The sequence below is a fragment of the Synechococcus sp. UW69 genome, assembly GCF_900474185.1.
GTDB lineage: Bacteria > Cyanobacteriota > Cyanobacteriia > PCC-6307 > Cyanobiaceae > Parasynechococcus.
The window spans coordinates 1-99,970 of record NZ_UCNW01000002.1; the positions used below are offsets into that span (position 1 = coordinate 1).

Annotated in this window: 157 protein-coding genes and 1 other RNA gene (1 of these 158 cut by a window edge); 74 read left to right on the plus strand and 84 right to left on the minus strand. The window is 57.3% G+C overall.

The genetic code is table 11. The features are described 5' to 3' along the window. Positions 1–412: 412 nt before the first annotated feature. The gene (locus DXY29_RS00035; RefSeq protein WP_115021791.1) at positions 413–1,027 is read right to left on the minus strand and encodes a helix-turn-helix domain-containing protein; all 615 of its coding nucleotides are present in this window, start codon (positions 1,025–1,027) and stop codon (positions 413–415) included. 213 nt (positions 1,028–1,240) lie between these two features. Next, positions 1,241–1,432 (minus strand): hypothetical protein, encoded by a 192-nt coding sequence (locus tag DXY29_RS00040; RefSeq protein WP_115021793.1) that lies wholly within the window; start codon positions 1,430–1,432, stop codon positions 1,241–1,243. Between the two features lie 330 nt (positions 1,433–1,762). On the opposite strand from DXY29_RS00040, the gene DXY29_RS00045 reads away from it, so the two are divergent. Beyond that, complete coding sequence (locus DXY29_RS00045) at positions 1,763–1,936, plus strand: conjugal transfer protein TrbI (RefSeq protein WP_115021795.1); 174 nt, start codon at positions 1,763–1,765, stop codon at positions 1,934–1,936. Between the two features lie 16 nt (positions 1,937–1,952). Here DXY29_RS00045 and DXY29_RS00050 read toward each other — a convergent pair whose 3' ends face one another. The 6 genes from DXY29_RS00050 to DXY29_RS00075 form a co-directional block, all read right to left on the minus strand. Next, complete coding sequence (locus DXY29_RS00050) at positions 1,953–2,237, minus strand: hypothetical protein (protein WP_115021797.1); 285 nt, start codon at positions 2,235–2,237, stop codon at positions 1,953–1,955. Next, on the minus strand, positions 2,234–2,455 hold the full coding sequence (locus DXY29_RS00055; protein WP_115021799.1) for a DUF3721 domain-containing protein: 222 nt from the start codon (positions 2,453–2,455) through the stop codon (positions 2,234–2,236). Before DXY29_RS00055 ends, DXY29_RS00050 begins: the two co-directional genes overlap by 4 nt. A 4-nt stretch (positions 2,456–2,459) precedes the next feature. Continuing rightward, the gene (locus DXY29_RS00060) at positions 2,460–2,717 is read right to left on the minus strand and encodes a hypothetical protein (protein ID WP_115021801.1); all 258 of its coding nucleotides are present in this window, start codon (positions 2,715–2,717) and stop codon (positions 2,460–2,462) included. Positions 2,718–2,785: 68 nt separating this feature from the next. Continuing rightward, positions 2,786–3,496, minus strand: coding sequence for a phosphoesterase (locus DXY29_RS00065; RefSeq protein WP_115021803.1), 711 nt, complete (start codon positions 3,494–3,496; stop codon positions 2,786–2,788). Then, positions 3,496–4,311 carry a metallophosphoesterase gene (locus DXY29_RS00070; RefSeq protein ID WP_115021806.1) on the minus strand — a complete coding sequence of 272 codons (816 nt, stop codon included), beginning with the start codon at positions 4,309–4,311 and terminating at the stop codon, positions 3,496–3,498. Before DXY29_RS00070 ends, DXY29_RS00065 begins: the two co-directional genes overlap by 1 nt. Before the next feature lie 5 nt (positions 4,312–4,316). After that, positions 4,317–5,099 carry a GTP-binding protein gene (locus DXY29_RS00075; RefSeq protein ID WP_115022086.1) on the minus strand — a complete coding sequence of 261 codons (783 nt, stop codon included), beginning with the start codon at positions 5,097–5,099 and terminating at the stop codon, positions 4,317–4,319. Positions 5,100–5,250: 151 nt separating this feature from the next. On the opposite strand from DXY29_RS00075, the gene DXY29_RS00080 reads away from it, so the two are divergent. Then, on the plus strand, positions 5,251–5,520 hold the full coding sequence (locus DXY29_RS00080) for a hypothetical protein (RefSeq protein WP_115021808.1): 270 nt from the start codon (positions 5,251–5,253) through the stop codon (positions 5,518–5,520). 926 nt (positions 5,521–6,446) lie between these two features. On the opposite strand, the gene DXY29_RS13160 is transcribed toward DXY29_RS00080, so the two are convergent. After that, entirely contained in the window at positions 6,447–6,623 is a 177-nt protein-coding gene (locus DXY29_RS13160) for a hypothetical protein (RefSeq protein WP_166017056.1), read from the minus strand. Positions 6,624–6,796: 173 nt separating this feature from the next. On the opposite strand from DXY29_RS13160, the gene DXY29_RS00085 reads away from it, so the two are divergent. Together DXY29_RS00085 and DXY29_RS13165 are read left to right on the plus strand one after the other, a co-directional pair. Continuing rightward, positions 6,797–7,210 (plus strand): hypothetical protein, encoded by a 414-nt coding sequence (locus DXY29_RS00085; protein WP_115021810.1) that lies wholly within the window; start codon positions 6,797–6,799, stop codon positions 7,208–7,210. 548 nt (positions 7,211–7,758) lie between these two features. Further along, positions 7,759–7,923 carry a hypothetical protein gene (locus DXY29_RS13165; protein ID WP_170952060.1) on the plus strand — a complete coding sequence of 55 codons (165 nt, stop codon included), beginning with the start codon at positions 7,759–7,761 and terminating at the stop codon, positions 7,921–7,923. A gap of 29 nt (positions 7,924–7,952) precedes the next feature. Here DXY29_RS13165 and DXY29_RS00090 read toward each other — a convergent pair whose 3' ends face one another. Both DXY29_RS00090 and DXY29_RS13170 read right to left on the minus strand, forming a co-directional pair. After that, positions 7,953–8,792 (minus strand): GNAT family N-acetyltransferase, encoded by an 840-nt coding sequence (locus tag DXY29_RS00090; RefSeq protein ID WP_244279249.1) that lies wholly within the window; start codon positions 8,790–8,792, stop codon positions 7,953–7,955. A 97-nt stretch (positions 8,793–8,889) separates the two neighbouring features. After that, complete coding sequence (locus DXY29_RS13170) at positions 8,890–9,063, minus strand: hypothetical protein (RefSeq protein ID WP_166017053.1); 174 nt, start codon at positions 9,061–9,063, stop codon at positions 8,890–8,892. Positions 9,064–9,529: 466 nt separating this feature from the next. Between DXY29_RS13170 and DXY29_RS00095 the strand changes: the two genes are divergently transcribed. After that, positions 9,530–9,922, plus strand: a complete 393-nt coding sequence (locus tag DXY29_RS00095; protein ID WP_115022088.1) for a DoxX family protein — start codon at positions 9,530–9,532, stop codon at positions 9,920–9,922. Between the two features lie 16 nt (positions 9,923–9,938). Here DXY29_RS00095 and DXY29_RS00100 read toward each other — a convergent pair whose 3' ends face one another. Then, positions 9,939–11,681, minus strand: a complete 1,743-nt coding sequence (locus DXY29_RS00100) for a gamma-glutamyltransferase family protein (protein WP_244279250.1) — start codon at positions 11,679–11,681, stop codon at positions 9,939–9,941. Positions 11,682–12,359: 678 nt separating this feature from the next. Continuing rightward, on the minus strand, positions 12,360–12,629 hold the full coding sequence (locus tag DXY29_RS00110; protein WP_115021817.1) for a DUF1651 domain-containing protein: 270 nt from the start codon (positions 12,627–12,629) through the stop codon (positions 12,360–12,362). Between the two features lie 475 nt (positions 12,630–13,104). On the opposite strand from DXY29_RS00110, the gene DXY29_RS00115 reads away from it, so the two are divergent. Further along, on the plus strand, positions 13,105–13,392 hold the full coding sequence (locus DXY29_RS00115; protein ID WP_115021819.1) for a hypothetical protein: 288 nt from the start codon (positions 13,105–13,107) through the stop codon (positions 13,390–13,392). Next, complete coding sequence (locus DXY29_RS00120) at positions 13,385–13,639, plus strand: hypothetical protein (RefSeq protein ID WP_115021821.1); 255 nt, start codon at positions 13,385–13,387, stop codon at positions 13,637–13,639. Before DXY29_RS00115 ends, DXY29_RS00120 begins: the two co-directional genes overlap by 8 nt. A gap of 202 nt (positions 13,640–13,841) precedes the next feature. On the opposite strand, the gene DXY29_RS00125 is transcribed toward DXY29_RS00120, so the two are convergent. The 3 genes from DXY29_RS00125 to DXY29_RS00135 are packed head-to-tail and all read right to left on the minus strand — an operon-like array spanning position 13,842 to position 15,900. Next, positions 13,842–14,162 (minus strand): hypothetical protein, encoded by a 321-nt coding sequence (locus tag DXY29_RS00125; RefSeq protein WP_115021823.1) that lies wholly within the window; start codon positions 14,160–14,162, stop codon positions 13,842–13,844. A gap of 60 nt (positions 14,163–14,222) precedes the next feature. Continuing rightward, entirely contained in the window at positions 14,223–14,954 is a 732-nt protein-coding gene (locus tag DXY29_RS00130; RefSeq protein WP_115022090.1) for a fatty acid desaturase, read from the minus strand. Then, complete coding sequence (locus DXY29_RS00135) at positions 14,944–15,900, minus strand: orange carotenoid-binding protein (RefSeq protein WP_115021825.1); 957 nt, start codon at positions 15,898–15,900, stop codon at positions 14,944–14,946. Before DXY29_RS00135 ends, DXY29_RS00130 begins: the two co-directional genes overlap by 11 nt. Before the next feature lie 273 nt (positions 15,901–16,173). Here DXY29_RS00135 and DXY29_RS13785 point away from each other — a divergent pair, with 273 nt between their 5' ends. Beyond that, a complete protein-coding gene (locus DXY29_RS13785) occupies positions 16,174–16,302 on the plus strand; it encodes a hypothetical protein (protein WP_256377589.1) in 129 nt (42 codons plus the stop codon). A gap of 162 nt (positions 16,303–16,464) precedes the next feature. Here DXY29_RS13785 and DXY29_RS13175 read toward each other — a convergent pair whose 3' ends face one another. Both DXY29_RS13175 and DXY29_RS13180 read right to left on the minus strand, forming a co-directional pair. Beyond that, positions 16,465–16,641 (minus strand): hypothetical protein, encoded by a 177-nt coding sequence (locus DXY29_RS13175; protein WP_166017046.1) that lies wholly within the window; start codon positions 16,639–16,641, stop codon positions 16,465–16,467. A 40-nt stretch (positions 16,642–16,681) separates the two neighbouring features. Beyond that, positions 16,682–16,858, minus strand: coding sequence for a hypothetical protein (locus DXY29_RS13180; RefSeq protein ID WP_166017045.1), 177 nt, complete (start codon positions 16,856–16,858; stop codon positions 16,682–16,684). A gap of 197 nt (positions 16,859–17,055) precedes the next feature. On the opposite strand from DXY29_RS13180, the gene DXY29_RS13185 reads away from it, so the two are divergent. After that, positions 17,056–17,226, plus strand: a complete 171-nt coding sequence (locus DXY29_RS13185; RefSeq protein WP_170952061.1) for a hypothetical protein — start codon at positions 17,056–17,058, stop codon at positions 17,224–17,226. 318 nt (positions 17,227–17,544) lie between these two features. Here DXY29_RS13185 and DXY29_RS00145 read toward each other — a convergent pair whose 3' ends face one another. From DXY29_RS00145 to DXY29_RS00160, 4 genes are all read right to left on the minus strand, one after another. Further along, the gene (locus DXY29_RS00145) at positions 17,545–17,772 is read right to left on the minus strand and encodes a hypothetical protein (protein WP_115021829.1); all 228 of its coding nucleotides are present in this window, start codon (positions 17,770–17,772) and stop codon (positions 17,545–17,547) included. A 159-nt stretch (positions 17,773–17,931) separates the two neighbouring features. Continuing rightward, entirely contained in the window at positions 17,932–18,651 is a 720-nt protein-coding gene (locus DXY29_RS00150) for a bifunctional 2-polyprenyl-6-hydroxyphenol methylase/3-demethylubiquinol 3-O-methyltransferase UbiG (RefSeq protein WP_170952062.1), read from the minus strand. A 46-nt stretch (positions 18,652–18,697) separates the two neighbouring features. After that, positions 18,698–20,497 (minus strand): FAD-binding oxidoreductase, encoded by a 1,800-nt coding sequence (locus DXY29_RS00155; protein WP_136987685.1) that lies wholly within the window; start codon positions 20,495–20,497, stop codon positions 18,698–18,700. A 26-nt stretch (positions 20,498–20,523) separates the two neighbouring features. Then, complete coding sequence (locus DXY29_RS00160) at positions 20,524–21,330, minus strand: hypothetical protein (protein ID WP_115021835.1); 807 nt, start codon at positions 21,328–21,330, stop codon at positions 20,524–20,526. Between the two features lie 177 nt (positions 21,331–21,507). Here DXY29_RS00160 and DXY29_RS13190 point away from each other — a divergent pair, with 177 nt between their 5' ends. The 7 genes from DXY29_RS13190 (at position 21,508) to DXY29_RS00195 (ending at position 25,603) form a co-directional block, all read left to right on the plus strand. Continuing rightward, positions 21,508–21,681 (plus strand): hypothetical protein, encoded by a 174-nt coding sequence (locus tag DXY29_RS13190; protein ID WP_170952063.1) that lies wholly within the window; start codon positions 21,508–21,510, stop codon positions 21,679–21,681. Positions 21,682–21,706: 25 nt separating this feature from the next. Beyond that, entirely contained in the window at positions 21,707–22,417 is a 711-nt protein-coding gene (locus DXY29_RS00165; RefSeq protein ID WP_115021837.1) for a response regulator transcription factor, read from the plus strand. A gap of 106 nt (positions 22,418–22,523) precedes the next feature. Continuing rightward, positions 22,524–22,757: a hypothetical protein gene (locus DXY29_RS00170; protein ID WP_115021839.1), complete on the plus strand. Its 234-nt coding sequence runs from the start codon at positions 22,524–22,526 to the stop codon at positions 22,755–22,757. Positions 22,758–22,954: 197 nt separating this feature from the next. After that, a complete protein-coding gene (locus tag DXY29_RS00175) occupies positions 22,955–23,827 on the plus strand; it encodes a phycobilisome rod-core linker polypeptide (protein ID WP_115021841.1) in 873 nt (290 codons plus the stop codon). Between the two features lie 610 nt (positions 23,828–24,437). Next, entirely contained in the window at positions 24,438–25,046 is a 609-nt protein-coding gene (locus DXY29_RS00185) for a hypothetical protein (protein ID WP_115021843.1), read from the plus strand. Between the two features lie 12 nt (positions 25,047–25,058). After that, positions 25,059–25,283, plus strand: a complete 225-nt coding sequence (locus DXY29_RS00190; protein ID WP_115021845.1) for a hypothetical protein — start codon at positions 25,059–25,061, stop codon at positions 25,281–25,283. Positions 25,284–25,348: 65 nt separating this feature from the next. Further along, positions 25,349–25,603: a hypothetical protein gene (locus DXY29_RS00195; protein ID WP_115021847.1), complete on the plus strand. Its 255-nt coding sequence runs from the start codon at positions 25,349–25,351 to the stop codon at positions 25,601–25,603. On the opposite strand, the gene DXY29_RS00200 is transcribed toward DXY29_RS00195, so the two are convergent. After that, complete coding sequence (locus DXY29_RS00200) at positions 25,585–26,823, minus strand: cytochrome P450 (protein ID WP_115021849.1); 1,239 nt, start codon at positions 26,821–26,823, stop codon at positions 25,585–25,587. The genes DXY29_RS00195 and DXY29_RS00200 overlap by 19 nt on opposite strands. Before the next feature lie 82 nt (positions 26,824–26,905). Here DXY29_RS00200 and DXY29_RS00205 point away from each other — a divergent pair, with 82 nt between their 5' ends. Further along, on the plus strand, positions 26,906–27,163 hold the full coding sequence (locus DXY29_RS00205) for a hypothetical protein (RefSeq protein ID WP_244279251.1): 258 nt from the start codon (positions 26,906–26,908) through the stop codon (positions 27,161–27,163). A gap of 19 nt (positions 27,164–27,182) precedes the next feature. Here DXY29_RS00205 and DXY29_RS00210 read toward each other — a convergent pair whose 3' ends face one another. After that, on the minus strand, positions 27,183–27,638 hold the full coding sequence (locus DXY29_RS00210) for a lipocalin-like domain-containing protein (RefSeq protein ID WP_115021851.1): 456 nt from the start codon (positions 27,636–27,638) through the stop codon (positions 27,183–27,185). A gap of 592 nt (positions 27,639–28,230) precedes the next feature. Between DXY29_RS00210 and DXY29_RS00220 the strand changes: the two genes are divergently transcribed. The 5 genes from DXY29_RS00220 to DXY29_RS13200 all read left to right on the plus strand — a co-directional run bounded on the left by DXY29_RS00220 (position 28,231) and on the right by DXY29_RS13200 (position 29,622). Then, positions 28,231–28,596, plus strand: coding sequence for an AbrB family transcriptional regulator (locus DXY29_RS00220; RefSeq protein WP_115021855.1), 366 nt, complete (start codon positions 28,231–28,233; stop codon positions 28,594–28,596). 76 nt (positions 28,597–28,672) lie between these two features. Next, on the plus strand, positions 28,673–28,864 hold the full coding sequence (locus DXY29_RS00225) for a hypothetical protein (protein WP_115021857.1): 192 nt from the start codon (positions 28,673–28,675) through the stop codon (positions 28,862–28,864). A gap of 93 nt (positions 28,865–28,957) precedes the next feature. After that, the gene (locus DXY29_RS13195; RefSeq protein ID WP_170951187.1) at positions 28,958–29,125 is read left to right on the plus strand and encodes a hypothetical protein; all 168 of its coding nucleotides are present in this window, start codon (positions 28,958–28,960) and stop codon (positions 29,123–29,125) included. 29 nt (positions 29,126–29,154) lie between these two features. Next, positions 29,155–29,394, plus strand: a complete 240-nt coding sequence (locus tag DXY29_RS00235; protein WP_115021861.1) for a hypothetical protein — start codon at positions 29,155–29,157, stop codon at positions 29,392–29,394. Positions 29,395–29,472: 78 nt separating this feature from the next. Further along, on the plus strand, positions 29,473–29,622 hold the full coding sequence (locus DXY29_RS13200) for a hypothetical protein (protein WP_166017022.1): 150 nt from the start codon (positions 29,473–29,475) through the stop codon (positions 29,620–29,622). A 57-nt stretch (positions 29,623–29,679) separates the two neighbouring features. Here the strand turns inward: DXY29_RS13200 and DXY29_RS00240 are convergent, their stop codons facing one another. Both DXY29_RS00240 and DXY29_RS13205 read right to left on the minus strand, forming a co-directional pair. Next, entirely contained in the window at positions 29,680–30,123 is a 444-nt protein-coding gene (locus DXY29_RS00240; protein ID WP_115021864.1) for a tellurite resistance TerB family protein, read from the minus strand. Positions 30,124–30,233: 110 nt separating this feature from the next. Further along, the gene (locus DXY29_RS13205; RefSeq protein ID WP_170951186.1) at positions 30,234–30,395 is read right to left on the minus strand and encodes a hypothetical protein; all 162 of its coding nucleotides are present in this window, start codon (positions 30,393–30,395) and stop codon (positions 30,234–30,236) included. Between the two features lie 106 nt (positions 30,396–30,501). Here DXY29_RS13205 and DXY29_RS13210 point away from each other — a divergent pair, with 106 nt between their 5' ends. The 3 genes from DXY29_RS13210 (at position 30,502) to DXY29_RS13220 (ending at position 31,077) form a co-directional block, all read left to right on the plus strand. Continuing rightward, the gene (locus tag DXY29_RS13210) at positions 30,502–30,654 is read left to right on the plus strand and encodes a hypothetical protein (protein ID WP_170951185.1); all 153 of its coding nucleotides are present in this window, start codon (positions 30,502–30,504) and stop codon (positions 30,652–30,654) included. Between the two features lie 81 nt (positions 30,655–30,735). Continuing rightward, a complete protein-coding gene (locus DXY29_RS13215) occupies positions 30,736–30,897 on the plus strand; it encodes a hypothetical protein (RefSeq protein WP_166017019.1) in 162 nt (53 codons plus the stop codon). A 3-nt stretch (positions 30,898–30,900) separates the two neighbouring features. Then, positions 30,901–31,077, plus strand: a complete 177-nt coding sequence (locus DXY29_RS13220) for a hypothetical protein (protein WP_170951184.1) — start codon at positions 30,901–30,903, stop codon at positions 31,075–31,077. 27 nt (positions 31,078–31,104) lie between these two features. Here DXY29_RS13220 and DXY29_RS13225 read toward each other — a convergent pair whose 3' ends face one another. Further along, on the minus strand, positions 31,105–31,251 hold the full coding sequence (locus DXY29_RS13225; RefSeq protein ID WP_170952064.1) for a hypothetical protein: 147 nt from the start codon (positions 31,249–31,251) through the stop codon (positions 31,105–31,107). Between the two features lie 120 nt (positions 31,252–31,371). On the opposite strand from DXY29_RS13225, the gene DXY29_RS00250 reads away from it, so the two are divergent. Both DXY29_RS00250 and DXY29_RS00255 read left to right on the plus strand, forming a co-directional pair. After that, complete coding sequence (locus DXY29_RS00250; protein WP_115021868.1) at positions 31,372–33,045, plus strand: protein adenylyltransferase SelO family protein; 1,674 nt, start codon at positions 31,372–31,374, stop codon at positions 33,043–33,045. Next, positions 33,042–33,569: a DUF924 family protein gene (locus DXY29_RS00255; protein WP_115021870.1), complete on the plus strand. Its 528-nt coding sequence runs from the start codon at positions 33,042–33,044 to the stop codon at positions 33,567–33,569. Before DXY29_RS00250 ends, DXY29_RS00255 begins: the two co-directional genes overlap by 4 nt. Before the next feature lie 247 nt (positions 33,570–33,816). Here DXY29_RS00255 and DXY29_RS13230 read toward each other — a convergent pair whose 3' ends face one another. After that, on the minus strand, positions 33,817–33,987 hold the full coding sequence (locus tag DXY29_RS13230) for a hypothetical protein (RefSeq protein WP_166017014.1): 171 nt from the start codon (positions 33,985–33,987) through the stop codon (positions 33,817–33,819). A 141-nt stretch (positions 33,988–34,128) separates the two neighbouring features. Between DXY29_RS13230 and DXY29_RS00260 the strand changes: the two genes are divergently transcribed. The 3 genes from DXY29_RS00260 to DXY29_RS00270 all read left to right on the plus strand — a co-directional run bounded on the left by DXY29_RS00260 (position 34,129) and on the right by DXY29_RS00270 (position 36,357). Continuing rightward, positions 34,129–34,446 carry a DUF3303 domain-containing protein gene (locus tag DXY29_RS00260; protein WP_115022096.1) on the plus strand — a complete coding sequence of 106 codons (318 nt, stop codon included), beginning with the start codon at positions 34,129–34,131 and terminating at the stop codon, positions 34,444–34,446. 30 nt (positions 34,447–34,476) lie between these two features. After that, positions 34,477–35,670 carry a glycosyltransferase family 2 protein gene (locus tag DXY29_RS00265; RefSeq protein ID WP_115021872.1) on the plus strand — a complete coding sequence of 398 codons (1,194 nt, stop codon included), beginning with the start codon at positions 34,477–34,479 and terminating at the stop codon, positions 35,668–35,670. 441 nt (positions 35,671–36,111) lie between these two features. Beyond that, positions 36,112–36,357 carry an RNA-binding protein gene (locus DXY29_RS00270; protein WP_115022097.1) on the plus strand — a complete coding sequence of 82 codons (246 nt, stop codon included), beginning with the start codon at positions 36,112–36,114 and terminating at the stop codon, positions 36,355–36,357. Between the two features lie 96 nt (positions 36,358–36,453). Here the strand turns inward: DXY29_RS00270 and DXY29_RS00275 are convergent, their stop codons facing one another. Beyond that, the gene (locus tag DXY29_RS00275) at positions 36,454–36,711 is read right to left on the minus strand and encodes a hypothetical protein (protein ID WP_115021873.1); all 258 of its coding nucleotides are present in this window, start codon (positions 36,709–36,711) and stop codon (positions 36,454–36,456) included. A 111-nt stretch (positions 36,712–36,822) separates the two neighbouring features. Here DXY29_RS00275 and DXY29_RS13235 point away from each other — a divergent pair, with 111 nt between their 5' ends. After that, a complete protein-coding gene (locus DXY29_RS13235) occupies positions 36,823–36,993 on the plus strand; it encodes a hypothetical protein (protein WP_170951181.1) in 171 nt (56 codons plus the stop codon). A gap of 221 nt (positions 36,994–37,214) precedes the next feature. Here DXY29_RS13235 and sodC read toward each other — a convergent pair whose 3' ends face one another. Then, positions 37,215–37,751, minus strand: coding sequence for a superoxide dismutase family protein (gene sodC, locus DXY29_RS00280; RefSeq protein ID WP_115021876.1), 537 nt, complete (start codon positions 37,749–37,751; stop codon positions 37,215–37,217). A gap of 85 nt (positions 37,752–37,836) precedes the next feature. Here sodC and DXY29_RS00285 point away from each other — a divergent pair, with 85 nt between their 5' ends. Together DXY29_RS00285 and DXY29_RS00290 are read left to right on the plus strand one after the other, a co-directional pair. Continuing rightward, positions 37,837–38,073, plus strand: coding sequence for a hypothetical protein (locus DXY29_RS00285; RefSeq protein WP_115021878.1), 237 nt, complete (start codon positions 37,837–37,839; stop codon positions 38,071–38,073). Positions 38,074–38,538: 465 nt separating this feature from the next. Then, positions 38,539–38,892 carry a hypothetical protein gene (locus DXY29_RS00290; protein WP_115021880.1) on the plus strand — a complete coding sequence of 118 codons (354 nt, stop codon included), beginning with the start codon at positions 38,539–38,541 and terminating at the stop codon, positions 38,890–38,892. Here DXY29_RS00290 and DXY29_RS00295 read toward each other — a convergent pair whose 3' ends face one another. Next, positions 38,893–39,303 (minus strand): YccF domain-containing protein, encoded by a 411-nt coding sequence (locus tag DXY29_RS00295; protein WP_115021881.1) that lies wholly within the window; start codon positions 39,301–39,303, stop codon positions 38,893–38,895. A 65-nt stretch (positions 39,304–39,368) separates the two neighbouring features. Between DXY29_RS00295 and DXY29_RS00300 the strand changes: the two genes are divergently transcribed. Together DXY29_RS00300 and DXY29_RS00305 are read left to right on the plus strand one after the other, a co-directional pair. After that, positions 39,369–40,229: an SDR family oxidoreductase gene (locus tag DXY29_RS00300; protein WP_115021883.1), complete on the plus strand. Its 861-nt coding sequence runs from the start codon at positions 39,369–39,371 to the stop codon at positions 40,227–40,229. Between the two features lie 313 nt (positions 40,230–40,542). Further along, positions 40,543–40,836: a hypothetical protein gene (locus DXY29_RS00305; protein ID WP_115021885.1), complete on the plus strand. Its 294-nt coding sequence runs from the start codon at positions 40,543–40,545 to the stop codon at positions 40,834–40,836. Here the strand turns inward: DXY29_RS00305 and DXY29_RS00310 are convergent. Together DXY29_RS00310 and DXY29_RS00315 are read right to left on the minus strand one after the other, a co-directional pair. Continuing rightward, on the minus strand, positions 40,821–41,042 hold the full coding sequence (locus tag DXY29_RS00310; protein WP_244279252.1) for a hypothetical protein: 222 nt from the start codon (positions 41,040–41,042) through the stop codon (positions 40,821–40,823). The genes DXY29_RS00305 and DXY29_RS00310 overlap by 16 nt on opposite strands. A gap of 148 nt (positions 41,043–41,190) precedes the next feature. Beyond that, the gene (locus DXY29_RS00315) at positions 41,191–41,577 is read right to left on the minus strand and encodes a DCC1-like thiol-disulfide oxidoreductase family protein (protein ID WP_115021887.1); all 387 of its coding nucleotides are present in this window, start codon (positions 41,575–41,577) and stop codon (positions 41,191–41,193) included. On the opposite strand from DXY29_RS00315, the gene DXY29_RS00320 reads away from it, so the two are divergent. Then, positions 41,577–41,945, plus strand: coding sequence for a hypothetical protein (locus tag DXY29_RS00320; RefSeq protein ID WP_226398545.1), 369 nt, complete (start codon positions 41,577–41,579; stop codon positions 41,943–41,945). The two genes, DXY29_RS00315 and DXY29_RS00320, sit on opposite strands and share 1 nt — an antisense overlap. A gap of 488 nt (positions 41,946–42,433) precedes the next feature. Here DXY29_RS00320 and DXY29_RS00330 read toward each other — a convergent pair whose 3' ends face one another. Beyond that, entirely contained in the window at positions 42,434–42,721 is a 288-nt protein-coding gene (locus tag DXY29_RS00330; RefSeq protein ID WP_115021890.1) for a hypothetical protein, read from the minus strand. 98 nt (positions 42,722–42,819) lie between these two features. On the opposite strand from DXY29_RS00330, the gene DXY29_RS12910 reads away from it, so the two are divergent. Further along, positions 42,820–43,011: a hypothetical protein gene (locus tag DXY29_RS12910; RefSeq protein WP_136987688.1), complete on the plus strand. Its 192-nt coding sequence runs from the start codon at positions 42,820–42,822 to the stop codon at positions 43,009–43,011. Next, a complete protein-coding gene (locus DXY29_RS00335; RefSeq protein ID WP_136987689.1) occupies positions 43,008–43,223 on the plus strand; it encodes a hypothetical protein in 216 nt (71 codons plus the stop codon). The genes DXY29_RS12910 and DXY29_RS00335 overlap by 4 nt, the downstream gene beginning before the upstream one ends. Before the next feature lie 16 nt (positions 43,224–43,239). Here DXY29_RS00335 and DXY29_RS00340 read toward each other — a convergent pair whose 3' ends face one another. Then, positions 43,240–44,625, minus strand: coding sequence for a serine hydrolase (locus tag DXY29_RS00340; protein WP_244279253.1), 1,386 nt, complete (start codon positions 44,623–44,625; stop codon positions 43,240–43,242). A 63-nt stretch (positions 44,626–44,688) separates the two neighbouring features. Beyond that, on the minus strand, positions 44,689–44,931 hold the full coding sequence (locus tag DXY29_RS00345) for a hypothetical protein (protein WP_170951180.1): 243 nt from the start codon (positions 44,929–44,931) through the stop codon (positions 44,689–44,691). Between the two features lie 116 nt (positions 44,932–45,047). Between DXY29_RS00345 and DXY29_RS00350 the strand changes: the two genes are divergently transcribed. Next, entirely contained in the window at positions 45,048–45,692 is a 645-nt protein-coding gene (locus tag DXY29_RS00350; protein ID WP_244279254.1) for a uridine kinase, read from the plus strand. A 301-nt stretch (positions 45,693–45,993) separates the two neighbouring features. On the opposite strand, the gene DXY29_RS00360 is transcribed toward DXY29_RS00350, so the two are convergent. The 8 genes from DXY29_RS00360 to DXY29_RS00390 all read right to left on the minus strand — a co-directional run bounded on the left by DXY29_RS00360 (position 45,994) and on the right by DXY29_RS00390 (position 49,400). Then, positions 45,994–46,221, minus strand: a complete 228-nt coding sequence (locus DXY29_RS00360; RefSeq protein WP_244279264.1) for a hypothetical protein — start codon at positions 46,219–46,221, stop codon at positions 45,994–45,996. A 490-nt stretch (positions 46,222–46,711) separates the two neighbouring features. Continuing rightward, positions 46,712–46,879, minus strand: a complete 168-nt coding sequence (locus DXY29_RS00365) for a DUF4278 domain-containing protein (RefSeq protein ID WP_115022107.1) — start codon at positions 46,877–46,879, stop codon at positions 46,712–46,714. 383 nt (positions 46,880–47,262) lie between these two features. Beyond that, entirely contained in the window at positions 47,263–47,565 is a 303-nt protein-coding gene (locus DXY29_RS00370) for a hypothetical protein (protein ID WP_115021898.1), read from the minus strand. A 327-nt stretch (positions 47,566–47,892) separates the two neighbouring features. Then, positions 47,893–48,141, minus strand: a complete 249-nt coding sequence (locus DXY29_RS00375; RefSeq protein WP_115021900.1) for a DUF1651 domain-containing protein — start codon at positions 48,139–48,141, stop codon at positions 47,893–47,895. Between the two features lie 265 nt (positions 48,142–48,406). Then, complete coding sequence (locus DXY29_RS00380) at positions 48,407–48,607, minus strand: hypothetical protein (RefSeq protein ID WP_115021901.1); 201 nt, start codon at positions 48,605–48,607, stop codon at positions 48,407–48,409. Between the two features lie 2 nt (positions 48,608–48,609). Next, on the minus strand, positions 48,610–48,738 hold the full coding sequence (locus DXY29_RS13790; protein ID WP_256377590.1) for a hypothetical protein: 129 nt from the start codon (positions 48,736–48,738) through the stop codon (positions 48,610–48,612). A gap of 90 nt (positions 48,739–48,828) precedes the next feature. Further along, a complete protein-coding gene (locus DXY29_RS00385; RefSeq protein WP_115021903.1) occupies positions 48,829–49,089 on the minus strand; it encodes a hypothetical protein in 261 nt (86 codons plus the stop codon). A gap of 77 nt (positions 49,090–49,166) precedes the next feature. Continuing rightward, positions 49,167–49,400, minus strand: coding sequence for a DUF3104 domain-containing protein (locus tag DXY29_RS00390; protein ID WP_115021905.1), 234 nt, complete (start codon positions 49,398–49,400; stop codon positions 49,167–49,169). Positions 49,401–49,578: 178 nt separating this feature from the next. Here DXY29_RS00390 and DXY29_RS00395 point away from each other — a divergent pair, with 178 nt between their 5' ends. After that, the gene (locus tag DXY29_RS00395) at positions 49,579–49,863 is read left to right on the plus strand and encodes a 2Fe-2S iron-sulfur cluster-binding protein (protein ID WP_115021907.1); all 285 of its coding nucleotides are present in this window, start codon (positions 49,579–49,581) and stop codon (positions 49,861–49,863) included. On the opposite strand, the gene nth is transcribed toward DXY29_RS00395, so the two are convergent. Further along, positions 49,864–50,517, minus strand: a complete 654-nt coding sequence (nth, locus tag DXY29_RS00400; RefSeq protein ID WP_115021908.1) for an endonuclease III — start codon at positions 50,515–50,517, stop codon at positions 49,864–49,866. Between the two features lie 198 nt (positions 50,518–50,715). Here nth and DXY29_RS00405 point away from each other — a divergent pair, with 198 nt between their 5' ends. Both DXY29_RS00405 and DXY29_RS00410 read left to right on the plus strand, forming a co-directional pair. Continuing rightward, complete coding sequence (locus DXY29_RS00405) at positions 50,716–51,606, plus strand: metal ABC transporter substrate-binding protein (RefSeq protein WP_226398595.1); 891 nt, start codon at positions 50,716–50,718, stop codon at positions 51,604–51,606. After that, positions 51,606–52,361 (plus strand): metal ABC transporter ATP-binding protein, encoded by a 756-nt coding sequence (locus tag DXY29_RS00410; RefSeq protein WP_115021912.1) that lies wholly within the window; start codon positions 51,606–51,608, stop codon positions 52,359–52,361. The genes DXY29_RS00405 and DXY29_RS00410 overlap by 1 nt, the downstream gene beginning before the upstream one ends. A gap of 36 nt (positions 52,362–52,397) precedes the next feature. Here the strand turns inward: DXY29_RS00410 and DXY29_RS00415 are convergent, their stop codons facing one another. After that, positions 52,398–53,732, minus strand: a complete 1,335-nt coding sequence (locus DXY29_RS00415; protein ID WP_115021914.1) for a 1-acyl-sn-glycerol-3-phosphate acyltransferase — start codon at positions 53,730–53,732, stop codon at positions 52,398–52,400. Between the two features lie 32 nt (positions 53,733–53,764). Between DXY29_RS00415 and DXY29_RS00420 the strand changes: the two genes are divergently transcribed. Then, positions 53,765–54,589, plus strand: a complete 825-nt coding sequence (locus DXY29_RS00420) for a metal ABC transporter permease (protein ID WP_115021916.1) — start codon at positions 53,765–53,767, stop codon at positions 54,587–54,589. A gap of 8 nt (positions 54,590–54,597) precedes the next feature. Here the strand turns inward: DXY29_RS00420 and DXY29_RS12915 are convergent, their stop codons facing one another. The 6 genes from DXY29_RS12915 to DXY29_RS13240 form a co-directional block, all read right to left on the minus strand. Continuing rightward, positions 54,598–54,753, minus strand: a complete 156-nt coding sequence (locus DXY29_RS12915) for a hypothetical protein (RefSeq protein WP_170952065.1) — start codon at positions 54,751–54,753, stop codon at positions 54,598–54,600. Between the two features lie 13 nt (positions 54,754–54,766). After that, positions 54,767–54,967 carry a hypothetical protein gene (locus DXY29_RS00425; RefSeq protein ID WP_115021918.1) on the minus strand — a complete coding sequence of 67 codons (201 nt, stop codon included), beginning with the start codon at positions 54,965–54,967 and terminating at the stop codon, positions 54,767–54,769. Between the two features lie 55 nt (positions 54,968–55,022). After that, complete coding sequence (locus tag DXY29_RS00430) at positions 55,023–55,214, minus strand: hypothetical protein (RefSeq protein WP_244279255.1); 192 nt, start codon at positions 55,212–55,214, stop codon at positions 55,023–55,025. Positions 55,215–55,965: 751 nt separating this feature from the next. After that, the gene (locus tag DXY29_RS00435) at positions 55,966–56,205 is read right to left on the minus strand and encodes a DUF3136 domain-containing protein (protein ID WP_115021920.1); all 240 of its coding nucleotides are present in this window, start codon (positions 56,203–56,205) and stop codon (positions 55,966–55,968) included. Positions 56,206–56,288: 83 nt separating this feature from the next. Beyond that, positions 56,289–56,975 carry a response regulator transcription factor gene (locus tag DXY29_RS13900; RefSeq protein WP_115021922.1) on the minus strand — a complete coding sequence of 229 codons (687 nt, stop codon included), beginning with the start codon at positions 56,973–56,975 and terminating at the stop codon, positions 56,289–56,291. Between the two features lie 117 nt (positions 56,976–57,092). Beyond that, entirely contained in the window at positions 57,093–57,284 is a 192-nt protein-coding gene (locus tag DXY29_RS13240) for a hypothetical protein (RefSeq protein ID WP_115021924.1), read from the minus strand. A 121-nt stretch (positions 57,285–57,405) separates the two neighbouring features. Here DXY29_RS13240 and DXY29_RS00450 point away from each other — a divergent pair, with 121 nt between their 5' ends. Further along, positions 57,406–57,642, plus strand: a complete 237-nt coding sequence (locus tag DXY29_RS00450) for a DUF3136 domain-containing protein (RefSeq protein WP_115021926.1) — start codon at positions 57,406–57,408, stop codon at positions 57,640–57,642. A gap of 229 nt (positions 57,643–57,871) precedes the next feature. Here the strand turns inward: DXY29_RS00450 and DXY29_RS13620 are convergent, their stop codons facing one another. After that, positions 57,872–58,147 carry a hypothetical protein gene (locus tag DXY29_RS13620; RefSeq protein ID WP_179948572.1) on the minus strand — a complete coding sequence of 92 codons (276 nt, stop codon included), beginning with the start codon at positions 58,145–58,147 and terminating at the stop codon, positions 57,872–57,874. Positions 58,148–59,428: 1,281 nt separating this feature from the next. Between DXY29_RS13620 and DXY29_RS00465 the strand changes: the two genes are divergently transcribed. Then, entirely contained in the window at positions 59,429–59,776 is a 348-nt protein-coding gene (locus DXY29_RS00465) for a hypothetical protein (RefSeq protein WP_115021930.1), read from the plus strand. Position 59,777: 1 nt separating this feature from the next. Further along, positions 59,778–59,930: a hypothetical protein gene (locus tag DXY29_RS13245; protein ID WP_170952066.1), complete on the plus strand. Its 153-nt coding sequence runs from the start codon at positions 59,778–59,780 to the stop codon at positions 59,928–59,930. Positions 59,931–59,952: 22 nt separating this feature from the next. Here DXY29_RS13245 and DXY29_RS00470 read toward each other — a convergent pair whose 3' ends face one another. From DXY29_RS00470 to DXY29_RS00485, 4 genes are all read right to left on the minus strand, one after another. Continuing rightward, complete coding sequence (locus DXY29_RS00470) at positions 59,953–60,432, minus strand: nucleoside deaminase (protein ID WP_115021932.1); 480 nt, start codon at positions 60,430–60,432, stop codon at positions 59,953–59,955. A gap of 70 nt (positions 60,433–60,502) precedes the next feature. Then, positions 60,503–61,297 carry an ABC transporter ATP-binding protein gene (locus DXY29_RS00475; RefSeq protein ID WP_115021934.1) on the minus strand — a complete coding sequence of 265 codons (795 nt, stop codon included), beginning with the start codon at positions 61,295–61,297 and terminating at the stop codon, positions 60,503–60,505. Then, positions 61,287–61,718: an NUDIX hydrolase gene (locus DXY29_RS00480; protein WP_115021936.1), complete on the minus strand. Its 432-nt coding sequence runs from the start codon at positions 61,716–61,718 to the stop codon at positions 61,287–61,289. Before DXY29_RS00480 ends, DXY29_RS00475 begins: the two co-directional genes overlap by 11 nt. After that, the gene (locus tag DXY29_RS00485; RefSeq protein WP_244279257.1) at positions 61,715–62,200 is read right to left on the minus strand and encodes a hypothetical protein; all 486 of its coding nucleotides are present in this window, start codon (positions 62,198–62,200) and stop codon (positions 61,715–61,717) included. The genes DXY29_RS00480 and DXY29_RS00485 overlap by 4 nt, the downstream gene beginning before the upstream one ends. A 50-nt stretch (positions 62,201–62,250) precedes the next feature. Here DXY29_RS00485 and DXY29_RS00490 point away from each other — a divergent pair, with 50 nt between their 5' ends. Continuing rightward, positions 62,251–62,442 carry a hypothetical protein gene (locus DXY29_RS00490; RefSeq protein ID WP_115021940.1) on the plus strand — a complete coding sequence of 64 codons (192 nt, stop codon included), beginning with the start codon at positions 62,251–62,253 and terminating at the stop codon, positions 62,440–62,442. Here the strand turns inward: DXY29_RS00490 and DXY29_RS00495 are convergent. Beyond that, a complete protein-coding gene (locus DXY29_RS00495) occupies positions 62,426–62,611 on the minus strand; it encodes a hypothetical protein (RefSeq protein ID WP_114989374.1) in 186 nt (61 codons plus the stop codon). The genes DXY29_RS00490 and DXY29_RS00495 overlap by 17 nt on opposite strands. A gap of 146 nt (positions 62,612–62,757) precedes the next feature. Here DXY29_RS00495 and DXY29_RS00500 point away from each other — a divergent pair, with 146 nt between their 5' ends. From DXY29_RS00500 to DXY29_RS13905, 6 genes are all read left to right on the plus strand, one after another. Beyond that, on the plus strand, positions 62,758–63,171 hold the full coding sequence (locus DXY29_RS00500) for a hypothetical protein (RefSeq protein WP_115022109.1): 414 nt from the start codon (positions 62,758–62,760) through the stop codon (positions 63,169–63,171). Further along, a complete protein-coding gene (locus tag DXY29_RS00505) occupies positions 63,168–63,389 on the plus strand; it encodes a chlorophyll a/b-binding protein (RefSeq protein ID WP_115021942.1) in 222 nt (73 codons plus the stop codon). Before DXY29_RS00500 ends, DXY29_RS00505 begins: the two co-directional genes overlap by 4 nt. Positions 63,390–63,392: 3 nt before the next feature. Then, positions 63,393–64,049: an SAM-dependent methyltransferase gene (locus tag DXY29_RS00510; RefSeq protein WP_115021944.1), complete on the plus strand. Its 657-nt coding sequence runs from the start codon at positions 63,393–63,395 to the stop codon at positions 64,047–64,049. 77 nt (positions 64,050–64,126) lie between these two features. Next, positions 64,127–64,309 carry a hypothetical protein gene (locus DXY29_RS00515; RefSeq protein ID WP_115022111.1) on the plus strand — a complete coding sequence of 61 codons (183 nt, stop codon included), beginning with the start codon at positions 64,127–64,129 and terminating at the stop codon, positions 64,307–64,309. A 16-nt stretch (positions 64,310–64,325) separates the two neighbouring features. Then, the gene (locus tag DXY29_RS00520; RefSeq protein WP_244279258.1) at positions 64,326–65,033 is read left to right on the plus strand and encodes a triacylglycerol lipase; all 708 of its coding nucleotides are present in this window, start codon (positions 64,326–64,328) and stop codon (positions 65,031–65,033) included. 170 nt (positions 65,034–65,203) lie between these two features. Beyond that, a complete protein-coding gene (locus DXY29_RS13905; protein WP_370520003.1) occupies positions 65,204–65,419 on the plus strand; it encodes a hypothetical protein in 216 nt (71 codons plus the stop codon). A gap of 6 nt (positions 65,420–65,425) precedes the next feature. Here the strand turns inward: DXY29_RS13905 and DXY29_RS13795 are convergent, their stop codons facing one another. Beyond that, positions 65,426–65,548 (minus strand): hypothetical protein, encoded by a 123-nt coding sequence (locus DXY29_RS13795; protein WP_255613912.1) that lies wholly within the window; start codon positions 65,546–65,548, stop codon positions 65,426–65,428. 208 nt (positions 65,549–65,756) lie between these two features. Between DXY29_RS13795 and DXY29_RS00535 the strand changes: the two genes are divergently transcribed. Next, positions 65,757–66,020, plus strand: a complete 264-nt coding sequence (locus DXY29_RS00535) for a hypothetical protein (RefSeq protein WP_136987692.1) — start codon at positions 65,757–65,759, stop codon at positions 66,018–66,020. 148 nt (positions 66,021–66,168) lie between these two features. After that, positions 66,169–66,318, plus strand: coding sequence for a hypothetical protein (locus DXY29_RS13250; RefSeq protein WP_170952067.1), 150 nt, complete (start codon positions 66,169–66,171; stop codon positions 66,316–66,318). Position 66,319: 1 nt separating this feature from the next. On the opposite strand, the gene DXY29_RS00540 is transcribed toward DXY29_RS13250, so the two are convergent. The 6 genes from DXY29_RS00540 to DXY29_RS00565 form a co-directional block, all read right to left on the minus strand. Next, a complete protein-coding gene (locus DXY29_RS00540) occupies positions 66,320–66,574 on the minus strand; it encodes a hypothetical protein (RefSeq protein ID WP_115021947.1) in 255 nt (84 codons plus the stop codon). An 18-nt stretch (positions 66,575–66,592) separates the two neighbouring features. Next, the gene (locus DXY29_RS00545) at positions 66,593–66,913 is read right to left on the minus strand and encodes a hypothetical protein (protein ID WP_115021949.1); all 321 of its coding nucleotides are present in this window, start codon (positions 66,911–66,913) and stop codon (positions 66,593–66,595) included. A 368-nt stretch (positions 66,914–67,281) separates the two neighbouring features. Further along, the gene (locus tag DXY29_RS00550) at positions 67,282–67,830 is read right to left on the minus strand and encodes a DUF1543 domain-containing protein (protein WP_115021951.1); all 549 of its coding nucleotides are present in this window, start codon (positions 67,828–67,830) and stop codon (positions 67,282–67,284) included. Next, positions 67,830–68,234, minus strand: coding sequence for a hypothetical protein (locus tag DXY29_RS00555; protein ID WP_244279259.1), 405 nt, complete (start codon positions 68,232–68,234; stop codon positions 67,830–67,832). The genes DXY29_RS00550 and DXY29_RS00555 overlap by 1 nt, the downstream gene beginning before the upstream one ends. Positions 68,235–68,250: 16 nt before the next feature. Next, positions 68,251–68,451 (minus strand): hypothetical protein, encoded by a 201-nt coding sequence (locus tag DXY29_RS00560; RefSeq protein WP_115022121.1) that lies wholly within the window; start codon positions 68,449–68,451, stop codon positions 68,251–68,253. A gap of 404 nt (positions 68,452–68,855) precedes the next feature. After that, positions 68,856–69,056, minus strand: coding sequence for a hypothetical protein (locus DXY29_RS00565; protein WP_115021953.1), 201 nt, complete (start codon positions 69,054–69,056; stop codon positions 68,856–68,858). A gap of 581 nt (positions 69,057–69,637) precedes the next feature. Here DXY29_RS00565 and DXY29_RS00570 point away from each other — a divergent pair. Beyond that, on the plus strand, positions 69,638–69,835 hold the full coding sequence (locus DXY29_RS00570) for a hypothetical protein (protein ID WP_115021955.1): 198 nt from the start codon (positions 69,638–69,640) through the stop codon (positions 69,833–69,835). A 409-nt stretch (positions 69,836–70,244) separates the two neighbouring features. On the opposite strand, the gene DXY29_RS00575 is transcribed toward DXY29_RS00570, so the two are convergent. From DXY29_RS00575 to DXY29_RS00590, 3 genes are all read right to left on the minus strand, one after another. Further along, complete coding sequence (locus DXY29_RS00575; RefSeq protein WP_115021957.1) at positions 70,245–70,457, minus strand: hypothetical protein; 213 nt, start codon at positions 70,455–70,457, stop codon at positions 70,245–70,247. A gap of 609 nt (positions 70,458–71,066) precedes the next feature. Continuing rightward, positions 71,067–73,544 (minus strand): ligase-associated DNA damage response DEXH box helicase, encoded by a 2,478-nt coding sequence (locus DXY29_RS00585; protein ID WP_115021959.1) that lies wholly within the window; start codon positions 73,542–73,544, stop codon positions 71,067–71,069. Then, positions 73,544–75,199, minus strand: coding sequence for an ATP-dependent DNA ligase (locus DXY29_RS00590; RefSeq protein WP_115021961.1), 1,656 nt, complete (start codon positions 75,197–75,199; stop codon positions 73,544–73,546). The genes DXY29_RS00585 and DXY29_RS00590 overlap by 1 nt, the downstream gene beginning before the upstream one ends. Before the next feature lie 119 nt (positions 75,200–75,318). On the opposite strand from DXY29_RS00590, the gene DXY29_RS00595 reads away from it, so the two are divergent. After that, positions 75,319–75,579, plus strand: a complete 261-nt coding sequence (locus tag DXY29_RS00595; RefSeq protein WP_115021963.1) for a hypothetical protein — start codon at positions 75,319–75,321, stop codon at positions 75,577–75,579. Here the strand turns inward: DXY29_RS00595 and DXY29_RS00600 are convergent. After that, positions 75,576–76,562, minus strand: coding sequence for a ligase-associated DNA damage response exonuclease (locus DXY29_RS00600; RefSeq protein ID WP_115021965.1), 987 nt, complete (start codon positions 76,560–76,562; stop codon positions 75,576–75,578). The two genes, DXY29_RS00595 and DXY29_RS00600, sit on opposite strands and share 4 nt — an antisense overlap. A 66-nt stretch (positions 76,563–76,628) precedes the next feature. Here DXY29_RS00600 and DXY29_RS00605 point away from each other — a divergent pair, with 66 nt between their 5' ends. After that, the gene (locus DXY29_RS00605; protein ID WP_115021967.1) at positions 76,629–76,862 is read left to right on the plus strand and encodes a hypothetical protein; all 234 of its coding nucleotides are present in this window, start codon (positions 76,629–76,631) and stop codon (positions 76,860–76,862) included. Here DXY29_RS00605 and DXY29_RS00610 read toward each other — a convergent pair whose 3' ends face one another. Genes DXY29_RS00610 through nadA form a run of 3 tightly spaced genes read right to left on the minus strand, consistent with a single transcriptional unit; the run spans position 76,863 to position 78,558 of the window. Further along, positions 76,863–77,285 (minus strand): hypothetical protein, encoded by a 423-nt coding sequence (locus DXY29_RS00610; RefSeq protein WP_115021969.1) that lies wholly within the window; start codon positions 77,283–77,285, stop codon positions 76,863–76,865. It lies immediately after the preceding gene. 38 nt (positions 77,286–77,323) lie between these two features. Next, positions 77,324–77,629, minus strand: a complete 306-nt coding sequence (locus DXY29_RS00615; protein WP_244279260.1) for a hypothetical protein — start codon at positions 77,627–77,629, stop codon at positions 77,324–77,326. Continuing rightward, entirely contained in the window at positions 77,626–78,558 is a 933-nt protein-coding gene (gene nadA, locus DXY29_RS00620; protein ID WP_244279261.1) for a quinolinate synthase NadA, read from the minus strand. The genes DXY29_RS00615 and nadA overlap by 4 nt, the downstream gene beginning before the upstream one ends. 113 nt (positions 78,559–78,671) lie before the next feature. Here nadA and DXY29_RS00625 point away from each other — a divergent pair, with 113 nt between their 5' ends. The 3 genes from DXY29_RS00625 to DXY29_RS00635 all read left to right on the plus strand — a co-directional run bounded on the left by DXY29_RS00625 (position 78,672) and on the right by DXY29_RS00635 (position 81,462). Further along, entirely contained in the window at positions 78,672–79,460 is a 789-nt protein-coding gene (locus tag DXY29_RS00625) for a TIGR04168 family protein (protein ID WP_371411052.1), read from the plus strand. Further along, on the plus strand, positions 79,454–80,551 hold the full coding sequence (locus DXY29_RS00630; protein WP_115021975.1) for a hypothetical protein: 1,098 nt from the start codon (positions 79,454–79,456) through the stop codon (positions 80,549–80,551). The genes DXY29_RS00625 and DXY29_RS00630 overlap by 7 nt, the downstream gene beginning before the upstream one ends. A 194-nt stretch (positions 80,552–80,745) precedes the next feature. Next, positions 80,746–81,462: a glycoside hydrolase family 104 protein gene (locus DXY29_RS00635; RefSeq protein WP_115021978.1), complete on the plus strand. Its 717-nt coding sequence runs from the start codon at positions 80,746–80,748 to the stop codon at positions 81,460–81,462. Positions 81,463–81,478: 16 nt separating this feature from the next. On the opposite strand, the gene DXY29_RS00640 is transcribed toward DXY29_RS00635, so the two are convergent. Further along, positions 81,479–82,288, minus strand: a complete 810-nt coding sequence (locus tag DXY29_RS00640) for a TPM domain-containing protein (RefSeq protein WP_115021980.1) — start codon at positions 82,286–82,288, stop codon at positions 81,479–81,481. Positions 82,289–82,328: 40 nt separating this feature from the next. Between DXY29_RS00640 and DXY29_RS00645 the strand changes: the two genes are divergently transcribed. Continuing rightward, positions 82,329–83,519 (plus strand): class I SAM-dependent methyltransferase, encoded by a 1,191-nt coding sequence (locus tag DXY29_RS00645; protein WP_244279262.1) that lies wholly within the window; start codon positions 82,329–82,331, stop codon positions 83,517–83,519. Here the strand turns inward: DXY29_RS00645 and aroB are convergent. Continuing rightward, positions 83,473–84,588, minus strand: coding sequence for a 3-dehydroquinate synthase (aroB, locus tag DXY29_RS00650; protein WP_115021981.1), 1,116 nt, complete (start codon positions 84,586–84,588; stop codon positions 83,473–83,475). The genes DXY29_RS00645 and aroB overlap by 47 nt on opposite strands. A 61-nt stretch (positions 84,589–84,649) precedes the next feature. Between aroB and DXY29_RS00655 the strand changes: the two genes are divergently transcribed. The 3 genes from DXY29_RS00655 to ssrS all read left to right on the plus strand — a co-directional run bounded on the left by DXY29_RS00655 (position 84,650) and on the right by ssrS (position 86,926). Next, entirely contained in the window at positions 84,650–85,522 is an 873-nt protein-coding gene (locus tag DXY29_RS00655) for a carbohydrate ABC transporter permease (protein WP_170952073.1), read from the plus strand. 52 nt (positions 85,523–85,574) lie between these two features. Continuing rightward, entirely contained in the window at positions 85,575–86,735 is a 1,161-nt protein-coding gene (locus tag DXY29_RS00660) for a 5-(carboxyamino)imidazole ribonucleotide synthase (protein WP_115021985.1), read from the plus strand. 7 nt (positions 86,736–86,742) lie between these two features. After that, positions 86,743–86,926: non-coding RNA, 6S RNA (gene ssrS, locus DXY29_RS00665), on the plus strand. A gap of 399 nt (positions 86,927–87,325) precedes the next feature. Here the strand turns inward: ssrS and DXY29_RS00670 are convergent. Then, positions 87,326–87,538 carry a hypothetical protein gene (locus tag DXY29_RS00670; protein ID WP_115021987.1) on the minus strand — a complete coding sequence of 71 codons (213 nt, stop codon included), beginning with the start codon at positions 87,536–87,538 and terminating at the stop codon, positions 87,326–87,328. Positions 87,539–87,665: 127 nt separating this feature from the next. On the opposite strand from DXY29_RS00670, the gene DXY29_RS13255 reads away from it, so the two are divergent. After that, positions 87,666–87,818, plus strand: coding sequence for a hypothetical protein (locus DXY29_RS13255; protein WP_170952069.1), 153 nt, complete (start codon positions 87,666–87,668; stop codon positions 87,816–87,818). A gap of 126 nt (positions 87,819–87,944) precedes the next feature. Continuing rightward, the gene (locus DXY29_RS00675; RefSeq protein ID WP_136987694.1) at positions 87,945–88,172 is read left to right on the plus strand and encodes a hypothetical protein; all 228 of its coding nucleotides are present in this window, start codon (positions 87,945–87,947) and stop codon (positions 88,170–88,172) included. Here the strand turns inward: DXY29_RS00675 and DXY29_RS00680 are convergent. Then, positions 88,160–88,435 carry a DUF2103 domain-containing protein gene (locus DXY29_RS00680; RefSeq protein WP_115021990.1) on the minus strand — a complete coding sequence of 92 codons (276 nt, stop codon included), beginning with the start codon at positions 88,433–88,435 and terminating at the stop codon, positions 88,160–88,162. The two genes, DXY29_RS00675 and DXY29_RS00680, sit on opposite strands and share 13 nt — an antisense overlap. Before the next feature lie 74 nt (positions 88,436–88,509). Between DXY29_RS00680 and DXY29_RS00685 the strand changes: the two genes are divergently transcribed. Then, positions 88,510–88,737: a hypothetical protein gene (locus DXY29_RS00685; protein WP_115021992.1), complete on the plus strand. Its 228-nt coding sequence runs from the start codon at positions 88,510–88,512 to the stop codon at positions 88,735–88,737. A gap of 1 nt (position 88,738) precedes the next feature. Here DXY29_RS00685 and clpS read toward each other — a convergent pair whose 3' ends face one another. Continuing rightward, the gene (clpS, locus tag DXY29_RS00690) at positions 88,739–89,035 is read right to left on the minus strand and encodes an ATP-dependent Clp protease adapter ClpS (RefSeq protein WP_115021994.1); all 297 of its coding nucleotides are present in this window, start codon (positions 89,033–89,035) and stop codon (positions 88,739–88,741) included. Positions 89,036–89,107: 72 nt separating this feature from the next. Between clpS and petN the strand changes: the two genes are divergently transcribed. Continuing rightward, positions 89,108–89,209 (plus strand): cytochrome b6-f complex subunit PetN, encoded by a 102-nt coding sequence (gene petN, locus DXY29_RS00695; protein WP_011364412.1) that lies wholly within the window; start codon positions 89,108–89,110, stop codon positions 89,207–89,209. 109 nt (positions 89,210–89,318) lie between these two features. After that, positions 89,319–90,674, plus strand: coding sequence for a hypothetical protein (locus tag DXY29_RS00700; RefSeq protein ID WP_115021996.1), 1,356 nt, complete (start codon positions 89,319–89,321; stop codon positions 90,672–90,674). On the opposite strand, the gene psb29 is transcribed toward DXY29_RS00700, so the two are convergent. Beyond that, positions 90,656–91,303: a photosystem II biogenesis protein Psp29 gene (psb29, locus tag DXY29_RS00705; RefSeq protein ID WP_115022127.1), complete on the minus strand. Its 648-nt coding sequence runs from the start codon at positions 91,301–91,303 to the stop codon at positions 90,656–90,658. The two genes, DXY29_RS00700 and psb29, sit on opposite strands and share 19 nt — an antisense overlap. An 18-nt stretch (positions 91,304–91,321) precedes the next feature. On the opposite strand from psb29, the gene clpP reads away from it, so the two are divergent. Together clpP and DXY29_RS00715 are read left to right on the plus strand one after the other, a co-directional pair. Then, complete coding sequence (gene clpP / locus DXY29_RS00710) at positions 91,322–91,978, plus strand: ATP-dependent Clp endopeptidase proteolytic subunit ClpP (protein ID WP_255617924.1); 657 nt, start codon at positions 91,322–91,324, stop codon at positions 91,976–91,978. Next, entirely contained in the window at positions 91,975–92,145 is a 171-nt protein-coding gene (locus tag DXY29_RS00715) for a DUF2256 domain-containing protein (RefSeq protein ID WP_115022000.1), read from the plus strand. Before clpP ends, DXY29_RS00715 begins: the two co-directional genes overlap by 4 nt. A gap of 52 nt (positions 92,146–92,197) precedes the next feature. On the opposite strand, the gene ftsH is transcribed toward DXY29_RS00715, so the two are convergent. The 3 genes from ftsH to pyk are packed head-to-tail and all read right to left on the minus strand — an operon-like array spanning position 92,198 to position 96,870. After that, a complete protein-coding gene (gene ftsH / locus DXY29_RS00720) occupies positions 92,198–94,117 on the minus strand; it encodes an ATP-dependent zinc metalloprotease FtsH (protein WP_115022002.1) in 1,920 nt (639 codons plus the stop codon). 58 nt (positions 94,118–94,175) lie between these two features. Further along, the gene (locus tag DXY29_RS00725; protein WP_115022005.1) at positions 94,176–95,405 is read right to left on the minus strand and encodes an ABC transporter permease; all 1,230 of its coding nucleotides are present in this window, start codon (positions 95,403–95,405) and stop codon (positions 94,176–94,178) included. A 13-nt stretch (positions 95,406–95,418) separates the two neighbouring features. Continuing rightward, positions 95,419–96,870 (minus strand): pyruvate kinase, encoded by a 1,452-nt coding sequence (gene pyk / locus DXY29_RS00730; protein WP_115022007.1) that lies wholly within the window; start codon positions 96,868–96,870, stop codon positions 95,419–95,421. 56 nt (positions 96,871–96,926) lie between these two features. Here pyk and DXY29_RS00735 point away from each other — a divergent pair, with 56 nt between their 5' ends. Both DXY29_RS00735 and DXY29_RS00740 read left to right on the plus strand, forming a co-directional pair. Next, complete coding sequence (locus DXY29_RS00735; RefSeq protein WP_115022009.1) at positions 96,927–97,256, plus strand: nucleoside triphosphate pyrophosphohydrolase family protein; 330 nt, start codon at positions 96,927–96,929, stop codon at positions 97,254–97,256. An 8-nt stretch (positions 97,257–97,264) separates the two neighbouring features. Next, positions 97,265–97,750, plus strand: coding sequence for a hypothetical protein (locus DXY29_RS00740; protein WP_115022016.1), 486 nt, complete (start codon positions 97,265–97,267; stop codon positions 97,748–97,750). Here DXY29_RS00740 and DXY29_RS00745 read toward each other — a convergent pair. The 3 genes in view from DXY29_RS00745 to ilvA are tightly spaced (at most 39 nt apart) and all read right to left on the minus strand, a layout consistent with a single transcriptional unit that may run on beyond the window. Then, entirely contained in the window at positions 97,739–98,035 is a 297-nt protein-coding gene (locus tag DXY29_RS00745; protein ID WP_115022017.1) for a YggT family protein, read from the minus strand. The genes DXY29_RS00740 and DXY29_RS00745 overlap by 12 nt on opposite strands. A 24-nt stretch (positions 98,036–98,059) precedes the next feature. Next, on the minus strand, positions 98,060–98,557 hold the full coding sequence (scpB, locus tag DXY29_RS00750; protein ID WP_115022019.1) for an SMC-Scp complex subunit ScpB: 498 nt from the start codon (positions 98,555–98,557) through the stop codon (positions 98,060–98,062). Between the two features lie 39 nt (positions 98,558–98,596). Further along, positions 98,597–99,970: the 3' portion of a threonine ammonia-lyase, biosynthetic gene (gene ilvA / locus DXY29_RS00755; protein WP_115022021.1), read on the minus strand. It continues 156 nt past the right edge of the window; the window shows 1,374 of its 1,530 coding nt (coding positions 157–1,530); the start codon falls outside the window, past its right edge — the gene reads right to left on this strand; its stop codon occupies positions 98,597–98,599.

The window sequence follows — 99,970 nt, forward strand, 5'->3', positions numbered from 1 at the left end:
GGCCAGAAGGCCAAGGGCAGCAGGAGCCACCAGCAGTTGCTGGAAAAGCTTCATTGAATTCCTCACACAGGAAAGCCCAAATTGGGCACGCCTATACTGCCGTTGCGCTGTATTTGCTGCTACTCGTATAGAGCACTTCCAAGTAGCTTTTTATACGTCTGCCTGTTCACTTTTGTTGTCAGCCTCATCGCAGTCCCTTTGGAGATGTCTGTGGTCTGTTTGGGGCTTCGCTGTGTCTCTTAGGCATCAATAAGAAGACTGACGGCCTTGTGTCATTTGTTACTCTCTTCCGTGTTTTGGGCCTGTTGGAGCGATTAGAGTTAAAAAGTTGATTCCCATTGGATCTTGGCCAATTCATCCGACGACAATTTACGGCAGTCCAAAAAAAAGGGCTGTAAAAAGTCAAAGTGTTCTAAATGGAAGGGTGGAACATGTCGGTGTGGCCATTGATTTGATTTGCCGGCAATATCAGTTGATTCTTTAGTTCGTCAATATAAATTTTATTAGATTTCCTGAGAGAGCTTATGCTTCTGGAAACAGTAGATCTTGTAGTTCCAATGATTTCAGCGATGCGTCCATGAGAGAGAGTGTGCTCTAGCAAATAACCATCGGTCGTACGTATCCCAAGTCTGGTGGTTAATAGTTGAAATAATTTCATGAGACGACTTTCTATGTTTGTTTCGAGTCTGACAATGTGCAGTTGTAACACCCATTCCATGATGCCGTCATTGAATCTTTGTTCTGGATGATGGCAATAGCTTGCTTGGCATTTTGTTTCTGTTATCGCCTCTATCCTGATCGATAACTCTTCAGGATACTTGAATCTGCATGGTTCAGATTTGCATGCAAAAGCTAAAGTCAAATCAATTATCTTGCCTTCTTGGTAGGCGCCAATTCTTACGATTCCATCTTCTACTGTTATTTCTACGTCTTCTCTGCCTTTAGGTCTATCGAGAAGCACTGTTTCCGAAGCATTCAGGCATATTGGCCTGTGCTGCCTGGGATTATTTCCACCCTTCGTATTCATTGATGTGCTGACGTGTGCTTTTTGATGCTTTCTGCTGTAGTCGCGTTGCCACCTATTTATTTGCTGTTCTGTATAAACAAGTCATCGCGGTTTTGTATTAGATGGATTTTATAGCACGTTGTGGATTGTTGGCTTTGTTCGTTGTTGTGATATTTGCCCTTTTTGAAGTTCGATATGACACATTGCGTCGTCGCGATAAGGATGCTCTGTCTGTTAACGCTTCAGCCACAGCATTTTTTCCGGCCTGATCACCTCAAGGGCTTCCATGTGCTCGTTGGTTAGCGCCTGGGCAGCCTGATGTTGGCCTGCAAGGGAAAGCTGCGACGCTCGTCCAAAGCACCAGTCTTTGATGTCATTGAGCGTCTTAGCTCGATGGCGATGTTTGTTGATATTTTCTGATTGCATTTTTCACTTGAGGATCTTTTTATTGTCTCGTATTGTATTTCAATTTTTCTTTTTTGTGTACGTTTGAGCGTAGTCAATTGTTGTTCCTCATGTAGCTATTGCTTTCCTGCTCTTTTGGGGCTGCCTTTTGAAACTTTTTATCTATAACCATCTCTCTTGTCCTTCTTTGGTTTTGTTGACGCCTCCTGTCTGTCAGTGCTCTGTAGCCCTTGGTCGCGTTTTTGCTGATAATCATTCTCGCTACTTTTTTCGCTCTTTGTGTTGGTTTGTTCTTCTATTTGCTTCTCATGTTTCAAGCCTCTATAAATATCCCCAGATGATCCGTCAGTTATGCCTTCAGCCCTACTTCTTTGTGCTTGTGAGCGTTGCACCTGCGAGGTTCAGGAGACTAAAGCTGTGATGCTGCATGGCCTGAGCTTCTGTTCAGAGGCCTGTGCCAGCGGCCACCCCAATAACGAGCCATGCCATGGCAGCGGTTCCTGTGGATGCACCTGTGCGGAGTGAGCGAGTTGGGTTGAGCTCAACCCCCTTTCGATCGGGCTGGCCTCAGCAGCATCGTCAGCCCTGACACGGTGACAACAATGGTCAGCCCTCCCAGCAGGATTGGATAAATCGGTTGGAGGTTCAGCCAGCCGAATTGTCCCGTGTGCAGCTTGAGCAGCCAGAAGGCATCGATGTTCCGCTCAAGGAGCAAGCTGTAGAGGGAGCCAGTGCCTGCTGTAATCAGCAGTGGTGCTGCGGCGATTGGCACCAGCCAGCGGTGGATGCGTCGTGCCTGACGGCTCGTTGTTCTCGATTTTTTCATTGCTTGCGCAGCTGTTGATGGAGTTTCCGTTCATCAGCGCAAGGCATCCAGCGTCCGTTGTTCTCGTGAACGCTGGTGCAACCGATTTCGGTAGCTCGCTGCTGAGCTTCCGCCTCGGTGGCGTAGAGCCCTTTGCTGTGAGCCAATCCTGGCGTTTGGTTTACCAAGAGGGTCACCACACCGACGGCAAGAGCCGTTAAAGGTTGGATGGCGGTCATTGGTTCAGAAGCCTTCGCAGTGTTCGATGGCTTTCAAGTAATTCATCTTGCCCGGGTGTGTGTTTCCGTCGGTGTTGATCGCGACCCGCATGGCGATCTGGGCATCGACGCAGCGGTTGTAGCGATCGGTTTTGACGGCTTGCGGAATCAACAGAACAGCAATGCTGAGCAGGCTGAGGCTGCTGACTGCAGCCAGCACCGGGTAAGCGTGGGCCCTCACCATTTCACGCACCGTGAGCTGTTGTTGGTTGTGATCGTTCATGTACTGATGGCGATTGCCCCAGCGTATGAACGCCCTTTCGGTTTGTTTGGCCTGAATGAACGAGGCAGTCAGCCAAAGCCCCGCCCCGAGGCGTGGACGGGTTCTCCCGCAATCCGAAACTCGATGTGATCAGTTGCGGGGTCGTACAGGGTGTAGTTCCTCCCTCCGCCAATACCGATCACGCTGCGCTTGGGTACGGCCTGTTCGCTCTGCTCTTCTCCGGAATGGTCCTTGACATGCGATTGGATCGATCCACCGGAGAGTTCAAGCCGGAACTGACGCTGGCAGCGTGCTGTGAAGAGGCGATTGACATCCAGTCGCGTCAGGCGATCCAACAACACCAGGGCAGAAGTGTCTTCTGTCAGCCGGTCACCAACATCAGCTGAACTGCCATGGATAAGGGCGCAGTCGAGTTCGATGAAACCGAACTGCAGCGATGCCAGCCAGTTGAGATGGTCTGCATCCACGGCAGCAAGAAGTGCGTTGACGCCAGCCTCGCCGTGCTCTTGTCTGAGAGCTTCAGCCTTGCGTTCCCCGCGGTAGCCAGACTCAGCAAGCAGCTGCTCTTCCCACCAGCCGTAGATGCACTCGGGCTGAAGATCAGCGCGATGCGGCTGTCTCAGACGCTCGAGCAGTGCATTGCACTTGCGTTGTGATCCGATCAAATCACCGAGAACGAAGAGATTGGCAACACCCCGCTGTTGCTTCAACTCCTTCTGGATCTGCTCGTACAGATCCAGGTCTCCTTGGAGACCACTCACCAGGGCCCAGCGTTCCATCAGCGCTCACACACGTGGCTGGCGTCTTCAGCCCGCTCGGCGTATTCGAATCCGTGGCTGAGCCTCCAGGCAAACACCTCCGGTAAGCCCGCATCAACGATGGCCTGACAGGTTTTGGCGACGTCGTAGTCGACCTCTCGAATGGTGACGTCTCCTGTGTTGTCGTCATGGATCACATAGGTCGCCTTCGTGCTCCCATGACGTGGTTCCCCCACGGAACCAGCGTTGACGATCCGCCGCATTGGCAGTTCCAGCTCATCTTCTGTTGGTGTGCCTTGATCGCGTTGTTGCACCTTCACCCGAATGGTCCCCTGCCGTAGTTCGCGCACATAGGGCTGGTGGGTGTGGCCGCAGAACAAGGTTTCCGCTCCTGCTGTTTCCACCCGCTCAAGGGCTGCAAATGCGTTCATGTCAGGCAACAGATACTCGTGCTGACTGTTTGGACTGCCATGCACAAACAGCAGCTTCTCTCTGCGGAATGTCATGGGCAGTTCGGCCAGAAATGCTTTGTTCGCCTCCGTGAGCGTTGCGGCTGTCCAGTGGTGGGCACGATGGCCTCGACGTTCCGCCAGCTGGGAGGGATAGCTGCATTCACAGGCATTCAAGCCATCAATGATGTCCTCATCCCAGCACCCCTGGCACGTGTCAATTTGGCGCTGCCGCACCAACTCCACCACCTCATTGGGCTGAGGTCCGTAACCAACAAGGTCGCCCAGACAGGTGATGGTTTTGATCCCGTGGGAGTCAATGTCGTCGAGGACGGCCTCAACGGCTGCCAGGTTGGCGTGCAAACAGGAGATGACGGCATGCTTCATTTCAGTCAGCTTTCCAATGAGGGTTGTTGTTGTTGCTGGAGCTGTTGTTGTTGCGCGATGAGCACGTCATCTGCGAGCAGACAATCGTTGATGGTTGCTTGCATTCCTTCAGGATTGAGTGCCTTGCCTTGAACGACCAGTTCTGAAGTTCGACTGGGGCGCCCTGTGGGGGGAGCCGTGGTATCCAAGGGCAGAAACTGTGATCCCTGTTGGCTCACCATCCAATTGCAGAAAAATGAACGCCCGTCGGGGAGATTCATCAATCCTTTGGCGCGGTACACATCGCCGTAGGCACCATTGACGAGTTCAAACCAGAAGCTGCTGAGGCTGTCTGGGTCCCATACACAACCTGAAAGGGATGTATGCCAAGCCTCAAGCTTGCTGAACTCCAAGGTGTCATTCGAAGGCAACTCTGGGTCTCGCCCAAAGTGCATGACTTGGTCAGGTCGCAGCTGCAATGCGTCCAGCTTTGAGCGGACGTTGATTCCAAAGCCATCGATGCCCTCCTGGGTGGGAGTACGAAACCTCTGAACTTCGATCAACGTGAGCGCATCGTCCTCCTGCTTCAGCTCTGCTGCATTGGATGGAGTCGCCTCCTCAAGCCTGGGGATCTGGTCCTTGAGCCAGTTCAGGTCGATACCGCTGTCGGCTCCCTGCTCAAGCCCCGCTTCTGGTTCTTCCTCCAGGCGCAGGTAGGCGCAGGGGCCGCCGTGATCTTGAAGCGTTTTGAGTGCCCAGGATGTTTTTCCGCACCCCGGAGGACCTGAAATCAGGCACACCTGACCCATCGCAGCCTCCACAAAGCTCGAGAATCATTCTCATTATGGTCGCTCGTCGCTGTCCTGTCGCGCTTCGTCTCCATTGCATTGAGGTTGGTATCGCTTGTTATGGGCTGTGCTTGCATCTCTCGCTAGGGTCACCAGAACTCGGTTTTGACCTATGCAGGCCTTGGAGTTCCTCGCCCTCGCGCTGGTGAACTTGGCTCTGATGGTTTATCTGTTTGAAAAAGGCTTCAAATTCTGGAAGGAGAACCGTCGTCTCGATCGCCTGGTTAATCAGCATCCCGAAATGAAGGGGGTGCATCCTGACGAGGATGGCCTTTTTGTTTTTGAAAGTGATGACTCCTTAAAGGTTTTGGTTCTGGAGAACGATGAGCCCGGTGTGGATGAGCCCTTCTATGTGAGAGAAGAAGATCTTGAAGAGGAGTGAATGCAAAGCCTGACCTGAAGTTCTGGGGGTAATTCGTGCAGGAATGGAATGATGAATTTGTTACCCAGGCTCAACATGAGCTCACCTCTATGGTGACTGACTGGAAATACGATTACGGCGTCAGTGATCGTGATTGTTCGGCCATGTTGCTCTGGATGCTGATCAAGCTCAATCCCGATTGCAATCTCGATGCCGGTGTTCTGGATCCCTGAGCAGGCGTTGTGTCTTGGGTCGCCAGTGGGGGCGGTGTCGATGGATGGGGGTGATGCGTTTGTCTGCCCCTAGGTGAAAGCACCGATGTTTATTGGTTCTTGGCGATACACAATGAAAGGGTGACCCCCAGCTCAGAACAGGGGGAATCTGCGTCGAACAAGGGGAGGGACTAGGGAACCCTCCCTTTTTTGTGGCTGGACTGCAGTTCAGCTCACCTAGGCCTTTCTCTGGGGTCTAATCACAAAAAAGCCCGCCAAAGCAGCGGGCCAGGTGATGGGGGATCCCAACATAACGACCACTGCCAATGGATGCAGTGTTTCTTTCTTATTCATGCTGCGGATCCGGTTGCAACTTATGGCCCTGCTGTGAGCGGTATCGCTTTGCGCAAGATCTAGTTCAGTCGCCTGCGTGAGCCGCTGTTACGCCCAACTGCCGGAACGTTTCGGCTCAGATATAGGGCATTGCTGAGTCCCATCACGACGGTGCATCCTGCCGGGCCGCACACTCGGTAGAAGTGATGTCCAATGGATTCGACTGTTCCGTTGCCTTGAACGGAGTACGGCAGATGCAGAGGCTCGGCCATAGGACGACGCTTGAGGCAAAACCGTCCTACGGATCCTGGATTGGACTTGACTGAGACATCTGATACGGATTTGCTTTTCTTTGCCTCCCTCAGTGTTTCTTAGGGATCCAGGCCTGTGCCTTCGTCGGCCTCAGGTTCCTGGGAAGTGACTGGCCTTGAGTCGAACAAGGTGATCCCGCACTTCCAGGTCTGGCATTCGCATCACGCGTTGCATCAGGTCTTGCCGATGGGCGTAAAGCCCCCTGCAACCCTTGATGGGTTCGGTGAGCAGCTCCAGCAGTTGTGCTTTGGCCGTTGTGCTTGTCATGGTCTTTTGCTGCGCCTGGTCTCGTCTTGTCCCCCAAAGCATCGCGAACATGTGATCGCAACACATCACCCATTCGAGTGGTTGTCTGCACTGATCCCAGGCGACGTCTCCCCCATTCGAGGGGTGGCTGCCAGGGTCAGCTTCTTTATCGTGACGTGTCTTTCGAGGTTCGGATGAGGGTTCTGCAATCCGTTCTGGCGTTGCTGTTGGTGCTGGGTTGCGCAACAGCTTCACCGGTGTTTGCTGCCATGAGCGAGGAGTCGGCGAGTAGTGATTTGATTGCGACGCTCGAACAAGCGCGGGATGTGCGGGAGCAGGCGGATCTAAAAATCCGGGAAAATCTCAAATTGATGGCGTCCAGTTGCCTCTATATGAGTGATTCGTTGAAGGAGTTGATGGCTTTGGAGAATCAGTTTGAAGACCGCCAGATCGCAGATTTCACTGTGGGCATGGCCGATGCGGTCGAGTTGGAATTGCTCGATGAGGAATCCCGGAAGATCAAAGCGCTGTACCGGCGATCCCACTGTGACGACCCGATCATCCTGCGGGAACAGTTGCGGCAGGCGGATCAAAAGCGGAAGGCCTGACTCAAGCAAGCTTCGCAACAGCAGACCCCCGACCCCTTTGACGGAGGGGGCCGAGGGTCTGGTTCTGAACGGTGTCGTTCAGGTTTGAAGTGGCCGTCCCGTTCCGATGAACGGGCGGCCTAGATCGCTCGCTTGTGCATGACGCACTCCATCAGGTTTTCGGCTGAAGGAAGGTCGAAGCGTCTGGCTCGTGGCGCCTGGGGCCATGTTCCAAGGGGTCGGGTGAAGGGTGCTCCTTAGGGCACCTGACACGGTGCAGATGGAGTGCCGATCGGCCTGGCCTTTCGCACAAGGCCTGCCGAAGGGCGCACCCGACAAGAGGTGTGAAAACTGTTGGAGCAGGGGCCTGAAAGTCAGTTTGCTTCTGACGTCTGCTCGGTTGGACCGTCGTCACGCATGGACGCCTCCGATCTCGATGGACACATTCTTGGGGGTGGGTCGAGTCCCGGCAATCAGCACGAACACGCATTGCCTTTCAGGGCTGAATCGGCCGAAAGTGGGAATGCCGTGGCTGTGATCTGATTAGCCTGAACCGCCGACCGCGGTTGATGACCATTCCCTTCGGCACGCCTGAGCCTTCGGAGGGTCTGCTGAACAAGTCGGTCTCATCCACACGACTGCGTGCCTGGTTGAACACACGTCTTCGCCAGCTCGCCATGGGGCAACGGATCCAGGATGCGCGGGCGTTGCGTAGCGAATTCCTCGTGGAGTGATCAGTGCCGCTCAGGTCTGTTCAGGGAGATCAACCCAGCTCGAGGCAGGCCAGGCCATAAACGTTGCGATCGTGACCTTTCGGCATCACGCCTTTGTACATGCGCACCGTTGATCCCATGGGCTTGAAACCCTTCGCCGTTGTAAGGGTTTTGGCGGAGTGGTTGTGTCCGGGGGTGTCGATCAGAACGACTCCCTTATGGCGGTCCATGGCGTTGTTCAGTAACAGCGATGCCATCCCAGCGTCTTCTGCAAGCCATGGCCCCACCCGCCAACCGTCGCCAATCGGGAGGAGGCAGGGTCGAATGCGCACATAGCCATGGCATTCACCCTTGCTATCCATGGCCACGAACACCTCCCCAGCCTTGTGGCGAAGCCACAGTTCAAGGAAATGGGGGCGTGGGCTGATTTCGTGTCGTTCGTCGTAACGCTGGACGGCCTCGAGTGAGATGTCGCGCAATGACACGACGTTGATGTCGCTGCGATGGAGAAGGGTTGTGTTCGGGTTGTTCGATTGATCGCTCAGGCACAACATCTGCCGGCGAGTGGTGACGCAGTCCTTCTGAAAACCGGCTTTTTCATAGAAGCCAACCATCTGCACCGCTGCTTCCAGACCGATGCACTCCACGCTGTTCAGGGTCTGCAGGGCATGTCGCCAGAGGCGATGGCCAATGCCCTGGCCGCGATGGTCCTGCTTCACAACAAACAGGCCGATGAAGGCGTAGCCGGGGTTGTAGGTCACCGCGGCGATGCATCCCAACGGCTGGTTGTTTTGCCAAGCCAACCAGATCCCCTGGCCATCGGTGTTGGCATAGATCTCGATATCGCCCACACCAGGAGCGAAACCCTGCTCACGGGCCAGACCTGTCACAAAGTCAAGGTCGGATGACGTGAATGGTTTGATCTCCAAAATCGACAGTCAGGCGAGGGGGCAGCAACCTGAGTGTTCGAACAATTTTCAGGCGCCGTCAGGCGGCCCGGAGAATTGAATCCACACTGGTTGGATAACGGCGCACGTACGCATTGGTTTCCATGGCGACGATGCGCGCCTCTTGGCGATCAGCTGCCTGGAGTTGCAGCGTGTGTTGGCTACCGTCGTCTGTTTTGTAGCGAACGAGAAAACGTTGAGGATTGGCTGTCATCGGTCTGAGACCTTCCGTCCGATCCGCAGTGTTGCTGGCCGTAGCGCACAGGCAAGAGCGTGAAATGGTCTGTGGTTTCCCTCAACGATGAGATGTCCCATCGGTTGGGCGTGAGCCAGGTCGAGCTTCATGGCTTTGCCGTGAATGCACCCGTCTTACTGCCTCTGCAACCGGATCTCCATCCCCCTGTTATGGGATACGTCGACCTGTAGGTCGCCGATCCTGTCGTGATGGGCTCTTGGCCGTCTGTTTCGGCTAGGGGAAGGGGAGATCCGAACCGTTGCGGGCGGTTCTCCTCTCCCTGTGTTGCAGCCTCCTGAGCGACGCTTGACCCGGACAGATGTTCATGAGGGGACCAACCCCTGAGGCTCGACCCTCAGGGGTTTTTTTATGGCTGTTCAGAGTGAACAGTTGCTCCCTAGGGTGATTCCCATGACTCACGAGCCCCTGCGGGCTTTTGCTGACCATGACTGCTTCGAAGCTGTTCGACTTTCTCGGCCGGGTGCTGATGGCGGCCGTGTTTGTGAATGCATTGCCGGGGAAGTTCAGCAACTTCGCTGAAACGGCAGGCTTCATTGCCTCCAAGGGCATTCCTGAGCCGCTGGCATCGGTTCTGCTGGTGGCGGCAATTGTGGTGTTGATCGCCGGATCGATCCTGCTGGTGTTCGGCAGCAATACGGTGCTGGGGGCTTCCCTGCTGCTGCTGTTCCTGGTGCCCACCACGCTGCTCTTTCATACCTTCCCGGTAGACAGTGGTTTCGCGATGAACCTGGCCTTGATCGGAGCGTTGATCCTGGCCATCACCCGTGCCTGGGGCAGTGGAGTGCCCAGCTTCACGAACATCCGCTCCAAGGGTTGATCGCCCGCTGGCTGGGTCATGGCAGGGCCAGGGCCGTTCCCTCACGGCGCGGGTCTGCCACCCCTTGCCAAACCCCATCGATTCTCTGCACCAGGGCTGTGCCGCTGCCAATGGGCTGACGCCGCACTGGCCCTTTTGTTGTCAGCTGCTCTAGCGGTAACGGCCAGGCGAGCGGAGGATCGTCTTCCAGCACCAGCGTCTCGCCCCGCCTGACGAGATGGGGCAGGGCCACCGCTCGCGTTGGCGGCTCGTTCCAGACCATTGATGCCAACAACACCCGGCTGAGTAGATGCGGAATGCTCCGACCGCCAGGGCTGCCGAGGGCCAGCACCGGTTGACCATGACGGAACACCAGGGTGGGCGCCATCGACGACATCGGCCGCCGTCCTGGCAGGCGACGGTTCGCCACCGGTTTGCCGCCAAGGCTGGGTCTGAAGGCGAAGTCGGTGAGCTGATTGTTCATCACCATGCCGGCCACCAGGTGCCGACTTCCGAAGATTGTCTCCACTGAGGAGGTGTAGGAGGCAATATTGCCTCCGGCATCCACGATCGTGATCTGGGTGGTCCCCTGCTCCTGCCCCTGACCAGGCCGACCGAAGGGGTAGCGATCCGACCCCGGTGGCAGCCCTGGAGTGGGTTGCGTTGCCTCGGCGATCTGCATGGCCTGGGCTCGCTTTGCGATGTACCCCGGATCGAGCAAGCCAACGGTGGGAACCGCTCCATCGCGCGGGTCACGCACCCAATAAAGGCGGTCGGCATCGGCCCAGGCTTGGGCTCGGCCCAGCTGCCTCCAGATTTCAGGCTCAGCTGCGCTGGACCCTGGAAGATCGCTGCTCTGGCTGAGCAGGGCGAGGGTCTGCAGCAGCGCCAACCCACCACTGCTGGGGGGCGGCATCGTGCAGATCTGATGTTGAAGCTGTTGGCGGCAGAGGGGGGCGCGATCCAGCACGGCATAGCCGCTCAGATCGGCTGGACTCCAGCCACGGAAGTCTGGTTCGCTGGCCTGCAGGGCATTGATCCCGTCGAGGATCTGCTGCGCCAATGGCCCTTGATAGAAGGCCGGCCCACCGTCACGGGCCAGCAGCCTCAGGGTCTGGGATAGGGCGCTGTTGCGGAACGGCTGATCCGCCGGCGGGGGCTGGCCACCGGGCAGGTACAGCGCCTGAAAACCGGGGCTGTGGGCCACACCGAAACGCTGGGCAAGACGAATGGAGCGCCGCAGCCGGGGGCTCGGTTGAAAGCCAACGCTGGCCAGGCGGATCGCTGGTTGGAAGGTGTGGGCCCAGGCCAGACGACCGTGGTTTTGGTGCGCCTCCCAAAGCAGGGCAACGGTGCCAGGAATGCCGATGGCGTTGGCTTTGGCGGTGGCCTCTCGCCAGGGGAGGGGGCTACCCGAGGGGTTGAGCAGGTCGTCGGGCTGGCTGCGCTCGGGGGCCACTTCACGGCCATCCAACACCTCCAACCTGCGTTGCTTTGCATCCCAGTGGAGGAGGAATCCGCCGCCTGCGAGGCCGGAGCTCTGGGGTTCCACCACGGCCAGCACCGCTTGCGCGGTGACCAGGGCATCGACGGCGGTGCCGCCCTCCCTGAGACTTCTCAGCGCAGCTTCACTGGCCAGGGGATTGGCGGTGACCACCACGGCTGATCCGCTGGCGCTGGAGATGCCCTTGCTGCCGGGGTCGGCCGATTCCGGATCATCGCGGCTGATCGGTGCCGCTGTTATTGGGGGGCAGATCAAGAGAGTCAGAGCCAGCAGCAAGGCTCTGATCAGCAGGAGCCCGCTCCTGCTTGTGGCAATGAAAACATCACTGCAAAGGCTTTTGGAGGAAAAAGTGATCAGATTCCCTCACTCACCCCTCTCGGATTTCAATCCAAGGGCTAAACCTGTATAGGAAGAGATGTATCCGCAGGCCCACCTACGGGATACATCGCAGTCCTGATAGACAACTTACCGAAAAAAAGGTTCCCAAAGAGCCCACTCCTCAGGAACAACTCGTGCATGCGGGCAGAACTTAATGCTACTCAATCTCCCTTAACAATAAGTAAATTTGCTCAGCATGAGCGGGCTGGGTCTTTGCGTGGCGTTGCTGATTGCTGCTTCCTCTGGCAGCTCGTTTCAGCTGGGCAAAAAGAAGCCCCCGTCTAGACGGGGGCTGCATTCCTATGGCGTTGTCGCGCTGGGATTGATCAAAGACCGAGGAATTTTGCAGGAATGCCATCCAAGCTGCTGTTTCCCATCATTTGGAAGATGACGTTGATCAGCATCCCTCCAATGTGGATGGCTCCTACCAGTGCCAAGCCTCTCCAGAGCTTCTCAAATGCTGCTGGGGGCTGATTGTTAACCCACGTGCCGGATCCGTTGGTCATCAATTCATTGTGACTTTTGCAACCTTGGCGGAAGCTGTTGTTTTGGTCCAGTATTTGTCATTGACATTCATCAGCGCACGGGGGGAGAGCAGCGCCGCCAGCCTGTCTTGAGCATCGTGTTCCACGCTTCGATGGCGTTGTGGCGGAGCATCCGCCGGCGGGTCTGTGGCATCGGTGGCCGAGGCGGAACCCAGTAGTAGGTGTGCACCGCAACCCACTGGGAATGGACGGTGGCTGAGTCTGGTTTGAACTGCACCACCTTTTGCTGCTCAGGGCTCACCAGCCAGCCTTTACCGCCTGGCTTTTCCGTTGGTTCGTGGGTGGCGCGGTATCGAGGCAAGGGGGTGGGGCGACTGCAACAGGAGACAGCTCTGCGAAGCGCGTGCTGCCGGGGCGGTGCCCCGCCGTGATGATGGCGAGCCTGATCATGACTGGTGGGCCAAATCGAGCGCGAACCGTTGGGATTGCCAGGGAATGAACAGAGTGTCCTGGATGGCGATGGCAATCTCAGTTGAGAAACATCGATTCACACCTTTTTGATGCTACAAAAAAGAAGCTCGTCTCAGTCAAAAAGACGCATCAGAGAAGCTTCCGGAGGCCTAGATTGCGACCAATGTCCCACTAAGGCAAGAGATTTTTGCGCTGTCCTGTACTTAGAGGACAGGCTATGAAGATCTTTTTGGTTCTCAACGAAAAAACATAAAGTTTTGCTATCGACCTATAAGCAAGTGTGAGAAACTTGAATTATTGGCTTGATAAATTAATGCTACTTCATGCCCTTGTCGCTTACATTCAAGTAAATCCGTTTGGCAATAATGGAAGGCCGTCAGGTTGAAGATTTTTCCCAAAAAATAGCCTCGGACTTCGCGCAAGCCTGCAGGAATGATGAGAAAAGTGAGGATTGTTTTGGAACTGCGTACAGCTACGGTCGAGATAACGAGACTCGCTTGACGCATGAAATCATTCGCCTCCAGCGAGAAAGTGGTTTGTCGAGAAGAGAAATTATTGAGTCGATCAGGGATCTTGCAAGTCGTATGAATGCACTTTCTTATGTTTTTCTAGTTGCGGCTGACGTTGCCGAAAAAGCCCTCGACGATGATTGATCCTGGCGGTTTGCATGATCCACGCCAGCCAAGTGACGACCCTCCGGGCTATGCCCCGCGAGGAGACTTTTTGATGGGCCTAGCGGAAGAAGCGATCAAGGAGACCAGGAGGCGAAAAGTTGAGAAGGAAATTGCCGTACTTTCATCGGCACTGAAGGACTGCAAAGATAAAATCTCGAGTCGACGCTATGAGCAACTAATGAATCGTCTTGCCGAGCTGAAGAGCGAGCTCAACAGCAATCCTTAAATCCAAAATACAGCACAATTTGATCTCTGAACAATTTCTTGGATGCTTGCTTGATCAGGCCTGCGACGATATCTCTGGCTTGGCGCTGATGGCGCCTGTTCTTTTAGCAGTGCTCAACTAGGGGAGATTCGGCGAAGACTTATAAAAACAAAACCTCTCTGATCCATTTAGGAGCAAGAATTATGAAAATATATGCAGTTTTTCAGAACATCGACATGGCTTTGATTTTGCTTAACTTCAGTTGATTGAGGCCATCTAGATCATTGTATTTGATCAAATCTTGCTTGATCATGTCGGCCAATGTGAAAAGAATATTGCTGAAATCAAATTCCATTCGACCCTCGTATTGGTAGCGCTCGGTGCTTAAAAAGTCGTGCAGGCTCCAGATGGATTCAGGTGTGTCGAGTTTCGCGCTTTGATCCTTGAGCGTTTCAATCAAGATCACCACGGACCGTTGTTTGCCCAGGGCGAAGGCATGCCGCGCTACCGCTTCTTCTTCAGAGGTCCAATCGGTCGCAGACATGTGGTGGGTGAGGTGGGATGGCGTCGAGCGTCTGGATCGGGCCAGACTTCAGTGAACAAATCAACCCGTCCTCAGTTCCGGCAAAAGGAACCACGGGGCTTTCGGGTTGCTGTGGTGCTCGCGATGATAACCAAAATGGTAACAAGCGAGAAGTGATACAAAAGGATGAAGATTCAAGCTTTTAATTGAAACTTCATGGCTCTTCTGTCGGTGTTCTTTGCGATGGGGCAAGTAGGTGCCAACAAAGAAAAGCTGTCCGGTGCTGATGAGCAAGGGAAGCAGATATGTGACGGAAACTGTGATGAATGGAGGGTTGTGATTGGCTTGGGTTGCCAGCACAAGAACCATTAAAACGAGGATCAGTCGGCTGAGTTGTGCCGGATTGAGGTAATTCCGCAAAAAGCGCGTCAGCCAGGCCACAACGGATCGGTTGTTGGCTGGGCAGAAGTCTGGGTCGGCGTCTGATTCCGGCATCAGGTGATGCCGGCGGTGATTTGATCTGCAGACGTCGTAATTCAGACCCGCGTACAACCACAAACAAACCCGGCCAATCCTCTGATTGATCAGGCCATGCCCCGGTGCCAGGCTGTTGTGCATGGCGTCGTGGGCAAGGATGAACAGGCCGGTGTGCAGGAAGCTCCGGCACAGAATCCAGCTGATGATCAGCAGTGGATGCAGCTGACTCAGCTCGATGCGCAGGCCAATGATCAGCGTGACCAGCCAGGAGACTGCAATCAGAGCTCCCAGTTGCAGGCCTCGCTGAACAGAGGGCTTCAGGCCGTCATTTGGCACCAAGTTTCAGCAGTTCAGCGGGTGAGGCGAGAAGGTCGATCGCGACGAAGTAGATCTTGTCGTTGTCGTCGAGCAGGAAGCGCCAGGCGACATTCATGCCCACTTCGCGGCCAAACCAGGGGGTTTGCACCTTGCCGGTGACTTTGATCTGATTGAAACCACCTTCAGTCGGTTCACCGAAGCCGCCTTGGGGCATCAGCTTCAGGTTCTGACAATCTCGCTTGAAGAATTTCAGGATCGCTTCACGGCCCACAATCGGACGCTGGAAGGGGGGCTGGAGAGCGCCGTCGTCGAGGAACAGATCAATGAGCTGATCGAAATCGTTGGCGTTCAACAGCTGCATGTAGCTGAGGATCGTCTGGTTGAGAACGCCAGGAATGAAGATCTCTTCGCGCTCATCCACCGGTGTGGGGGCGACGATCGGCTCTGTAACGATCTTGGTGTCGTCAATGTTGGGATCAAATCCCATGTCGACAACGAAGTTGCGCAGCAGGGTGATCTGCTGGCCTTGCTCGACCTTCTTCACCGCTTCCAGCACCGAATTGGCGTTGGCCGAAAGCTTGTAGCCCTGGGGAATGGGGGCGACTTTGCCCTGGCGCATGAATTCGCCCAGCTCGTACCAGAAGCAGAGCTTTACGTTCACCGACCAGTAGGCATAGGTATTGGAGATCGGGCTGTTGATCTTGCCCGCGAGGTCACACATGACCTTTGTCTGTTCGTCGAAACTCATGGCCAAGATCTGGTCAAGGGTCGGACGAGCCAACTGCATGCGTGCAGCGCCGGGGGCGGCGATGGTGATGGTCTGACCCATCTCGAGGTAGGCGAACCAGATCAGTGCCAGCTGATCTTCTGCGGAAAGCAGTTGGAAGCGGGCTGTGATGGCCGGAACGGCATCAGCAGTAAGAGTGTCCGGGAAGATCTGACGAGCCTTATCGAGCGTGAACATCCAGGACGTAAGAAGGTGTTTACAGACTGTAACACTATGTTTCTTTGTGTAAACATGCGCTCCGCTTGGCCTCCTGTTCGTTAATGAGCAATTGGCCTGGCAGGGTTTTGTTCCGAATCAGGGTCGCTGATCAGGAGTCGAGTATTCGTCGTCCAGTCCGTGAGGGTTAACGCTTTTTGGTAGGGCGCTGAAACAAGAGCGGGCCTGCCGGTTCCGTTGGCTTCGGGGTGTTGATCGGCTCTTGTCTGATTGCGTTGAGGCGCAGGTTTATGAATGCTGGCGCAGTTTCTTGAGTTGATCGTTGATCTGAAAGCGCAACTGCCTCAGATTTTCAACATTGATCTCGTGTTCGCCCGCACTCCAGTGCTGCGGGTTGGCGACACGAATCTCGAGTTCACGTAGGCGGGAGCGATCGGTTTGCATGTCGAGCTCCGCGGGCGGATTCAGTCTGTTGCCATTGCGCCGTGTTCAACATGAGTTTTTTTACCGCTTCGTAGAAAAGAAGTGACTGCAGTCCAGGCCGGTTCAACATCGAATGGATGAACAGCTTCAGCTGGGAAAGGCTTAATTGGAATCAGACTCGAACAGGTGATCCATTAAGGCTGCATAGAGTTTGGTCTTCATGTCCAACAGGAGGGCTTGTTCGTTTGCATCACCCCCAGGCCAGCTGACGTAGGCCTCAGCAATCGCCTTGTGCAAAAGGCGCAGAGCGTCTCTTTCCACCGCGATCGTTGTGATCATTTGGTTGCCCTCCATTTGCTTTGAACGAAACAAGCTGTCTTCAGAGATCTCTCGGTTGGCGCATGATCCAGTCCGAGGCGGCTTGCTGTTGTTTCCAGGCCACCAAAAGGTCTTTCGCAATGCTGCGGAGGGCCTGAAGATCCTTTGAGTTGTCGATCTCCCGTGAAAATTTCTCGATTTCAAATTTCTGGCCCAGAGTCAACGCAATCGGTTCCATTGGCTTGTGGCTTTGCGACCGGAAAGTAACCCAGAACTTTTGGTGCTGCAAATTGAAACCGTAGTGTTTGCAACCGATTAGAGAGAACTATGATCAGCTCAATACATTGCCACCGTTACAGAACATTTCTGAATGCGGCTAATCAATCGGATCGCAAAGGCTTATGGCCTTAGAAAGCATTTGCAGCTCTAGATCTGATGCATTTTTCCTGGGAAAAACATCTTGAATTATCCCGGAATGTAGCTATTGCTTCAGACGAAAATCAGGGTATGGCTCTGGCACTTATGGGTGTTGCTCTGACCATGCTGGTCAAGGATCTCCTGGCCCATGAACTGAATGGCACAGCGCTGCCGTCATCCAGGTCTTGAGCCAGAAGGCCAAGTCGTTGGCTCAAAGAAAGTCCATCTCATCTTCGTTGTTCTCGTCTTCCTGGGATTGGATCCACAGCGCCGATAGCGGAAAGATGAAGCAACTAGCAATCAGAAATTCCATTTGAACCTGGGTTTGCTGCACTAACGATCAAGCAAAACTGGATGGTGATCTGTATCAACTGATCTCGTTTTTTCTGGTTTTGGTCGTCGATTGATCCGTTTTATCTTATTGAGTGATTGTGCTTAGTCAGCCCAGGCTGAGCGAGGCCACACCTGTAATCAACAGCAGAACAGACAGCACCAACAAGCTTCCATTCATCGGTTGCTTGTTCTTTTGATCGATTCCATCCCCAGGCGTGCTGCCTCGCGGCCCAGATCAATCGCTGCTTTGGCGCTGCTTTTGATCAAATCCTTGGCCGAGCTTCGAACCCGTCGGGGGCTGCGCTGCATGGCGTCGGGCCAGGATCCTTCCGGCCATCGCGGCACGCGACGGGTGACTCGGTCACCGAGTTGAAGCAGGGATCGACGCAGCCGGCTGGCCACAGCTTTGAAGCAACAGCATCAATCTGCTGGCTCTATTGCAAGGGTGTTGTGCCAAAAGACACGAAGGCGGGTTGGCATCTGCATGGGAAAGCCCCACCACAGGGGCGGGGCTTTCGGGATATGGCGGTCGCTGGTGAGCCATCTACAGGCCTACGTCTCCTACTGAGCGGCTTCAGCCTGACCCTCAGCTCGGCATAGCCAGAGGCGGATGAACAATCCCTGATAGAGCTGCAGAGGTGCCCGCCAACCGGCTTGCTCCAGCACAGCCGCGACCCGGCTGGCATCAAGGGAGAACACCACCTTGTTGCGGCTGTCCCTGATTTTTTCAAGCCGGTCTTCAGGAACGCCCCGGTCGACAAGCCGTTGCCACGCCACATTGAACACTTCGCGTTGGCTCTCGCCCTCCTCCGCTTCGCTGTAGGCGCTCAGCAACAACACGCCGCCATCAGCCGTGCACTGCGTCAGTTCGCGCAACATCGCGTTCTGTTCGTCATGGGGCAGCAGGTGAAGCACGTTGTGGCACACCACCAGATCAAACCGGGCGCCGTTCAGTTCGCCCTCGAGCGCCGCGTTCAGGGTGCAGGGCAGCAACCGGCAGCGGCTGCTGCCGAGGTGATCCGAAAGGGTTTTGCGGCATTGCTCCAGCATCAGCTCACTGGGCTCGAGCACCGTCAGCTCAGCATCAGCGCAGGCGTTGAGAAGGTTTGGAAGTTCATCGCCGGGGCCGGGACCCACCACCAGCACCTGCTTTGCATCGCTTGCTGTGGCCTTGATCGCTGCTCTGGCGATCTCGTGCAGAACGTCGTGGCCGGGAATGGAGTCTTGAATGCTCTTGCGATAGGTACGGCCGTACTCGCCATCGAAATCAAGGGAGGACATGGACCACCGCGATGGAGCTTTCCCAATGATGGTTGCTTTGTGCGATTCAGCCTTGGAGGTTGCCGATGCCGTTGTGCACCCGGAACAGGTTGCTGGGATCCACCCGTCGTTTGATCGCCTGCAGCCGCTCCAGGTGCGGCCCCCACTGGGCCTGGCCCGCATCCTTGAGGAAGTAGTCGGTTTCATTGCCATAGGTGCCGGCCTTGGGGAAGACCCGGCGCAGCGTGGCCAGCACCCGCTGCACGCGGTCTGCCTCCGCTTGGCCCTGTTGGATGTCGGGTTCATGGCCCGCCAGGCCGGGGTAGCGGTACTGCTGCAACGACGCGCAGATCACCAGCGCTGCGGCGCCGTAGCAATCCGGGTGCAGGGCTGTGGCCCGATCGCGCTGCCGGGCTTCCGCGGCTTCCCCCGAAAGCCCCTTGTTGATCTGGAAGGTGAAACCGCGATGGCGTGAGGCGTCCAAGAAGGCGTTCGCTACTTGCTCCGGCCGCTCCCTCAGCGCCTGGGTGGGAATCCAGAGTGAGTCGTAGCTGTTCCAGAAGGCCCCCACCTCTCCCTGGTTGCCCTCCCACCAGAACCGTCCTTTTGGGGCACCGGGTTGGTCGTCCCGGATCACCGCCCCCGGCTTCAAGCGCTCCCAGGCTTCGGCATTCCAGATGTCTTTGAACGGCATGAAGGTGAACTCCGGCTGCACCGTGAAGCGATCGGGCTGGGCCCGGAACGGTTCCAGCAGTGCGTCGAGGCTGCTGCGCACCTGCGCGTCCGGCAGGTCCAAGGCGGTGAGCAGGAAGCCCAGGCTGTTGTCGGGGTTGAACTGGATCTGCTCGCCCCAATGCGGGTTATCCAGATGGCGGGGGTAGAAGCGCAGTACCGCTTCGATGAGCTCGCGGTAGGCGGCGTCATCCACCGCTTTCACCCCACCGGTCACCAGGGCCAGCCGTTCGGGGATCGGATGGCTCAGCAGCGTGATCGAGCTGAGCACGCCGAAACTGCAGGCACCGCCGCCCCGCAAGGCGAAGAACAGCTCCGGATCCTGGTGCTGGTTCACCCGCCGGATCCGGCCATCGGCGGTGATCACCTCCGCCTCCAGTAACCCGGCGGCACCTGAGCCGTAGCGCTTGGAGAAGCTGCCGAAGCCGCTGCCGAGGATGAAGCCGCCGCAGGCGCCCACGCTGGTGCAACCGCCCCCCTGCACGTAGCGGCCCGCTGCGGTGGCGGCCACATACACCTCCAGCCAACGCACCCCCGCCTGCACCGTGATCGCCTGCTGCGCTGTCGTTCCTGCAGGAGCTCCCTGGGGCAGGAAGGCCTCGTGCACCTGGATGCCGCGCATCGGCTGGGTCCAGAGCAGCAGCGAATCGGGCGCGCAGTTGCGGCCCAGGTAGTCGTGGCCAGCTCCTTTCACGACCAGGCGGAGCCGATGCTGCTGGGCAAAGCGCACCCCAGCGGCCAGGTCTTCAGCGGACTCCGCTGCGATCGCCCGGCTGCTGGCGGCGGCCTGCCAGCCCCCCAGCCAGCCGGTGGATTGCAGGCCCATCGGCTGGTCCTGGATCCAGAAGGGATTGCGCAGCTTCTGCAGCACGCCGGCGCTGGCGTTGCTCCAGGGCAGTTGCGGTGTCAGCAGCCGGCCTTGGAGTTGCTGTTCCAGGGCCGCCCAGGCCTGACGGCTTGGGGCGCTGCCAGCTCTGGCGCCCTTCGGCAATAGCGGGCCGGCCCCTGCCGTGGCGATGCCGGCCCCGAGCATCCGCAGCAGGGCCCGCCGCGACCAACGCCCTTGACTCGTCATCGCGCCAGCGCCCCAGAACCTGCCTTCAGTGTTGGCAGCCAGGGCCCGGTTGTCAGCCATCAGCACAGGCGGATGGCTTGTTTGGATCAGGAGTTGATCTGCCCTTTGGCCACCAGCTTTTGCCGTAGTTGATCAGCTACCTCCGGGTTAGCTTCAGCCCAGGCCACCAGTTTGCGGTCGTTCAGGTAGGCCTCCCAGGTCGGTGTTTCGTTCGATCGTTTGGAGGCGTTCTGAGCTGTAAACGATGGCGCTGTGGTTTTCGTTGCTGGCTTCATCGGCGTTGCCGAGGCGACTGCGCCATTCATGCCGAGACGTGTCGGCAATCCATCCGTCGAGGTTGCCTTGCCTTGGCTGTAAGCCGCGTAAGCCACCTCCAGCTCGTCGGCGGTGCGTTCCTCACCCATCGAAAGGCCGGTCACCGCTGGCAGGGCTGTGCGCAATCGGTTCGCCGGTTTCTTATTGATGAAGCGGAAGGAGTTTGAGATCTTCTCTCCTTTTTTGTTGTATCCAACAACGGTGAAGTACCCCTCGAATTCCTTGCCGGCGCCGGAGCCGGCCATCGCTCCTCCGATCAGGCCACCGAGCAGACCGATCGGCCCCAGCAGTAAAGCTCCCCCGACGGCACCTGCTGTTGCTCCGCCCAGGCCTCCGGCCACGCCTTTGCCGCCGTGGTAGCCGCTGTCGGTGCCCACTGTCCATTTCGACACCAGTTCACTGGGGATGAATCCACCGGGCCCCGAGATTCCGCGCCCATCAACACTGATGCTGCAACCGCTGTCGCCGCAGAGGGCGTTATAGGTCTCGGCCTGAACGGGGTTCGTCATCAGGGTGAGGTTGCTGATGCCGGCCACCGCAATGCTGCTGGCCATCAGGAGAGCCTTGAATCGATGCATTGAAAAGATGAAAGAGAGTTGACGTGTCGGCCCTTGAGGCACGCGAGCAGCTTCCTGGGATTGTTCTGATCACGACTCCCTCATCTGAGGGATGGTCTCGCCCCGATGACTCCCCCAACTGAGGGATGTGATTCTTCTGCTGTTGGGGCTCAATAAAGAAGCGCGCCATTGCTTCCTATGCCCCCGGTTTACGACTTGATCCTTCAGCGCAAGGGCGAGCTGCAGACCGAAACGGTGCAGGTTGCCGATGCCGCCCAGGCCTGGCGATTGGGGCGTGAGCGCTATCCCAACTGCATCCGTGGCGTTGTTCGTCGGGATAGCTCTGCAGCTGAGCCATCCAAACGCCGCTAAAAGGTGGTTATCTGAATGTTTTGGGATGGAGCTGCGGCTTGAGTCGCGCGCGTTAAGCGAAGCCATCGAAGCGACGGCGCAGTTCTTTCAGAACCAGCGGGTGGTGGTCTGCTGCGGTGACCGTCTCACCCTCACCTGTCTCTGCCTGGCGGAGCCGATTCGCCGTGCCGTGGTGGGCGCCGCCACCACCGAGGAGGAGGGCTTCGAGTTGGTGCTGCGCACCCGGCCGAGCCTGCTGATCTGCAGTGCGGATCTCGAAACCGGCTACGGCATGAATCTGCTGCGGCGGGTGAAGGCGGAGCTGCCCACCTGTCAGCTCCTGATCGTGCTGGTGCGCGAAACCCAGGCCGTGGTGCAGGAGGCGATGGAGGCCTATGCCGACGCCGTGATCTTCAAATCAAGCCTTGGCACAGGAAAGGGTGATTTCGTTCAAGCACTCCACACCCTCGCTGAAGGAGGCGTGTACTTCCCTGAGGAGATTCGTAGCCTTGGCGCGGCCCAGGCGCCGAACCCGAATCTGCCCGCGTTGATTGAAGACCTCACCGAGCGGGAGCTGGAGGTGGTGGCGGGGGTGGCCCGAGGTCTCACCAACCAGGGGGTTGGCAGCAGCCTCGGCATCTCGGTGGAAACGGTGAAGACCCATGTGATGAATGCCAAAGACAAACTTGGTGCTGCTGATCGCACCCAGCTGGCGGTGATGGCACTGCTTTATGGCTTGATCGATCCCCTCGGCTGATTCACTTGCTTCACTCACTTCGGCAAGCCTGTTCGGTGATCACGGTCGCCATCCCGCTTCGGTCGCCGTCGCTGGATCCATAGGGTCTCTGCGTTGCTTTTTTGTGATGTCCGAGCAAACCACCAACCAGCAGTCCTGCAACGGCAAGAAGCGGGCGATGCTCGCCTATGGCGTGATTCAGATCTCCGCCACCGTTGTTTCAGCCGTGTCGTTGGCGGCCATTGCCTTCGGTTTGTGTGCTGTGAAGCAGGAAAGCCGTTTGTTCAATGGCTGCGTTGAGGCTGTCGTGGCAGAGGGCAGGTCTCAGTCCGAAGCTGTTCGTTACTGCAACGGCGGTTGAGATTCAAGTTCAACCGTTGTCTGCGGTTGACCAAGAGCCCTTGGCGACGCTGCGTTTTGAGCGAGACCAGGCCTTCGTTGTGGGGTGAGTCAGCCAACGCCATTGGGGCGAGCAACCCAGCTTTTAACTATTACTAAGTTCATCTCCAACAATTAAGAGATCGCCATATCTTTGATCTGATTTCACTGTTTCCTCGGATGCCAGCCCTGAAGTACAAGCGGGATTTCACCCACGAACAGCGGGTGTCCTTCGCCTTTGCGAACTCCGTGGACGCAACCAAAAGTGCCAGCTCTAACAAGCGCAAGGCGGCATCCACACCTGCTGAGTACAAGCAAAACCAATGCGCCGCCATGGGCATTGGCATGGGCCCTCGGATCCATGAGGAGTGCCCCTTCTCGGCGATCAACCACTCCTATGCCTCAACGGGCAGCCAGGCTCTGGAAGCTGCCATCAGCGCGGGTTACAAGCAGGTGTTCGGCAATATCGGCATCTCCTCTAACCAGCGTCTCGTCTCACTGGAGGCCTTCCTCTGTGATGGCCGCATCAATGTGCAGGGCTTCATGGCCGGCCTGGTCAAATCTGAGCTCTACAAGCAGAAGTTTTTCCACGCCGTGTCTCCCATGCGCGGCATCGAGCTCACCACCAAGCACCTGCTGGGGCGTCCTCCCATCGATCAGAAGGAAGTGAGTGCTGGCATTCAGCTGATCGCTGAAGAGGGCTTCGACGCTTTCGTCGACAGCCTCGTCCGCTCTGAGGAGTATCTCGAAACCTTCGGAACTGACACGGTTCCCTACCTGCGTGGTTTCAAGTCGGAAGCACGGGCTTCCTGCTCCACCTTTGTTGGCATGGCCGAAATCACTCCGGCAAACGCCAGCTCTGAAAACGCCATGTACACCGGTCCTTCGCTGGTGAAGCGCTTCAGCATGGATCTCGGTTCCTTTGCTGCTGCTGCCGTCTACTCAGACGACAGTGATCGTGGTGGCTTCTCCTACATGAATGCAGTCAGCAACCCCCGCAACGCTGCTTACCGTCGGATGTATGGCGGCAAGTTCAACTACGGCCGCTTCTGATTCATTGCTGCTTGCAGCACTGAGCTGAGAGACAAAAAGGGCAGGAGAGCTAACTCTCTTGCCCTTTTTTAATGGCGGCGCTGTTGAGCCGCTGGCGGTGCCCTCAGGCCTATTGGGCTGCCCCTGGGTATGAATACTCATTGAAAATGATCCACGCTTCCGTAAGATCTCGTCGCTCTTGAATCGTTTGATGCATTACTTCGGGCTCTTGGTGCACGAGAGTGGCCAGGTGACTGCTCTCTTTGAAACTCAATTGCTCGAAGTTGCGGTGACTAAGTTTTTCCAACAATGCCTGCAGAACGGCTATGCGCCTGTTGATGTTCATCTGCGATTAATCAAATATTCGTCGCCAAAATTTCCATTTGAGACCTGTCTTGATAAAAATCTTTTGGTTTCTGGATATAACTTGCAAGTGGAAAATTATCAGTAGTGGATCTGCTCTTGCTCCGATGGGATGCGTTCGCCATCGGAGTTAGTGATGTTTGGCTGTTGCTTGATTCTTGAGTGGATCTCTTGGCCAGGCTTGCTTTCGGCAGTCGCTCCCTTTCTTATTTCCGTCAGCGCGTGAAGCGGAGATGAGATCTTGGTTAGTGCCCCTGCCTGATGTTCCTTGGCCAGCCCAGCCGACGCCGACGCCAATCTCAAGCGGGCTCTTGAGCAGCTCAGCGGCAATGAGGCTGCGGTAGCCGAGGCCATCAATGAAGTGCGGGCCGAGCACGCCCGAAGTGAACCGCCGCTCACTGGGCCCGCACTGCTTGAGCGCATTGATCAGTTGGCAGCCCAGCGGACTCTCGACAGTCAGGACGCCGCGATCCTCTGCCATTGGCCCGATGCCGCTTCCATCGGCCAGGCCTGGTTCGAGCTCAAGCACCCCGGCAGAAGTGTGCCCAGCCCGATGCTCGTGCTCGATGCCTATCTCGTCGGTGCTCCGCCGTTCCTCAGCAAGGCCCAGCGTGATCAGGTGGGTGACTGGTACCGCAGCAAGGTGAGTGCCAATCCTGAGTACACCGATGCCGTCACCGGGGCGGCCAAGGCTTTTGTGCTGATCGGCGATCTCAATGCAAGTGCCGCTGGCATGGCCTGGCAAACGATCATTCCCGATCTGCTCGAGCAGGGTCACGACCTTGAGTTCAGCGTCACCAAGGAACAGGTGACAGCTGCAGCGGCCCGCTGGATTGTTGCGGTAGCTGACACCTTCGCGGCACCATCGCTGGATTAACGCGAGCGATTGATGGGTCTTCAGCTGGTTTCCGCCGATTACCTCCACGAAGACGGCATCACCTATCGAATCCGCCGCGACAACCTCCAGCAGGACTTCACCATTGAGGAAAAGCGCAATGGTTCCTGGGTCGACTGCGGCCTCGATCAGGCGGTGAAGGATGTGAACTTCGCTGAGTTCAAGCGCCTCGGTCTCCTGATCAAGAAGGTGATGGATGCCGACCAGTGGCTGGCTTGAGCTGATCGGAGTCGCGACTCCTGGCCGAACGCGCCAGGATGTAACGAATTCGTTACACGACTCTCATGACTGTCGGAGAAATTTTCCTCGAGAGCCTGTCCACCGGAGTGATCACCGAGCATGAGGTGAGCTGGCTGACCTCGCACCAGAGCAGTTTTGCCCGTCCGGAAGAAGCTGCTGCGATTCGGCTGGGTCGCCTGATGGACCAGGGAGAGATCAACCTCGGCTGTCGCCTGCCTGAGCCGATGCTGCGCCACCAGGAGGTGTTGGTGGATTGGATCGAACCTCTGGGCCGCCGTCGTCACCGCGCTGCCGCCTGAACCAGCAGGCCGTCCTTCGGGCTGGGGCTGGGAATCAGCTGCAGAGCCAGGTCTTGATCTGGCTGCAGCTGCAGCTCCACCGCCTGGAGCAAGCCAACCGCCATTAGGCGGATCTCCAGTTCCGCCAGTGCCTTGCCAAGGCAGACCCGCTCGCCGCCGCCGAAGGGCAACAACGTTTGCCCGAAGGATCCATCCAGATGCCGTTGCGGCCGGAATGCCGCAAGGTCTGCGTCGTCGTTGTCGGATGCCGGGCTCAACACCACCTGAACCACGCTGCCCTGCGGAATGGCCACCCCCGCCAGGGTGATCGGCGCCAGGCTGCGACGGAAGAACCCTCCCACCGGAGGCGTCAGCCGCATCACTTCCAGCACCGTGGCATCCAGCCGCGGCGACGTCACGCTTTCAGCCAATCCCTCCCGCAACCAGGTCTCGATCTCCGGGTTCAGTAGCAGCGCTCGAAACAGGCAGCTCAGTGACGATGCGGTGGTTTCGTAGCCGGCGAACAGCAGCAGCAGCAGTTGCTCGGCCAGGTCGTCATCGTCCAGGGGGATGCCGGCTTCATCCAGTCCGCCACTTAGGAGATCAAGGCCCCCTGCCTTGCTGTCCCGTTGCAGCTCAGCCTTGATCCGCTGCAACAGACGCTGACGTGCGGCCATGGCTTTGGCGAAGGGTGTTCCCGGGATCGCCAGCGGAATCGAGAACAGGGCCCGGGTCCAGATCTCGAAGTCGGCGAACAGGGCATCGCGGCTAGCGCCATCCAGCCCCAGCACCGTGGTGGCAATCACCGCAAATGCGAAGCGGCGCATCCGTGCCGCCAGCGGCAAAGGTTTCTCGGCGGTGACCAGCTCCTGGCACAGCTCTTCCACCAACTGCTGAATCGAAGGGGTGTAGCGCGCCAGAGCAGCGCTGGAGAACAGTTGCCCCACCACCCGCCGGCGCGCTTTGTGGCCTGTGCCATTGCGGTTCGCCAGCGACTTGCTGCCCAGCAGTTGCTGCACACTGTCGGGCCACCAACCCTCCAGGGCATCGCCCTGGCCCAGCAGGTCGGCGATGGCCCGTTCACCACGGATGAACACCATGCGCTGGGCCAGCAGCTTGGTTTCGAATACATCGCCGTAGGCCTGGAACCGCCGTTGGGCGAAGTCGGCTTGGGTGAAAAAGGCCAGGGTTTCCCCCAGTCCGCTCACGGCGCCCGTGCTGGGGAGGGGAATGGTCGTCATCGCAGCAGTGGGGGAATGGCTGTTTTAGGGCTGACAGTGCTGCAGGTGCTGGCTACCTGAAGGTGTGTGCTGCGCCAACTCTGTGGATCTCAAGTTCCTGGTCATGGTGCTGGTCTCCCATTTGATCAGCGCTGGTTTGTCCAAAACTGTTGCCGCCCAGAAGGCACGCAACAGCAACCGCTGGTTGTTGGCTGGCCTGTTGTTTGGTCCGTTGGGTCTGATCGCCGCCGTCGGGATGCCGGATCGTCATCAGATCGTCTATCTCCGTTATCTGGCCGAACAGCAGGGATACCAACCTCGCCATGCCTGTGGTGGGCAGAAGGGTGACACGGTGGCTTGAAAGCTGTGGCTTAAGGGCGTCAGCGGCAGCGTTGAAAGCGAACAATGCTGCGGGTCAGCCCTTTTTCGGGCCAGTTGGGCATCACCCTCCAGGGAGTGTGCACCGTGAGCAGATCACCGTCGATTGAGAAAAATCGGGTCTGTTCGGTGCCAACCCACTCGGGGTTCCAGGCCACATCCACCTTGGTGATCCAGCGATCACCCTCCAGGCGATAAATGCCGGTGTAGGCAATCATGCTGCTCAGCAGAGACGAGCGCTCCTCGGCGCTGGCTCCTGGTTGCCGTCCTTCGGCCGAGAGCATGAAGGAGAGACGTCCTTCCGGTGTGAAGATCACATATCCGGTGGGGTGATCGCCCATTGGCGCAAAGGTGTTGCCATTGGATTGTTCTTCCACGCTGTAGCTCAACAGCTGCCAGGCGCCATGAACTGTGGGTGGAGTGATGGCTTGGGCGGGTTGAACTGAACTGACGCTCACAACTGAACCTGTTCCTGACGGGCAACCTATCGATCGCCATTCAGCTTCTACAGCTTGAATCTCTGGATTCCTGTCAAATTGAAGCCATTGAATGCCGATCCAGTAACAACAACCACGAAACTGCTCGGGTTTTGATGGCGTCGTCCTGCGCTGCGCGTCGATGGCTGACTGGTGCAAGCGGACGTGGAGGTTCATGGTGATCCGTCCTGATTGACAGCCAGCAAGCGTTTTCTGGAGTTGGATCTGGTCTGAAACTCACAACCTGATGTTGGTTCGTGTTGACCAACCAACCGACGCCCCCCTGATCAGGATCTGATTGGAACTGAGAGTCGGTGTCTGTCATCTCGTTCAATCTTCGATTCCATCTGTTGGCATTTGATGGCTGTGTCAAACCATCCACCCACGGCGATCGAGTTTGTCGCTTGATTCTTGCTCGCAATCCGTTGCATCGGTCGGCTTCATCGATCGGGTTTATCGATCGAGCCTGCGGTATTGAAAGACTTCCGAGCAAATCAACTGAAATCAGCTTTTTTATCCCCTTGTGATCTTGCAAATATGGGGTCTAATACGTGGGTCTCGTTCTCACAGTCCCATGCTTACCGGAGCTGAATTGCTCAACCGCGTCAAGGAACTTGGCGATTGCGCCAAAACAGATCTGGCCAAAGGTTGTGGCTATGTCGTCACCAAGAAAGACGGCTCTGAACAGGTGAAATTCACGGCGTTCTACGAGGCTCTGCTGGAAGCCAAAGGCCTCTCTTTCTCTACCGGTGGATCCGGTGTTGGTAAGGGTGGTCGCAAGCTTTCTTACAAAGCTGTGGTTCAGGGCAACGGCAATCTGCTGATTGGTAAGGCCTACACCGCCATTCTTGAACTGCAGCCTGGCGATGAATACGAAATCAAGCTGGGACGTAAGCAGATCCGCCTGATTCCCGTGGGTGGTTCTGAAGAAGAGGATTGATTTCATTTCTGGTTCAGCAGAAACAACATTTCTCCCTGTGGCCCCTTAGGTTCCACGGGGAATTTTTTTTGCTCCAATGCCCTACCAACCCACCAAGGAGCATTTGGACCATCACATTCCAGACACCTTCAAGAGCATCAACAACATGATGCGGCAGCTGAAGCAAGACATCGGAATGGATGACCGCTACATCGCTCTGATGCTTGATGCGTTGTCGCGGGAATATTCAGCCAAGCAGCCGATTGGTGATGGTTTCGGCTTCCGCTGAACGTTGAAGGGCTGTTCCAATCAACCTGTTCCAATCAACCTGTTCCAATCAACCTGTTGCTACCAACCGGTGGAATGGCGCCTCTGTTCACCGATGAAACGACTCCTGCTCGTCCACAACCTGGTGCATGGTCAGAGCGTTGTTCATGAATTAGACGACAAAGATTTCGCCGTGGAGTTGGTGGAGGGCGATCCCGAGGTCGATGAGCAGGGGGAGATGGACGTGGAAAGTCGTTTTTTCATCCGGGTCGACACCGAATGATTCCGGTGAGCAGCTCAGCACAGAGGTGATTGGTTCCACTTGATCAGCGCTATTTCGAAGGCATCAGTTGGTGGATCGTGATGTCGACGCGCTACGTGCTTCGGACGGGAGAAATCATTCTCTCCAATCGCAACCCTGAGGGGCTTGATGTCTACTGCTACCGAACGGGCTACAACCACCACACCTGTCTATTGCTCTCCGAGCAATCCGAGGCGGACTTTCTGCTCCGCTATGGATCGGAGGAGTTGAACGTGGCCTACCCAGGCTGACTGCTGCCTTGGCCCTTCCCCCAGGCCCTTGACGCTGCTCAGATCGTGGCCTGAATGGGTTGGCATCAAGGCAATTCCATGGATGACGTCAGGCTGCAACTGCTGCTTCAGGAGGCTGAGGACCATCTCCGTTCCCGCAGCTGCCGTCAACGCTATGAGCGCGCCGTCGTTCGTCTGCCCGACAGCCGCCGTGGCATCTGGTTCGGTGATGACAAGCGTGCTGCCTGATCCTCTGTATTGGTGCTGAGCGGCTGCACATCCAGCTTGATCTTGGGGCGATCGCCCTCAGCTGACGGCTGACGGTATTGCGGCTGGTGCCTTGCAGGACGACTCCAGGGGGGCATGCAGCAAGTCGAAGACCGAATCGATGCGCTCAGCTTCCACTTGAGAAATGGAGAGCATCAAGGCCAATAGATCAAGCCGGCGCCGCTCCTCGGCTGAATAGGGCCCGTCGGAGCGCATCAGTTCCGAGGCCATGGCGTAGGCCGTGAGGGCCTGATCGGCCGAGAGCACTTTGGCTGCCTCCACCATCAGAGCTTTGGTGCCCCGCTCCAGCCGCATGGCCAGCACCGCATCCATCAGCAACACCAGCTCGTTGTCACTCATCCGGCAGTAGGGCTCGCGGTAGTCGAGGGCGTGCCGGAATGCCCTTGCTCCGGCCCGGCTGAGGGTTTCGTCCCACGACACTGCTGTGAGGCCAACGGCCGCAAAGGCTGTGACGACATTCATCTGGGATGACGCAGGTGTTGCCCAACTGTCAACGCAATCCCCGGTTCGTGATTGTCTAAAGCGCCACAGAGCGACCCAGATGAGTCGTTTGGCCTACCTGGGGGATGGCCTCACTCCGGAAGACGCTCCACGGCCACATGCATGAACCGTTTCACCATGGCGATTGGCCAGCCTTCCCGCTGCAGCTCCTCAGCAATCTGATCAATCTGATAGACGATTTCCTCGGCGACGAGCTCTTCCAGCAGATGGTTGGAGTGTTGCGTGGTGGTCATGGCTCGATTGCACTGCTTCGGGGCTAACCCATCCAGGCCACGTTTTGCCACTTCGATTCTGTGGCGTCCGGTTGCAGGCTGGTGCTGCTGTTGCCAACTTGAGGTGATGAAAGAAGCCTCCCTGCTCCGGCGCATCGGCACCTACCTGCTCGGCCTGGTGGATGAGTATTGGGCGATGCGTCGTCCTTGGCAGTACGGCGCCAAGCAACCCCAATGCGGATTGCAGTGCGATGGCGACCACTGCGAACGGATCGACTGAGCCACTGAAAAAAATGCGCCTTTACACGGGTTGCCGTTGCTCTGTGTCCTCACAACAGTGAGGTCAGCACCTGGAGATTGGATGGAGTTCAAAAGCCGCATTTTTGCCACCTCGCGAGGCTCCACCATCGATGCCATCGGTGAAGGGCGTTATCTGGTCTGCAATCCGGCTTACTGCTTCATGGTGCATGGCCTGCGTCAGGCCCATGAAGCCGTTCAACGCCAGGAGAAGTCCGCGCTTTGAGCCATGGCTGAGTACCGAATTCACTGCAAGCACTGTGGCTACGAGGGGAAGGACAACTCCCGCTGGATCCCTTTCGTACAAGTGGAGCGTCGGGGGCAGGATTGCCCCCACTGCGGTCGCCCGACTCTGCTTGAGCCTTGGTGCACCTTGCGGGCTGAAACATCCATGCCTGACTACTGATTTCGCCTTTGCGACGCAGCTGCCGGGTTAAAAGTTTTGCCAGCTGCTGGTGAGCCACTGGGGAGCCAGGCTCCACCAGATGGCGGTCGCCACGAAGATGGCGGCCAGGCCGATCAGGCTGGTGATCAGTTCCTCTTGCCTGCTGTCGGAGCCAAGTTTCTTGGTTTTGCCCATCGTTCCCTCGTTTGCTTCCCGTGTTTGCTCCCCTCGGTGTAAGGCCTCTGCTCACAGTTGGCCATCGGTCAAAACACCCGGACCCAGTCCTGGCGATGATGATGTCAGCTTCAAGGCCCGATGAGCACCGCCACGTTTGCTGAGTTCGCCGAGCGGGCCGACTATTCCCTGCTGGATAACCTCACGCCTGATCCGGAGGCGACAGCGGATGGGGAGGACCACCGACCACGTCAGGTGCTCTCCGGCCACTACGTGCCGGTGACCCCCACCCCGATTCCTGAGCCCGAATACTTAGCGCACAGCCGATCCTTGTTCGGCGAGCTTGGTCTCAGTGATGACCTGGCCCAGGACGTTCAGTTCCGCCGGATGTTCTCAGGCGATCTCCGTGTGGCCACCGGTCCAATGCGGCCTTGGGGCTGGGCCACCGGCTATGCCCTGTCGATCTACGGCACGGAATACACCCAGCAGTGCCCCTTTGGAAATGGCAATGGCTACGGCGATGGCCGAGCCATGTCGGTGTTTGAGGGGGTGTTTGAAGGCCGCCGCTGGGAGATGCAGCTCAAAGGGGGTGGTCCGACGCCCTATTGCCGTGGTGCTGATGGTCGAGCGGTGCTCCGCTCCAGTGTTCGTGAGTTTCTGGCGCAGGAGTTCATGCACGCCCTTGGTGTGCCCACCTCCCGTTCGTTGACTCTCTACGTCTCCCATGCCGAGACGGTTCGTCGCCCCTGGTATTCCGAGAACTCACGCTCCATGGACCCGGACGTGATGGTCGACAACCCCGCGGCCATCAGCACCCGGGTGGCGGCATCGTTTCTGCGGGTGGGTCAGCTGGAGTTGTTCGCCCGCCGTGCCCGCAGTGATGCCCATCCCAAGGCGCACCAGGAGCTGCATCTGATCGTGGCGCACCTGATCGAACGCAATTACCGCCAGGAGATCGATCCCCGCCTGCCCTTCTGCGATCAGGTTGTGCTGTTGGCCCAGTTGTTCCGTGATCGCCTCACGGCCTTGGTCGCCAACTGGATCCGCGTTGGCTACTGCCAGGGCAACTTCAACAGCGACAACTGCGCCGCCGGTGGCTTCACCCTCGATTACGGGCCATTCGGATTCTGTGAGCTGTTCGATCCGCGCTTTCAGCCCTGGACCGGTGGCGGAGCTCATTTCTGCTTTTTCAACCAGCCGGTTGCCGCTGAGGCCAACTACCGCATGTTCTGGAAATCCCTGCGCACGCTGATGGAGGGTCAGGCGGAGGCCCAGGCCCAACTCGATCAGTTGCTGGAGGGTTTCCCTGTTGCCATGCAGGACGCCATGCAACGGATGTGGAGCAGCAAACTCGGCTTGTCCGGCACCGCTGAAACACTGGTGCAGGAGTTGCTGCAGCTCCTGGTGGAGTCGAGCGCCGATTATTCGATGTTCTTCCGCCGCTTGTCGGATCTGCCCGATCAGATCGATCCGCTGCGGGACTGTTTCTATCTGCCCCTCTCGGCGACCCTCGAATCCCAGTGGCAGGACTGGTTGCAACGCTGGCGTGCCCAGTGGCCCCATGGCGTCGATCCGGCCCTGATCTCCGCGGGCATGCGGCGGGTCAATCCGGCGATCACCTGGCGTGAGTGGCTGATCGCTCCGGCTTACCAGCAGGCAGCCGAAGGCAACACCTCTCTGATGGCTGAACTGCAGCAGCTGTTCAGTGCCCCCTACGACACCCCTTCCCCCGACCTGGCGGCCCGCTACGACCGCTTGAAGCCCCGGGAGTTCTTCAGTGCTGGAGGGGTGTCCCACTACAGCTGTTCGTCTTGACCGCTGACGACGTTCTGCACTTCTGGTTCCAGCAGTGCCGTCCCTGGCAGTGGTTTCGTCGCCGCGACAGCTTCGATGCCCTCGTGTCGGATCGTTTCGGTGCTTTGGTTGAGCGTGCCCTTGCCGGTGATCTTCAGGAGTGGGCCGATCGGCCCTCCAGTGCTCTGGCTTTGGTGTTGTTGCTGGATCAATTCAGCCGTCAGATCTGGCGCGGGGAGGCCAAGGCCTTTTCAGGAGATCAACAGGCGTTGGCTGTTGCCCTGATGGGCCTCCAACAAGGATGGGTTGCGGCTGAACCGCAGCGACCGCGACGTCAGTTTTGGCTGATGCCTTTGCTGCACAGCGAAGAGGAAGGCGTGGTGGCGAAGGCCATTCCCTTGCTGGAGCAATGGGCGGATGCCGCCACAGCCGATGTGGCCCGCCGCAATTTGATGCAGCTGCATCGTTTCAGTCGTTATCCCCAGCGCAATGCTGCCCTCGGACGCAACAGTTCACGGGCAGAAGTCTTGTTTCTGGAAGGATGATCCCGTTGCGCGTGTGTCTCGCTCTATCTCCGCAATCGGTTCTCAGCAAGCGATGGTCTCAACGTAAAAGGTATCTCGTTAAAGCTCGGTTTTTCAGGAATTTATTGCAGTTTCATACGCTAGATCAAGGAGTCCAATCTTGATCCAGTCTCCCGATGGCCAAAATGACAAAGGAGTTGAGGTGAATGCAAACCAACGCAATTATTTCTCCTCCTGATGACAGCTCAGCTTTGTTGTAGAGCTCTGCTTACTTCTGTTCCCCTTCATCAGCCATCAATCGAAGCGCCGCATTCATGACGGCAACTTTTACCTCCCGTCGCTCCAATCCTTGACGTTCGAAGTGACGGACGATGCGCGACAGGTCCCACCAGACAGCGACTTCGACTTCATCCATTTCATTGGCGACGTGGAGAGCCATGACTGCGCTAAGACCTATTTCAGCTGTAGCCCGCTGCCAGCTGTTCGCGAAGCTCCTCCTGAATGACTGCTGAATTCAGTTGCGATTTAGCGTTGATGGCTGCATTCCGTGGCTACGAATCAGTTGGATGCACCCTTCACCTTGCAGCACTATCTGATTGTCTGGACGTTCCCGACTGTGGAGGGGGCTTGGGAGTCATCTCCAGGCTTTGCTGAGTACATCAATGCTGGAGCCCCTGGAGATGTCTTTGATGGCTTCGCACTCAAATATCGCGTCTGCGAGCCGATCAGCGGTAGTGGGGTGGCAATTGCCGTTGCCAGTGATATCGGCAAGGTCTGGGCGCACCTCGGCCCTTGGATCAAGGATTTCGGTATTCAGTTCGATGTCACCGCCGTGGTTTCGGATGCCGAATTTGCTGCCATGTGGCCGATGGTGGAAGCTGCAGCATCCGTCGACTGAGACGGCTCTCCTTCACACCGTTGTCTGGCCGTGACGCTCGCCTTGCTTGAGCCTGTGCTGCTCCTCGTTACGGCCACAGCAGCTTCAGCGGGATTGTTGATCCTTCAGTTGGGTCTGCGACGGGTGTTTGCTGTCGCACCGCGATTAAAGCCGGCCCAGGAGGCTCCCGCCCCAGACACGTCTCTGACGGTGGTCATCCCCGCCTTCAACGAAGCCCACAACATCGCTGACTGCCTGGGCAGCGTGCTGGCCAGTGCGCCCCCTTGCCGGGATTGGTCGGTGGTGGTGGTGGACGACGAGTCAACAGATGCGACCGTCGAGAACGCCATCCGGGCCGGTTCCACCGCTTCACGGTTCCGCCTGATCAAGGCGGGCCCCCGACCTGCCGACGAGCGCTGGGTCGGCAAGAACTGGGCCTGCAGCAGGGCCGTCGAGCAGGTCTCCAGCGATTGGCTCTTGTTTATTGATGCAGACGTTCGACTGAAGCCGGATGCTCTTCAGCGGTCCCTGGCGCAAGCTGTTGATGAGCATGCCGATCTGCTGAGCCTGGCCCCTCGACTGAGCTGCGGATGCCTGGCGGAGTGGATGGTGCAGCCGATCATGGCCAGCCTGCTGGGCCTTGGCTTCCCCATCCTTGAAACCAACGATCCGCAATCGCCGGTGGCGTTTGCGGCAGGTCCGTTCATGTTGTTTAAGGCATCCACCTACGAGTGCATCGGCGGTCACCGGGCTCTCGCGGGCGAAGTGGTGGAGGATCTCGCCCTCGCCCGGGCCATCAAGGCCGGCGGCTATCGACTTAGCTATTTGCTGGGTCTTGATGCGCTCGACCTTCGGATGTATGCCGACCTCGCTGCCCTCTGGGAGGGGTGGACCAAGAATTGGTTCATCGGGTTGGACAGGGATCCAGGCAAAGCCATCGGTGCCGCCTTGGTGGTGGTCCTGATGTTCACAGCCCCGTGGCTGTTGTTGCCGACATCGCTTGTTCTGCTTTGGCTTCAGCCCGTGCTGTCGGTCGCTTGGTTGTGGCTCATGGCTTTGGCGGGTCTAGCCATCGTTCAGCAGCTGCTGCTGCGGCTCTGGACGCGCAGCACCTTTGATGTGCCCATCAGGTACTGGTACCTGATGGGTGTGGGTGGTTTGCTGGTGGGTGCGATCGGTCCTGTTTCGATCTGGCGCACACGCACGGGTCGTGGCTGGACCTGGAAAGGACGCGCTCTCGGTTAAGGGAGTTTGGTCCGATCAGACCATCACGAGTGGCGAGCCTGTTTCCGTGCATCTTCAGCCCGACGCCGCAGCGCTGCATGCCGGAATGCCGTTTCCAGCTTGGTCAATCTGGGCTGTTTGTCTTTTAAAGCAGCCTCTCCGCGTGCCTTGGCTGCGTTGATGAAATCGTCTGATTTTGTGCCGCTGAGTCCAGTCATCTCAAGGCCCTAACTGCCTTAAGCCTGCTTTCGTTAAGGCTCAACTTGGCTCGAATAAAAGGCCTTCTATGGAATTCACGCTCGAACGATGCTTTCTGGTCTCTCTGGACCACGCCATTGCGCTGACCCATCCAGAGCGCCTTTTGGGCCCCGCTGAGCCGATGCTGTTCGATGTGAAAAAGGAACGTTGAACGGCTTCGGTTCGCTGTGTGCGAAGGTAATCAGTGTTGAGCCAGTCTTTTTTTTGACGATCTTTATTGGAAATCTCTCCTGGGACGCTGAGCGGGAGGATTTGGTACACCTGTTCGGCCAGTACGGCGAAGTGAGCAAATGCTCCTTACCGCTGGACCGGGAGACAGGCCGCAAGCGTGGTTTCGCTTTTGTGGATCTCAGCAATGAAGCCGATGAGCAATCGGCGATTGATGATCTTCAGAACGTCGAGTGGATGGGGCGTGCCATCTCGGTTCGTAAGGCCGAACCTCGCCGCTGATCCTCGGGATCAATCAACGGGTGGTGGGGCGGTGATTGATCACCGCCCCACCACTCTTTCGTTCGCCAAGGCGTTCTTTTGATGGGATTGCTTGGCTCAACTTCCGAAGCCTCGCTCGGTCGATGAGGGTGATCCCTCCTTTTGTGCTGCGCCTGTGTTGATCTGTTGGTTTTGAGAGGCCTGGTTGAACCGGCTATCGATCCAACGCGAGAGCACATAAATCCCAATGAACATGGGAATATAGATCTGGTAGGCACTCTGCTGCTCAAGCTGCAGCTGATTGACGACGGTGACGGCGGCTGTGCTGAGCACGAGATAAATCCCGACGCGGCGAAGTAGGGGGGACTTGAACAACGATTTGGAAAGCCGGGGTCTTCATCATGCTCACTCCGTTGAAATCCCTCAGCTGGGGGATGTGCCAAACGAGCTCTGGCACCTGAATGGAGAGGCCATGCAACGAATCCGATGCCACCCGCCTATGACCTGATCATTGAGCGTGGAGGCTCGATTCTGGTGGAGACCATTGAGGCTTGCAATGAGGATGCTGCCTGGCGCGTTGGTCTGATGTTGCACATTGATTCCCTCATGGCCGTGGTCTGTCGGAACGAAGACGATGCACAATCAACGCAGGCTTAAGATTCTCGTAAGAGTTGGACCAGTGCTGTGATCGTTTTGATCGCCTCAGGTTTGTTCCTCATGTTTCCATCGATCCCCGGGGCAGATCTCTCACTGTTCCGTCAGCTGAACAGTGAGCTCGGAGCCCTCTGTCAGGAACCCCCCGTTCAGGCGCTCAGGGTTTGTCGCCTGCACTCGAGGTTGGTGAACCGTTAATCGGGCGGGGCTAGCGCTCTGATCGTTTAGCGATCGTCTTGCACCACGCCACAGGCAACCCGTGCTCCACCTCCGCCGAGGGGTGGTTCGTCTCTGTAGGTGTCGCCACCAGCGTGAACAATCAGTGCCTTGCCCCGGAGATCGGCTGTGCTGAGCCGTGGTGCAACAACGCTCGTGTTTGTGTTGCCGTCGTCATCCACGATCAACTTGCTCAGGTCGCCTCGGTGGCCGTTGCCGAAGGGGCCGAGGTGCTGGCCTGATCCGTCAGGATCCCAATGCCCACCCGCGGCAAGGCCGGCAACTGCGGTGCCATTCTCTGTTTCGCCTGCATCACAGCTGCCAACGCTGTGGAGGTGAAAGCCATGCTCCCCTGGTGTCAGCCCCGACAGATCGGGATAGATCACCAGGCCTTGATCGGTGTCCTGCGCTGTGATGCTGCCGATGGATTCGCCAGTGCCGTTGCCATCAATGCTTTGCAGTGTCACCTCCAAGGCTCCGCACCAGCCGGGTGTGATGGTGATCAGGCTGATGAGTACAAGGAGCTGAGCGAGCAGGCGACGCATCACAGAACAGCATGTTCTTGAATTGTGCACCCCAGTCGGTGCCTTCTGCGGCGAAGATGGTGCATCGTTCGGTTGATGCTTGGTAATGCGGTGGGAATACACCCAGTTGCGCTTCGTACCCCGTGGTAAGACATGGACCGGCGAAATTGAGGAGCTCTGGCTGGATGATCGCCAGCTGATTTCTAGAAACCATCCGCAGCGTGATGTCAGTCTGGTGGGATTGATGAATGAGTTGGGTGAGCAGGGTTGGGAGCTTGTGACCTATGCCCAACCCTTCACCGGATACCACGGTGGTTGCTACACCTTTAAGCGTCAGAAGTAACCAGATCGTTCAGAGCACGCTGGCATTGATGTGTTGAGCCATTCCCATAAAACCAATGACGAGAAGGGCGACAGCAATTGTTGACACCAGGGATGCAACGCCGATTTGTCTTTGATGATTCAAGGTTCTCATGACTCATCCTCACTTTTTAGATGTACAAGAATGCATTGTTCGTAGCAGCTGCCATCGTCAAGATTGCAGAGGGTTAGGCATTCAAAATAGGCATTGACTTGAGATTCAGTTACACAGGCTTGAGCTGCATTTGGTGATTCAAGAGTTCTACTTAGCATGTCTTTCATCGGTTCGCTAGGCGACACTATGCTGGTTTTTCTCTTAAGGCAATTATTTTATTTCGGCGGGTAAATACCTAGATAAGATTACCTATAACCATGTTGATGGATTTGTTGGCACGCCTTGAATCCAAAGTCGATGTGATTGCCAGTCCAGCCTGTTTAAGGTGATTGGATGAACAACCGGAATCCCACTGAGCGGCTTGAGGACGAGCTTGATCGTGCCAAGGCTCTTGGGCGGTGGCTCAGTGAAGATGAGCAGGCTGAGCTTGATCGTGCCGCTGACGCCGTGGCCACGCGAGTGGAAACAAGGAAACGGCGTGATCGAAAGCTGGTGATTTTGACGGGCGTCTGTCTGTTGATTCCGCCGCTCTGGCCTTTGGCTTTGGGGCTGACCTTGTTTCTTCTTTATCCAGACACCATGGCCAGGATCGGACTGGCCGCTGGTATCGCTTTCCTGGTCGGCGGACTGTTGCTGGCTGGCGTGCTGGGTTTAGCCATGGTCTGGCTGGTTCAATTGTTGTTCTGATCAGTCCAAGCCCTTGGATTTCACAACTGTCATGCCGACGGGGGCCAGAGCAATCAACGCCAGTTTGATGTGCTGAATGCCGAAGGGAATGCCGATGATCGTGACAAAGCAGGCCAATGCACTGCTGAGGTGACCCAGGGCCAACCACCACCCAGCCACAAGGAACCAAATCACGTTTCCGATCAGGCCGAGGGGCCCCGTTCCCAGGTCGTCTCTACCCCTGAGATCACGGCGGTTGACCGCTTCTGAACCGAAGGGCCACAGAGAGAAAAGCCCCATCACCCAGCACGACCGTGCCCACGGCAGCCCCACGATGGTGATGGCGCAGATCAATGCTGCAACCCACCAGGCCAGAGCCATGGGTAGGCCGCCGAGAACAACCCAGAGAAGGTTGAGGGCCATAGAAATCATGTCTCCATTGTCACGGCAAAGCTGATCTCCGTTCGTTAAATTCTGTAAAAGGTGTTTGACCAGGCATGCTCGGCAGTTTCGGAATTATCGGTTGTGGATACGTCGGATCTGCTGTCGCCGTCCATCTAGGACGTCAGGGTCATGAGGTCGTTGGAACCACCACCAACCCCGGACGGTTGGCTGAACTTTGCGATGTGGTCGACCATCCCCGCATCTACAACGCTTGCGACTCCATGGCCGATGCCAGCTTTCTGGATCGTCTTGATGGTGTTCTGATCGCTATGGCCCCAACCACCTCCACTTTTGAGGAGGATCAATACGAAAAGGTCTATGGCCAGGCTGTTCCAGCCCTCGTTGAATCCCTGCGTCAGCGCCAAGGTCGCAGGCCGCTGCATGTCTCGTATCTGAGCAGTGCAGGGGTTTATGGGGATCAGTCAGGTGCCGTTTGCAATGAGCTGACGCCCTTGGATTGTTCCAACAGTGCCAACGCTCTTCTTGCCAGTGCCGAGACAGCTGTTCTCGCCTTGAACGATGCTTCAACCCAGGCCTGTGTTCTCCGGCTCGGTGGCATTTATGGTCCTGGGAAGGACATCCCGTCCTACATCCGCAGTGCTGCGGGCCAGTCGGTTCGTAAAAACGGCAATCACATCAATGCCTGGGTCCATCTGCAGGACATCATCCGGGGCGTTGACTTCGCTTTCGGGAAACGGCTTCAAGGGATTTACAACCTTGTGGATGATCTCCAGTTCACCCGTCGTCAGCTTTCCAATGCACTGTGTGACGACCAAGGCCTCCCCCCCGTGATTTGGGACAACCACGACCGCCCGGGCGCTCGCATCTTCAATGCCCGTGTCAGCAACGCACGTCTGCGTGAAATCGGTTTCCAGCCCAGCATTTCGTCCATGCTTGAGCCAGTGGCGGCCTGAAACTCATCGAGAATTAGCGATTCCGCTTGAGCGCCGCGACTGTATTGATCTTTTGAGACGTGTTGATCTTTGACGACCGACTGTGCGTGTTTGTGTAAAGCGAGATTGCGAGATCCACGGTCGGCTCGTTGCATTGTTTAGACCTTGCTCATTCAAGTTGATGTGTTGTGAAAGAAGACTCATTTTGTATCCAATTCGCTTCGTCTCTGGCACTCATGCTGCTTGAGCTCAATGCAGAATTGCTTGATCTTGCAGAACAAGAGTCCTGCATCATTGCTGAGTCTTCCGTTGTTGAACTTGAGAACGTCTGCTGATGTTGAGCCGCATCCGTGCCGTCTTTGCTGAGGCACAAGTGGAAGGTTTGGATCAGCTCTATGACGTGATCAATGCGGCCCGCGACCTTGCGCCCGATTCAGATTTCCAAGCCTGTTATGACCTTGTGATGGCGTCAGGTGGTCCGGAAGTGGAGGCATGGATCAACTTCACAGTGATCACGGCCACACAGTTCGACATCGATGATCAACCGGATCCTGAGCAGTTTCTTTCTGTTCTTGAGGAATGTTGTGATGCCCGGCGTCTAAAAGAGCTGTCTCAGCCTTCGGAGTAGCGCAGTGCTTTGAGACCCATCACCAAATGGGTTCGGAAGCTACCAAGAGCCATCACTTGCTTTGGCGTCCTCGTATCGCTGACGGCATCCCCCTGGCCTTCAATCCAACGCAGTAATTCTTGGGTTTGATCAGCCCAGGCTGTGAGGGCTGCCCGAAGCAGTTCGTCATCGCTGAGCTTTCCCTCAGGGAGGACGGATGTGTCCATCGCCGCTCTCAGCAAGGCACTGAGTTGCTGATGGCTTAACGCGTCAGGAACGAAGGGATCAGAGTCGATGCTTAAGAAAACCTTTAGCCGGTCCTTTGACGGTAGTTCAGCGGTGTCTATGGCGATACCCGTTTTTTGACCCATTCCTTCAGTTATGGAGCCCTTGATCCGGGTCAGCGCTCAGCCCGCGTGTCGCCAGAGCGATGCGCCGGGCGGCCAAAAGGGCCGGGTAGGCCAGTGCTGAGCGTTGCCCATCGCAGAACAGCGTTGACAGCAACCTCAGCAAAGGATCACTGGGCTTCATGCGACGGCTGAGTTCCGCAATGGCTTCACTTCCATGCCAACGATGCTCACCTTCGATCAGAACGGCGCCGTCCCTGAGAGGCAGCCCTAGGGCGTTGAGCTCATGGCGGATGCTGTGATCAGCGCGCCCGTCAATAATTCGCAGGTTTGGAATGCCAGCCTTGAGTTCACTGCGTAAGGCGAATTGCCGACAGAATGGGCATCCGCCGTCGTAGATGAGGGTTAACAGCATTGCTGAATTCTGTCGCGAAGGGCCTTGGTCTGGCGATGCTTCTGGCCTGTTGGTTGTTGGTTTCCCCTCAGCCGTCGTGGGCGGATTGGATGTGTGACGGGGATCGCCTCAGCGTCGAGATCACCCGGGGAGCCGTTGATGTCACCGGTTTGGCGGATGGCATTCCCAATTCCGCTGCGGGAACCCTCCCTGGGGATGGTGTTCTGGTGCGCTGGGGGGATCTTGTTTTGCAGCTTCCGCGCACCAACAATGCTGGAGCCCCCAGTTACACCGATGGCCGTTGGTGGTGGCGTGTGGTTGACGCTTCTGAGCCGGAATTCTTTGAACGTCGCGGCACGGTGATTCACCATCAGTGCGAGCCGGTCTGAGCGTGAACTCAGTTAGTCCCTTCGACGTTTGCGCCGGTTCGACTTGCGTGTTCCTCCATAGCGGTAACCAGCCTGTTTTCGAAATTTCGGCCAGCAGGTTTCGCACACAAAGATCCAGCTCGTCTGGAGAGACGTGGTGACGCGGAAATGCACGTGTCCTGGCCGTCTGCAGTCGTCACAACAAAAGTGTTGGTTTTTCCACAATTTGATAGGTGATTGTTGCGTCTGATCACCGTCTCGTTGGATCTGCTGAGGATTCTGCTCTTGGTTCACAGCACAGAGCGGTTGGCTTCGCATCGATGGGGTTCCAGGATTTCTGACAATGCAAACCTGGCAAATGGACTGCCAGCACAGCATTCTCAAGACCTGATCAGAGGATTCTGTCTGTGCTCGCAAGGCACTGCGAGTTGTTTTCCACGCCGATTCCCGAAACCATTGGTCTGGTCGGGATTGTTTGCAGAGTCCTTGTGGAAAAGCTGTGTATAACCCTACGAATCGCTCGGCGCATGGGCGTTGATGGAGGCTTTCAGGGCTGCCGTTTCATGGACGCTGAGGTGAGCCTCGACAGCCTCTGGGTTGTTGTTCAGGTAGTGGATCCATTCGTCGTAACACTGCTTCTGTCGCTGATCGGTAATGGAATCAGCGTCTGCAAGAAAGGTGGCGATGGTCTCCCGTTCTTTGTCTGCCCTGGTGCTGAACAGGACCTCCTCGATTTTGGAAAGCCGCGCTTCGATGCGGCTCAGACGGTTGTCGAGGGAGGCATCCTCTTGCGTCATGTCCCTGAGGAACGGATGGAGCCGTGATTGTTGCGGAGAGCCCCAGGGTTGACGCAATAGTACATGCGCACTAAAACAGATGTACTGCTCTGTTGCTCATGTCTGCGAGTTCCCCCTACGCCACATTTCGCGCTGATGAGTGGATGCGTCACTCCTTGATCCGTCCGCGCAAGGCGTTCCCGACAGCGGCGTCAGGGATGTCGCAACCTCGTGCAAGGTCCTCCAGTTCTGTTCGCTGCTGCGATGCCGTCCAGGGAGAGCTGTTTCTCTTCCCCGTTGTGATGTGTTGAACGAAGGTCTCTGCGACAAACGTTTGCAGGAGTCGCTCTTTGTCTCCTGTTCTGCCAGTGTGCTCTTTGGTTTTTGTTGCCAGACCATGCTGTTGTTCGCCTCTCAGACGGCTCAAGGCGGTCCCACTGTCATCCTTCCGGCCTTGCTGATCACCGGTCTCCTCGTCGCAGCATCACAAGCTTTCGTACCCAAGGGCGGCGATCAGGACTGAGCATTGGCGTTTGCACTCAGCGAAGGGCTGAGAGAACGTCAGCTCCAAAGTCATTGGCATCAAATCCTGGCTTTTTAGGGGTTTGACCTAGGCGCACGACGACAGCTTGCTGAGATGGGGCTATCAAGAGCAGCTGTCCCTGATAGCCCTCCGCTGAAAAGCTGTCATTGGGAAGATCATGTCGAGATTTGCGCCGACTGAGCCACCAGTGCGCTCCGTACCCCTTCTTGGATCCTCGTGTTGCTGTTCGGGCGTGCCTGACCCAGTTCTGGGGTAAGAGCTGCTCACCGTTCCAGTTCCCGTCATCCAAGTAGAGCTGTCCAAACCGCGCCCAATCTCGTGCGCTGGCCCAGACCAGTGACGAGCCAACCAAGGTTCCACTGTTGTCGGTTTCGAGAACCGCCGTCGTCATGCCGAGGGGGCGGAACAACTGTTTTGAGGGAAAGCTCCAATAACGCTGATCGTCGTCGATGGCGTGTCTCAGGATCCGGCTGAGAATGTTTGTTGTTCCGGATGAATACCTCCACTTTCTGCCGGGTGTCTTTGCTAGCCGCTTGCTGGCGGCGAACTGTGCCATGTCTGCTTCCTGGGTCAGCATCCGCACCAGATCCGAGTTCAGCGCTCCCGTCGATTCCTCGAAGACCAGCCCGCTGTTCATTCTCAGCAGCTGATCCAGGGTGATGTCTTGTCGAGGGTCCTGCGGGTCGCTCCACTCGGGCACGGTCGGTGGGCGTTTGAGATCCAGATGTCCCTCTCGGATGGCCAGTCCGATCAGGGCATGGGTGATGCTTTTGCTCATCGACCAGCCGATCAGCGGCATCTCGGGAGGGATCCCGCTGGCGTAGCGCTCAGCGATCACCCATCCGTTCTGCACCACCACCACAGCTCGCGTTCGTTTTGGAGTGAGTGGATCGTCTTCGCGAAATGCGCGATTCAGAGCCTTGCTCAGCGCCTTGCTGTCGATCGCCGGTGGCTCGGGACTGGCCGTGGCAACGAGAGGCCACGGCTCACTGGTTGCGGTGGGATCCTTTGAAACAGGAGCTGCTTGGCTTGGTGGTTGGGGGATGGGCCTGCCGTTGATCCGTTGGCTGCAGCCATGTCCATCGTTTTGAACCGCTTCAGCGCGAACCAATCCGAACAGGGCACTGGCTTCAACGCGTCCACCGGCCTGGTCGATCTTGGTTTGAATCAGCCCCTTGCTGGCAGCCAGGTCTTCGCTGAGCATCCGATCTGGATCCATCCCAGCCATCAACACGCCACTACACAGCTGTTTCGCGCTGAAGCTTGTTCCGGCTCTCGCAAAGATGATCAGGTGCCGCAGGGGTGGTTCCAGGCCAGCCGCTGTGCTGAAGGCCACTGCCGCAGCGGAGATCAGCACATAGCGCCAATGGTTTTTCGTCACCCAGAACCGCCATGAAAAAAGCGGGGGATCTCCCCCGCTTCAATCATGGGTGGAAAGTTGGCATCAGTACACGTCGTAGCTGACGCCGCGGTAGCGCAGTTCGCGCCCACCGCTTGGGTGTTGCTGTGGATCGATCGGTTGGTAGGTCACGCCGCGATAGCGCAGCACCTTGGCTTTGACTCCCACTGGCGTGTGCACCCGGTCGATATGGCCCTGATGGCGAAAGGCCCTAGCCATCTGTGTTCTGGCCGTCTCGATGGCCTGATTGCGCACAGTCCGTGCCTTGATCAGTTGAAGTGTGTTCATCTCTCTCTTGCCCGGTGTCCACGCCCCCGTTGCCTGGCGTGAATCTGACTGCGGCCTGCCGAAGAGGCTCAACGTGAATTCACTATAGGCCCATTCTGTAACAACGGCTACCGTTCTTGCTGTTGCTTCATTGGATTCGTTGCCAGCATGGGGATGGATTTGGACTTCGTTTGTCCGGAGCAGTTCCCCTGTTTTGCATTTGCGGTCCATCCGCGGCTGGTAAGACAACCTTTGCTGAACATCTGGCGGAGCAGCTGCGATCTAAGGGGCGTCATCCACTTCTGATCGCCTGCGATGACTACTACCGCAGTGGCTGGTCCCCCGTCTCTCGCTATGGGTTCGACACGGTTGATGCCATCGATGCTGATCAGCTTCGACTGCAGGTGAGCGCTGTTCGCTATCGACAGCTTGATTCCTTGCGCAGTTATGACATGCGCGCCCGCAAGGTTGGCTCCAGGCCGTTGAACCAGCCCTACGACCTGATTCTTGTTGAAGGCTCCTACGGACCGCAACTGCTTCTGGAGTCTGTGCCGATTTCGCTTGTTGTGTACGTCGAGACCCCAGTTGTGCAGAGGCTGATCTGGCGGCTTTGGCGTGATGTACGCGTTCGCCATCGGCCAGTGATTTATGTGATTCGCCAGATGCTGCTGGAGATGCTCCCGGCTGAGCGGCGCTTCATCTATCCCTTGAAGCGCCGTGCCGACGTCATTATTCAAGGTATGAATAAGGGTTTGGAGGATGTTCTGGAGAGAATTGAATGATCGTCCTTCACCCATCAACCTGAGAGAGCACCTGATCTGCAGGGTCAATTGCAATCAACTTCTTTTTGGAAGTTGCCTGATGCAGGTGAAGGGCGGCGGCCCCCTCTCTGTTCATCTCATGCTCTGCGCAGCCCCGGTGTTTAGGGAGGATGGTTCGGGCCTGAAGTGCAATTTCACTGTTCCTGATGGGCCGGCACCCTGCATCTCTGAGCAGAAGCAAAAGATTCACTCGAATCTGACCAAACCCCATCGCCGTGGAGCATTAAGTGGTTTTGGCTTAAGGGGGAGATTTGCAGAGTGGTCACTCTGGGTTTTCTTTCTTTTTGACCAAATCCATTCCATTCACTTCGGCGACCACCTGATTGGCCCAACTCGCATGGACCACGCGATATGTGCCCAATGTTGCCATTGACTTGGTGCGAGCGTTGACAAAAGCCTTGAACTCAGTCTTAAAGCAAATTTCACGCCTCCATTGACAGTCATTGTCTTGGCGTTCGATGCAATACATGCTGAGAACCTCGTTCAGCACATACAAGCCATGCAATGTTCAAACACCGCAAATATGCGGAGTGGCTTCGGGATCGTTTCTTTGATTCCACACAGTGGCGTTTGTTAGAAGTCGGTTTTGCTTCCGGTCTCTTCAGCTCTCCGAACGTGTGACTTCACTTTCCATACCAGAAACTATAGAAGTCGCAGGGAATTTGTTGATGTCTGAATAGTGCTCGCCACGGCACTACAGATTCGGAACTTTCGCCCCATCATCGCGGAGTCAGGTCGCGAAGCGGGCCTGAAAGTCGGGTAGAGCGATGTCCGACGAGTTCTGTGATTTGACCTCAGTTTTATCTGGGGTCAAGTCCGTTCCTCTCTTAAGAAATATGGTTGTGTCTAGGAAGACGCGGGTCGGCTGATCAATCTATTTTTGTGGTCGAATCGCTCCGGTGGTGCATCACCGTCGGCCATCCAAAATTGCAAAAAGAAACCCCTGCCAAAGGCAGGGGCAAGGTCTCAGAGATTTCGAACTACTTGGTGTAAGAAACGCCTCGGTAGGTGAGAGTGGGGTGGTTGTCGTGGACGATTTCCTGCCGGCAAGTGTTGTAGTGCTCGCGGCGGTAGGTGAGTTCCACGCAGGCCTTGGGAGCAGATGCCGCTCCTGCGTAGGTGTGACCTCGATAGAGAAGTGCAGTCATGGATGTTCCTCGAAGAAATCCAAGTCCCCGTTCCGTGGCTTGGAGTGTCTGCGCCCCACAGGAGCGGGGTGAACGTTTGTAGCTGTTGCTACAGAAATTATTGGTGTCTCCTTGGCGGCTGTCAAGACCTGCTGGCAAAAAGAAACCCCCGCCATAGGCAGGGGTTCCAGCTTCAGGAGGCCTTATTTGTGAATCTGCCCTCGCGTGGGCTCTGCAGACTTGTCTCTTGAGCAACCGTCAGCATTGGCGACGTTGGCAAAAGCCGCCATGACCATCACGGCGATAACGATGGTGCCACCGATAAAAGCAAGGTTCGGGGAGCGCTTCATCTGGGGTGTGGCTTAGAGCCCGCGAACCCTATCCACCCTGTTGCCCTTATCGCTTTAAGGCCTGAGTCGGCCGATGCCATATCCAGTCAACAGGCCAACGGCTGCACCAATGGAACCAGCCGTTAGTTGCATTCTTTCTTTCGGGCTGATTCGGCCCGCAAGCACCAATGCTGCTGAGACGACGAACAGCAACAGAGCGGTGACCAGAACTGCATCCAGTGAATTACTACCCGGCTTCCCAGGTGGGCCACCACTTCTTTTGCCCGGTTTCGCAGGGGGATGTCCTCCTGGAGGGTTGGTCGCATCAAGTTCCCTCTCGATGCGGTTGATTTCCTTTTCCGGCGAGGTCGGATCCATGCGCAAATTTTGTCAGGGATCAGAAGTGGCGAAACGCTTGAGGTAACTGCTCAGCGTGCCAAAAAGAAACCCCCGCCGAAGGCAGGGGTTTCGAAACGCTTCTCGGGAGTGTGACCTTGTTTCCACCCCGTGAGGCGTTTTTCCTCACACAGCAACGATGCCAACTGGAAGCGTGTAGTGGGATCGCTAATGGACACCCTCAAGGTTGGCCACAAGTGGATCTAGGTGATATCTACTTCGAGGCTGTTGCGTTTTGGAGGAGAGGGCCTGGCACTTCCCTTTGGTGCATGTGGGGTGTGGTTGTCGCTCTGATTTGATGAGATCGAATCAGAGCTCAAACGCGTCGCCCCAGGCCGGCGATGCGAGACGTTTCCATCCCTGGGTCTGCAATGACGCCCAGAGCTGTTCTGCCTCTGCCTTCCGAAGGTGGCGGCGCTCCTTCAGCAGCGGTGGGCCCTCCGGCATCCGTCGACCTCTGTCGATGAACACCTTTGGCTCGTTGATCCATGCCTTCTGATCACGGTGGAAGCGCCAGATCCAATAGCCGTCGCTGTCGATCAACCAGCCTTCCCCCATCACCGTTATGCTAGTACGTCAGTACTAATCGTGCCGGGAAGTGGTTGTCAAGTGCTCCAATGTCTCAAGAAACATTCAAAAAGTGGGGGGAGCCCCCTGAGTTCACCCCTTCGGCGATGCATAGAACAACCACTTTGGTGAAGCACTGTTGGTGAAGCGCTGTTGGTGATCGCGGTGCGCTGAGGGAAGTTGAACGATCGCGGGCTCCAGTGCCCGAATCTCTCTTTCTTTTCTCAGCCTTCAGTTCAAGCGGTTCGTCCGTAATTCATGGGCTTGCTTCCAGGGCCAGTGCGCTGGCCATTCTTTTTTCTTCAGCCGAAAGAAAATCAGCCCACATCCCGACCAGGAAGCTCAGGGTGGTTAGAGCGCGCACCTGCTCTTTCGAGCCAGGTGCGGTGTATTTGAAGTCCATAAACATCCGATCGGCCGTTTGTTGCTGTTCCTTGCACCGGGCATCAATGGACATCTTCAGATCCGGGACTGGGACTTTTTGATGACTGGTAGGTCTGTTGGCTGGGCCAGGACGTAAACGACAGCTGCCGAGAGGACTGTTGTTACGACAACAACTGCGGCGATGGCGGACGTGTAATCAGTCACGGGAGCTCAGGCGGCTTGTGTGACGAGGTTAGGAGTTTTGTAACGGAGTGTGAATGAGTGTTTGTGCTCCCTGCTCTGGGCCTATGCGGCCTAACTTTTCGAAGTTGCTTTCTTGTGGATGGCCGTCATCGTGCCGTCCAGCTCCCCAACATCCCGCAAGCCTTCGGCGCTGAACCAAGCCGCGTTCTCCCAGCTAAACCCTTCTCCGAAGGTGTTGTCTGGCGCCGTGATGTACCAGTGACAATCCACGTCCGGGGTGTCGACAGAGCATTGGGACCAATCTGGTTGCCATTGCGGCACCTGCACCCACATCACTGCCGCAAAAACCAGTGAGAACAAGGCTTTCAGCATGAGGCTTCTGAGACGGGTGTGAGACCCTAGGCGAATTCGCGTGACGGGCTCGATCCGGTTGGGGCTCTCGGCTTTGCTCAGCTGTTGGGAACGATGTGGGTGACCAGGTCGGCGCAGAACCAGCGGATCGCCCCTGAATCCACATCAGTCACCTGGAACAAGGTCGGAATCCTTGGATCCCTGGCGCCGCCGTCGACGTGAATCACGTCGGCCATCCACCAGTCGTCGGAGTCGGTGCTGCCGCAGATCACGGTTATTCCTGCTTTGACGGATAGAAAGATTGGCTCCTGGGCTGCGGAGCTGTGGCGCATGGGAGAGATTGAGCCCTCAGCAGATATTGTTCCTGGCTAGTTTATTTGTACTATAAAGATAGTGCTGGTGTCTGGGTTGAGGCAATAAGTCGTGGAGCGTCTCGAATTGAGCTGCGGCGCTGTCTTTTTGGCACGGATCGTCTGATCCAGCTATCAAGCCTTTAGGACCTTCAGAGTCATGGCCTCTTACAACATCAGCATCGAGGGTGGGACAAGCTTTTCGTGCCCTGATGACGTCTACATCCTTGATGCGGCTGAAGAAGCCGGTGTCGATCTGCCCTATTCCTGCCGTGCCGGAGCCTGTTCAACCTGCGCCGGACGCCTGGTGAGTGGATCGGTTGATCAGACCGATCAGAGTTTTCTGGATGATGACCAGATCGGCCAGGGGTTTGCCTTGCTTTGTGTGAGCTATCCCACCGCTGATTGTGTGATCAAGGCCAACGCCGAAGAGCATCTGTCTTGATCATGGCTTGCGGGTGATCACTGGACGGCGCCGTTTCGGATAGAGCTCACGGCACATCGAGCAGACGGTTCCGTCGCAGCCCCGTGCCGTGCAGAACTCACGGCCCCAGAAGATGATTTGAAGGTGCAGGCGATTCCAGTGCTGCTTTGGAAAGAGGCGTTTGAGATCCTGTTCCGTACGCGCAACGTTGCTTCCGTCGCTTAAGCCCCATCGCTGGGCCAGCCGGTGTATGTGGGTGTCGACGGGGAAAGCAGGAACGCCAAAGGCTTGGGCCATCACCACACTGGCTGTCTTATGTCCCACACCAGGTAGCGCCTCAAGCTCCTCAAAACTCTGGGGGACATCGCCGTCATAGGCCGTGTCCAGAATCTGCGCGAGGCGACGCACATTTTTGGCCTTGGTCTTGGCCAGCCCGAGCTGACGGATGAAACCGAGGATCTGTTGCTCTTCAAGTGCCGCCATGGCTGCTGGGGTGGAGCCCGCGGCAAAAAGCGCCGGTGTGACCTCATTCACTTTCTTGTCGGTGCACTGTGCACTCAGCAGCACAGCAATCAGCAGCGTGAATGGATCGCTGTGATCCAGGGGAATCGGTGTTTCCGGGTACTGCTCGTTGAGGCGTTGCAAGATCACCTCCACTCGCTCTGGCCTGCGCAAGGGTTCACCGTGGGTTCTGTGATCCTGGCGCGTTTCCTGCCGGCACCGTTCCTTTTGGCGATTGCATCGCTTCGTTGCAGCGTTTTACGGCCACTGCATCAGTTGCTTTAGGACCGGCCAATGCGATTCTTGAGCAAGCCAAGTCAGTCGTCGTTGAAGCTGTTCGACTTGAAGCGTTCGGCGGTGGTGTTGCTGGTCATGGTGAGCGTTCTGCTTGTGTCCTGCCGCAACCGAGACCAGGAGCGCGCAACCGATTCGCGGCCGCAGGTGCTCACCACCTTCACGGTGCTGGCCGATCTCGCCCGGAATGTGTCTGGTGATCGGTTGCAGGTGGCCTCAATCGTCAAGCCTGGCGCTGAAATTCACGGCTACCAACCCACCCCCAGTGATATCGAGCGAGCCAGCAAGGCAGATCTGATTGTGGAGAACGGACTGGGTCTGGAGTTGTGGGCCCGGCGCTTCACCGCCGCAGCTGGGGATGTGCCCACGATCACACTCTCGGACGGCATGGATCCTCTGCTCATTGCAGAAGATGCCTATGCGGGGAAACCCAATCCCCATGCCTGGATGTCACCCCAGCGCGCCATGCTTTATGTGGATCATCTGCAGCGGGCTTTTACACAACTCGATCCAGCGGGTGCAGAGGTCTACGCCGCCAATGCGGCGGCCTACAAGGCCAAGCTTCAGGCTCTTGATGATGAATTGCGGAAGGCGATTGCTGCGCTTCCTTCACAGCAACGTTTGCTGGTGAGTTGCGAAGGTGCCTTCACGTATCTGGCCGCTGACTATGGGCTTGAGGAGGCGTATCTCTGGCCGGTGAATGCTGAAAGCCAGATCACCCCAAAACGCATGGCACGGTTGATCGACACCGTGCGAGAGCGACAGGTTCCGACCATCTTTTGTGAAAGCACCGTGAGTGATAAAGCCCAACGGGAAGTGGCGGCTGCTGCAGGTGCCAGATTCGGCGGCACTTTTTATGTGGATTCACTCTCATCCCCGGAAGGGCCAGCGCCCACCCTGTTGGACCTGCAACGGCACAATGTGGGTCTAATTCGCAAGGGCCTGGACCTGTCCGAGAGCAACCGCTGATGCGTATCGAGGCCGACCAGCTCTGTGTTGACTACAACGGCACTGTTGCCCTGTACGACGCCAGCCTGCATCTCCCCGCGGGTTGCATCTGTGGTCTGGTGGGGATGAATGGTGCGGGGAAGTCGACGTTCTTCAAAGCCCTGACTGGGTTTGTTCGCCCCTCGCGTGGCCGGATTCGGATCAACGGCAGCAGTGTCGCTGATGCTCAGCGCCATCAATCGGTGGCTTACGTCCCCCAGAGTGAGGGTGTGGATGCCCAGTTCCCAGTGTCGGTTTGGGACGTGGTGATGATGGGCCGTTACGGCTCGATGAATCTGCTGCGGATTCCCCGCAGCTCGGATCGCGTGGCCGTACGGGATGCCCTGACTCGGGTCGATCTGCTCGATCTGGCGGAGCGTCCTCTCGGCACCCTTTCGGGTGGACAGCGCAAGCGCACGTTTCTGGCGCGTGCGATCGCCCAGCGCGCTGATGTGCTGCTGCTGGACGAGCCGTTCAATGGGGTTGATGTTCGAACTGAGCAGCTGATGGCTCAGCTGTTTCTTCAGTTCCGGGATGAAGGCCGCACGATTTTGATCTCCACCCATGACCTGGGCCACGTCCGTGATTTTTGCGACCTGGTCGTTTTGATCAATAAGACCGTCCTCGCCTATGGGGAAACCTCGGAGGTGTTCACTCCTGAGAACCTCGCCTTGACCTTCGGGGGAGTGCCGCCGGATCTGCTCACCGGAAACAGCTCCCCCGAAGAGGCGTTCTGATTGAAGACCTCGCGTTTTAATCGCTGGTGAGCAGTGTTAAGCAGCGTCGGGCATGACCTCGATGAGAGCCTGCTCCAGGTCTTGCATGAACAGCTGCATGGACTCGCGTCGGTTCCTGAGGTAACCGTTCAGTCTTGGTCTGACCGGTAAAGCTCGCCCAAGACGCAGTTCCACGCGCTGTGGTCCGAGGCTCGGCTGCCCTTTCCAAGGCTTGTCTTCGATCCAGCCAATCGCCTCTTCCACCAGAAGCAACATTTCAGCAAAGCGGTCAAAGTCAGAGCGATCGCTGATGTAGTGACCACTCACGCTGGTGAAATGCTCCACCAGTCGCATGCGTGTGAGTTGGAGATCGGCTTCCCGAGCCTCCCAGTCCGCCAGACTTCGCTCCAGGGGAGGGAGCTGATCAACACCGTCCCTGTAGATCCGATCCCATGCGGCTTGTTCGATCCGTCGGCAACGCTCCTGCAGATTGCCAACGGCACGCAAGGCGAAATGGGCTTCGGCTTTGGCCAGGCCATGCAGGCGATAGGCCCCAATCCGTTCGCTGAAAGACTTTTCTGGATCTGGCTTCAGCCGCTCAAGTTGCTCAAGGGCTTTGAGCAGATTCATACCGATCTGAATCAGCCGTTCTCGTCGGGTTGTCTCGGGATTCCCTTGGTAGGCGGCGGCGTTGGGAATGCCCAGGTGGCGTTCCAGGGCATTCAACCGAGCATCGAGGGCCCCCCAGTTGTGCTTCCTCCAGCTGTACTGAATCCCCACAGGCAACACCTCCAGTTGCCTTGAGTCGCCTGCTTTCTCCAGATCCTCAGCAGCCCAGAAGGCCAGTTGGGCGACCCCCGGTTCCAAGGGAGCCATCTCACCGGAGAGATTGTTCGTCGCTCCTTCCGGTGCCACCACCAGGGGGTAGCGCCCCTGAACGAGAGCCGCACGCGCCTGGGCGAGGGCCGGGCGGTCCAACCGGCCGCGATGGATCGCGATGCCGCCACTGCGTTGCAGCAGCCAACCGATCACCGGGCCAGCCCAGATCGGAATGCCGCGGTCGTAGAGAAACCGCAGCTGGATGGGGCGTGCCAGTTGCAGATGGTGTTGCCGTGCCGCTCTGGGTGCACGGTTCCAGAACAGATCCGCCAGCACCAGCGGATCGCGTGTACTGGGGTGGCGGAACGCAATCAGCAGATTGCAGGCTCCCGACTGCTGTGCTGCAAAGGCTCTTGCCAGACCCTCTGACGCATCGCTACTGCTGATTTCCAGCCCTTGACTGCGGAAGAGCAAGGGCAGCACCCAGCTGACCACGTCCTGAACGATCCGGCTGGCGCGGGTGGGCAGCCGGCGCAAAGCAGGACGAGCGTTCTGGGTGGAGGCGCGGGGCATCGAACCGGCTGCAGCGCGCCCATACTGATCCGATGGAGCTCTTGCTGGAACCCCTCAGTCACGCCTTCATGGTCAAGGCGCTAATGATCAGTGCCCTGGTTGGGGGCGTTTGTGGGCTGTTGTCCTGCTTCATGACTCTGAAGGGATGGGCGCTGATGGGCGATGCCGTCTCCCATGCCGTCCTTCCCGGCGTTGTGGTTGCCTACGCCCTTGGCCTGCCCTTTTCACTGGGGGCGTTCGTCTTCGGTGTCGGTTCTGTTGCTGCCATCGGCTTTGTTAAGCAAAAGTCGCGGGTGAAGGAAGACACCGTCATCGGCCTTGTCTTCACCGGTTTCTTCGCCCTGGGTCTGGTGCTCATTTCGAAGACCCGCAGCAACATCGATCTAACCCACATCCTGTTCGGCAATGTCTTGGGCATCTCGGCCGGGGATGTGCGCCAGACCCTTGTGATTTCCGCTCTAGTTCTGGGGTTATTGCTGCTGTTCCGCCGGGATCTCATGCTCTTCTGCTTTGACCCCACCCATGCCCGATCCATTGGGATCAACACCGGACTCCTGCACTACATGCTGCTGGGGCTTCTTTCCCTGGCCGCTGTCGCCGGCTTACAAACCGTAGGCATCATCTTGGTGGTGGCCATGCTGGTGACCCCCGGTGCCACGGCTTACCTGCTCACCGATCGCTTTGACCGGATGACGCTTCTGGCGGTGAGCAGCAGCATTCTCTCCAGCGTTCTGGGGGTGTTCATCAGCTACTGGACCGACAGTTCCACCGCCGGTTGCATCGTGTTGGTGCAGACCGCACAGTTCATTCTTGCCTTCCTCCTGGCCCCTGGGCAGGGGGTGCTCCGGCGTCTCTGATCGGTTGATCAGTGGTCGTCGTCGTCCCAGTCGTAGATGTCGTTGAACCGCTGGACGCCGGCTTCACGGAAGTGAAACTCCTCCATGGCAGGCCCGTGCCTGGAGGTCGCTTCCGTTGAACCAGCTTGGTCCCACGGCTCGCGGTAATCCTGATCGTCCTGCATTGTGCGGGACGATTCAGGAGGCTTCGGCGTCATCCCATTTGGCTTTGCCATCCAGCAGTTCGATCAGCTCCTGCAGCCTGCCCATGGTGACGCGCACATCGGCACCGTCGGGAAGGACACCATCGGCCACCACGTTGTAGTGGTCACGGCACTGGTTGCGCAGCTCCTGGAGGCGTTTTTTGGTGATGGTCTTTTTCTGTTCTGCCGTTGCCATGGCGGGTGCAGGTACTGGCACTCATCCCTAGCAGAGCAGGGTGCTGCTTTTGGGACTACCCGGGAAGGACCTGGCGAAACCCATTGGCTTCGACCACGTTGAGCGGGGTCTTGAACAGCTCACTCAACGCGGTCGGCCGCAGCTTTTCACGGGGACTGCCGTCGCCCACGATGGTTCCCTGGGTCAGAAACAGCACGCGTTGCATCTCCGGAACGATGGTGTCCACCCGGTGGGTGACTTGAACCACCGGACTGGTCTATGTGCCTATGAGGTCCTCATAACACCTTTGCTGAAAAGTCGTTCTCGGGGTTGGTGCCGTTGGCAGAATCCAATTCGTTGACAAAGTGTTGATAACAATCTGGGAACCGCGTTGACAACGCTCCCACGTCTAATTGCTCCAGCACAATCGGCCCCATCAGTCCTTGCTCGTGCTGGTCATATGAGCCAATAGCAGACGCAGAGTGATTACCAGGCTCTCGGGGTGGCCGCAGCTCAGTTCCTCAAGCCAGGGGCCATTCAACTTTTCCAGCTCTGCCAAGAAATGAAGACAAGTCATTCGACGTGAGACTTGGCGGCCTCAGGCATCGGCGCTAACTCTTAAGTCTTCAATTTGGCGAGGGTGCTTTCCAGGCTCAATTCCATGCTGAACAAAGACCGCGCCACTAATCCCCCGCAGGAGAAGCCCCGTGGTGAGGTATGGCTGCTACTCCATCCCCCTTCCTGGTCGTCGCTTACTCCGACGAGCTGATTAAGCCGTCCAGGTTGGATGCTGTCTGAGCAAAGACGGCCTCTCTCAAAGAACAACTCTCTGGCAGAAATAGCGATTCCGTTGAGGTTGCAGTACCAGGCAGCTCCATTTGTGCTGGTTATGCACGCAGTACCTTTGCGAATTCGGTGATTCGGCTGATCCGACGTTTGAGCTGGTGAGCTCCCAGAAACGTTCAATCCGACCGCTGAGTGGTGTTGTCTTTCCATTGACTGTTGTCTTGCCTGGACTCCTACGCCGCTTTTTGGCTCCGCCGATGTTCCCTCAGCGTGAGAAACAGCGCACGCGGATCGCTGTAACGCTCCGGCAGGGCCTGGTGAAGCCGGTCAAGTCGTCGCCAGCAAACGCTTTCGCGGGCCGCTGCCTCCTTCACATCATCAGCCACCAGATATTCCATGGCACGCGCGTAAACCTCTCCTGTGTCCTGCAGTTCAGCGATGGAGGAGTCATGGGTGAAGGTGATTGTTTCCATCTCTACTTGATGTCAATTGACGCCCACCATTGAGTATTGGGCGGGGCATTGATCTCTACCCCCATTTGGGGTGATTCATCCGGTCAGATCTGAACCATGCCGCAGCGCATGCCTTTCAATACGGCTTGAACCCGATTGTTCACTTCGAGGGTACGTAGCAATCGTTTGGTGTAGGTGCGAGCCGTCTCTTCGGTGACGATCAGATCCTCAGCGATTTCTCGGTCAGACATTCCGCGGGCGAGTCGGTCCAAAACCTCGTACTCCCGAGGTGTGAGCCGCGGACAGCTGAGATAAGGAAGTTCATCCGAACGAAGCGATGGACTGCGGTAGGAGTGATGTCCCATCACCGCCAACACTGCTGCTTCGAGGGGTTTGCGGTCTTCAATGATGTCGGCTTCGGCGACCACGGCTTCCAGCCATGATGCGTTGTCGTACTCCACCGGAATGGCATCGCTTAAGGCCAGCATCACAACTTTTAGGTCGTGTCGCATTTCTCTGGCTTTGCGTACTAATTCAAAACCGTTCCCTTTTTCAAGTAGATCCGTGCAGAGAAGAAGCTCAAATGATTCTTGTTTAAGATACTTTAAGCACGACTCTTCATCTGTGACAGCACATCCGATGCGGGCTCTTTCACTAAAACTTTCGCAGAAACAACGCAGAAAGAACCGCCCCTTCATGGCCAGTGCAATGCGTCCGTTGATGGCAACGGAAAGTAGGTGCTCCTCGTCGTCTGACTTGGGTTGATTTTGCAAGTATGGGGTCAAGTCCATGCGCTTCCCTACCGCCTCGCTCCATCTTTGCTGGCCAACCTGACTCGATTGTTTTTACCTTTGTCGGTCATGATAGATGAGGCATTCCGGAACTGTGAGGTTCAAATCGCAACGCACTTATAGCCAGTAGGCAGTGTCCTTGTGATCACCAGGATGGTGGGTGCGACAGATCTTGAGCCACTGGAGCGCTTTGGCGTAGTGACGTGCTCTCGCCTGATCTCCGCTGGCCTCCGCTTTGGTCAGTTCCTCACAATCTCTGGCGATGTGGGCTTCAATTGACTCCACGCTCAAACTTGCAGTCGAGGTCATCAAACTCGCTGGCTGCGCCGTTGAGCTACCCCCATCCGGGGACAGAAGGATTGTCCCCAAATGGGAGGTGATGGAGCGACCAACTTTTCTTCATACTTCCGCTTGGTTATGTCATTAAATTATGAGCGCATCCGGCCTCAGTATCAGAGAACTCGAAGCTAAATATCCGCTGTATTGCAAAGACTTAAAAATGCTCATCAAGCTCATCAGGCAGGGGAAAACAAGCTCTCAACTTCAACGAATGTTCTGTTGGCACCGTCTGCAGTTGTTGCACCGCTCACTCCCCAAGCAATACAAATCACCCGAGCTGCTGACGTTGATGATTAAGACCGAATTCTCGACAGTCAATGATGCCTAAGGAGGGATGATGTCAATCGATGCTGATTCTATAAGGACTCAGATTATGAGTCATATCTCTCAAAGGATTGCCCTGCTTGATAAAGCACAACGCTTTGAAGACAGCTATGCAGTGACTCAGGAATACAGAGAGTGGATGCTCGATCCCGGGATCCAATCGAGCTCGAGGCAGGACAGGTCATAGATGTTGCGGTCGTTACCTTCCGTTATCACGCCCTTGAAAATGCGCATCATTGATCCCATAGGTTTGAACCCTGCACCGTTGTGAGGTTTTTGGCGAAGCGGTTTTGCCCCGGGGTATCGATCAGAACGACTCCGCTGTGACCCAAGCGCCATCCCTCGCCGATGGGGATCACCCCTGGGTGGTAGCAATGATCCGAAATTAAGATGCCTAGTGCTGCCCGAGTGAATTCTTCGGGACAACAGTCGAGATGAGTGACCTGCAGGAATGCATGGCACTCGGGATGGAAAGCAACAACATCGGTACCGTTGGTTCCGCGGCGCATGCGTTGAGCGCGATGTTCTGAATCGGAATCCAAAACCGATGGCTGCTGAATTGCTCCTAAGGCCGTTCATTGATCCCATCTGGGGGTATCTAACGGCGAAGCCAAAACTGTTTAGTCATAAGGCAGAGAGTTGAATCGGAAGCATCTCTCAGCTGTACAGACTGGTCTGGAAGTGAAGCCGCTTCCAGACTTTTAATCTTGCTTAGCGCCCTAAGGCTGCAACATGTCCACAAACCCTGGCTTCCGTCACCGATGCTTAGTCTTCGTAATTCAATTTCAGTGCTCCCTCTCAGGCCAAAAACCGCTGAAGGCAGGGGGATGAGTATGAATGGCGCGAACATCTAGCTGTTGTTCTGGTACAGCTTACAAGCCTCGCTCTCAGTCAAGTGTGGATTATTCGTCGATAAGATTTGGTGCACCAAGCCGTCTTGATCATCAGAAGAAAGGTTCCCATCCCTACCTCGCTTCATGCAGGTGTTGAACGTGCAACCGCGAGGTTCATTAGGTCCGACAGTCATGTGATTCTCCATTTTTGCTAAACTGGACTTGGGACTTTTTACGTTGCCGGAATTGCCCAGACAATATTGATTGTTTCGCTGTAAAGCCCTGCAGTAGTTAAGATAGGACATGACAGTATCGATCCTCTCGCTTTTTTTAGTCAGCCATAAGGGACAAGCTCCTTCATTTGAACAGTGTTTGAACACCAACGCTTATGTGATTAAGGGCTTACCGTTGCGAACGATCGAGGTCACTTCGTTGGTGGCAGCATCAACCACCAAGTGTGTGCACATCAATGCCTTCGACTTGGTGCTGGCACAGATGTAGGCCTTGAATTCCGTTTGGAAGTAGAGCTCCTTGACCCAATGTTCGAGAGCTTCTTGCTTATGGACGCAGTACACGGCAGTTGCCTGGACCTTTCTTTGCTGGTAACAACGCCATTGGCGTGCCAGCACAAACAGCGGGATTTCCCGTGTTTGACCCCGGACATCTCCGCATGTCGAATTTGGGCTATATCACCCATTCAGTCCGTTCATGAAGAGGCAAACAACAAAGCAGCCAAACAACAGAAACGAAACGATTAGGCCATTCAAAGAGCTGTTGCTTGATCTTGAGGTTGGAATGCCAAACATCATCGACGTTTAGCTCCTTCTGGATACAAAAGAAAAGCCCCAGAGTGACGGCTCCGGGGCTTCCCCTATTAACCCGAAAGGGCCAGCCTTTTAACCCCCTCGGTACCGAGGACGAAAGCCCTGGTCGGTTCAAGCCCAAGGCCTTCGCTCGATGACCAGCGGAGCTACTAACGACACCACCGGCTTATTCAATCAACTACTTCTTGAAGTGTGCCAATACCCCCGCATGGGGACTATCGGGTTTCTCACAGTCGTGAGAAGTTCGATTGACGCGGAAGGGCCGAGAGACCACAACGCGAGATCTGAATCGGAGGTCTCAACAATGAGCAGAAGAGGAATGCATCCCTTTTTGATGGGGTCGTACAAACCTGAGCGCAAAGTCGAGGACAAGGTCGAGAAAAAGAATGACTCTGGGCCAAGTGGTTTGGAGTCGGCTCAGCACAGACGTTTCCTGAGCGCCGAGGCAGAAGACGAAAAACAAGCCGAAGCCGGACATTGAGATGAGACCGACCAAGCTCACCAACGCGCCAGAAGGGTTTGAGTACTACAGGGTCTGCGACAAGGAAGGCGTCTGCCACGTGGTCAGAGGAATGCGGGAAGTCCAACGACTAATTGAGGTGAGGCCTGGCCTGACTGTCACCAAGATCCCCTGATCGTTATTAAGCCAAGTAATCATCAGTAGCGTGCTCCGTCCGCTAGCTGTCGGAACTCGGACCACACCTCCTGTGCTTCATTCTGAAGAATCTGCTGCATCCGAATCTCCTTTTCAGGCATGGGACGGCGAATGTCGTCGTTAATCGCCCGATCGGAAAAGAGATCGTCGTAGTCGCTCCAGGATGCCGCGTAGAAGACCTGGCGGATGTTGGCCCAATAGGCGATGGAATAACACATCGGACAGCATTCACAGCTCGAATACATCACACATCCGCTGAGATCCCAGTTGTCGATGGTTCGGCAGGCCTGGCGGATGGCATTGACCTCGGCATGGGCACTGGGGTCGTTGTCTTGGATCACGCTGTTGCCTGCGGCGGCGATCACCTGCCCCTCTTTGACGATTACTGCGCCGAAGGGACCGCCCGTTTTGTTCACCACGCCTGCATTGCGCATCAGCTGGATCGCCTGACGCATGAAGGCCTGATCCTGATCAGATGCCATGACGTCCCCTTAAGAGTGCCCCAAGGCTGGCAGCGACTGAAAAGACAGCCTGGGGACCACCTTTTGAGATCTATGAAAATCCGGGTAAGACCTGCCGGAATCCGTTCTTTTCGACCACCTCCAGCTCCGTTTTGAACAGATTGCTGAGTTCTTTTGGCCGCAATAACTCGGCGGGAGAGCCGCTTTTTACGATTGTTCCGCCATCCAGGAATATGACGCGCTGCATCTCCGGAACGATGGTGTCCACCCGGTGGGTGACTTGAACCACAGTGGTTCCCCCTTGGATCAAGCCTTGGAAAATCGCCAGCAGTTGATGACAGGCCCTTAGATCAAGGGCGCGGCTGGGCTCATCCAGCACAAGCACCTCCGGTTGGTGGACCAGGGCTCGAGCGATCAGAAGGCGGCGCCGCTGTCCGTCCGACAGTTCTCCGTAACAGCGTTCACGGATGCCGTTGAGCTGCAATTGATCGAGCAGAGCACGCGCTTGCTCCCATTGCTCAGGGTTTGGCTGCTGATCACGACCGAGCCGCGTTGAACCGAAGAAACTGCTCACCACAACCTCATCAACAGCTGTCTTTGGATGAAGCCGCTGTTCCAGCTCGCTCGACACCACACCCAGGCGGCTGCGCAGCGACCAGAGGTTCACCGTTTCACTGCCGAACAGACGCAGATGGGAGTCGGGTCGAACGATCGGGTAGAGGCTGCGGTCAATCAGTTTCACCAGACTGCTCTTGCCCGCACCATTGGGGCCCAGCACCGTTGTCGATTGCCGCAGCGTCAGTTGCAGATTGAGGTTGTGCAAGACCGGGCGACCGCCCAGCCAGGCCTCGATGTTGCGGAGATCCAGCCAGGTTTCAGTGGTCATGGCCCTCCTGAAGCAGCCGTTCAATCACGATCGATAGGCGTGGCGCGACGGGCCGCAGCTCCTGCTGCCGCTCACTCCAAATGGATTCACTCAGCAGTTCGCTTAGGGAGACCAGCTTCATCTCCTGACCCTCCTTCAACTGCAGCTTGTTCAACGGCACGCTGAGGGGGCCGCGGAACACATGGGCCACCCGGTTGCCGCTGTCATCGCTGAACCAGGGCTCGAGCGCCACGCTGGGTGACCAGTGGATCTCCTCTTGAAGTTCCCGATGCACGGCGTCGATGGCTGTTTCGCCCGGTTCGAGGTGGCCGCCAAATAGCCCCCAGTGACCTGGATAGATGATCGAGTCGATATCGTCACGCAGCTGGAGCAGCCATCGACCCTCCCGCTGCAGCATGGCCAGGGCGACGGCGGGCTTCATGGGGAGTCCTGCTTGAGGCGCGACCACTGAGCCAGTCCCCCACCCCGGCCACGCGCCGTCAGCGTTCCCTGCTGTTCGTTCAGCTCGATCAGCGCAAAGAAGGGCAGACGTTGCGGTGGCGGTGGCGGCAGGCTTCGCCGATGCAGCACCTGACCAGACCAGGACAGCTCCAATGAAGCGAAGCTAAACACCAGCAGTGGCCTTGAACCTTTCAGATTGGCACTGCCACTGAACTGCAACTTAAAACCGGCCAAACAGACCTGATTGATGATCGTTAGGTCTTGATCGCAGCGTTTGAGAATCAGGCTGGCCTGCAGCCAACGCAGCAGTGTTGCGGTGCCAGGAGCCGGCGCATCGCCGCTGCGACTCCAGGTCTGCTGCAACATCCAGCAGCCCGGTAATGCCTCGATCTGAATGTGGCTGCCCCCACGGCGAATCTCGCGCTCCCGGGCTAGGAGGGCTGCGGCAGGCTTACCAGGCATGGCTGAGATCATGGGGCTCTGCAATCTCCCCATTTTTTCGGAGCCGACCCATGGAGCGCGACAAGCGCCGGACACCTCCCATAACGGACCTGCTTCTGCGGGGTCTACGCATCGGCTCCAGCACCATCGCTCTTGTCGAACTGCTCCGCAGCGATTGGATTGGAGGTGGTCTAGCCAGCCTGGCCTGGCTGGTCTTCGTTCAGGTGGAGCGGCGCCGTACCCCCCTCAAGCCTCCGTCCTGAGAATCGAATCAATGCAGTTCGGATGTTGACGGATGTAAGCGTTGAACTCCATGGCCAGCAGGCGCGCCTCAAAGGCGTCGGTGGCGTAAAAGCACGATTCCAGCTTTTCTCCGTTGGAAGTCTTGTGGCGCACTGTGTAAGCAGCCCGTCCCTGAGCAATGCTGGCCATGGATGAATCGAGCAACGGTTTCAAGCTGGCACTCCTGCCATGTGGAATTCCATAACCATTCATTCATGTTTGCGTTTCAACGCTTCGTAAAGCTGTTTGAAGCATTCGCCAGTCGTTCCGATCCCTCTGTCCGCATGGTTTTGCCCATGGTCTCTTCCTCTCTGGCGTTCAGAATCGCTCTGGCGTCTCTGCTGTCCTTGGGGACCGTTCCGGCGCTGGCCGATTGGCAACCTGTGGAGGAACCGGCGGTCTGGCAGTCGCGTCGGAGCCGCTTGCTGCCAGGTAACGGTTGGATCTTCATGGAAGCGCTGGAGACCCCATCTCTCAAAGCGGCTGAATACATTCGCTCTCCCCAAGCCGTGGACGGTGCTGTCGAGGTGGAGGCGGGATTGTTGATCCAGCGTGGAGGACAAGACCGGTGGACCCACCGAGTTCTGCCGATGCGTGCCAACTGCGCCAGCGGTCAGCTTGAGCAACGCGATTCCGACGGTGCGTGGACTGTCTACCCCGGTCGCGACGGAACTGTGGTTAAGGTCCGCTGGATTTGTGCGTTGCGATGAGTCGGCCTGCTTTTCATTATGAAAAATATGAGCGCTTCGGCGAGTCGCTGACTACAGCACGTCCCTGGAACCGTTCCGCTCTGACCGATGTGGAACGCCTTAACGGCCGTGTGGCCATGCTTGGTTTCGTCGCTGCGGTGGTGCTTGAAAAGCTGACCGGATTGGGAATCTCAGGTCAGCTCGGTGCTGCTTTGCATTGGTACCTGCAGTTGGGTTGATCGATGGCGGTTGTTTCTGTTCTTGAGGACTCCCAACGGTTCAAGTTGGATTCCTCGGATGACGCGATCTTCTATAGCGAGCCCCGCTTTGTTCATCATCTGGATGCCGGTTTTCGGGCTCGACTGACGACCCTCTATCGCGAGCGCATTCCCCCCTGCGCTCAGGTGCTGGATCTGATGAGCAGTTGGGTGAGCCATCTCCCGGAGGATGTCAGTTACGACAAGGTCATCGGCCATGGCCTCAATGGAGATGAACTGAAAGCCAATCCCCGTTTGGATCAGCACTGGGTTCAGAACCTGAACCAGGACCAGACCATTCCGGTGGAGGCTGATTCGATCGATGCCACCCTCATCGTTGCCGGTTGGCAGTACCTGCAGCAGCCGGAGCCGATCGCTGCTGAGCTGATGAGGATCACCCGCCCCCGTGGTCAGGTGATCGTCGCGTTTTCCAATCGGATGTTCTTCACTAAGGCTCCACAGGTTTGGACCGATGGTGATGACGGCGATCACCTGCGTTACATCGCTGATGTGCTGATGGCACAGGGCTGGCCCCAGCCGGAAATAATTGCCGAAGACACCCGAGCCGAAGGCGTGATGGGTTTGTTCGGTGGCAAGGGTGATCCCTTTTTCGCTGTCGTGGCTCAGAAGCCTCTCCACTAATCCCTTCACTTTTCTCGGAATTGAGTGATGGACGTTGGCCTGAATTGCGGCAGCTTGAGGCGAGAACCACAATCTCCATGAGCTTCACCCTTCCGGGTCTTCTCCCCTGGCGGTTCAGGATCGTTTTGATCGGTCAGCAGATTGTTCTTGAGGCTTCTGCAGAGGGTCAACAACTGAGCACGTTTCTTGAACCTGGTGGAAGCCGCATCCGGTGTGGGTACGACCTCATCGATGCCCCGCAATGTGCGTTGATCAAGTGATCAGCACGATCTGATCTTGTCCGGCACGTCTCGCCTGTCCCAGCCCGTTGTTATTTTCGGCGGCTTTCTGATTACCGATGAGGCGTATCGCCCCCTCGCCGATTGGATTCATCAAGCCACCGGCGTTCCAGTGCGCATCGTGCCTGCATCCAGGTGGGATTGGCTGGCAACGAGCTGGGGCTTCGGCTGGTGTCGCCTGTTGGACCGTGTCGATGCCTGTGTGTGCGAGCTTCAGAGCCAGTCTCCGACCGAGCGCGTCACCTTGATCGGTCACAGTTCCGGTGGGGTGATGTTGCGGCCGTATTTGGTCGATCAGACCTTTCTGGGACGCTGCTTCAACGGCGCAACCCGGTGCAACCGCCTGATCACCCTGGGCAGTCCCCATCAGGCTATGCGTGCCACACCGCTACGGGCGCAGGTGGATCGTGCGTTCCCCGGTTGCCCTGAAGCTGATCAGGTGGATTACGTGGCTGTTGCGGGTCGGCTTGATCCTCTGGGATCAAATGCATCAACCTTTTCAACCCGCACCTCTGCCCGTAGCTATCGCCAGATCATGGGTGACCCGGATTTGGAGGGCGATGGCCTGGTTCCGGTTCAATCGGCTCTGCTGCGGGATGCCCGTTGGATCGAGCTTTCCGATACGGCCCATGGAGGCTTGTTCGGTCAAAGTTGGTATGGCTCGCCGGATCGAATCGACCATTGGTGGTCGCAGCTGGGTGATTGAGCTCCCCGCGGCCTTTTCGCGGCGTCACGCGATCGGGCATTGTGGCGTGCTTCGGGGATCAAGTTGTGCAGGAATTGAAAGGCTTTGGTGGAAAGGCCAGCACGTCCAAGCGGAAATCAAGCAAGAAGCGCAAGCCAGGAACGTCGAACCATCGACGTGACCAATGCCCAATGGGGCGCGATCCCGGTCTCGAAGCCATTCAGGCTCGACAGTGCCTTGCGTTGCCGTTGACCGGTCGCTTGACCCTTTCACAGGTGAAGCGGGCCCACAAATTGCTGGCCGTTCAACATCACCCAGACAAAGGGGGGGATCCCGCGCTGATGACGCGTTTCAACACAGCCCGCGATGTGTTGCTTGAGCCAGAGATGGAGCTGCTTGCTGCGTGAGGCCGGTCAGTTGCTACTGCTTCGGCCGAGAACCAACCAGGTGATCAGCATGAGACCACTCAGGCTGACAACGGTGTAAATCCAATCGGCGTACGGCGTCCAGAACAGTCCCGCAACGGGGGCTGTCATCTGTCCCAGACCAGCAGAAGCACGACGAATAACGCACCGAAGACGAGGAAGGGGGTGAGCAGAGTCAGCAGAGACTGTGTTTCGATCGTTCAAGCTGCAGCAAGCGGATCATCCGGCCGTCTGTTTTGATCTGTCAAATCTCTGTCATTCAGTGAGATTCAGCCCAGAGCTCGAGGCCAACCAACGTTCAACGCGATGGAGAGGTGGAATGAACAATCGTCAGCGTCAACTTCTGGTTGTTTTCCTGGCTTCGATGGGTTTTGGTTTGTTGGGTGGCCTGGCTTATCGCGTCACGTCGCAAATGATTAGGCCGGGCAAGATTGATCTGAATCGGGCGTCGCCTGATCAACAGATCAGGCCCGCGGTGAAGGGTGCGCCGTTCCCTGCGCAAAACAGCCGCCCCAAAGGATCCGACTGTGTCGTCCCTCCTGGTGGTGGTCCGCCGGTCACGAAGGAATTCCAGCCCTGTTGAATCCATCCTTGCTGCAGGATCTCTGGACAATCTTCAAAAGAAAAAATAAAAAAGTGCCTCCTGGATGCTCGGAATTGTTTCAGTTGTTCTCTCTGATACCGAAATCAATGCGGCTTGCAGAGAATGTTCCCTCTCTTGTTAACCACGTATGAACACCGACCAGCGACTCAGCTACTTGCACCTGATGAACAAAGCCGCTGAATCTGAAGACAGGCAGAGCTACTTCTACTATCTCAAGCTTGCTGAGGAAGCACTGCAGCGCCAGGACCCTGAAGCTCTCTGGAAGCCTGCAAGCTGATTCATCGAATGATGTTGGCCTTGAAAAACCCGAATCCAAGCCCAAATGATGATGATTTATCGCGATGCAGTGTGACCGCAACATCGAAATTGAGCAGATCGGAGTTTTCGATGTCCTCACGCTTCAGGTGATGAGCATTGTCGGCTTCGAATCGATCGATGATTGAATCGCGATTGGTCTCCAGATAATCCACGACCTGTTTCAGCACATGGTCGCGCCAAGCCTCGCTGGCTTTGTTGCTGACTCGCTCAGACATGGGGGGATTGGAACCTGTCTACAGATTGAACCCAAGCCCGACGTTGACGCGAGTGCCGTAGTTGTATGGACGAACAGGAGCAAGCCAGGGCGCTGGAGCAACGACGACTCTCCGGCGTAAGGGTTCATAGACCGGGGCGTAAGTGCGGTAGTAGGGGCGATAGGTCTGTTTAACCGCCTTGGTGTAGCCCTTCCTGTAACCCTTGTTGTAAGCCTTCTGCTTTTTATGGGAGTGGTGATGGTGATTGTCATGGGCCTGCGCTGCGGGGCTCATGCTGATTCCCATGACGACAACGAGGAGCGCTGCGGTGCTGAGACGTCGTTCGAGCGACACGGTCAATCCGTTGACTAAGCCGACCCTATCCAGCCTGAATTGGAAAACCGTTTCAGCATCCCGTTCAAATATGACTGAATGCTCCTCGGGGCTTCCCGATGCTTATTCCGTGTCCGTGCGTTGCTCCAGCACAAAGCGCAAAGCCCACAGTCCGGCATAGGAGCCGGTCAGGAGGAGGAGGATCAGAATCAACACGTCGCATCCTCATTGGAGGATTGTTTTAGCTGAACTGCGTTTGTTCTGTGGATGTAGCAGTTCAATCCACTCCCACCTAGTTCGAATGTCATCGGAGGCAACCTCGGTTCTCCTTTGCTGGGTTGGTTCAAAGCTCCGATTCAGGGCTCAATCTTGTTGTTGTTTAAAGGCTCATTTGTTCATATCTTCCAGTAGCCATACCAGTCGGGATGTGGTGGTGCTTCTTCGATATTTGGGTCAGCTGTCAGTTTCAAATGCCACTGACCATTGCCTTGAATCGGCAGCAGATCATCCAGTGCGCTGTCCATCTGAACACCGTGCAGATCATCCTTGTGAACCTGTTCCAGACCCCTTAGCCAACGCTGGCGAGCCCGCGCTTTTGCGGATGCGGATGAATGCGCCACGATCACTCCGAACGAGTGCTGTTCCGCCATGGACGTGGGGTTATAGGCCCCAAGGTTGATGAACCACAGACGCTGTGCTTGATCAGCAGTGGATGAATCCTGAGCCTGCTCAACAACCTCTACGCAGTGTCCATCGACGTGGTCGATGCAGCGATAGCTGTCGATGTGCAAGCCACGGCGGAGACCGATCCATTCCTGACGCAGGGTCGGCAGCGTGGCCTCGATGGTCTCACCCACCACCCAGCGCACATCGTGTTGCTCGATATGGCACCCCTTGCAACGCCCGCCCAACACCACCAGAAACAGTTTCTTTCCGGTGGTCATTACTTCGCTGTTGACGTTGTTTCTGCATGGGCGACGACGGCGCGGCAGTGGGTGATGAATTCCTCGGCGTTCATCGTGCCCTTGGCCTCTTTGGTCTGGTGGCTGAGGATCTCAAATTGGGCGATGGTTTCGTTGGCAACTGGGCAGACCGTCGGACACCGGCTGCCTTCCAGACGTTCACCGTCCAAGGGCAGTCCGTCGTAGGGATCCCTTCCGTTACAACGGTGAAAGGCTGCATGGATGGCATCAATAGCCTCCTTCACCTGATAGGTCGCTCCTCGTTTCTTGGCGCGCTTGGTGATTGTTACCGCTGTGCGGTTCAGCAGCCGCTTGTAGGTGTCTGCGTCGATGTTGAGCCAGGTGGGTGGCGCAAAAGTCATCGGATGGCTCCTCATGCCAGCCATCAGCCGTTCCTGGTGCTCAGACTTTTTCAAGCCAGTCCATAAACAACCGCTTGATCTCCTCTTCGTTCGTTACCCGCTCACTCAGAGAGGCGGTCACAGCGCCTGGATATTCACGCTGAACAATCTGTTCAGCCTCATAGGCATCTCTTGCTTCCACAGGCTTGAACCCAGCTCCAACGCCCACTGGAGAGCAATAAAAGACGGGGAAACGACTCATCAGCTCGGTGGTTGAAACCTCCAACCGATAGCAACGATCTTGCGATGGGAGTCTCAGCCAATAACAAAGGAGCAGGCCCCTCAGCTCGCCCCTCCACGACGCATGAGAGGGACCACTGCCAACGCTTTGCACCGCCCACGCTTGGTTTCCCTCACCTGCATCACCCTTGTCCAGGGTTTTTTCTTAAGTCCTGAGCATCAACTCCTTCAGATCAATAGGTTGAGTGCACTCTGCTAAGAAGCTTTGGCTTTTGACTCTGGAGATAAGACAGACAGGTTCATTGCAGCAGCCAAGTCACGTGCGGAAGCTGCGCTGAATGAGTCTGCACCAAAACTCACGGCCCTCGAGAAAGGCATGCTCGAGTCCATGCGACAGGGAGGTAGGCCCGTAAGGCACCGCTGATCTCAGCGCATCAGTAGCCAAACGGCCAAACCTCCTAAACCAAACCCTTTGAAGAACTGAGCCCAAGTCAGGCCGTAGGTGTCGAGCGAGAAGGTTCTCATCATCAGGTTCAGAACCTCTTTGTGCTTCCGGATCAGAAGCGAGCTGTTTGCAGTGTTCAGCTGCGGAACTTGCTTGAGTTTGATCTCCCCGAGCTTTTGCACCTTTGGTGATCCGGTTTGACGCGGACTTTAGGGACCTTCTTCAAGCTTCACTGCCTCACCCCAGGCCGGATCCTTCAAGCGCTTGCCGCCTTGGCCCTGGGATAAGGCGCTAGGTACGCCACCTCCACAATCGGACAAATAGCCCCAGGAGGCAATGAGCACGACAGCTGATTGCCTGATGCTCCACCAGTGACGAGAGTATGTGCATCGAGATCGGAGGAGCCCATGACGGCCGACACTCCACCTGAGCAAACCGCAGAAGCAGCCTGACTTTTTTGGCCCCTGCTCCAACTTTTCAACCCAAACGTGAGCACTTCGTCTGTGACGACACTGTTGGTCGTCTGATCAGTCGACACTCCTCTGCACCGTGCGTAGGTGCCCCGTAGGAGTTCCGCTTCACACCTGGTTCAAATGGCCCCAGGGTTGCTACAAGCCAGACGCTTCGACCTTCTTTTTTCAGTTCACTGTCGTTCGACTGAGCATCTCGCTTCACGGAACCAGCATCACTGATTAGGTCGACTGCAATGCATAAACGAGCGAGCTAGGCCGTCTTTCCATCGGGGAGGGCGGCCTTCCTCTTTGTGCTCGATGATGGCTTTGAGTTTTCTGCTCAGGGAGTGATGGAACAACAGAACAAGGACAAGGACTATTGGATTGACGAGATCGCTTTTCTCGAGTCGCGTTTAAACGGCAGCCAAGGTGACATCGATAACGATGATCGTGCTGCTTGCGAGGAAGCCTTAAAAGCTGCAAGGGAAAAGCTGGCCTCTTTTCGTTAAGTCAGCTCCCCTGTGCTCCATGGCCATGAATGCCTGTGAAGTTCATCAATCTGGCGACCCTCCTGTGATCAGCACGAGTTGCTTCAAACGATTTTTCAAAGCATCAGGTGAGGGCTCACTGACCTCGTGATTCATCACCGCTCCTTAGGCACAACATGAGTGGACACTTCATTTGAACCTCCCCCTCCAGGGAGGTTTTTTCTTAGGGACGAACAATGAAGCTGATGCTGCTGCTTGTACTGGGAACGATCGCTCTAGGCACAGCCCTGGGAATGTCGTACCCGGTGATGTGATCGAGACATGGGTGACGGAAGCGAGCCATAGGAGTGTTCAACCCATTCCTGTCCTGGTGGGCTTGCCTCTCAACCCTGCATCACAACAAGGGTTCAAGCATGAACAAACAAATGCGCTATGCCCTTTTTTCTTCAGGAAGGGAGGCGTCCCTCTTTGGCGTTGCGCTGTCCTTAAGGGCTCGTTCCAAGTGATCGACATGACGTTCTAGGGCGACGACTTTCTTCTCCAGCTCTTGCTCGCGGATATGTTCAGCATCATCAAGGTGCTGACGGCCCCCGTTCATCATTTCCGTATAGGTCAGGGCTCTGGGCTTCGTTGGTTCAGTCATCAGTTCTGTAGTGCCAGGGCTCGCTCTTCCAATGCATTGGGCTGCAGCTTGATCATGCTGATGGGTTGAGCCTCACGGCGTAGGCAGCCGTAATCGTTTGCAGCTCATCGTTATTCCACATGCCGGTTATTCCACATCCCGTTCACTTGTACGCAAAATGCCTGCCCTTGGTCACCCTTCGATCAAGCCGCTGAGTGGTCTGCGGTTTCTTGGAAAGCTTTCTCCTGCAGTTGTTGGACTGCACAGATGGCTTCGTGAGCAGGCCACCCATGGCGTTTCATCAGCTCCTCAACCAGGTAGTCAGGCGAGTTTGAGATTCGTGCATTTAATTCAGCCACTGCCCTGTTATCACGCGCTAAAGCAGAGAGCCGAAGTGATCGGAGTTGTCGAGCATTCGGCTGTTTCATCCCTACACTCTGCACGTTGGTGGCTCGATGCCTTGGGGTGCCTCGACCTCTGATGTTGCCGCAGGCGCTCAGAACAGCTGCAGTGACTTCGTTCTGCCCGCTTCCAGGTGCTGCGATCCATCGATACAGCCCTTCACTGCAACTGCAGAAGCAGTCTTCAAAGCACCGATTCAGACACCCCCAGCGCATTGCTCGTTGATCACTATCCCTCCTTGCGGAGTGCCTCATCTCGCATCCGCTGAACCCGCTCCAAAACGGATTCATTGCTCATCCTGTTGTTGAGGCGTTCCACAAGCAGTGGAAATGCCAGCGGGCTGGGCCTCGGGGTTTCAACGTGCAGCCATTCCTGGCTCGCAGCACGCTCCAAGGCTGCCTCCAGTCGAGAGATCTCTAACTGGTCGTTGAGCACCTCCTGTTGTGCCTGCAGCAGCAACCTGTTTTGTGGTTCATGGCGGGTGAACACATCGAAGAGCAGTGACGCACTGATTTGAAGCTGCCCCGTGCTCTTGCTTGATCCGGGGAATCCTCGGTTCATCAGGCCAGCGATCTGGGCAATGGCTCGGAAGCGTCGCCGTTGCAGCTCGGAAAGATTCAGGGCGTTTTTCAGATCGTGCTCCAGCTTTTGTCGATCGAGTAGCAGATCGATGTGGTCTTCCAGCAGCTCCGCCATGGGGTAGCTCTTCGGTGCCAACAGTTCAAAGCCGTAGTCGTTGACCGACACCGTGATGGTGCCGCGTTCCAGACGGGTCAGCCGCGAAGCCCAGAGAAAGCCGATGCCTTCATGCACGAAGCGACCTTCAAAGGGGTATGCGAAGAGATGCGTTCCCTCCCGGGTGCGACAGGTTTCGATCAATAGTTGTCCAACCGTTGGGAGCACGGAGAGGTCCTGTTGCCGTTCAAACAGTGGCTTTAAAGCCTGTAGTTCAGCGGTGTCGAGATCCCCGCGGCTGGCGCGGTCCACCTCCAGCCGCAGGTGATGGGTGAGCAGATCGGAGAGCGCCATCTGCCCCCCAGCCCAGGCGGGAACCGTGCGCGTTTTCTTCGTGCTCACCTTCACGTAGGCGGTCATGTCCCGCAGGCGAACAAATTCCAGCTGGCGTCCGGAGAAGAAGAACACATCTTTCGGTTTCAGCTGGCTGATGAAGGTCTCCTCCACATGGCCGAGCACGGCACCACGCACAAACCGCACCGTGATCGCCGGTGCAGCCGTGATTGTTCCGACGTTGAGACGGTGCAGGCGTGCGATGGCACTTTCTCGAACCCGGTATCGCTGGCTGGTCTCCTCCCACTCGAGCTTGCGGTACCGGGGATAGGCCCCGAGGCACTCCCCGCCCTGCTCCAGAAACAACATGCACCAGTCCCAGTCGTGTTGGCTCAGATCGGCGTAGGCCGCACAGCTCCGTACGGCTTGCAAGGTCTGATCGGGATCGAAGCCAGGGCCGCAGGCCAAACCTGTGAGGTGCTGCAGCAGCACATCCAGAGGCGCTTTGGGAGGTTTGCGTTGTTCCACCAGACCTTCCGCGAGTCCCCGACGCACAGCACTGAGCTCGAGCAGTTCCAGGGCATTGGTGGGCATGAACAGCACCTGGGATGTTCCGCCGGGCAAGTGGGCTGATCGCCCCGCCCGCTGCAGCAGTCGCGCCAGATTCTTGGGGCTTCCGATCTGCACCACCTGTTCGACGGGTTGGAAGTCCACCCCCAGATCAAGAGAGCTGGTGCACACCACCCAACGGATGCTGCCCGCTTTTACGGAGGCCTCGATGGCTTCACGTTCGCTGCGATCGATGGCGCTGTGGTGAAGGGCCAACCCCTCTTCCATCTCCGGACAGGCAAAGCGCAGACACTGGTGCCAACGCTCTGACTGATTGCGGGTATTGGTGAACAGCAAGGTGCTGATCCCGGGATTGAGGCGGGCCACCAGCTCTTCGTACATCCGCAACCCGAGGTGCCCGGCCCAGGGGAAGCCATCGATCGTTTCCGGGAGGATGCTCTGAATCTCCGTACCGCGGGCCGGGGCTCCTCCGATCAGCTGCGGTTCAGCTGTCGTTCCCAGCGCGTGGCGAGCAGCCTGATCGATGTTGCCGATGGTGGCACTGATCGCCCAGGTCTGGAGCTGAGGGCGGAGCTGCCGCAACCAGCTCAGGTTTAGCTCCGTCTGGCTGCCCCTTTTGCTGCCCATTAACTCGTGCCATTCGTCGAGGATCACCGTCTGGAGCTGACCGAATAGCTCTTCAGCTTTGGCATTACTGAGCAGGAGAGCCAGGGATTCCGGTGTTGTGACCAGAATCTGTGGTGGTGCCTTGAGTTGTTTGGTGCGTTCGCTGCTGCTGCTGTCGCCGTTGCGGATGCCTACTCGAATCGGCCAACCCATCGCCTCGATCGGTTCGCGGATCGCCAGAGACAAGTCGCGGCTTAAGGCGCGCAAGGGCGTGATGTACAGCAGACGTATTCCCTTCAATGGCTGATCGTCTGCCAACATCCGCGCGATGGGTCCCATGACGGCGGCGAAGGTTTTGCCGGACCCTGTGGGCACTTGAATCAACCCATTCCGCCCCGCCAGATAGGCGCTCCAGGTCTCTTGCTGGAACGGGAGAGGGGTCCAGTTTTTGTGGGCGAACCAGGCCTTGATTGGGCTCAACCGTGGGTCGCTGGCGTTTGGCTTGCTCTCGGAACGTGCCATCAGCGGTATTGGATCAAAGCCATCGCGGTTTGCAGCGAATCCGCTTCCTCTGCGGGTTTGTCGCGGCGCCAGCGCAGGATTCGCGGGAACCGCACAGCGATTCCCGATTTGTGGCGTTTTGACGGGTGGATGCCCTCAAAGCCGATTTCAAACACCAATTCTGTTTTGAGCGATCGCGCCGGGCCGAAGCGTTGCACTGTGTTCCGACGGATCCACCGGTCGAGCTCAAGGATTTCGGCATCGTTCAGGCCGGAATAGGCCTTGGCGAAGGTCACCAGTTGCGGTTCTTCAGCGTTGGTCCAGAGGCCGAAGGTGTAATCGGTGAACAGATTGGCGCGACGTCCACTGCCTGCCTGGGCATAGATGAGCACCGCGTCGAGCGTCATCGGCTCGAGTTTGTGTTTCCACCAATGGCCGCGTTTTCGTCCGCTCAGATAAGGCGCCTCCACGTGTTTGAGCATCAGCCCTTCGGCGTTGTGCTGACGGGCCTGGTTGCGTTGTTGATCCAGCTCCTCCCAGGTGTCGATCGACCAGGACCGGCTCTGCTGCAACCGCCACGACTCGGGATGCTCGATCTTGCCAAGTAGCTCAGCCAGCTGATTCTGGCGCTGCCTCAATGCCTGCTGGCGAATGTCGATGCCCTGATGTTCCAGTAGGTCGTAGGCGATGAATCGCATCGGACATTCCCTTTTCAACCCCGCTCCAACGGTTTTGCGGCCGAGACGTCGTTGCAGCTGATCGAAGCCAAGCGGTGTTGCTTCGTTCTGCTGCCAGCAGATCAGTTCACCGTCCAGAACGCTTCCGGAGGGCAAGGCCTGGGCGACATCCACTAGTTCAGGGAAGCTGTCGTTAACCAACTCTTCCCCACGACTCCAGAGATAGATCCCTGACCCGCGATGAATCAGTTGACCGCGGATCCCATCCCATTTCCACTCCAGTTTCCAATCGTTCACCGATGTCTCCCGAAGCCGTTCGGGCTCCAGTGGACTGGCGAGATAAAAGGGGTATGGCGTGCCACTGGAGCGGTGCTCTTCCGGCGTCGCAGGGGCGGTGAGTTGAACGAATCGCTCAGCGGAGGGCTCAAACCCGCCCATCAGCCGTTGCACTACCAGTGTTTCTTCGAGATCAAACGCCTCGGCAATGGCGCGGCTGATCAGTCCCGTCGACACGCCGACACGGAACCCCCCTGTGAGCAACTTATTAACGATGAAGTGCTGGTCGAGCGGGATCCTGTGCCAGAGCCAGATCACCGCATTGGCCTGCTCGTCGTCGCTTCTGGTGCTGATGGCCGGCAGCAGGGTCTCCATCCACCAGCTGAGGGGCATGTCCCCCTCACCGCTGGGCAGGCCTGGATCCGTGGCTTCAACGCGCTCTTGCACGGCGGGCCAGAGCAGGCTGATGGTTTCAGCTGAGTCGCCCACTTGGCCGTAGCACTCGTCGATCAGCCAATCCGGAAGACCGCCACGGTCACGCAGGATGTCGCGGAGGCGGCGACCGGTGATCAAGCGGCGGCGGCGTTTGCCCAACAGGAGCGTCAACGCCCAAGCCGCTTCCCCTGGATCGACCTCCTGAAAGTGATCCACCAGCGCCTGCACCTTGGCCTTGGTGCCCGTGACCTGATCCAGCTGATTGAACAGGTCCTGAAAGGCACGCATGCGCGCTTGAACGGGGTGCGTCAACGGTCCCGCCATCCTGACAAGACATTTTGTGAGCAGTGCTGGAAATCCGGTGGAGACCTGTGTTGATCTGAGCGACAGCTTCTTGAATCAGCCGGATGGCACTCCTCTGGGACAACCTGGCGCAACAACTCAGCAACGTGCGCGCTAGCGCCTCAGCCACGGCTGTCGTGACCCCCGTGGACGGCTCTGGCACCTCGGATGATCCTTCCGACCGTCGTCGTCGTCTTCAGAAGGCGCTTGAGGCCGTTAAAGACAGCGGCAACGCCATGATGATCGAGTCGCTCAATGCCGCGATCGAAGGCCGTGAAGCGAACCTGAACCTTCCCGAGCTGCCTGACGGCATCGCCAAGTTTTAGTCCGCTTCCCCTTCAAACAGGGTCTCCAGCGCTTCCGCATCCACACCCTCCACCTCCCGGAGGTAACGGGCCAGAACGTCGCTCTGCCCATGGGTGACGTACACCTTGCGGGCTCCGCTGTCGCGAACGGTCTGGAGCAATCCAGGCCAGTCGGCATGGTCACTGAGCACGAACCCTCGCTCGTAACCCCGGCGTCTCCGGGCTCCGCGCACGGCCATCCAACCGGAGGCAAAGGCGGTTTGGGGTGACTTGAAGCGGCGCATCCAGCTGGAGCGATGGGCCGATGGCGGCGCCAGGATCAATCGCCCATGGAGAGGATCCTTGCGGGGCAGTTCACTGACGGGACGACTGGGGGTCATCGGAACCCCCACCTCGCGGTAGTGACGGGTCACGGTCTCCACGGCGCCGTGCAGCAGCACTTCCTCCTCCACGCCAATGGCCTTGAGTTCGGCCAGCAAGCGTTGGGCCTTGCCGAAGGCGTAGCAGAACAGCAGTGATGGCCTGCTGCGATCACTGGTCCACCAGGCATGGATGTCCTGGGCTACCTCGGCACCGCTCTGCCAGCGATAGATCGGCATCCCGAAGGTTGCTTCGGTGATCAGCACATCGCAGCGCACCGGTTCAAAGGGATCGCAGCTGGGGTCGTCATCGCGCTTGTAATCACCGCTGACCAGCCACACTTCACCCTCGGATTCCAGGCGGATCTGCGCTGAGCCGAGCACGTGTCCGGCACTGTGAAACGACACCTTGCATTGCCCCAGCCAGTGTTCTTCGCCATAGGCCACCGGGTGAAGCGTGATGTCTTGTCCGAGCCTCTGGCGAAGAACCCCTTCACTGGACGCCACAGCCCAATACTCTCCGCATCCGGGCCTTGCATGATCGGCATGGGCGTGGGTGATCAGAGCCCTAGGGACTGGGCGCCATGGGTCGACCCAGGCCTTTGCTGCTCGGCAGTACAACCCTTCGGGAGTGCGTTCGATCAAGCCCAGCTGCTGATCGCTGCAGACAGTCTGAAAGCCCCGTAGCTTGATCGCGTTGTTGTCATCGCGATGAAACTGCTCGTTGCCGCTCTCTTTGCCTCGGCTTTGGCTGTTCCCAGTTCCGCCCTGGCCCAGAAGAAGATTCCGAAAGCGCAAGGTCACAACCAATGCCCTTTGGGTTACGTCAACACCTTGGGCACCACCTGTGTGTCACCGATCTATTACGAGATGATGCCCACCAACGGTGAAGCCTGCCCTTCCGGATGGATGAATGTTGGCGCTGGTTATTGCCGTAAGAAGTAATCAATTCTGTTGGAGTGGTTTCAGACCACTCCAGCGTTCGAGGGTGTTGATCGACTGAACACCCTCGAGCCGCGCTGATCCAGGTCGTGTCCAGGTAGGTATCGATTGAATTCCGGCATCCCGGCATTGGCTCACCTGCTTTGGATACTTGTCGGGCAGACCGCACTCCACGTAATTCAGTCTTCCTCCGGCATGTTTGCCGAAGAGTTTCATCTGCTCCTTGCAGGCTGGGCACCAATGCGCCCCAAAAAACTTGGCGCCAACCGTATTGAGTTGGTCGGCCAATTCAATTGTTTGTGGTGTGGATTCCGTAGCGGGTTGAGGGATTGGTTGATTCCAGGGTTGTGCAGCCACCTTCAGGCTCGAACCCCCCGCGACGAGAGCCAGACCGGCCAAGACGTCGATGCCCCATACACGGCTCACAGGACGCTCCTCAACACAATGTTTTAGGGCTCGAAAATCTATTCCAATCCCATGGATTGGACGTCGCAGGCTGTGTCAACCTCTCGGGCAAGCTGCTTGAGATCACCGTCGATGTAGGTGACTCCAGTCCGTGGTCCGCCAGATCGGAGTTTCAACTGCTTGCCGGTGGCGATGGAGTAGGTCGCCTTGAGTTGATCCATATTTTTTGTGCCTCGTGCCCATTCCTCACAGAGGAACGCCTTCCTCTCTTGCTTGCTCATGGTTGAGCAGGCTGCGAGGAGCACCGCCGTGCCCAGTGCACACCATTGCTGAAAACCTTTGATGGTCGCCTGATCCGGTTTCACCGGCTCATCTCAAGCATGCGCTGCATGGGTTTCAGGGCCTTCAGGCGCAAGGTTTCATCCATGTCGATTGCAGGCGTGAGGGTTTCCAGGCAGGCCTTCAGTTTTTCAAGGGTGTTGAGCCGCATGTAAGGGCAGGCATTGCAGCTGCAGCCATCCAGCCCAGGGACGTCGAGCAGCGTCTTCTCGGGCACCCGTTGCTGCATCTGATGCAGGATCCCCGGTTCCGTCAGAACGATGAAACTGTCTGAGGCACTTTGTTCTGTGTAGTTCAAGAGTTTGCTGGTGGAACCAATGAAGTCCGCCAGGTCCAGCAGGTTCTGCTGGCATTCAGGGTGGGCAATAACTTCCGCCGAGGGATGTTCGTGCTTGAGCGCAAGCACGGCTTCTTCGCTGAATGTTTCGTGGACGATGCAGCGTCCAGGCCAGAGGGTCAGCTCGCGACCGCTCTGTTGCTGCACCCAGCGCCCCAGGTTTTGATCTGGTGCGAACAGAACCGACTGATCCCGTGGCAGTTGATTGACCAGATCGACGGCATTGCTGCTGGTGCAGATCAGATCGCTCTGCGCTTTCACTGCTGCCGTGCAGTTGATGTAACTCACCACGAAGTGATCGGGGTGATTCGAACGAAACCGGGCGAAGTCGTCTGCTGGGCAGTCATCTGCCAGGGAGCAACCAGCATCCAAATCCGGCAGAACCACCGTTTTTTCTGGGCTGAGAATCTTGGCGGTCTCTGCCATGAAATGCACACCGCAGAACACGATTACATCTGCATCGGTGCTGGCAGCTTGTCGTGATAGTTCCAGTGAGTCGCCAACGAAATCGGCGATGTCTTGAATCTCCGGTTCCTGGTAGTAATGCGCCAGGATCACGGCATTGCGGTCTTCGCGAAGCCGGTTGATCGCCGCAACAAGGGCGGTGTCAGCGCTCATCAGGACCGGTTCGGGGCAGGATGAACACAGCCTAGGCATCCGCTCTGACGCACCTGCGACTTGCCATTGCTGGTGATCTGCATGGCGCCTGGGGCGATGCGGATGAGCAGCTTCTGCAGATCCTCAAGCCCGATGCTGTTCTCTTCGTTGGTGATCTCTCCGATGGCGACCTGCGTCTGACGCGCAGGATCACGCGTCTTCCGTTTCCCGTGGCCGTGATCCTGGGGAATCACGATCGTGGGCGGGATCGCAGTGGCGGCATCCTTGAGCAGCAACTGGCTGTACTCGGTGATCTTCACTGTGCTTGGCGGGCCATCCAATGGCCGGAGCTCCCCTTGACGATTGTCGGTGCACGTCCCTGTAGTGCTGGAGGTGGTTTTCATCTCTCAAATGCCGTGGAGGCGGTGTACGGACCGGTGTCGCTTGAGGCGTCCGCCGATCGGATCGTTCAGGCCGCGGCAGGTGTCCCCGCCGATCAGCCCTTGATCGTGATGGCCCATTGCGGTCCCACGGGGCTGGGCTCGGATGCAGCCAGTCCGTGTGGTCGGGATTGGAAAACGCCAGCTCTTGACTGGGGTGATCAGGATCTTGCCCTCGCCTTGGATCGCATGGCGCGGAATCGACCTGCAGATCTGGTGATTTTCGGCCACATGCACCATGCCCTCAAACGGGGCTCCGGGCTCCGGCAGAACCTGCTGCGCCACCGCCACGGAACGGCACTGATCAATGCTGCCTGCGTGCCGCGCTCCGGGCTTGATGGGAATGATCGGCCGCTTATGCATCTTTCCTGGGCTGAATTCCAGGGCTCCCAACTGACTCAGCTGGCCCATCGTTGGTACACCTCAGACGCTGAGTTGATCCATCAGGAGCAGTTGCCGATGGATGCTCCCTCGTCGTGCTGATCTACACCTGCAGCAGCAGCCATGGCTTTGGCCACGCGGCTCGGGATGCGGCAGTGCTGCAGGCGCTTCGACGCCTGCGGCCCGAGTGGACTCTGGTCATCAGTTCGGGTCTCCCCCCCCCTGTGCTGAAGCGTCTGCTGGGGGATTCGTCCATTCAGCAACGTTCCTGTCAGTGGGATGTGGGCATGGTGCAAGCGGATGCTCTCGGTGTGAATCATGCGGCCACGCTCACCGCCTTGGATCTGCTCGAGCAAAGGTTGCCGGCCTTGATTGAGGCCGAAGCCGGCTGGTTGGCGGCACAGGAGCAGCCAGTGCTCATCTTCGGCGACATTCCCCCGGCCGCCGCCGCCTTGGCGCAGCGGCTGAGGGCACCCCTTGTCTGGATGAGCAATTTTGGATGGGATGACATCTATGCACCCTTGGGACCTGCGTTTCAACGGGCTGCTGAGGATGCAGCTGAGGCCTATCGCTGCGGTGATCTGCTGCTTCGTTGTCCGTTTGATCTACCCATGAACTGGGGCTTACCCGACAGCAGACTCGGGTTGGTGTGTGCCGCGCCGCGGCCCATTCCGGCGGATCTGGAGGCTTGCTTGGATGCCCTCCACGTTCCAGTGGTTCTTGTTGGGTTCGGTGGCATCGGTCTGTCCCTTCGCAGTGATCTGTTTCAGCTTTGGCCCAACCACCATTTCCTCATTCCGGCCTCAGCCACGGCCTCGCAACAGCCTGAGCTGGCTGAACTCCCCAATCTCACAGTTCTGCCGGAGGGTGTGCGTCCTGTCGATGTGCTCGGCCGCTGTGCCCGTTCTCTGGGGAAGCCGGGATTTAGCAGCTTTTGTGAGGCGATGGCCCAGGGTGTTGGGCTTCACGTGGTTGCGCGCAGCGGATTTGCTGAAGCGTCTGTGCTGATGGATGGCCTGCAACGGCACGGTCAGCACCGATTCCTCAGCCGGCTGGAGCTGGACGCAGGGGCATGGCAGTTGGACCAGCCTTTGTTGGCGCCCACGGAGGCACCTCTTTCTGCATTAGGGGCTCATGAAGCCGCTTTGGCACTGGTGAGCTGGGTTGAAAGCATTTTTAATTTTCAGCGTTAAAACAATCTTTGGCGCGCCAATTCGCGCCCACGCTGATGACTTGTCCAATTGTTTGACTGGCATATATACCTATTGCTTTGAACCTTTGGTTCGACAAAGTCACCGCGAGTGGAAATTTTTTCCGCCTGAGCACCTCATCCGCTTCTGATGTGCTTCTCGTCCTCTTTTGAGGGCATGCTCTTTGAACGCTTTTTATGGCTATCTCTGCATTCATCGGTCGTCAGACGCTTTCAGCGGCCGTGATCGTCGGAGTTCTGCCTGCCGTTTGTTCCGTTCTGCCCGCTCAAGCCAGCTTGCTGCCCCCTGCCTCGCGGGCGCAGTTGGTTCACACCCCCGAAGTCCAGCCCAGCCTGGCAATTCCCTACGTGATTACGCCCGAACGTCGGGCAATGCTCAACACGATTCGCTTCGCTGAAGGCACCTGGAAAGGTGGTCTGGATGTTGGCTATCGGGTGATGTTCGGTGGTGGCTTGATGCCCTCTCTCGACCGTCATCCCAATCGCGTGATCTACAGCTCCCGCTACGCCAGTGCGGCTGCCGGGGCCTACCAGTTCATGCCGTTCACCTGGAATCTGGTCCAACGCAGCATCGGTGTACGGGGGTTTGGTCCTGAGGCACAAGATCAGGGAGCTTTGTTTTTGATTCAGCGCCGTAAAGCCCTTGTTCTGACCGACAGCGGCGTCCTCAGCCCAATCCTCGCTGCCAAGCTGGCTCCTGAATGGGCGTCATTTCCCACCCTTGCTGGTCGGAGCTACTACGGCCAGCCCGTCAAAAAATATGCGCGGCTGCGCTCGTTTTACGACGTGAATCTTGCTGAGCTCCGACGCCTCCGCGATCTGAAGCGTCAGGCCCTCGTTGCCCCTCCTTCGATCTGCACCGGGTCGCGCATCGCTTGCGCAACCCAGCTCTGAGGGGCATTAATTCTCTTCAACCTTCTGTGTCGCTCTGTAGGCGACGCCCCACTGTCACCTGGGCGATCAGATAGGCAGCAATGCCGCCACCGAGGAAGCCAACGGTGTTTCTCAGAATGGGCAAATATTCAGATGTTCTGGTGATGACGGGCGCGATTCCGAAGACGCCAAACAACATCACCCAAAGTGGTGACAGCAAAAGCATCCAGCCCCAGGCAATCGTTTCATCGTCCTTGCGGGGGTAGGCCGCAAAGCCTGCAATTAAGCCTCCAAAAACCGATGTGGTTAGCGTCCACAGCCACTGTTCTTGCGGAAGTCCTGGCACGACCTGACAGCCGCCCCGGTCAAGACAGATCTCCACAGCATTGAGCGCGTCGAGCACAGCTCCGTCTTCACCGTGCTCCTTTACGTAGTACTGGTTGCCGTAACGGGTCTGCAGTTCGACCCAGTAGGTGCGCGGCATCATCGCGAAGTAGGCATCGCCGACGTTGAAGTTCAGCAGATTCCCCCCCCGTGGGTCTGCCACCAGCAGCAGGCTGCTTTCATCCAGCCCCCAGAACTCGCGAATGGCTAGTCCTGGCGTGCGTTCGTACTGCGTCAACACTCGCATTTTCCAGCCAGTTCGCTCTTCCACATCACCAAGGGATGCCTCCAACTGGGCCCTTTGGGTATCACTGAAAACCTTGGCGAGGTCGATCACCGGGGTGGGGTGATCTGGCAGCAGCTCGGGGTTGTCGTAGGCATCAGCGGGAGTCACCAGAACACCCAGGCTGACCAGAGCCACCACGACGAAGCTCCACAGATGTTGGATGCGATGTGTTCCCATGGAACTGCTGCAGTGACCGGCATTCTCTCCAATGAAACCGATGGCTGCGGCCTGTCCCGACTGGTTGGCAACGCATCTGCAACAGGCGGGGGGTGCCGTTCCGTTTTCCCGGTTCATGGATCTGGCTCTCAACGAGCAAGAGCATGGCTACTACGGAGCAGGCCGTGCCCGCATCGGAACCCAGGGTGATTTCGTCACGTCTCCATCCCTGGGCAGCGACTTCGCTGCCCTGCTGGCGCCCCAACTCCTGACCTGGCTCGCTTCGCTGTCCAGAACGGATTCTGATCAGCGCCTTTCGATTGTGGAAATCGGGCCTGGGGAAGGCCATCTTGCCCATGATCTAATCGCCCAACTTCGCTGTTCCGACTCAGCGCTACTGCCTCATATCGAGATGGTGTTGGTGGAGGTCAACCCCGGCATGCGTCAGCGGCAACAGGCTTTGCTGCAGCAGGTGGATGGTTTGTCGGTGCGGTGGTGCTCCCTTGAGCAGCTGCGGAGTGATCCGGTGCGTGGGGTGGTGATCGCCCATGAGTTGCTGGATGCCCTCCCGGTAGAGCGATTGGTGTGGCTTGATGGATCACTCCAACAGGAGTGGGTTGAACTTGATCAAACCCATGGGCTGCGGACGACCCATCGGCCCCTGCCAGTTGCATTGCAGGACGAGATCAAGCGTGTGTGCATCAATCACGGCATCCAGCTGCCTCCCCCCGATGCAGAGGAGGGTTGGACCACGGAGTGGAACAGTGCACTGCCCGATTGGTTCGCCACGGTGGGCGCCGCTTTGGATGCAGGAGTACTCCTCGTGATTGATTACGCCCTGGAAGCCCATCGCTACTACACGGCTCGGCGCTCGGAGGGCACCCTCATGGCTGTTCGAGCCCAAGCGGCGGGCCTGTCGCCGTTGCATCAGCCCGGCGAGCAGGACCTGACGGCCCACCTCTGCATCGAGCTGGTTCATGCGGCTGCCGAGTGCAGCGGCTGGGCGGTGGGGGATCAGACCAAGCAGGGGGAGGCCCTCCTGGCGCTGGGTCTGGCGCAACGACTTCATGCGCTTCAGCAGTTGCCAGGCCAACAGCTGGCGGAAGCCCTGCAGCGCCGGGAAAGCCTGCTGCGTCTGGTTGACCCCGCAGGCCTGGGTGCGTTCCGCTGGCTCTCTTATCTGCGCGGTGTGCCGGAGGGGGGCTTCAGCTTTGCAGCCGCTTCAAACAGCTCAGAATCTCCTCGCGACTGACGTCATCACGGATCTCAACCGATCCGATGCTGGTGGGCAGCACGAAGCGCAATCGACCATCGCGCACCTTTTTGTCGCCCTGCAAGCTGTTCAGTACGGCTTCTGCGGAGAGATCGGGCCAGGCAGTTGGCAGGCCCGCTCTTTCGATTGCCCGGCGTTGCCGATCCGCGTCTTCGCGACTCCAGCTATTCCGCAGCACGGCGAGTTCGCCCACCGCCACCATTCCGATGGCGACTGCTTCTCCATGCAGCCAGGTGCCGTAGCCGCACAGTGTTTCAACCACGTGGCCGAAGGTATGGCCGTAATTCAGGATTGCTCGCAAACCTCCTTCCCGTTCATCAGCCTCCACCACTCGTGCCTTTGCAGCAGCGGATCGACCCAGGATTGAGCTCAAGCGCTCGGCTCCAAGCCCCGAGGGCGTGCTCGGGTCATTGCAGGCCTCCAGCTCATCAAACAATTCCGTATCTCCGAGAATTCCGTATTTGATCACCTCCGCCATGCCGGCACGGAATTCCCGTTCGGGAAGGGTGTTGAGGGTTGAAGGATCGATCAGCACCAGGCGCGGCTGGTGAAAGGCTCCGATCAGGTTCTTGCCGCGGGGATGGTTGACGCCGGTCTTGCCACCGATGGATGCATCCACCATCGCCAGCAGGGTGGTTGGAACCTGCACAACCTGAATGCCCCGCAGCCAGGTGGCTGCCGCAAAACCGGTCATGTCTCCGACAACGCCGCCGCCGAGGGCCACCATCAGCGAGCTGCGTTCGAGCTTGGCGCCGTAAGCGGCATCGTGAATTGATGCCACCGTTGCTGGGGTTTTCTGGTGTTCGCCGGCGTCGATCACCAGAAGTTCAGTGCTGAAGCCTGCATCCTTGAGGCTGTTCAGGCAGCCGTCTCCATAGGGCGTTGCGACATCCGGGTTGCTCACCACCAGCACACGCCGACCGGGTTGGACCCCCGCGTCCAGCATCTGCTGGCCGAGGCTGGCCAGGCTGCCGGCACCGATCACAACGTCGTAGGGATTGCGCTCCAGCGCAACGCGGATGTGATGCAACGGGGTGATTGTGGTCATGAAACCGTTGGAACCCACCTACTCTCGCAACAGTGTCGCTGGTTCAGTGCGCGAGAGAGCAGTGCGCAACTCCCTTTCGGCCTGGGCATTTCTCCTGCCGGCGGTGATCCTGATCAGCCTGTCGGTGCTGCTGCCGGCGTTGATGGCTCTGGTGATGAGTTTCACCGCCACGGGGCTGGACGTCAGTGAACCGCTGCGATTCGTGGGCCTGGCCAATCTTCAGCGGTTGGTGTCGGATCCCATGGCGCGTCAGGTGCTGGTCACCACATTTCTGTATCTGATCGGTGTTGTGCCCCCAATCGTTCTGGGGGCATTGGCGCTAGCTGTTCTGGTCAACCAGGGTTTGCCAGGACGTTCCTTGCTGCGGGGTGCCTTTTACACCCCCGTGCTGGTGTCAATCGTGGTTGCTGCGATTGCCTTTCGCTGGCTTTATGCCGAGAACGGTCTGATCAACGGATGGTTGAGCGTGCTGCTCGGAGATGCCTTTAGCCCGATCGGTTTTCTCACAACCCCGCAGCTAGCGCTTCCAGCGGTGATGTTGGTGACCCTCTGGAAGGGTCTCGGCTACTACATGGTCATCTTTCTGGCGGGTCTCCAGGGCATCCCCAAGGAGCTCTACGAGGCAGCTGAGTTGGATGGCAGCGAGGGCTGGAGAAAGCATCTCGACATCACCTTGCCCTTGATGGGCCCCTACGTGACCCTGGTTGCTGTCGTGTCGTCGATTGCTGCCACGAAGGTTTTTGAGGAGGTGTTTCTGATGACCCAGGGAGGTCCGGCCGATGCCACGCGAACCATCGTGTATTACGTCTACGACCAGGCCTTTGCTGAATTGGAGATCAGCTACGCCTGCACCTTGGGCTTGGCCCTGTTCCTAGTGGTCCTTCTATTCACGATGATTCGTCTGGCCTTTGCCGGCGATCGTCCGTTGATTTGACGCTGTCATCGGCCCCGCTAGGTGGCAAGCTGCGGGAGACGGCTCGGACACGATGATCGGTGTTGTGGGAGGTGGTCAGCTGGCACGGATGCTTGTGCAGGCCGCCACGCAACGAGAGGTTCCGATCGCGGTGCAAACCTCCAATGCAGCGGATCCTGCCGCCGGCTTGGCGGCGCGTCATGTTGAGGCGGATCCCCGGGACGTGGCTGGAACCCGTGAACTGGTGGTGGGTTGTGACGGTGTCACCTTCGAGAACGAGTGGGTCAACATCGACGCCCTTCTTCCGCTTGAGCAGCAGGGGGTTCGCTTCCGCCCGTCGTTGGCCGCTCTGTCGCCACTTGTCGACAAACTCTCGCAGCGTCAGCTGCTCGACGACCTGGCGATTCCCAGTTCACCCTGGTGTCCGCTCAGTTTGATTTCTCCGGCCCAACCTGCTCTTCCCCAGGGTTGGACCTTTCCTGTGATGGCGAAGGCGTCCCGTGGGGGATACGACGGCAAGGGCACGGTGGTGCTGCGCGATATCGATGACCTTGCGCAGTTGTTGCGGGCCGTCACAGCAGACGACTGGCTCCTGGAATCGTGGGTGGATTACGAGCTGGAGCTGGCTCTCGTTGTCAGCCGAGATCAAAAAGGAAGGATCCGCCACTTCCCACTGGTGCAAACCCACCAGCATCAACAAGTCTGTGACTGGGTTCTGGCACCTGCGCCGGTGGACCCGTCGGTGGCGGCTTTGGCCTACAACGTTGCGGCATCGCTGATGACGAAGCTCAGTTACGTCGGCGTGCTGGCTTTGGAATTCTTTTACGGGCCAGCAGGTCTGCAAGTGAATGAAATTGCCCCTCGCACCCACAATTCAGGCCATTTCTCCATCGAGGCTTGCACCAGCAGTCAGTTTGATCAGCAGCTCTGCATCGCTGCCGGCCTCCCCGTGCCGGAGCCAGAGCTGAGCAGCTGCGGTGCCTTGATGGTCAACCTGCTGGGCCTGGATCCAGCCCGCCATGCCCCTTTGGATCAGCGGCTTCAGGCGCTTGAGGCCATACAGGGTCTTCATCTGCACTGGTACGGCAAGTCGCCGGAGACACCGGGTCGCAAGTTGGGGCATGTGACGCTGCTTCTCGAGGGCGACACGGTTCTGAAGCGGCGCGATGAGGCCGACTTAGCACTGGCGGCCATTCGCAGGATCTGGCCTCTCCAGAGCGAGAGTCCCGATTAGTGTTGTGGATGAACTGCTGTGTTGGTGACGGCCTTTCTTTAGTGCTCTGATCTGACTCTCTTTCGACTTGGGGAGACTGTCGTGATGGTGACGTAGACCGGCCATGCAGCCGGAAACGAAGCCCCACTTTGTCGCCCCTTCTGGTTCTTCCAGGTCGATCACTGGGGCTCGCACGGCATGGCGGTTCACCCTCTTCAACCTCTGCCTGGCGTGAGGAATTTCTCGATAAATTGTGAGAAATGGCTCTTGTGTATTTCATTAATAACTTGAATGCGCTTGATTGCGAAGGCTATTTTTTGTAATGCTGTCTTCGGTGAATAAGTTTTTGGGCTTCTAACTGATTGTCTTGTTGGTTTTGTTGTCTGACTTTGGGTGAGGAGGGATGTTCTTGTTAGTGGGGTAATCCTCTCATCATCCAAGACTCTGCAAGAAAGAACAAAATGAAGAATGTGCCGATGCAAATGACCAGGGTCTTGCCGTTCACTCTGTAATCGTTAGCTCTTGTGGAGTCTAAATTCTTTGCGTCGAGGCTGCACTAAACAATGTTCAAGCGAAGGTGTAATGGTTGATTCAATCAAGCTTTTCGTGATCTAGCCTTCGGAATGGTTGAAATCTTGGAGTGCATATTGGGCGAGGCATTTGTTTTTTTCTGTATCGGTGAGCGAGATGGTGGTCACATTCTGATGCCAGTTTCGACGGTTGATCAGTTCGTTGAATTCGGTTAGCGCATCTTCAAGATCGTCGAAGACTCCAATGCTCTCGCTGCTTTGTGGTCCTTGCCTGACTGCAATTTCAAGGGGCATGGGAGATCTTTGGAGTTTTCGAAGGCTACCTGTGAGGTGATGTGTAGTCGATGATGCTTACTGCTATGTGAACATGGCTTGTCAATCACTTAGCCGTCTTTAAGGTCTGGATGGTTGCAGTGCTGTGATGCGCGATCCTCGGCTCGATGAGTTGATTCAAATGGAAACCTGGGATTGGTGGAAGGCTCAGGTTTTTTATCTGCGGGAAAAGAAGGATTATGCAGGTGCCGAAGCCTTGTTTTTAGAATTCAAGTTAACGTCCCCGGAATCAAAAGCTTGAGGCTGGATTGATCTTCTCAGGATTATGAAAGTTAAGATCTAGTCTCTTTTTATCCAAATTCTCTTGATTAATTAAGTCTTCACTGTCACCTGAATGTCAACCATCCATACTTTTGCCGCCGTGTTCATGGTGACAGCCGGAATGTCGTGCTTCGACCTTTCCAGCAGCCCCAGGGTGAGCGCCGTCACCTTTCTGACTGATGACGCTGAAATTGCTTGCCGAGCGATTCTTCCCCAGTGCTTCAAGCGATCCGACTGGGCTGCGCTCTGCGCTGGTGATCCCGACTTTGCGGAGGGCCATCCAGAGTCCTGTCGAGCTGCAGGCTTCGAGCAAGAACCACCTCAGGGGCGGTGATGCAATATAGCCCTCTCCAGGTCAGGTCGACTCATGGATGTCACGACAAAAACCTCTTGGGCTGAGCTTCCTTTGCGCGCGACCAGCTTGTACCCCCCATGGATTTGCGTCGACACCCGTAGCTGAAGATCGGGACATCTCCCACGGACCCTGCAGATCACAGCAGGGGTAATCGTTTGAATATTCGTCTCCTGAGCCAGCGCCTTCAGCCATGGGATCAATCCCTGCACATAGGTGCTGTGGGTGATGACAACCCGGCCCAAAGCTGAATGAAAACCTGAGAACTGGTGAAAGCTAGCCACTTTGGCTATGCCAGAGAGAGCGCTCCGGAGCTGTGATGCTGAAATCAGTTGACGCTCTTCGCCTCGTGATTCGCGGCCCACTGGAAGATGCGTGCGGCCCTCAGGCCCGCATGCTCACCGCAGAGGTGCACGGAACGGAAGTACGGGGTCTGGCCCTCTGCCCTGGCCGTGTGGTTCGTTTTGTGATGGATGAACGGTTACAGCGTCTGCAGATTGATGATCGACTCCGGTTGACCAAGGCCAGCCGCAAACCAGCTGCCTAGATCAACAGCGTTCTATTGGGGCCATGGTGAGTCCCTCGGCCTGCAACTGCTGGTGGTAGAGCTCGGCTTGCTCTAGGGGGCCACACCAAACCTCAGCTGAACCCTGTCGATCAATCTTGTTCGCAAGGTTCCAGGCATTGTCCTCACTCATGCCAGGAATGATCTTGCGCAGGCAATCCACCACATGCTGAAAGGTGTTGACATCGTCGTTCAACACGATGACGCGAGCTTGGGGATAGCGCTGGGTCGTCTCCTGGGGCTCCATCACTGCAGAGGAACCGGGGCTGGAGCTGGTCATGACAGTTGCCTCCGGCAGTACGAAATCATGCTTGACCCTAGGTAGGATCTCGACAATCAAGCGGTCAAGCGCATGTTGTTCACTCTGGGTTGGGCTTCCTTGGCCGCCATGTTCAGTTTCTCTATCGCCATGGTCGTCTGGGGACGCAACGGTGACGGAACCCTGAACTTCTGATCGAATCTGTGCTTCAAGACGCACCACTTCTTAGCCAGACCCTGGCGGTCACGGCAGCAGTGCTTCTTGGCTTCGTCAGCGTTGCGGTGATCTACCTCTCAACGATCGAATGGAGAGACCGCCGACGCCGCAAGGGTCCAACCAAATCATCATCCTGATTGGTTCCATCCGAAGGCAGCTGGTTGCCTTTCCGTGCACGGCTCTACTGCTGGGTCTGATTCTTGTTGTTCCTAGCCTGCTGCTCAGCGCGTCCAACCTCACGCCTGCTCTGAATCGCCGAGGAACAGCAGAGCTGTTCGAGATCACAAGAAGCGCTCGGCTTGTTCAGAGTTTTGAAGCTGATCCAACGTCTCCTGTACCCCTGATTTGGCAGAAGCGGCTTTCTCCTGATGCTGCTCTTGATCGTTGGAAACGCCTCGGACGTGCTGTTTGGTGGCTGATCTGGCTGGATGACGGTGAACCCGTTCTTGCTCTCCCGAGCTCATCGGATCCGTCTTCTCTGGATCTTCTTTTTGCTGATGAGCTGCATCGCATCAGCTTTGATCAACTCCCCGCGCTTGAGTCACGTACACCGTCGCCACTGGAGCAGAACTGCCTGAAGCGTCTCACCAGCGCAACGGCTGTTCAGTGGCAACCCTCAGGGTTGGCGTCGATCAGTGGGCCCCTGTTCCCCTCCTTGGCAGGTGCGTCTCATGGCTGCCTGCGTGTTGTGCTTCGGGGAGATCGGCTCATGGCTGAGGGGCCTGTCGCCTCCAGACCCTTTGTCTCCCTAAAGGATCGACAGGCTCGTGGTCGAACCAAGCGTGTTCGGTTCGATTCCTCCTTGAGTTATCTCCAGCTGAACAGCGTTGCTTTGCAGCCACTGCTCGGATCATTTCTGAACAACCCTTTGATCGCTGAGCAGCTGACCAGCCGTTATGGACTCCCTCAGGAGCTTCGTGATGTTCTGCTCGCTGCTCCTGTCGTTCTGCGCGTGGATGGCTTGAACGATGGTCGCTTTCGCGCCTCCGTTCAAGCCAGGTTGATGGTTCCTGCTGATCAAATCGGCCAACTCAAGGCCAGCCTTGATGCTGTTTCAACAGCATTGTTGCGGCGGGGATTCCAACGTGAGCAACGCCCACTGCTGATGCCCAAGGGGCCAAGCTCCAACCGTTTTGCCGATGTCTGGCTTGATCCCCAGGGTGATCCCAGCGGTGGATGGTCGATTGGTTCTGAGATGCAGGGACGGGTTGAGGTGCTGCTTGGCCTGGGCGAAGCACCGACTCTTGATCAGGGCCCTCTGAAACGCCATGGTCAACAACGTCTTCGTCTCCGAGGCCGACCCAATGAATTGGTTCGGCTGGGCTGGCTTGGACCGGGCTGGCCCAGTGTGATTCGCAACGCATCTCAGCTGGAACTTGAGATGACAGCACTGCCTAAAGAGCGACAGCCCGGATGGCTGCGGCTTCAGCTGTCACTGCCCTGAGCCTGTTCCGCTAGACGGCGCTCCTTTTTCCGCTTTTCTGCTGCAATGGTTTCTTGCACCAGGTCAACCGCCTGGTCCATCCGTTCCCTGTTTGTTCCAAACAGCGACAGATCTTTCTCGACACGATCTGCGGGTAAGCCGAGGCTTTCGGCGAGTTCCTTGCACTGTTCGCCCAGGGCCTGACTGTCAGGGCTGGTGCCATCCACTCCGGCAGCCTCAAGCAGGCGCATCAGGCCTACTGCCATCAATCGCGAATAGTGGCCGCCATCGGGGAGACGTTTGGAGGACAGCCAGGTCTTGATGCTGTCTAGATCTTTGCCTTTGGCCTCATCAATCAGCATTGTGCTGGTCTTACGCAGGGCTGCAGCGTCAAAGCCATTGCTGCTACAGAGGGCGCTGAACAACCCTTCTGTCTGGGCTTCCGGCCGATATCCCTTCGTAAAAGTGTCGAACACGGTGCAGAGTCCGACGCTGAAGAGCTCATTGGCTTCAAAGCGACTCTGATGGCTCAGCAGGTGTAGCTCCACCAGCAACTCGTCAGCGAGCCGGCGATACAGCGGCGCGATGACGTGGGGAAAGGACTGATGAAACGACCGTTTGCTGTCCGCGATGGTCTGACTTTCGGCCAACGTGCAGTCCATGAATGAATGGCCGGAACCCTAGCGCCGCAGACATCGCCGTTAGGATTGTCCGACCCTGCTCAAGCTCAAATGATCCCGATTGTGATTGAGGAGTCCGGCCGGGGGGAAAGGGCCTTTGACATTTATTCCCGACTTCTGCGCGAGCGGATCATCTTCCTTGGTGAAGCAGTCACGAGTGACTCTGCCAATCGGATCGTTGCTCAGATGTTGTTCCTCGAAGCTGAGGATCCTGAAAAAGATATCTACCTCTATATCAACTCACCTGGAGGCTCGGTTTACGACGGCCTCGGCATCTTCGACACCATGCAGCACATCAAACCGGATGTGCACACCGTTTGTGTAGGCCTTGCCGCCAGCATGGGTGCCTTTCTTCTCTGTGCCGGCACCAAGGGCAAGCGCAGCAGCCTTCAGCATTCCCGAATCATGATTCACCAGCCCTTGGGTGGTGCACAGGGACAGGCGAGTGACATTCGGATCCAGGCTGATGAAATTCTCTTCCTGAAGGATCGACTCAATCAGGAGCTCGCTGATCGCACAGGTCAACCGCTGGACCGTATTCAGCACGACACGGACCGTGATTTCTTCATGTCCCCTACCGAAGCGGTGAACTACGGCTTGATTGATTCGGTAATCGACAAGCGCCCCGTTCAGGCTGTCGCTTGAAGCGGGGTGGATCCAAAAACGGAGGTTTAAAAAACAACCGTCCCAGCAAGATTTGCCCGGTATGCGCCCGACCATTTGAGTGGCGTAAGGCCTGGAGAAATTGTTGGGATGACGTTGTCTACTGTTCCGATCGCTGTCGTCGACGCAAGAACAAATCGAACCCATAAAAAAAGCCCCCGCCTGAGTAAGGCGGGGGCTTTTGGTTGTTGGATCTTGGACTCAGTCCAGGGTGACGACGGTGCGGTCTTTTTCAGGAACAGCGGTGAATTCAGCGACAACAGCCTTGAACTCATCACCATTCATGGTTTCCTTCTCAATCAGCAATTCCACCAGGCGGTCAATAGCTTCACGATTGGAAGCCACGATCTCCACGGTTTCGTCATAACAGCGCTTAACCATGTCGCGCACCTGGATATCGATCTGCTGGGAAATCGACTCGGAGATTTCGCTACGAGACATCAAATCCCTGCCTAGAAAGACTTCCTGACCACCACCCTCAAGGGCAACAGGTCCAAGATCACTCATGCCTAGCCGGGTCACCATGTTCCTGGCCATCGAAGCCACCTGCTGGATGTCGCCACCGGCTCCAGTGGTGACTTCTTGGTGACCGAAAACAACGTCTTCGGCTGCCCGACCGCCAAGAGCACCCATGATCCTCGCCTTGAGCTGTGCACGGGTGACAAGGGTTTGCTCCTCATCCGGCGAGAACCAGGTGAGACCTTGGGCTTGACCACGAGGAACCAGGGTGACCTTCTGAACAGGGTCGTGATCCTTAACCAGCGTTCCGATCAGGGCGTGACCAACCTCGTGGTAAGCGATCAGACGCTTGCTGCGACCGTCGGTAAGGGGACGTCCTTCCATGCCGGCGATGATGCGGTCGACTGCGTCGTCGATCTCACTCAGACCGATGGAGTCCTTCCTGCGGCGGGCGGTGAGGATGGCTGCCTCGTTCATCAGGTTGGCCAGGTCAGCACCGGTGAAACCTGGAGTCCGTCGGGCAATGCTTTCTAGAGAGAGCTCTGTGTCAAGCTTTTTGTTGCGGCAGTGAACATCGAGGATGGCAAGACGTCCTTTGATGTCAGGAGCATCAACGGTCACCTGGCGATCAAAACGACCGGGTCGCATTAACGCTGAATCGAGTACGTCGGGACGGTTGGTCGCCGCAATGATGATGATTCCGCTATTTCCTTCAAAACCATCCATCTCCGTCAGGAGCTGGTTTAGCGTCTGCTCGCGCTCGTCGTTGCCTCCACCGATTCCCGCACCGCGCTGACGGCCAACGGCATCGATTTCATCGATAAAGATCAAGCAAGGGCTGTTTTCTTTGGCCTTTTTGAACAAGTCACGGACACGGCTGGCACCAACACCAACAAACATCTCAACAAACTCAGAGCCCGAAAGAGCAAAGAACGGAACCCCTGCTTCACCTGCAATGGCTTTGGCGAGAAGTGTTTTGCCTGTTCCAGGAGGGCCGACCAGCAGCAGGCCACGCGGGATCTGAGCACCCACGGAAGTAAATCGCTCGGGCTGCTTGAGGAAGGTGACGACCTCTTCGAGTTCCTGCTTGGCTTCTGTGACGCCTGCGACGTCGTCAAACATCACGCCAGTTTCGGCTTCCATCATGAACTTCGCCTTGCTCTTGCCAAATTGCATGGCTTGACCAGGGCCGCCTGGCATGTTGCTGTTGCGGCGAGCCAGAAAAATCAGCGCACCAATCAGCAAAAGTGGGAACAGGAGATTGCCCAGCACGCCAAGGGCAGGTGGTGCCGTGCGAGGGGGATGGATATCGAAGCTGATGCCTTCAGTTTTGAGTGTGTTGATCAGCTCCGGAGCAAGGCCTGGGAGGTCAACGCGAAGTCTCTGAACTCTGTTGTCGAGGTCTGGATCGACGGCTTCCACAACAGCGTTGCGGCCGCCGTCATAGATATCAACGGCTGTCACACGACCTGCTTCGACGTAGTCGAGGAAGCGGCCATAGCTCATGCGGGCCACCGCTGCATTGCGTGGAGCAACAGTTGTGCCATTGCTGTCTTGGCTGAGGCTATTGATGCCTCCGTTGCTGACCACCTGCCAACCAATCAGCAAAACGACGCCGATCGGCAGAAGCCAGAGGGCAAGAAGGCGCCAGCGCTGATTCATGAGCCAAAAGAAATCGTTAACTAGTGTAAAGGAGATGGACTGGATTTCGGGGCCTTCTTTAGAGGCTTCTCAGGGCAACAATCGGGTCGAGCTTGGCGGCTCTACGGGCGGGAACGACGCCGAAGAACAGTCCGATGGATCCTGAGAGTCCCACCGTGACAACAACTGTTGTCGCGCCGATTGCGGCCGGGAGTGGTGTGAATGCAGCCACAAGGCTCACTGTTCCCAGTCCAACCAAGGTGCCGATGGCACCGCCCAGGCTGGCGAGCACCAGCGACTCCACAAGAAACTGCTGCAGCACATCGCTGCTGCGGGCTCCCAAGGCCTTGCGCAGACCGATCTCCTCGGTGCGCTCGCTCACGGAGACCAGCATGATGTTCATGATCCCGATGCCGCCTACCAGGAGAGAGATCCCTCCGATGGCAGCGAGCATCAGAGTGAGGCCTCCGGTGATGGTGCCGACGATGGTGAGGGCATCCTTCTGGGAACGCACCGCGAAATCGTCATCCCGAAGAATCCGGTGACGCTGTCTCAGCAGATTGGTGATCTGGAACTTGGCTGCGCCCGTGCTTTGTTCATCCCTTGCTTCAACACTGATGAAGGTGAGGCTGACGCCGTAAATGGGATCCCGACCGGTGATCCGGCTCACCATTGTTGAGAGAGGGATATAGGCATTTTCATCCTGGTTGCTCCCGAACACGGCTCCTTTCGGGGCCATCACACCGACAACCTTGAACGCCTGATTGCCAATCCGAACCTGCTGACCGATCGCCGCACCGGTTGGAAACAGTTTGGTCCGCAGATCAGAGCCCAAAACCGCAACAGCTCGAGCGCCTGATTCGTCCTGGGAACTGATGAAACGTCCCTTCGCAACCTCAAAGCTGCGAACCGGCACAAACTCCGGTGTGACGCCGTAGATCGAACTTGTGGCACTGCGCGCCCCGGCCTGAACCACCTGGTTGCTGTTGATTTGGGGCGCCACCCGCTTGACGCTGGGGACTTGTTCCGCGATGGCTTCTGCGTCTTCAAGCACGAGGGTCTTCGGACGCGTTACTCCCTGGCGACGGGTGTTGTTGTTGCCCGGAACCACAAACAAGACGTTGGCGCCGAGATTGGTCAGCTGCTCTTCAGCCAGCCCCTGAGCACCACGTCCAACGCCCACCAGGGTGATCACCGAGGCGTTTCCGATCACGATGCCCACCATGGTGAGCAGGCTGCGAAGTCGGTTGCTCCGCAGGGTGGACAGGGCCATCCGCACCGTTTCAGTGGCGGGCATGCGCCGGTTCATGGTGTGTTGTCGTTCAGAGCAGTGTCGCCTCAGCTTCGTTGCTCACGATGCTCACTTTGACCAGATCAGTGGATCCAGAGACCCCTGCATGGGTGCCTGCGGACTGAATGACGAGATCTCCCTCCTTGAGCAGATTCAGCTCCCTGGCTTTAACCATGGCCGCGTGAAAGGTCTGCGTGGTGCGTTCTCCCTGAGGGATGACAAGGGGGGTGACCCCCCACACCAGCTGAAGGCGACAGGCAACGGTGCGATCAGGTGTGATGGCCAGGATCGGCGCCGCCGGTCGGAACTTGCTGACGTTGCGTGCCGTTGCGCCACTTTTGGTGAGGGGAACAATCGCCGATGCGTTGAGTTGGCTGGCGATAGTGCTGACCGCACCACTCAATGCGTTGGGAATTGTGCTGGGTAAGTGGCTGTCGATCGAGCGCTGGGGATAGTCCTTCTCGATCCGTTGGGCGATGGTGGCCATGGTCTGCACGGCTTCCACGGGGAAATCCCCCACAGCGGTCTCGTTGGACAGCATCACAGCGTCGGTGCCATCAAGGATGGCGTTAGCTACATCGCTAACTTCGGCACGGGTCGGCCGGGGGCTGGAGGCCATTGAATCCAGCATCTGGGTCGCCGTGATGATCGGAATGCCCAGGCTGTTGGCCTTGCGGATGAGTTCCTTCTGCAGCAAAGGAACTTCCTCCGCCGGCATCTCCACTCCCAGGTCACCACGGGCCACCATTACGCCGTCGCAGAGCGGAAGAATGGAATCGATCTGATCGATGGCCTCAAATTTCTCGATCTTTGCCACGACAGGGGTTTCATGACCGTGGTCACGGATCAGCCCGCGGATTTCCTCCATGTCGGAGGGGTTGCGCACGAAGCTGAGGGCAACCCAGTCCACCCCCTGACTGAGACCGAAAGCCAGATCAGTCTTGTCCTTGTCGGTCAGGGCACGGACGGAAAGCTGAACGTCGGGGAAGTTGACGCCCTTGTTGTTCGAAAGAACACCGCCAACGGTGACGGTGCAATGCAGGGTCTGCTCCGCTTTGTCGACGGCATCGACCTTCATCTCGACACGGCCGTCGTCGAGAAGAATCCTGCTCCCGGCGGTGACTTCGTCGGCCAGTTTGTCGTAGGTCACCGTTGCGATGGTTTTGTCGCAGCTCACCGGTCGTGAGGTGAGCGTGAACGGATCCCCGTTGGCCAGGGTGATCGGCCCCTCAGCGAATCGCCCCAGCCTGATTTTTGGACCCTGAAGGTCCTGGAGGATGCCGATGGTCTGCCCCAATTCTTCAGACACCTGACGAATGGTGGCGATGCGTGCGGCGTGTTCGCTGTGGTCTCCGTGGGAGAAATTCAGCCTGAACGTCGTCGCGCCAGCCCTCACAAGTTCCTTGATGCGCTCTGGACTCTCAGTGGCTGGTCCGATGGTGGCCACGATCTTGGTCCGTCGGTTCAGGTCGAACTGGCCCATATCGTGGCTGAAAATCCTTGCGGAAACTACCATCCGGGCGTTTCCTAACGGGCCCCATGGAGATGAATTCCTATCAGGACGCTGCTCGAAAGACGGCTGCCTACCCGGATGTGGGCTGTAATCCGATCTATCCGACCCTCGGTTTGACGGGAGAAGCTGGCGAGGTTGCCGACAAGGTCAAGAAGGTGATTCGCGATCGTCAGGGTGTCTTTGATGTTGAGACCCGCGAAGCGATCAAGTTGGAACTGGGCGATGTGCTCTGGTACGTGGCTCAGCTGGCCAGCGAAATGGGTTATGACCTGAACGATGTGGCAGAAGCCAATCTTCAAAAACTGTCGAGCCGAGCTGCCCGTGGGCGCATCGGCGGCAGCGGTGACCAACGTTGATCTGCCCGATGTTTCGTCGTTTTTTTACGCTTCTTTTGAGCCTGCCGCTGCTGCTGGGACTGGCGCTGCCCTGTGATGCCGCTGAACTGCAACTCAGTGGGGTTCGTTTGGATCCCTGCAGTGAACAGGACCCCGGTAATCAGCCCGACTTGAGCCGTCCGGTGGGTGCCAGCTGCTATGTGCTGACGGGTGACGTTGAGAACAGCAGCCGGGACAGCGTTGTCGACACCGACGTTTACGCACGAATCCTGGACGCCAGTGGTGAACCTGTGCTTCCAAACAGAACCCGGGTGGGATCGATCGGCGATGTGAACCCCGGTCAATCCCAGTTTGCGTTGCGTATTTCGGTTCCTGCCGGAACGCCAGGACCGTTCGAGATTAAAAATGCCCGGGCGCGTGGTTTCAAAGCGCCAGTTCGAACCCGCGTCGATGCCGACGACGACGATCTGCTGCCGCTTGAACGGGGTATCAATCTGGATTCTTTACCAGGTTGATCCCGACATGTAAAAAGCACTGATGGACTGCCCCACCAGGCTCTGAAGCAGATTCAAGGCCAGGAACGCCAGGATGGCGGAAAGATCGATTCCTCCCAGGGGCGGAATTAGTCCCCGGAAAGCGTTGAGGTAGGGATCGGTGATCGCACTGACGCTGCTCAGCACCGGGTTGCCCCAGTCGAGGTTGGGGAACCAGCTCAGCAGAACCCGAACGATCAAGACCAGGGAGTAAATCTGCAGGGTCTGGGACAGCACCTGCAGCAGGGTGACGGGAAGAGATTCCATGACGAGGGCTGATCTCCTCCGACTTTATGCAGCTTCTGTCAGATCGGTTGCACCGAGATCAGGAAGCACTGAGAAGGTGCGATGGAATTTTTCGGTGAGGGTGATCCAGTAGGAGCGGCCTTCACTTTGACGGCGGCGTTCGATGAACTCCTGCGCCACCAGTTCCTTGATGTGGTCATAGGCACCCGATCCACGCAGATCCACGAGATCGGATTGGAGAATCCGCTTCTTCAGGGCAATGGTTGCGAGGGTTCGCAACGTTGCGGTGGAGAGATTCACCGGCAGCAGGTCTTTCACGAGATCGCCCATGCCCGGCCTCAGCTGCAGGCCGTAGCGACCGCTCTGCTCAACGATCTCCAGTGCACTGTCTCGCTGGGCGTAGGAGGCGGTGAGAGCTACGAGCGCTTCCTCCACGTCGCGACGCTCGGTTCCTGCCAGCTCAGCCAGTTCGCCGACACTGACGGGTCTGCCCTTCAAATAAAGAACGGCCTCGAGCCGTGTGGGCAGGGATGCAGACGTCATCACAACCCCTCAAGAGCACTCAAGTTACCGTCCAGAAACTCAGAGGAACAGTGCATAGGCAGGGTTGTTTGTTTCATCCCAGTGGCGATACCCCAGGGCACTGAGAAAGTCGGTCCACCCTTCCATCTCCTGTTTCGGCACCAGAACTCCCACCACGATTCGCCCTACGTCGGCACCGTGGTTCCTGTAGTGGAAGATGCTGATGCTCCATCCCGGGTGTAGGGCATCAACGAAGCTCATCAGGGCACCCGGTCGTTCGGGGAATTCGAAGCGATACAGCAGCTCTCGGCATTCCCCGGCGCAGGCCGTTCGCGCTGAAGAGGGCAGCCGACCTCCCACCATGTGGCGCAAATGGACCTTGGCGAATTCGTTGTCGCTGAGATCAAGAGAGGGAAAGCCACCCTGCTCCAGTTGGTTCAGTAGCGATGACCGATCGTCCTCATCCTTCACCTGCACACCGATGAAGATCTGCGCCGTGGCGCCATCGGTCATGCGGTAACTGAATTCCGTGAGGCTGCGTTCCCGCAGTAGTTCGCAGAGGCGCCTGAGGCTGCCGGGTGATTCGGGAATCTCCACGGCCAACATCGCTTCCCGCTCTTCACCGAGCTCAGCCCGTTCGGCGATGAAGCGCAGGCGGTCGAAATTCATGTTGGCGCCGCAGGCCACCGCTACGAGATTGCGACCTGCTTGGTTGCGATCGGCCACGTCCTGCTTGAGACCGGCAATCGCCAATGCGCCCGCAGGTTCCAGGATGGAGCGGGTGTCTTCGAAGACATCTTTGATGGCGGCACAGATGGCGTCGGTGTCGACCCGGACCATCCGATCGACAAACCGTTGGGCCAACTCAAAGGTGTGTTCACCCACTTTCCTCACGGCGACACCGTCGGCAAATAGGCCCACCTGCTCCAGCTCCACCCTCTGCCCCTGCTCCAAGGAGCGGGTCAGGGCATCGGCATCGATCGGTTCCACACCAATGATCTCGGTTTCAGGCCAGAGCCGTTTGACGTAGGCGGCGATTCCGGCGATCAGGCCACCTCCACCAACTGCCACGTAGATGGCGTTGGGTGGCTGCTCTGCCTGGCGCATGATCTCCATCCCGATCGTCCCCTGACCAGCTATCACCTCGGGATCGTCAAAGGGGTGGATAAAGGTGAGACCTTCGGCTTTGCAGCGCCGCTGTGCTTCTGCGGAACACTCGTCGTAGGTCTCGCCATGGAGCACGACTTCACCGCCCAGGGCGCGCACGGCGCGCACCTTGACCTCCGGCGTCGTGCTTGGCATCACAATCACCGCTCGACAGCCGAGTCGCTTGGCACTTAGCGCCACTCCTTGGGCATGGTTACCTGCACTGGATGCAATGACACCGCGCTTCAGCTCGTCTGCGCTCAGCTGTGCCATGCGGTTGTAAGCGCC

Coding starts and splice junctions, on each gene's coding strand:
- DXY29_RS00370 (WP_115021898.1), bottom strand. CDS start 47,565: ATGGATCCGACCTCGCCGGAAAAGGAAATCAACCGCATCGAGAGGGAA.
- DXY29_RS00560 (WP_115022121.1), bottom strand. CDS start 68,451: ATGAGTCGTTTCCCCGTCTTTTATTGCTCTCCAGTGGGCGTTGGAGCT.
- DXY29_RS13210 (WP_170951185.1), top strand. CDS start 30,502: ATGAAAGAAGCCTCCCTGCTCCGGCGCATCGGCACCTACCTGCTCGGC.
- DXY29_RS13160 (WP_166017056.1), bottom strand. CDS start 6,623: ATGACAAGCACAACGGCCAAAGCACAACTGCTGGAGCTGCTCACCGAA.
- DXY29_RS00195 (WP_115021847.1), top strand. CDS start 25,349: ATGACTGTCGGAGAAATTTTCCTCGAGAGCCTGTCCACCGGAGTGATC.
- DXY29_RS00225 (WP_115021857.1), top strand. CDS start 28,673: ATGCCCTACCAACCCACCAAGGAGCATTTGGACCATCACATTCCAGAC.
- DXY29_RS00510 (WP_115021944.1), top strand. CDS start 63,393: ATGGCGGTTGTTTCTGTTCTTGAGGACTCCCAACGGTTCAAGTTGGAT.
- DXY29_RS13905 (WP_370520003.1), top strand. CDS start 65,204: ATGGGGCGCGATCCCGGTCTCGAAGCCATTCAGGCTCGACAGTGCCTT.
- DXY29_RS00170 (WP_115021839.1), top strand. CDS start 22,524: ATGTCCGAGCAAACCACCAACCAGCAGTCCTGCAACGGCAAGAAGCGG.
- DXY29_RS00380 (WP_115021901.1), bottom strand. CDS start 48,607: ATGTCCATTGATGCCCGGTGCAAGGAACAGCAACAAACGGCCGATCGG.
- DXY29_RS00070 (WP_115021806.1), bottom strand. CDS start 4,311: ATGAAGCATGCCGTCATCTCCTGTTTGCACGCCAACCTGGCAGCCGTT.
- DXY29_RS00475 (WP_115021934.1), bottom strand. CDS start 61,297: ATGACCACTGAAACCTGGCTGGATCTCCGCAACATCGAGGCCTGGCTG.
- DXY29_RS00065 (WP_115021803.1), bottom strand. CDS start 3,496: ATGGAACGCTGGGCCCTGGTGAGTGGTCTCCAAGGAGACCTGGATCTG.
- DXY29_RS13250 (WP_170952067.1), top strand. CDS start 66,169: ATGAACACCGACCAGCGACTCAGCTACTTGCACCTGATGAACAAAGCC.
- DXY29_RS00250 (WP_115021868.1), top strand. CDS start 31,372: ATGAGCACCGCCACGTTTGCTGAGTTCGCCGAGCGGGCCGACTATTCC.
- DXY29_RS00645 (WP_244279262.1), top strand. CDS start 82,329: ATGGCTGCGGCCTGTCCCGACTGGTTGGCAACGCATCTGCAACAGGCG.
- DXY29_RS00345 (WP_170951180.1), bottom strand. CDS start 44,931: ATGAACACACTTCAACTGATCAAGGCACGGACTGTGCGCAATCAGGCC.
- sodC (WP_115021876.1), bottom strand. CDS start 37,751: ATGCGTCGCCTGCTCGCTCAGCTCCTTGTACTCATCAGCCTGATCACC.
- DXY29_RS00505 (WP_115021942.1), top strand. CDS start 63,168: ATGAGTCGGCCTGCTTTTCATTATGAAAAATATGAGCGCTTCGGCGAG.
- DXY29_RS13235 (WP_170951181.1), top strand. CDS start 36,823: ATGCCACCCGCCTATGACCTGATCATTGAGCGTGGAGGCTCGATTCTG.
- DXY29_RS13225 (WP_170952064.1), bottom strand. CDS start 31,251: ATGGGCAAAACCAAGAAACTTGGCTCCGACAGCAGGCAAGAGGAACTG.
- DXY29_RS13230 (WP_166017014.1), bottom strand. CDS start 33,987: ATGGCTCTCCACGTCGCCAATGAAATGGATGAAGTCGAAGTCGCTGTC.
- DXY29_RS00540 (WP_115021947.1), bottom strand. CDS start 66,574: ATGTCTGAGCGAGTCAGCAACAAAGCCAGCGAGGCTTGGCGCGACCAT.
- DXY29_RS00490 (WP_115021940.1), top strand. CDS start 62,251: ATGGAGCGCGACAAGCGCCGGACACCTCCCATAACGGACCTGCTTCTG.
- DXY29_RS00310 (WP_244279252.1), bottom strand. CDS start 41,042: ATGGACACATCCGTCCTCCCTGAGGGAAAGCTCAGCGATGACGAACTG.
- DXY29_RS00670 (WP_115021987.1), bottom strand. CDS start 87,538: ATGCCCCTTGAAATTGCAGTCAGGCAAGGACCACAAAGCAGCGAGAGC.
- DXY29_RS00555 (WP_244279259.1), bottom strand. CDS start 68,234: ATGGCTGGCATGAGGAGCCATCCGATGACTTTTGCGCCACCCACCTGG.
- DXY29_RS00095 (WP_115022088.1), top strand. CDS start 9,530: ATGACTGCTTCGAAGCTGTTCGACTTTCTCGGCCGGGTGCTGATGGCG.
- DXY29_RS00085 (WP_115021810.1), top strand. CDS start 6,797: ATGAGGGTTCTGCAATCCGTTCTGGCGTTGCTGTTGGTGCTGGGTTGC.
- ftsH (WP_115022002.1), bottom strand. CDS start 94,117: ATGAATCAGCGCTGGCGCCTTCTTGCCCTCTGGCTTCTGCCGATCGGC.
- DXY29_RS00050 (WP_115021797.1), bottom strand. CDS start 2,237: ATGAAAAAATCGAGAACAACGAGCCGTCAGGCACGACGCATCCACCGC.
- scpB (WP_115022019.1), bottom strand. CDS start 98,557: ATGACGTCTGCATCCCTGCCCACACGGCTCGAGGCCGTTCTTTATTTG.
- DXY29_RS13170 (WP_166017053.1), bottom strand. CDS start 9,063: ATGACAGCCAATCCTCAACGTTTTCTCGTTCGCTACAAAACAGACGAC.
- DXY29_RS00315 (WP_115021887.1), bottom strand. CDS start 41,577: ATGCTGTTAACCCTCATCTACGACGGCGGATGCCCATTCTGTCGGCAA.
- nadA (WP_244279261.1), bottom strand. CDS start 78,558: ATGAGCGCTGACACCGCCCTTGTTGCGGCGATCAACCGGCTTCGCGAA.
- DXY29_RS00200 (WP_115021849.1), bottom strand. CDS start 26,823: ATGACGACCATTCCCCTCCCCAGCACGGGCGCCGTGAGCGGACTGGGG.
- DXY29_RS00190 (WP_115021845.1), top strand. CDS start 25,059: ATGGGTCTTCAGCTGGTTTCCGCCGATTACCTCCACGAAGACGGCATC.
- DXY29_RS00395 (WP_115021907.1), top strand. CDS start 49,579: ATGGCCTCTTACAACATCAGCATCGAGGGTGGGACAAGCTTTTCGTGC.
- DXY29_RS00240 (WP_115021864.1), bottom strand. CDS start 30,123: ATGAATGTCGTCACAGCCTTTGCGGCCGTTGGCCTCACAGCAGTGTCG.
- DXY29_RS00485 (WP_244279257.1), bottom strand. CDS start 62,200: ATGCCTGGTAAGCCTGCCGCAGCCCTCCTAGCCCGGGAGCGCGAGATT.
- DXY29_RS00635 (WP_115021978.1), top strand. CDS start 80,746: ATGGCTATCTCTGCATTCATCGGTCGTCAGACGCTTTCAGCGGCCGTG.
- DXY29_RS00115 (WP_115021819.1), top strand. CDS start 13,105: ATGGAAGGCCGTCAGGTTGAAGATTTTTCCCAAAAAATAGCCTCGGAC.
- DXY29_RS00415 (WP_115021914.1), bottom strand. CDS start 53,732: ATGCCCCGCGCCTCCACCCAGAACGCTCGTCCTGCTTTGCGCCGGCTG.
- DXY29_RS00725 (WP_115022005.1), bottom strand. CDS start 95,405: ATGAACCGGCGCATGCCCGCCACTGAAACGGTGCGGATGGCCCTGTCC.
- DXY29_RS00450 (WP_115021926.1), top strand. CDS start 57,406: ATGAGCGCATCCGGCCTCAGTATCAGAGAACTCGAAGCTAAATATCCG.
- DXY29_RS00425 (WP_115021918.1), bottom strand. CDS start 54,967: ATGGCAACGGCAGAACAGAAAAAGACCATCACCAAAAAACGCCTCCAG.
- DXY29_RS13195 (WP_170951187.1), top strand. CDS start 28,958: ATGAAACGACTCCTGCTCGTCCACAACCTGGTGCATGGTCAGAGCGTT.
- DXY29_RS00120 (WP_115021821.1), top strand. CDS start 13,385: ATGATTGATCCTGGCGGTTTGCATGATCCACGCCAGCCAAGTGACGAC.
- DXY29_RS00410 (WP_115021912.1), top strand. CDS start 51,606: ATGCGTATCGAGGCCGACCAGCTCTGTGTTGACTACAACGGCACTGTT.
- DXY29_RS00175 (WP_115021841.1), top strand. CDS start 22,955: ATGCCAGCCCTGAAGTACAAGCGGGATTTCACCCACGAACAGCGGGTG.
- DXY29_RS00685 (WP_115021992.1), top strand. CDS start 88,510: ATGCTGAAATCAGTTGACGCTCTTCGCCTCGTGATTCGCGGCCCACTG.
- DXY29_RS13220 (WP_170951184.1), top strand. CDS start 30,901: ATGGCTGAGTACCGAATTCACTGCAAGCACTGTGGCTACGAGGGGAAG.
- DXY29_RS13795 (WP_255613912.1), bottom strand. CDS start 65,548: ATGACAGCCCCCGTTGCGGGACTGTTCTGGACGCCGTACGCCGATTGG.
- DXY29_RS13900 (WP_115021922.1), bottom strand. CDS start 56,975: ATGGACTTGACCCCATACTTGCAAAATCAACCCAAGTCAGACGACGAG.
- DXY29_RS12915 (WP_170952065.1), bottom strand. CDS start 54,753: ATGCAGGACGATCAGGATTACCGCGAGCCGTGGGACCAAGCTGGTTCA.
- clpP (WP_255617924.1), top strand. CDS start 91,322: ATGGCCGGAACCCTAGCGCCGCAGACATCGCCGTTAGGATTGTCCGAC.
- DXY29_RS00640 (WP_115021980.1), bottom strand. CDS start 82,288: ATGGGAACACATCGCATCCAACATCTGTGGAGCTTCGTCGTGGTGGCT.
- DXY29_RS00735 (WP_115022009.1), top strand. CDS start 96,927: ATGGAGATGAATTCCTATCAGGACGCTGCTCGAAAGACGGCTGCCTAC.
- DXY29_RS00435 (WP_115021920.1), bottom strand. CDS start 56,205: ATGGAAACAATCACCTTCACCCATGACTCCTCCATCGCTGAACTGCAG.
- DXY29_RS00365 (WP_115022107.1), bottom strand. CDS start 46,879: ATGACTGCACTTCTCTATCGAGGTCACACCTACGCAGGAGCGGCATCT.
- DXY29_RS00080 (WP_115021808.1), top strand. CDS start 5,251: ATGCAGGCCTTGGAGTTCCTCGCCCTCGCGCTGGTGAACTTGGCTCTG.
- DXY29_RS00675 (WP_136987694.1), top strand. CDS start 87,945: ATGGTGACAGCCGGAATGTCGTGCTTCGACCTTTCCAGCAGCCCCAGG.
- DXY29_RS00745 (WP_115022017.1), bottom strand. CDS start 98,035: ATGGAATCTCTTCCCGTCACCCTGCTGCAGGTGCTGTCCCAGACCCTG.
- DXY29_RS00305 (WP_115021885.1), top strand. CDS start 40,543: ATGTTGAGCCGCATCCGTGCCGTCTTTGCTGAGGCACAAGTGGAAGGT.
- DXY29_RS00575 (WP_115021957.1), bottom strand. CDS start 70,457: ATGACTGAACCAACGAAGCCCAGAGCCCTGACCTATACGGAAATGATG.
- DXY29_RS00700 (WP_115021996.1), top strand. CDS start 89,319: ATGGAGAGACCGCCGACGCCGCAAGGGTCCAACCAAATCATCATCCTG.
- DXY29_RS00595 (WP_115021963.1), top strand. CDS start 75,319: ATGGCACTCCTCTGGGACAACCTGGCGCAACAACTCAGCAACGTGCGC.
- DXY29_RS00290 (WP_115021880.1), top strand. CDS start 38,539: ATGAACAACCGGAATCCCACTGAGCGGCTTGAGGACGAGCTTGATCGT.
- DXY29_RS00465 (WP_115021930.1), top strand. CDS start 59,429: ATGACCAGCGGAGCTACTAACGACACCACCGGCTTATTCAATCAACTA.
- DXY29_RS13175 (WP_166017046.1), bottom strand. CDS start 16,641: ATGATCACAACGATCGCGGTGGAAAGAGACGCTCTGCGCCTTTTGCAC.
- DXY29_RS00420 (WP_115021916.1), top strand. CDS start 53,765: ATGGAGCTCTTGCTGGAACCCCTCAGTCACGCCTTCATGGTCAAGGCG.
- DXY29_RS00740 (WP_115022016.1), top strand. CDS start 97,265: ATGTTTCGTCGTTTTTTTACGCTTCTTTTGAGCCTGCCGCTGCTGCTG.
- DXY29_RS13620 (WP_179948572.1), bottom strand. CDS start 58,147: ATGCGCCGCGGAACCAACGGTACCGATGTTGTTGCTTTCCATCCCGAG.
- DXY29_RS13180 (WP_166017045.1), bottom strand. CDS start 16,858: ATGGAACCGATTGCGTTGACTCTGGGCCAGAAATTTGAAATCGAGAAA.
- DXY29_RS00405 (WP_226398595.1), top strand. CDS start 50,716: ATGGTGAGCGTTCTGCTTGTGTCCTGCCGCAACCGAGACCAGGAGCGC.
- DXY29_RS00295 (WP_115021881.1), bottom strand. CDS start 39,303: ATGATTTCTATGGCCCTCAACCTTCTCTGGGTTGTTCTCGGCGGCCTA.
- DXY29_RS00285 (WP_115021878.1), top strand. CDS start 37,837: ATGCGGTGGGAATACACCCAGTTGCGCTTCGTACCCCGTGGTAAGACA.
- DXY29_RS00135 (WP_115021825.1), bottom strand. CDS start 15,900: ATGTTCACGCTCGATAAGGCTCGTCAGATCTTCCCGGACACTCTTACT.
- DXY29_RS13200 (WP_166017022.1), top strand. CDS start 29,473: ATGGATGACGTCAGGCTGCAACTGCTGCTTCAGGAGGCTGAGGACCAT.
- DXY29_RS00585 (WP_115021959.1), bottom strand. CDS start 73,544: ATGGCACGTTCCGAGAGCAAGCCAAACGCCAGCGACCCACGGTTGAGC.
- DXY29_RS13785 (WP_256377589.1), top strand. CDS start 16,174: ATGCTGGCGCAGTTTCTTGAGTTGATCGTTGATCTGAAAGCGCAACTG.
- clpS (WP_115021994.1), bottom strand. CDS start 89,035: ATGACCAGCTCCAGCCCCGGTTCCTCTGCAGTGATGGAGCCCCAGGAG.
- DXY29_RS00040 (WP_115021793.1), bottom strand. CDS start 1,432: ATGCAATCAGAAAATATCAACAAACATCGCCATCGAGCTAAGACGCTC.
- DXY29_RS00480 (WP_115021936.1), bottom strand. CDS start 61,718: ATGAAGCCCGCCGTCGCCCTGGCCATGCTGCAGCGGGAGGGTCGATGG.
- DXY29_RS00125 (WP_115021823.1), bottom strand. CDS start 14,162: ATGTCTGCGACCGATTGGACCTCTGAAGAAGAAGCGGTAGCGCGGCAT.
- DXY29_RS00165 (WP_115021837.1), top strand. CDS start 21,707: ATGGAGCTGCGGCTTGAGTCGCGCGCGTTAAGCGAAGCCATCGAAGCG.
- DXY29_RS00605 (WP_115021967.1), top strand. CDS start 76,629: ATGAAACTGCTCGTTGCCGCTCTCTTTGCCTCGGCTTTGGCTGTTCCC.
- DXY29_RS13165 (WP_170952060.1), top strand. CDS start 7,759: ATGACCATTCCCTTCGGCACGCCTGAGCCTTCGGAGGGTCTGCTGAAC.
- DXY29_RS00220 (WP_115021855.1), top strand. CDS start 28,231: ATGCTTACCGGAGCTGAATTGCTCAACCGCGTCAAGGAACTTGGCGAT.
- DXY29_RS00060 (WP_115021801.1), bottom strand. CDS start 2,717: ATGAACGATCACAACCAACAACAGCTCACGGTGCGTGAAATGGTGAGG.
- DXY29_RS00495 (WP_114989374.1), bottom strand. CDS start 62,611: ATGGCCAGCATTGCTCAGGGACGGGCTGCTTACACAGTGCGCCACAAG.
- petN (WP_011364412.1), top strand. CDS start 89,108: ATGTTGTTCACTCTGGGTTGGGCTTCCTTGGCCGCCATGTTCAGTTTC.
- DXY29_RS00045 (WP_115021795.1), top strand. CDS start 1,763: ATGCCTTCAGCCCTACTTCTTTGTGCTTGTGAGCGTTGCACCTGCGAG.
- DXY29_RS00375 (WP_115021900.1), bottom strand. CDS start 48,141: ATGGGGGAAGGCTGGTTGATCGACAGCGACGGCTATTGGATCTGGCGC.
- DXY29_RS00035 (WP_115021791.1), bottom strand. CDS start 1,027: ATGAATACGAAGGGTGGAAATAATCCCAGGCAGCACAGGCCAATATGC.
- DXY29_RS00150 (WP_170952062.1), bottom strand. CDS start 18,651: ATGTCCTCCCTTGATTTCGATGGCGAGTACGGCCGTACCTATCGCAAG.
- DXY29_RS00470 (WP_115021932.1), bottom strand. CDS start 60,432: ATGGCATCTGATCAGGATCAGGCCTTCATGCGTCAGGCGATCCAGCTG.
- DXY29_RS13190 (WP_170952063.1), top strand. CDS start 21,508: ATGCCCCCGGTTTACGACTTGATCCTTCAGCGCAAGGGCGAGCTGCAG.
- DXY29_RS13205 (WP_170951186.1), bottom strand. CDS start 30,395: ATGACCACCACGCAACACTCCAACCATCTGCTGGAAGAGCTCGTCGCC.
- DXY29_RS00550 (WP_115021951.1), bottom strand. CDS start 67,830: ATGACCACCGGAAAGAAACTGTTTCTGGTGGTGTTGGGCGGGCGTTGC.
- DXY29_RS00330 (WP_115021890.1), bottom strand. CDS start 42,721: ATGACGCAAGAGGATGCCTCCCTCGACAACCGTCTGAGCCGCATCGAA.
- DXY29_RS13255 (WP_170952069.1), top strand. CDS start 87,666: ATGCGCGATCCTCGGCTCGATGAGTTGATTCAAATGGAAACCTGGGAT.
- DXY29_RS13215 (WP_166017019.1), top strand. CDS start 30,736: ATGGAGTTCAAAAGCCGCATTTTTGCCACCTCGCGAGGCTCCACCATC.
- DXY29_RS00385 (WP_115021903.1), bottom strand. CDS start 49,089: ATGCTGAAAGCCTTGTTCTCACTGGTTTTTGCGGCAGTGATGTGGGTG.
- aroB (WP_115021981.1), bottom strand. CDS start 84,588: ATGACCACAATCACCCCGTTGCATCACATCCGCGTTGCGCTGGAGCGC.
- pyk (WP_115022007.1), bottom strand. CDS start 96,870: ATGGGCCAGTTCGACCTGAACCGACGGACCAAGATCGTGGCCACCATC.
- DXY29_RS00515 (WP_115022111.1), top strand. CDS start 64,127: ATGAGCTTCACCCTTCCGGGTCTTCTCCCCTGGCGGTTCAGGATCGTT.
- DXY29_RS13240 (WP_115021924.1), bottom strand. CDS start 57,284: ATGACCTCGACTGCAAGTTTGAGCGTGGAGTCAATTGAAGCCCACATC.
- DXY29_RS00055 (WP_115021799.1), bottom strand. CDS start 2,455: ATGACCGCCATCCAACCTTTAACGGCTCTTGCCGTCGGTGTGGTGACC.
- DXY29_RS00300 (WP_115021883.1), top strand. CDS start 39,369: ATGCTCGGCAGTTTCGGAATTATCGGTTGTGGATACGTCGGATCTGCT.
- DXY29_RS00660 (WP_115021985.1), top strand. CDS start 85,575: ATGATCGGTGTTGTGGGAGGTGGTCAGCTGGCACGGATGCTTGTGCAG.
- DXY29_RS00390 (WP_115021905.1), bottom strand. CDS start 49,400: ATGCGCCACAGCTCCGCAGCCCAGGAGCCAATCTTTCTATCCGTCAAA.
- DXY29_RS13185 (WP_170952061.1), top strand. CDS start 17,056: ATGCATTTTTCCTGGGAAAAACATCTTGAATTATCCCGGAATGTAGCT.
- DXY29_RS00155 (WP_136987685.1), bottom strand. CDS start 20,497: ATGGCTGACAACCGGGCCCTGGCTGCCAACACTGAAGGCAGGTTCTGG.
- DXY29_RS12910 (WP_136987688.1), top strand. CDS start 42,820: ATGTCTGCGAGTTCCCCCTACGCCACATTTCGCGCTGATGAGTGGATG.
- DXY29_RS13245 (WP_170952066.1), top strand. CDS start 59,778: ATGAGACCGACCAAGCTCACCAACGCGCCAGAAGGGTTTGAGTACTAC.
- DXY29_RS00500 (WP_115022109.1), top strand. CDS start 62,758: ATGGTCTCTTCCTCTCTGGCGTTCAGAATCGCTCTGGCGTCTCTGCTG.
- DXY29_RS00075 (WP_115022086.1), bottom strand. CDS start 5,099: ATGGGTCAGGTGTGCCTGATTTCAGGTCCTCCGGGGTGCGGAAAAACA.
- DXY29_RS00590 (WP_115021961.1), bottom strand. CDS start 75,199: ATGCGTGCCTTTCAGGACCTGTTCAATCAGCTGGATCAGGTCACGGGC.
- DXY29_RS00535 (WP_136987692.1), top strand. CDS start 65,757: ATGAACAATCGTCAGCGTCAACTTCTGGTTGTTTTCCTGGCTTCGATG.
- DXY29_RS00160 (WP_115021835.1), bottom strand. CDS start 21,330: ATGCATCGATTCAAGGCTCTCCTGATGGCCAGCAGCATTGCGGTGGCC.